Origin of the sequence: Pigmentiphaga soli, from assembly GCF_039541095.1 — a bacterium.
Taxonomy (GTDB): domain Bacteria; phylum Pseudomonadota; class Gammaproteobacteria; order Burkholderiales; family Burkholderiaceae_B; genus Pigmentiphaga; species Pigmentiphaga soli.
Window position 1 is genome coordinate 1 of sequence record NZ_BAABFO010000004.1, and the last position, 113,693, is coordinate 113,693.

Here is a 113,693-nt window from a genome sequence, read left to right on the forward strand (position 1 = left end):
GCTTCGCGCGCCCCTCAAGGGGCGATGCGAGCGGACCGGCGGAGCCGGATCCGCCTCATCCGGGATGGCACCATGGACTGCTGATAGGCGTCAGCCCTTCAATAGCTCGGGAAACCGTTCTGGCTGCGCGCGCAGGTACTGCCTGGGCGCCTTGACGCTGGCGCCCAGCTGCGCCGCGGCATGCCACGGCCAATGCGGGTCGTACAGGAAGGCGCGGGCGATGCCGACCAGGTCGGCGTCGCCGGTGCCGACCACGGCCTCGGCCTGCTCCGGCTCGGTGATGAGGCCGACCGCGATGGTGGGCAGCTTGGTCGCCTTCTTGATCTCGCGCGCATAGGGCACCTGGTAGTTCGGTCCCGACGGCACCTGCTGCTGCGGGCTCAGGCCGCCGCCCGACACGTGGATGAAGCTGGCGCCGCGCGCCTCCAGCGCCCGGGCGAAGGCAATCGTCTGTTCCAGATCCCAGCCGCCCGCCACCCAGTCGGTGGCCGACACCCGCACTCCCACCGGCCGCCGCGCCGGAAACGCCTCGCGCACCGCCTCGAACACTTCCAGCGGGAAGCGCATGCGGTTTTCCAGGCTGCCGCCATAGGCATCGTCGCGCCGGTTCGACAGCGGCGACAGGAACTGATGCATCAGATAGCCGTGCGCGGCGTGCAGTTCGACCAGGTCCAGCCCCAGGCGGCCGGCGCGCCGCGCGGCCTCGGCGAAGCGCTCGCGCACGCGCGCCAGCCCGGCGGCGTCGAGCGCGACGGGCGGGCGGTCGGCCTCGTTGAAGGCCAGCGCCGACGGCGCCACGGTCTGCCAGCCGCCCTCGGCCGCCGGCACCTGGCTGCGGCCGCGCCACGGCGCATAGGTGGAGGCCTTGCGGCCGGCATGCGCCAGCTGGATGCCGATCGGCGTATCGGACCACGCCCGCACGGCCGACAGCACGCGGCCCAGCGCGGCCTCGTTGGCGTCGGACCATAGCCCCAGGTCGTCGGGACTGATGCGGCCCTCGGGTTCGACCGCCGTGGCTTCGAGGATGACCAGCGCGGCTCCCGAGGTGGCCATGCTGCCGACGTGCATGACGTGCCAGTCGGAGGCGCTGCCTTCGCGCGCCGAATACTGGCACATCGGCGCGATCACGATGCGGTTGCGCAAGGCGAGTTCGCCCAGGGAAAAAGGCTGGAACAGTTTGGGATTCATGGAGGCCTCTTGGGAGACGGGCTCCCAGGATAGACCACTATTGCGCAGCGCACCAAGTCCGCGCGGCGACGTTCAGGCCGCCCGCGCGCGGGCCTCGCGGTAGATGCGCTCGTAGGTTTCGGCCCGGATGCGGAACGCCGGGTCGACCGGCCGCCCGTCCGGCACCGACAGCCACAGCCGCAGCAGCAGCCGCCGCTGCTGCGGGTCGTCCTCGAACGCGGTGCGCGAATGCAGGCAGATGTAGTTGTGCCACAGCATGAACTCGCCCGGCTGCAGCTGCAGCCGCAGCGCGAGGTCGTCGCGCATCGACAGTTCGTCGAAGTAGTCGCAGGCCTGCGCCAGGTCCGCCGGCAGCGGCTCGCCCAGGTACTGGGCGGCGTTCTTCATGTGCGCCGGCTCGTAGCAGCAGCTGACCACGCCGTCCACCGCGCAGAACGCCGGGATGGCCTCGTCGGTGATTGCCTTGCTGCTGAAGCGGGCCTCGTCGCTGGCGTAGCGGTAGCCGCGGTACAGGGGCTCCAGCAGTTCGGGACGGGTACGCAGGATCTCGTTGTGCAGCGCCAGGCCGCTGACCAGCCCGCTCAGGCCGCCCGACTTCGCCTTGCGCACGCACATCAGCCCCACCAGTTCGTAGGAATCGGTGTGCATATGCAGTTCGCGCAGGCTGCGGTAGCCGCGCTTGACCTCGTCGTCGGCCTGGTTCTGCACGTAGCCCAGGCGGTCGCCGCGCGCGCTCTGCGCCGCGCCGATGCCCAGGTGGGTGCCCAGGCCCCAGTAGATGCGCTCCAGCCGCTCGGCATCGTAGCGGCCCGGGTCGAGGCCTTCGACGATGACGGCGCCGCGGCCGTGCATGATCTCGTCGCGCAGCCCGGCCATCAGCGCATTGACGGCGGGGTGGTCGAAATCGGCCCGCGTCGCCTGCTGCGGGGCCAGGTGGGCGGTCGCGTCGAGCAGGCGGTCGACGCCATCGAGCTCGGCGGCCGTGAGCCGGCGCCGCAGCGGACCGTCGCCGCCCAGCGAACGGCGGGTCCAGGCGGACGGGTGGTCGATGATCTGGCGGTACACGGGTGTCATGTCTGTCTCCAGCTTATGGATGTGCAGGTAGGCGGGGAGGCGCGCCCGGCATCGGCGCGCGGCCGGCCGGGCCATTCGGGCCGGGACTATTCGGGTTTGATGCCGGCCGCCTTGACGACGTGCGACCAGCGCGGATACTCGCGGGCGAACAGGTCTTTCGCCTCTTCCATGGTGCCGGCGGGCACTTCGCCGCCGTTCTGCGAAATCTTCTCGCGCACCTCGGGATTGCGCAGCGCGCGCACCAGGTTCTCGGACAGCTTGGCCACGATGTCGGGCGGCGTGCCGGCGCGTACCATGATGGCGGTGTAGTGGACCACCTCGAAGCCCGGCACGCCGGATTCCGCCAGCGTCGGCAGGTCGGACAACAGCTCGGTGCGCCGCAGCGAGGTCGCGCCGAGCGCCGTCAGCCGCCCCGCCTTGAGCATTTCGCCCACTTCGATCGGCGCCGCGAAATAGGCGTTGGTGGTGCCGCCCAGCACCGCGTTGATGGCCTCGCCGCCACCCTTGAACGGCACGTGCAGCAACTCGATGCCGGCGCTCTGTTCGAGCAGTTCGAAGCCCAGGTGCGGCGTGCTGCCCACGCCGGCCGACGAGAACGACACCTTGCCGGGGCTGGCCTTGGCGGCGCGGATGAAGTCGCCGGCGGTGCGCATGCCCGAGGCGGGATTGACCACCAGCACCAGCGGCGTGGTCATCACCAGCCCGACCGGCACGAAATCCTTGCGGCCGTCGTAGGGCAGGCTGGGGTAGACGAACTGCGTGATGGAAAAAGTGGGCGTGATCACCAGCAGCGTGTAGCCGTCGGCCGGCGAGCGCGCCACCTCGGCCGCGCCGATGGTGGCGCCGGCGCCCGGCCGGTTCTCCACCACGAAGGATTGGCCCAGCTGTTTGGTGAGCTGGTGCGCGACGATGCGGGCCAGGATGTCGGCCGTGCCGCCGGTGGAGAACGGCGCCACCACCCGCACCGGCTTGGCGGGCCACGAAGATTCGGCGCGCGCCGCCGGCAGCCATGCCGCCCAGCCGGCGGCGCACAGCGCCAGCGCAGCCGCCGCCCGCGCCGCGCGGCGCCGGCCTTTGATCCCGCCATCGAAGGGTCGCAACGATTCCATGGTCAGCTCCTCGAGGTTGCGGCCGGCCGCCGGCGCGCGGCAAAGGCCGTGCGCCGTCTCGCGGCGGACCGGGATGGCGGCGGCGCCGCCGGAATGGGAAAGGGGGAATGCCGCCTAGCGGGGCATCTCGCGCAGGGCGCGCAGTTCGTCGCGGGCGCCGGCCATCAGGTAGCTGACGTCCGAGCCCGTGGTCAGGTAGCGCACGCCGAGCCGCACCAGGTCCTGCTGCAGCGCCGAATCGCCGCGCGCGCCGCCTACGCCCATCGCCTTGCCCTGGTTGGCGCAGGCGCGCGCGACCTTTTCGAATGCCGACCACATGCGCGGATCGCGGTAGGCGGCAGGAATGCCCATCATGTTGCTGACGTCGAGCGCGCCGATATGGACCATGTCGACCCCGGGCACGGCCGCGATCGCCTCGGCCTGCCCGATGGCCTCGGGCGTTTCCAGCATCATCACCAGCAGCTCTCGCTCGTTGAGGTATTCGTTGACCTCGCCCTGCGGCATGCCGCGATAGCGCAGCGCCGGCCCGGTGCCGTAGGCGGACCGCTGGCCGAACGGCGGGAAGCGCAGGTTGCGCACGATCGCCCTGGCCTCGTCGGCGTTCTGCACGTGCGGCGTCATCACGCCCTGCGCGCCGCAGTCCAGCATGCGCGCCGCATGGAAGGGCTGGTGCGACGAGACCCGCACGATCGGCGTCACGCCGGTGGGCAGCGCCGCCACGCAGATCGACGCGGCGGTCTCCATCGACGTGGCGCTGTGCTCGAGGTCGATGAAGATGGCGTCGAAGCCGGCGGCCTGCGCGATCATCGGCACCTCCACGCTGCGCATCTGGTTCACGCCCAGGCACAGCACCAGTTCGCCGGCGCGCAGCTTGCGCTTGGCGTGATTGTCTTGCGGGTCGTTCATCGGTCTCCCCTTCGATGGGCATGGTCCGGCGGCGCCGGCCCCGCGCCGGTCGCCCGGCGTCGTCGTTCTGGTTGACGCGTCAAGACTAGGGGCGGCTGCAAGACCCTTTCAAGCGATTTAAATTCACAGCAGTATGAGTATCCATCCGCGCCGGCCGGCCCTACACTGGGGCCGCGGCACCCCATCACGCGCGCCCGCCCGCGCGGAAGACAAGACTACGGAAGAGACAACATGCCCGGCCGTCGCCTGCCACCGCTGAACGCCCTGCGCGCCTTCGAGGCCGCCGCGCGCCACCAAAGCATCTCGCGCGCTTCCGAGGAACTGTCGGTCACCCACGGCGCGATCAGCCGCCAGGTAGCCAAGCTGGAGGAATTCCTCGGCGCCAAGCTGTTCGTCCGTTTGCAGCAGCATGTAATGCTGACCGAGCGCGGCGCCGCCTACGCGGCCAAGCTGCAGACGCTGTTCGACCAGCTCGAACACATCACCTGCAGCAGCTTCGACGCCCGCTCGCAGCAGGGCACGCTGCGCATCGGCGTGTTCTCCACCTTCGCGCTGCGTTTCCTGATCCCGCGGCTGGCCGGCTTCCGGCAGAAATTCCCGAACCTGACGGTGCACGTGGAAAGCTCGGGCGACCCGATCGACCCGCACGACATGAACGTCGACGCCGCGATCTGGTGGGGCTACGGCGACTGGCGCAACCTGGTGGTGGAACACCTGTTCGACGAAGAAGTGGTGCCGGTAGGCAGCCCGGCGCTGCTGGCCGGCCGCACGGTGGCCCAGCCCGACGACCTGCGCGATTTCCTGCTGCTGCACGCGATGCGCCGGCCCGACGACTGGCAGCTGTGGCTGCAGGCCGTGGGCGCCACCCGCGTCGACGGCCACGGCGGGCTGAAGCTGGAGAACTCCAGCCTGGTCTACGAGGCCGCCGTCAACGGCCTGGGCCTGGCAATGGCGCAGACGCTGCTGATCCGCGAAGACATCGCGCACAAGCGCCTGATGCCGGCCATCGAATTGCCGGTGCGCACCGGCCGCGCCAACTACCTCGTTTACCCCGAGGCCAAGATGGGGCTCAAGCAGATCGCGCTGTTCTCGCAATGGATCAAGGCCGAGATCGCCGCCGCCATGCTGCCGCAGGCCGCGGCGGGCCGGCAAAAAGTCATGGCAATGTGAAAAAAAAATGGTTTGCGGCCGTTTTCGGCAGCGTGGGAGGATGCCCCCGTCCTTCACCCACGGCGACAGAACATGACGACATTCGGAAGCGGCGAACACACCTACCGCATCGTCGAAAACTGGGCCAAGTTGCCCGACGGCTGGCAGCTGGGCGACGTCGGCGGCGTCGGCGTCGACCGCCGCGACCAGGTCTACGTGTTCCACCGCGGCCCGCACCCGATGATCGTGCTCGACCGCGACGGCAACTTCGTGCGCTCCTGGGGCGACGGCCTGTTCCCGCGCGCGCACGGCGTGCACATGGGGCCCGACGACACCATCTACCTGACCGACGACGGCGACCACACCGTGCGCAAATGCACGCTCGACGGCAAGGTGCTGCTGACCATCGGCCTGCCCGGCAGGCGCCAGCCCTTCATGAGCGGCAATCCGTTCAACCGCTGCACTCATACCGCGCTGTCGCCCGAGGGCGACATCTATGTGGCCGACGGCTACGGCAACGCGCGCATCCACAAGTATTCGCCCGACGGCAGGCTGCTGCTGTCATGGGGCGAGCCGGGCTGCGAGCCGGGCCAGTTCAACCTGCCGCACAACATCTCGTGCGACGCCGACGGCTGGGTCTACGTGGCCGACCGCGAAAACCACCGCATCCAGGTATTCGACGGCAACGGCCGCTTCCAGACGCAATGGCACAACCTGCACCGGCCGAGCGGCATGTACATGCCGCCGGGACGCTGCCCGATCTGCTACGTGGGCGAGATCGGCCCCTACTACGACTTCAACCGCGGCGCCCCCAACCTCGGCCCGCGGCTGTCGATCCTTTCCAACGAAGGCAAGCTGCTGGCGCGCATCGCCACCACGCCGTCGGCCGGCACCGGCCCCGGCCAGTTCCTGTCGCCGCACGGCCTGGCGGTCGATTCGCGCGGCGACATCTACGTGGGCGACGTGTCGTACACCGCCTGGCCTTCCCTGTTCCCCGACATACCGCGCCCCAAGGTGCTGCGCAGCCTGCAGAAGTTCGAGAAGGTGTAACCCCGGAGTAAGCCCCCCCTACGCGCTTCGCGCGCCCCCCAGGGGGCGATGCGCGCGGACCGGAGAGGAGACCCACCCCCGCGCGGCCTGCGGCCGCCCCCCCTCTAGGGGGCGATGCGCGCGGACCGGAGGGGAGACCCACCCCCGCGCGGCCTGCGGCCGCCCCCCTCTAGGGGGCGATGCGCGCGGACCGGCGGAGCCGGATCCGCCGCATCCTGGATGGGGTGGGTCATGCGGGGGAGATCGTGCGAGGCACGGTTAACAACTGGGCGGCGACGCCGCGCGGCGGACTGTTGCTGCCTATTGATTCGACAGACATGCCAAAGGAGACGACTGTGGACATGAAAACCCGGAATGCCGCGGCGCTGCTGCCTGACGTGCAGCGCTTTCTGGCCGGCTCGCCGCTGGCGGCCGTGATCGGCGGGCGCGATACTGCCGCGGCTGGGGGCGCCACACTGGCTACCCACGATCCCGGCAGCGGCGAGCGGCTGGCCGAATTCCCGGCCATGGGCGCGGCCGAGGTCGATGCCGCGGTGCAGGCTGCGGCGCAGGCCTTCGGGCCGGGCGGGTGGTCGACGCTGCCGGCGGCCGAGCGCGCGGTGTGGCTGCACCGGCTGGCCGACGAGGCGGAGCGCCGCAAGCCCATCATCGCGCAGATCGAGGCGCTCGACGCCGGCAAGCTGCAGGCCCAGGCCGAAGGCGACGTGCAGACCTTCATCGATACGCTGCGCTACTTCACCAACCTGTCGTTGAACCTGCAGCCGCGCGCGGTGCTGGCCGTATCCGGCCACGAGGCGTGGACGCTGCGCCAGCCCTGGGGCCCGTGCGGCTTCATCGTGCCGTGGAATTTCCCGCTGGTGCTGATCGGCTGGAACATTTCGCCGGCGCTGGCCGCGGGCAACACCGTGGTCATCAAGCCGGCCGAAGACACGCCGCTGTCGGCCATCTACCTGGCCCGGCTGGCGCGCGAGATCGGGCTGCCCGACGGCGTCATCAACGTGGTCACCGGCACCGGCGAAACGGCCGGCGCCGCGCTGGCGCGCCATCCCGGGCTCAAGCGCATGTCGTTCACCGGCTCGCCTGAGGTCGGCCGGCTGGTGGCCGAGGCCTGCGGGCGCAACCTGACGCCGTGCAAGCTGGAACTGGGCGGCAAGGGCGCCGCGGTGGTGTTCGACGACGTCGACGTGGCGGTCACCGCCGACAAGCTGGCCGCCGCCATCACTTTCCACACCGGCCAGGTGTGCTGCGACGCCACCCGCTGGCTGGTGCACGAGAAGATCTACGACGCCTTCCTCGATGCCGCCGCCGCGCGGCTGCGCGGGGTCCGCGTCGGCTACCAGCTCGACCCGGCCGCGCGCATGGGGCCGGTGGTCAGCGCCACGCAGCAGGCGCGCGTGCTGCGCTACCTGGAACGCGGCCGGGCCGAGGGCGCCGAGGTGGTGCTGGAGGGCGGCGCGGCCAGCGTGCCGGGCCGCGCCGGCTGGTACGTGAAGCCGGCGCTGCTGGCCGGCGCGCTCGACAACGTGGCGGCGCGCGAAGAAATCTTCGGTCCCGTTGCCTACTTGGCGCCGTTCCGCGACGAGGCCCAGGCCATCGCGATGGCCAACGCCACCGACTACGGCCTGGCCAACAGCGTGTGGACCACCGACCCGGCGCGCGCCTCGCGGGTGGCCGAGTCGATGGTGGCCGGCAACAGCTGGATCAACGCGCACAACGTCTTTCCGCTCGGCGTGCCCTACGCCGGCGTCAACAAGAGCGGCATGGGCGGCGGCGTCAACAGCGTGGAGACGCTGTTCGACTACACCCGCAGTCAATCGATGGTTAGGCCCTTGAGGTAACAAATGCAGAACGGCAGCAACATTGTGGTGGAACCGGTCACCGGCGCGATCGGCGCCGAGATCGTCGGCGTGGATATTTCGCGGCCCCTGGACGACGCGACGGTGGCGGCGCTGCGGCAGGCGCTGCTCGATCATTGCGTGATCTTCTTCCGCGACCAGGAACTCGACATGGCGGGGCTGAAGGCCTTCGCCGCCCGCTTCGGCGAAATCTTCCTGCACCCGAACATCCTCGGGTCGAAGGCCGACCCGGCGGTGATCGAGATCATCCGCCAGCCGGGCGAGAAACGCATCGTGGGCGAGGATTGGCATTCCGACACCGCGCACGTGGCGGCGCCGCCGATGGGCTCGGTGCTGTACGGCGTCGACGTCCCGCCCTACGGCGGCGATACGCTGTTCGCCAACCAGTACCTGGCCTACGAAACGCTGTCGCCGGGCCTGAAGCGAATGCTGGAAGGCGTGCGCGCGCTGCATTCGGACCGCGACGTGGCCGGCCCCGCCGCCGAGCTCAACGCCAACCGCTCCACCAAGGTGCGCGAAAACCCGGACTGGCGCGAGACCGCCCATTTCCATCCGGTGGTGCGCACCCATCCCGAAACCGGCCGCAAGGCGCTGTACGTGAACCGCCAGACGACGATGGCCTTCGAGCACATGACGCCCGAGGAAAGCCGGCCGCTGCTGGAGTACCTGTGCCGGCACGCGCACCGGCCCGAGTTCAGCTGCCGCTTCCGCTGGCGCCGCGGCTCGGTGGCGTTCTGGGACAACCGCTGCGCGCAGCACACGGCGGTGCACGACGCCGGCCGCTTCCGGCGCGAGATGCGCCGCGTCCAGCTGGTGGGCGACGCGCCGTTCTGACGCGCCGCCGACACGGCCGGCCCCGCCGGCCGTCATGAAGTCATAGAAACCGGGCCGCGCCGATGCGGCCCGGGGCCATCGCCGGGCCGATACCGACGGCAACGAGGAGGAGTGGAAATGAAGCGATTGCTGTGGTGTGGCGCGGCGCTGTGGGCCGCCGCGCTGTCGTTGTCGCCGGCGGCCTTGCGGGCGCAGGAATGGCCGGCCAAGCCCATCCGGCTGATCGTGGCGTTCCCGGTCGGCAGCGCCACCGATTCGATTGCCCGCGTGGTCGGCAAGGAAATTTCCGCCGCGCTCGGCCAGTCGGTGGTGATCGACAACCGGCCCGGCGCCGGCGGCGCGATCGCCGCCGAGGCGGTGGCGCGCAGCGCGCCCGACGGCTATACGCTGCTGATGGGCACCAATACCCAGTTCGCCGCCAACGTCAGCCTGTACAAGAAACTGTCCTACGACCCGGTCAAGGATTTTTCCCCGGTCGTGCTGCTGACCACCCAGCCTACCGTGCTGCTGGTGCGGCAGGATTTTCCGGCCCGCACGCTGGCCGATTTCGTGAGCCACGCCAAGGCCGCGCCGAAGAAGCTGTCGGCCGGCTACGGTTCGGCCAGCACGCAGGTGGCGATCGCCAAGCTGCGCACGCTGGCCGGCCTCGACCTGATCGAGGTGCCGTACAAGGGCGTGCCGCAAGCCGTGATCGACGTGGTGGGCGGCACGCTGGACTTCACGTTCGCCGATCTCGGCAGCGGTTTGCAACAGGCCGCAGGCGGCAAGGTGCGGGCGCTGGCCGTGACCTCGGGCCAACGCAGCCCGCTGGCGCCCGACTGGCCGGCGGCGGCCGAAACCTACCCCGGCATCGACATCTTCGGCTGGCACGCCATCGTGGCGCCCGCCGGCACGCCGCCGGATGTGGTGCGCAAATTCTACGAGGCGAGCATCAAGGCGCTGAAGCGGCAGGAAGTGGCCGAAAACCTGGCCGGCCTGGGCGTCACGCCGGCGCCGATGGGGCCGGAAGAACTGGGCCGCTTCATCAAGGAAGACATCGTCCGCTGGGCCGGCCTCATCAAGGAGGCTGGCATCCAGCCGGAGTAAGGTCCCGGGCCGCGCCGGCGGCCCTTGCGCGCGGACGGGCCGCGCGCGCATCCGCTCCCCGCGACGCGGCGGCGCCCTCTTCGGGACCGCCGCGTTTCGTTTGCGGGAAGCGCCGATTTTGCGCACCGCAGGCCCGTGCGGCGGCCTGCATCGACACAACGCGCGCTCCCCGCGCGCGACATCCGTCCCCACCGTCTCGCATACACGACATAGACGGCCGCGCGCGGCGCAAGCGTGCCCCGCGCAGGTATCTTGCGCAAAAAAATTTGTGCGTCCCCCATTTCCGAGGAACTCTGCTTTTAATGTAGAACCTTAGATATATCGGGGCAACGCCATGTTGTGCGAAAACGCAACCATCGATTCCCCGAAGCCGGAATACGAAAAGAAGGTGCGAGAACTTATAGCGACGCACAAGCAATAGGGTCAGAATGGGGTTTCTGATCGTCGATCCGTATCGCGCCGGATCGGCGAAAGACCGGGCACCGGCACCGTGGAGTGGAGACTAGCGAGACCTTTTCAAATGCTGTTGGAGTGTTCCATGCTGAATATCGTCGAAGGCTTTAAGTCACAGTACGCCAAACTGCAGGAAACCGAACTGTCGCTCGAAGAGTATCTGACACTGGCCAAGCGCGATCCCATGGCCTACGCCACATCGGCGGAACGGATGCTGGCAGCCATCGGCGAACCTGAAGTGATCGATACCCGCAACGATCCGCGCCTGTCTCGCCTGTTCTCCAACCGCCTGATCCGCCGCTACCCGGCGTTCAAGGAATTCTTCGGCATGGAAGACGTGATCAGCCAGATCGTCGCCTTCTTCAAGCATGCCGCGCAGGGCCTGGAAGAGCGCAAGCAGATCCTCTACCTGCTGGGCCCGGTGGGCGGCGGCAAGTCGTCGATCGCCGAGCGCCTGAAGAGCCTGATGGAGGCCTATCCCATCTACGCGCTGAAGGGGTCGCCGGTCAACGAATCGCCGCTCGGCCTGTTCCATCCCGACCGCTTCGGCAACCAGCTCGAAAACGAGTACGGCATCCCGCGCCGCTACCTGACCGGCATCATGTCGCCGTGGGCCACCAAGCGGCTCAAGGAATTCGACGGCGACATTTCCCGCTTCCGCGTGGTCCGCATCAACCCGTCGGTGCTGCGCCAGGTGGCCATCGCCAAGACGGAGCCGGGCGACGAGAACAACCAGGACATCTCCTCGCTGGTCGGCAAGGTCGACATCCGCAAGCTCGACCGCTACTCGCAGGACGACCCCGACGCCTACAGCTACTCCGGCGGGCTGTGCCTGGCCAACCAGGGCCTGCTCGAATTCGTCGAAATGTTCAAGGCGCCGATCAAGATGCTGCACCCGCTGCTGACGGCCACCCAGGAGGGCAACTTCAAGGGCACCGAAGGCTTCTCGGCCATCCCGTTCAGCGGCACGATCCTTGCTCACTCCAACGAGTCGGAGTGGCAGACCTTCCGCAACAACAAGCACAACGAGGCATTCCTCGACCGCATCTACATCGTCAAGGTGCCGTACTGCCTGCAGGTTTCGGAAGAGGTCCACATCTACGACAAGCTGCTCAAGCACAGCTCGCTGTCCGAGGCTCCGTGCGCGCCCGGCACGCTTGAAATGATGGCCCAGTTTTCGGTGCTGACCCGCTTGAAGGATCCCGAGAACTCCAGCATCTATTCCAAGCTGCGCGTGTACGACGGCGAAAGCCTGAAAGACGTCGACCCCAAGGCCAAGACGCTGCAGGAGTACAAGGACTACGCGGGCACCGACGAAGGGATGACCGGCGTGTCGACGCGTTTCGCCTACAAGATTCTTTCGAGCGTCTTCAACTACGACCTGACCGAGGTCGCGGCCAACCCCGTGCACCTGATGTACGTGCTCGAGCAGCGCATCGCGCGGGAAGACTATCCCGACGAAACGCGGCGCCGCTACCTGGAATTCATCAAGGGCTACCTGGCGCCGCGCTATGCGGAATTCATCGGCAAGGAAATCCAGACGGCCTACCTCGAGTCGTACTCCGAGTACGGCCAGAACATCTTCGACCGCTACGTCACCTTCGCCGACTGCTGGATCCAGGATGAAGAATTCCGCGATCCGGAAACGGGCGAAAGCTTCGACCGCGCGGCCCTGAACGCCGAACTGGAAAAGATCGAGAAGCCGGCCGGCATCGCCAACCCGAAGGATTTCCGCAACGAGATCGTGAACTTCGTGCTGCGCGCGCGGGCCAACAACGGCGGCACCAACCCGACCTGGACCAGCTACGAGAAGCTGCGCGAGGTGATCGAGAAGAAGATGTTCTCCAACACCGAAGACCTGCTGCCGGTGATCTCGTTCAACGCCAAGGCCTCGGCCGACGACCGCAACAAGCACCAGAGTTTTGTTGCGCGCATGGTCGATAAGGGCTATACCGAAAAACAAGTGCGGCTCCTTTGCGAGTGGTACTTGCGGGTGAGGAAGTCTTCCTGAGCAAGGCGGGTATGAGTTCACTTATCGATCGCCGGCTCAACGGCCGGAACAAAAGCGCGGTCAACCGCGAACGCTTTCTCAGGCGATACAAGCAGCAGATCCGCCGGGCTGTGCGCGACCTGGTGCAGGAACGTTCGATGAAAGAGATGGACGCCGGCGGCGACATCTCGCTGCCGGCCAAGGACATCTCCGAACCCACCCTGCACCACGGCGCGGGCGGCGATCGCGAGATCGTCCATCCGGGCAACCGCGAGTTCGCCAAGGGCGACACCATTCCACGGCCCAACGGCCAGGAAGGCGCCGGCCAGGGCGAGCCCGGCGAAGGCGAGTCGGTGGACCAGTTCACCTTCACGCTGTCGCGCGCGGAATTCCTCGATCTCTTCTTCGAAGACCTCGAACTGCCGCACCTGGTCCGCACCCAATTGGGCGAGGTCAACCAGACCAAGTGGCAACGCGCCGGCTACACCACCACCGGTTCGCCCAGCACGCTGAGCGTGGCGCGCACGCTGCGCACCTCGCTGTCGCGCCGCATCGCGCTCGGCGCGCCGGCCGTGCAGACCGAACTCGAAGCGGCCCAGGAAAAGCTCGACGAGGCCCGCCGTGCCGGCGCGCCGGCCGACGAGATCGAAGAGCTCGAACGCACGGTGGCGGACTTCCGCTCGCGGCTGGCGCGCGCGCCCTTCCTCGACGAGATCGACCTGCGCTACCGCAACCGGGTGGCGGTGCCGGCGCCGGTGGCGCGCGCGGTGATGTTCTGCCTGATGGACGTCTCGGGCTCGATGAGCGAGTTCAAGAAGGACCTGGCCAAGCGCTTCTTCACGCTGCTGTACCTGTTCCTCACGCGCCGCTACGAACGCCTCGACGTGGTCTTCATCCGCCACACCGACAACGCCGAAGAAGTCGACGAAGACACTTTTTTCCACGATCCGAAGAGCGGCGGCACGGTGGTGATGTCGGCGCTCGAACTGATGCGGGAGATCATCGAAGACCGCTACTCGCCGTCCACCTGGAACATCTACGCCGCGCAGGCCAGCGACGGCGACTCGTTCGGCGCGGACGCCGCCAAAAGCGCGCGCTTCCTGTCCGAGCACCTGCTGCCGGCCTCGCGCTATTTCGCCTACATCGAGATCCCGGAACCGGGCGAGTCGCACAAGACCAGCCTGTGGGCCGAGTACGAACGCGAGACCGCCGAGCACTTCGTGATGCGGCGCATCCGCGAGCGCGGCGAGATCTTCTCGGTATTCCATGATTTGTTCAGGAAGGAGGCCGCATGAGCGCACTCCGCACGGCCGCCCTTCGATGCGCGCTCCCTCCCCTGGGGAGGATGTCGCGCAGCGACAGGAGGGCCCACCCATGAGCACGATAGCAACGCTCGGCGATCCGGCCCCCGCCCTCAAGGGGCCCATCTCCACCGGATCGGAGTGGACCTTCGAGCTGATCCAGCGCTACGACCAGGCGATCGCCGAGGCCGCGCAGGAATTCGGGCTCGACACCTACCCGAACCAGATCGAGATCATCACCTCCGAGCAGATGCTCGATGCCTACGCCTCGGCCGGGCTGCCCATCGGCTACCCGCACTGGTCGTACGGCAAGGAATTCATCCGCCACGAACAGGCCTACCGCACCGGCGTGCAGGGCCTGGCCTACGAGATCGTGATCAACTCCAACCCCTGCATCGCCTACCTGATGGAAGAAAACTCCATCGCGATGCAGGCGCTGGTGGTGGCGCACGCCTGCTACGGCCACAACTCCTTCTTCAAGGGCAACTACCTGTTCCGCCAGTGGACGGACGCCGACGGCATCCTCGACTACCTGGTGTTCGCGCGCAAGTACGTGATGGCTTGCGAAGACCGCCACGGCATCGGCGCGGTGGAAGACATCATCGACTCCTGCCACGCGCTGATGTCGCACGGCGTGGACCGCTACAAGCGCCCGCACCCGATCTCGTACAAGGCCGAGGCCGAACGCCAGGCCGCGCGCGACGAGCACGAGCGCCGCCAGTACGACGACCTGCTGGCCCACACGGTGCCGACCGCCAGCGCCCCGGCCGACGACGAGGCCAAGCGCGCCGTGTTCCCGCCCGAGCCCGAGGAAAACGTGCTGTACTTCATCGAGAAGTACTCGCCCAAGCTCGAGCCCTGGCAGAAGGAACTGGTGCGCATCGTGCGCAAGCTGGCCCAGTACTTCTATCCGCAAACGCAAACCAAGGTCATGAACGAAGGCTGGGCGACCTTCTGGCACTACACGTTGCTGAACCGGCTGCACGAGAAGGGCCAGGTCAACGACGGCTTCATGATCGAGTTCCTGCAGAGCCACACCAACGTGGTCAGCCAGCGCGGCTTCGACCAGCGCGGCTACGGCGGCATCAACCCCTACGCGCTGGGCTTCGCGATGATGCAGGACATCCGCCGCATCTGCGAGCACCCCACCGAAGAAGACCGCCTGTGGTTCCCCGACATCGCCGGCAGCGACTGGATCAAGACGCTGGATTTCGCGATGCGCAACTTCAAGGACGAGTCCTTCATCGCGCAGTACCTGTCGCCCAAGCTGATCCGCGATTTTCGCTTCTTCGCGGTGGCCGACCACCAGGCCAAACCCAAGCTCGAGATCGACGCCATCCACGACGACGACGGCTACCGCCGGATCCGCAAGCTGCTGGCACAGCAGTACAACCGCGACGCGCTTCTGCCTGACATCCAGGTGGTGCGGTACAACCGCGACACCGACCGTTCGCTGGTGCTGCGTCACCAGAAAACGCGCGGCCGCCCGCTGGCGGCCGACGACGCCGGCGAAGTGCTCAAGCACCTGTCGCGGCTGTGGGGCTTCAAGGTCCGGCTGGAAGAAACCGAGGCCGACGGGCGCGTGTCGTCGGCCCGCGAAATCGGGGCCTGACTGCCCCCGGGCCGGCCGCCCGCCGCCTTGCGTCACACTTCTCCGCTGTGGCCGGACGACGGGCGGATCAGCGCCGCCTTCACCACGTCCGGCGTCAGCTCCGGCGCCATGAAATTGATGAAGTCGTAGGCGAAGCCGCGCAGATAGGTATTGGCGCGCAGCGCGATATAGGTGGTGCTGGACGGGAACAGGTGGCTGGCGTCGATGGCCCGCAGGCCGCGATCGTCCTCGGCGCTGAAGGCGGCGGTGGTCAGCACGGCGATGCCCAGCCCAAGCTTCACATAGGTCTTGCTCACATCCGCGTCCAGCGCGCCGAACACCACGTTCGGCTCGATGCCGGCCTTGCGGAACGCGCCCAGCACCTTCCAGTTGCCGCTGTGGCCGTGGGTAAGGATCGGATACTTGGCGATCTCGTGCAGCGTCAGCGGCTTGGCTTTCAGGATCGGATGGCCGGCCTTGGCCACCACGCTGCGCGGCAGCACCACGCCCGGCAGCGCCACCAGGCTGGGGAAGGCTTTTTCGGGCTCGGTGCCGATGGCGATGTCGGCGCTGCCGGCCGCCACCAACTCGCGGATCTGCACCGGGCTTTCCTGCATCAGTACCAGCCGCACCTCCGGATATTCCCGCACGAAACGCTCGATCACCTGCGGCAATACGTAGCGCGCGTGGGTATGCGTGGTGGCCACCGTCAGGCTGCCGGCGCTGGTCTTGGAAAACGTTTCGCCCAAGTGGCGCAGGCGCTCGGCATCGGCCAGCATGCGCTGCGCGATCGCGATCACCTCGCGGCCCGGCTCGGTCACCCCCACGATCTTGTTGCGCTGGCGGGCGAAGACCTCGAAGCCGAGCTCGGCCTCGAGCTGCTGGATCTGCTTGCTGATGCCCGGCTGCGAGGTGTGAAGCACATCCGCCGCGGCCGTCATGTGGTTGCCGTTGCGATAGATTTCCAGCACATACTGCAGTTGCCGCAGCTTCATTTCGGCGTCTCCTCAGGATAACAGGCAGCGATGACATGATAGCCCGATATTCTTGCGAGCTATCGGGCGCCTTGCTAAATTGCCTGCACACCGCCGGAGGCCCGCTCTTTCGGCGTCCGCAAATCAAGCCGAACGGAGAGACACGAAGTGCGCGCCGAAACCATAGCCGAACAGTTGGCCAGACAGATCTCGACCGCGATGGAAAGCGCGGTCCTGACCCCCGAAACCATACATGCCGTCGAGCGGCTGATCCTCGACAGCATGGCCTGCGCCCTGGGCGCCGCCGATTCCCCCGCCGTCAAGGTGATGCGCCGCTGGGCCAAGCGCATCGGCGGCACGGCCGAGGCCACTCTGCTGGCCACCGGCGAGAAGTCGTCCGCCATGGGCGCCGCGATGGTCAACAGCGCCATGATCCGCGACCTGGACATGAACGACACCTACTTCTCGAACAATCCGGCGCACTCGAGCGACAACATCGGCGCCTGCCTGGCGGTGGCCGAGGCCGAAGGGTCGTCCACCATCGACGTGATCAAGTCGATCCTGATCGCGTTCGAAGTGCAGATGCGCTGCTGCGAATTCACCAAGTCGTCGTTCTTCAAGACCCGCGGCTGGGACCAGACCACGCTGGTCACCATCGCCAGCGCCGCCGCCGCCGGCGCGCTGCTGCACCTGGACCAGGAACGCCTGACCAACGCCATCGCCATCGCCGGCTGCTACCCCACGCTGGGCGAAGTGCGCGTGGGCCAGATGTCGATGCTCAAGGGCGCCAGCGCCGGCATCTCGGCCGCGCACGGCGTGGAAGCCGCCTATCTGGCCAAGGAAGGCCTGACCGGCGCGCGCGAAGTGTTCGAAGGCCAGCGCGGCCTGGGCAACCAGGTGCTGGGCGAATGCGACTGGAGCGTGCTGACCGCGCCGATGGACAAGTGGCGCCTGCCGCTGACCTGCCTGAAGCGCTACCCGGCCGCCTACATCAACCACGCCGCGATCGACATCTCGCTGGCGCTGGTGAAGGAACACGGCATCACCCCCGACAAGATCGAACACGTGACGGTGGACGGCTTCGGCTGGCTGATCGAGGACATGGTCAACGGCATGGGCGGCACCTCGCGCTACGAAGTGGACGAGCGCGAGACGGCCGACCACAGCCTGCCGTACATCGTCGCGATCTCGCTGGTGGAAGGCAAGTACGAGATCGGCCAACTGCGCGCCCGCAAATGGGAGCTGCCGGAAGTCAAGGCGATGATGGCCAAGATCACCTGCGTCCACGACAAGGCGATGGACGCCGTCTTCCCGCCCGACCGCCCCTCGCGCGTGACCATCAAGCTCACCAACGGCCAGACCGTGGTCAAGGAACTGCCCTATCCGAAGGGCGACTACCGCGACCCGTTCACCGACGAGGAACTGGCCGCCAAGTTCCGCAACCTGACGGCCGACGTGCTGAGCCCGGCGCAGCAGGAAAAGGCCATCGCCACGGCGCTGAACTTCTCTAAGAACAGCCTGCCCGAACTGATCGCCGCCTGCGCCCCGGGCCGCTGAACCCGGCGGAGTACGGAGGAGCAAGCCGCGCGGCCACGAAAGCCGCGCGGCTTTTTTGCCGTCGGGGGCCGCCCTTTGTGTCAGGCGGACGCCGGCGCCGATGCTTCGGCTTCGATCCACGCCGCCACATCGGTGACTTCGCGGCGCGGTTGCGCCTCGGCATGGATTAGCCAATGGCCGTGCGCGATTGCCGCGCCATGCCGCGGCGGGTCGATCACGACCAGCCTGCCTTCATCGACCTGAGGCGCGATCAATTCAAGCCGCCCCAAGGCCACGCCCTGGCCCGCAAGCGCAGCCTGCATCACCAGATCGTATTGGTTGAAATGCACGAAGGCGCGCGGCTTCGCGTCCTTGCGGCCGGCAGCCTCCAGCCAGGTGCGCCATTGCAGCCACGGATAGCGGGCATCGTCGAACTCCAGCAGCGTCAGTTTTGAAAGCCAAGAACCGGAACGAAGCGATTTCACCGCAAGCGAAGGATGGGCCACGGGCGCGATGGTCTCGCCGAACAGGCGGCGCGATCCGGGCGGCACCGACGAGGCGCAGGTATAGCGGACCGCGAGATCGATGCCCTCGTTGCGGAGATCGACGATCTGGTTGTTTGCCAACAGCGCACATCGACACCGGGATGCCGCTGGGCGGACGGTATCGCCAGAAATACCTGCTGTCGGGCTTGTACCTGGCGCGTACGTCGGCGATGGCACTGTTCACACTGCTGCCACCGAGCACATGGAGCGTCTATCTGTTCGCCGCGGCAATGGGCCTGCTATGGCTGGGAACGGTGCCGCTGACCAATGCCGTGCTCTGGCGTGTTTTCGGCGTCCGTTATTTGAGTACCCTGTTCGGTTTCACGTTCTTCGGCCACCAGTTGGGCTCGTTCTTCGGCGTCTGGCTGGGCGGCTATGTGTTCGACGCCACCCGTCCTACGATCCGGTCTGGCTGGGCGCAATGGGACTGGGCGTTCTGGCCGCTGCATTGCACTGGCCCATCGACGATCGGCAGATCCTGCGCGTCGCACCCGCCATGGCGGCCACGTGAACGCGGCCGCCGTCCGCCATTGTTTCCTGCGGCTGCTGGGGGCCGTGATTCTCGCCGCGGTTTGCGCCTTGGCGTTCAAGGCGTGGCTGGCGCCGGGCAACATTTCCCTTCTGGCTGCCGGCATGGATTCCCGGGCTGTGCAGCTGAGTTCGGGATGGCTGACATATGGACGAGCCCGCCGCTCTTGGTTTACGAAGCCAAGCCGCGCTACACATGGCGCGACATCGCGCGTCGCTGCGCGCGGCAGGGGATTCCATGGTCACGACCCGGCGTGTTCCCGCGGCGTGCGCCGGCGATGTCCGGGAAGCATCCCGGACCGGCTTCCGGCCTTAGCGCTGAGCGGCTTCGTTGCTCTTGCGAATGATCGGGGCCCAGCGGTCGATTTCGGCTTCGAGGTGCTTCTGCAGGGCTTCTGGTGTGGCGCGGTCGCGCGAAACGGGCTGGGCGCCCAGTTCGGCCAGGCGCTCGCGCAGCTTGGGGTCTTCCAGCGCGGTCTGCAGCGACTTCTCGAGCTTGGCCACCACCGGCTCCGGCGTGCCCTTGGGCGCGTACAGGCCGTGCCAGACGACCATTTCGAAACCGGGCAGGCCGGCCTCCGACGCAGTGGGCAGGTCGGGCAGCTTGGCCACGCGATTCTTCGACGTGACGGCGAAGGCCTTGACGCGCTTGGCGGTGACCGGCCCCAGCGTGGTGGTGGTCTGGTCGCAGACCAGGTCGATGTGGCCGGCCATCAGGTCGACCATGGCCGGGCCGGCGCCCTTGTAGGCGACGCTGGTGATGGGAACGCCTGCGGCCTGCTGCAGCAGCATGCTGCACAGCTGGGAAGCGGTGCCGGGACCGGCGTGGCCGACGGCGGCGCCATCTTTCTTGCTCCTGAGGTAGGCGATCAGTTCCTGCAGATTTGAGGCCGGCAGGTCAGGGCGGCCGACGATGACCATCGGCACATCGGCGATCAGGCCGATGGCCTGGAACACCGTGCGCGGCTCGTACGGCAGGTTGTCGTAGAAGGTGCCGGTAGTGGCATGCGACATGTTGTAGAGCAGGATGGTGTAGCCGTCGGCCGGGGCCTTGGCCACCATCGACGCACCGATGGTGCCGCTGGCGCCGCCGCCCTTGGTCTCGACCACCAGCGTGTTGCCCAGCGGGCCTGCCATGGAGTCAGCCAGGATCCGGGCCAGCGCGTCGGTGGGGCCGCCCACGGAGCTGGGCACCAGCATGGTTACCGGATGACTGGGGTAGCCGTCGGCATGGGCGGTGCCAACCGCGGCGATGGCCAGGACGGCCGCGCCTATCGTTGTCGTGAATTTCAAGTCGGTCTCCTTCAATCGGGCGCCCGCCCGGAGGGGCGGTGCAAATCAGATCGTTCTTAAAGTTTGGTGAAACGTTTTAATTTTCGGGTCGCAGTGTGCCACAGGAATAAGATAGAGACAACAGCGATTGGTACACCATTGCAGGGGAATCTCGCCCTCCTCGCGACCTGGGGAATACTGCCCTGCAAGTGAAACGTTATTCCAGCAAGGCGTAATCAGACCGGTTCGCGGGGCAATAGGCGCGGATGCGGGCCGTCCTCCAGCCGGTAGCGTTCCAGCACCAGGTCGACCACCCGGGCGCGCTGGATCTTGTCCTGCGAGCCGCGCGGCAAGGCATCGACCGACAGATAGGCCCGCGGGCGCTTGAACTTGGCGATCTGCCCGGCCGCGCTGGCCGCAGCCGCGTCCCAGCCGGCCGGCGGGCGCTCGGCCACCGCCACGATCACCTGCCCCCAGTATTCGGACGGCAGGCCGACGGCGACCACCGGCGCGGAGCCGGCCGCCGGCCCGATCACTGTCTCGATTTCCTGCGGAAAGATTTTGTAGCCGCCGCTTTTGATGACGTCGTGGGCGCGCCCCGTCAGCATCAGCTCGCCGTGCGCCGACAGCAGCCCCATGTCGCCGGTGGCGTGCCAATCGCCGGGGCCGACCGCATGGAAACCCTCGGCGTCGATGTGGCCGGCCAGCATGTGCTGGGCCCGGATGTGGATTTCGCCCGTTTCGCCCGGCGGCAGGTCGCGGCCGTCGCCGTCGCGCACGGCCAGCTCTACGCCCGAGGCGGCCCAGCCCAGGCTCACGCCGGGCTGCGAAGCGGGATCGGCGCCATACCACGCATCGCATTCCTCGGGCGACAGGTAGGTGATCGGGTTGTAGACCTCGGACTTGCCGTAGGTGACGCGCACCACCGGCCCGAAGATCTCGCGCGCACGGCGGTACAGATCGGGCAGCAGCGTGGACGTGCCACAGAAGATGGCGCGCACGCCGCCGTAGCGATGGCCGGTCAGGCCGTCGGCCAGCTTGGCCAGCACCGTGGGCGGCGCAAAGATGGCGTCCACGCGGCCGTCGTCCAACAGCGCGCGCACCCGTCCCACGTCCACCCCTTCGAACAGGTGCACCGACGCGCCGGCGTCCAGGTAGGCATAGGACAGCAGCGCGGCGCCGAATGGGAACGGCGTCATCAGCAGGATGCTGGACTGCGCGCCGGGCTGGTACGGCAGACTGGCGCGCAGCAGCAGGTTGGCGGTCCAGCGGCCGCGATGGCTGCAGACGATGGCCTTGGGCTTGCCGGTGGTGCCCGAGGTGAACACCAGGCGGCCCCAATCATCGGCCCGCGCGGACAGGGCGGGATCGCAGTCGGCGGTCCCGATGCTGCCGTCATCGACCAGGTGGACCTCACAGCCCAGGTCGCCGAACAGCTGGCGGCGCGCCAAATCCGTGACCACGTGGCGCACCGACGCCAGGCGCAGGCAATAGGCGATCTCCGGCGGCGACAGATGGGGGTTGACCGGGGTTTCGGCGGCGCCGGCCAGCATCGTGCCGTAGCTGGCCCAGACCGCGGCCGGGCCGTTGGCCAGGCAGACGGCTACCGGCTCGCCGGGCCGCACGCCACGCGCGAGCAGGTGGCGGGCGAGCCCGTTGGCGCGCGTCGCCAGCTCGGCATGGGTGCATTGCCCTTCGGCGCCGATCACCGCCGGCCGGCCGCCGTAGCGGGCCTGCCGCACGGCCAGTTCGTGTCCCCACGGAATGCTGTGAGTCATGCGTGCGTTCCTTCGTCAATACGACCGGGGCATGCCCAGCACGTGCTGGCCCAGGTAGGCAAGAATGAGGTTGGTGGAAATCGGCGCCGTCTGGTAAATGCGCACCTCGCGCCACTTGCGTTCGACGTCGTACTCCTGCGCGAAGCCGAAGCCGCCGTGCGTCTGCAAGGCCGCCTCGGCGGCGTGCCAGGTGGCTTCCGAAGCCAGCAGCTTGGCCATGTTGGCCTCGGCGCCGCAGGGCCGGCCGGCGTCGAACAGCGCCGCCGCCTTGCGCGACATCAGCTCGGCCGCCTCAAGCTCGGCGTAGGCGCGCGCCAACGGGAACTGGATGCCCTGGTTGCGGCCGATGGGATGGCCAAACACCTTGCGCTCGTTGGCGTAGGCGACGCCCTTGTCGAGCAGCCAGCGGCCGTCGCCGATGCATTCCTGGGCCACCAGGATGCGCTCGGCGTTCATGCCGTCGAGGATGTAGCGAAAACCCTTGCCTTCTTCGCCGATCAGGTTCTCGACCGGCACCTCCAGATTCTCGATGAAGACTTCGGTGGTGTTGTGGTTGATCATGGCCGGGATCGGGCGGATCTCCAGCCCCTTGCCCCTTGCCTCGCGCAAATCGACCAGCAGCGTCGACAGGCCGTCGGTGCGCCTGGCACATTGCTCGACCGGCGTGGTGCGCACCAGTAGCAGCATAAGGTCGGAATACAGCGCGCGCGAGGTCCACACCTTCTGCCCGTTGACCACGTAGACGTCGCCGCGCCGCTCGGCCCGGGTCCTGAGCTGGGTGGTGTCGGAACCGGTCGTGGGCTCGGTCACGCCGAAGGCCTGTAGGCGCAGTTCGCCCGAGGCGATGGCCGGCAGGTAGCGACGCTTCTGCGCCTCGCTGCCGTGGCGCAGAAGGGTACCCATGATGTACATCTGCGCATGCGCCGGGCTGGCCACGCAGCCGCTGGCGTTGATCTCTTCCAGGATCACCGCGGCCGCCCGCAGCGGCATGCCGGAGCCGCCGTATTCCTCGGGAATCAATGCGCCCAGGAAGCCGGCGTCGGTCAGCGCGCGGATGAACTCGCTGGGGTAGCCGCGCTCGCTGTCCAGTTTGCGCCAGTAGGCGCCGGGGAAATCGGCGCAGATGCGGCGCACCGCGTCGCGCAGGTCGGGGTAGTCGCGGCTTTCGGCCGAGATGTGCAAGCCGTTGTCGCTGGCCGGGTAGGTGGTGTTCATGGTATTCAACCTTGTCGTTGGAGTGGGCCCGCACCGGCCGAGAGGCGGAAGGTCTTGGGCAGGCCGGCGCGGGCGATCGCGCCGGCGAACGGTTCGCCCGGCAGCCACGACTCGACGCTGCGGCGCAGTTCGAGCAGCGCGTCGATGTCGGCGCCGGTGCGCAGGCCCAGCGATTCGAGCAGGAACACGCAGTCTTCGGTATCGATGTTGCCGGTGGCGTTGGGCGCGAACGGGCAGCCGCCCAGTCCGGCCAGCGAGGCGTCGAAAATCCGCACGCCGGCCTGCACCGCCGCATAGACATTGGCCAACCCGAGGCCGCGCGTATCGTGGAAATGACAGGCCACCGGCACCTTGCCGGCCAGCGCCAACACCTGCCGCATCAGGGCGTCCACCTGGCCCGGATCGGCATAGCCAACGGTGTCGGCGATGGTGATCTCGTCGGCGCCCAGCGCCAGCAGGCGCTCGACGATCCGCAGCACGCGGCGCTCTTCCACCCGGCCGGCGATAGTGCAGCCGAAGGCGGTGGCCACGCCCACGCCGAGCTCCACGCCGGCGCCATGCTCGTCGCGCCAGGCCTTGATGCGGCCGAAGTCCTCGATCGATTCCTCGGTGGGGCGGCGCACGTTGCGCAGATTGTGCTCGTTGCTGGCCGACAGCACGAAATCGATTTTCTTCAGGCCGATCTCGAGCGCGCGCCGCGCGCCTCTCAGGTTGGGCACCAACGCCGCGGGCCGCAGGCCGGGCATGGCCAGCGCGCCGCGCGCCACCTCCTCGGCGTCGGCGAACTGCGGCACCACCTTGGCCGGCACGAAGGCCGTGACCTCGATGTCGGCGATGCCGGCCGCCAGTTCGCGCCGGCACCATTCGAGCTTGCGACCGGCATCGAGCATGGCGTGGACCATCTGCAGGCCGTCTCGCAGCCCGACTTCGCGCACGCGCGCCGTTTCTTGCACGGACATGGCGCAGCTCCTAGACGCCGCGAAAGCGCGGCTTGCGCTTCTCGTTGAAGGCCAGGATGCCTTCCTGGCGGTCCTGGGTCGGCACCATCCGGTTGTAGGCTTCGATCTCGAACGCCAGACCATCGGCCAGCGACATCTGCAGGCCGCGATGGATCGACTGCTTGGCCTGGCGCACGGCGATCGGCGCGTTGTCCGCAATGCGCAGCGCGGTGTCGAGCACGCGGTCCATCAGTTCGGGCAACTCGTACACGGCGTTGACCAGGCCCCACTCCCGCGCTTCCAGCGCCGTGAACGGACGGCCGGTCAGGATCAGTTCCTTGGCACGGCGTTCGCCCACCGCGCGCGCCAGCGTCTGGGTGCCGCCGGCGCCGGGCATGATGCCGAGCGTGACTTCGGTCAGCGCGAAGCGGGCATGGGCGGCGGCGTAGACGAAGTCGCACAGCCCGGCCAGTTCGCAGCCACCGCCGTAGGCCGCGCCGTTGACCGCGCCGATCAGCGGCACCGGGCACCCGGCGATGGCTCGCACCATGCGTTCGAAGATGGCGTGCTGGGCCAGCCATTGGGCGTCGGTCATGCCCTTGCGTTCTTTCAGGTCGCCACCGGCGCTGAAGGCCTTGTCGCCGGCGCCGGTCAGCACGACGCAGCGCAGGCCGTGGGTATCGACCAGGAATTCCTCGAACAGCTCGACCAGGTCGCGTCCGGCCTGGGTATTGATGGCGTTGGCGCGTTCCGGCCGGTTCAGCGTGACGCGCAGCACGTTCTCGCGCGGATAGTCGAGCGCGAGCGTTTCGAATTCGGTTTTCAAGCAAGTCTCCTTCGGAAGATCAGCGGGCCGTGCCGTGCTCGCCCAACGCCGGCGGGCGGCCGGCGGCACGCGGCCGCGTGCCGTCGAACGACAGCGGGATGCCGGCCAGCGGCAGGTCGTCGCCTTCGCAAGGCGCGCACATGCCCACCGCTTCCAGTTGCGGATGGCGCGCCACGCGGTCCACGGTAAGCAGCGGCGCGTTCGGCACGCCGGCCTGGTCCAGCCGTGCCGCCAGTGCGGCGCTGTCGAACTGCAGGAATTTTTCTTCCAGCAGCGCGATCAGCCGGCCGCGATTGGCCACGCGCGCAGGATTGGCGGCGTAGTCGGGATCGGCCGCCAGTTCCGGCATGCCGATGGCGCGGCACAGCCGGGTGAACAGGCCGTCGTTGCCGGCGGCCACCATCAGCCAGGCGTCCTTGGTGCGGAAGGCCTGGTAGGGCACGATCTGCGGCTGGCCCGAGCCCTGCGGCCCGGGCACCTGGCCGCTGGCTTCGAAATTGGCCAACGGCACGGTCATCCAGGCCAGGCCCGTCTCGAACAGCGAGGTGGCCACGCGGCCGCCGCCGTTGCCGTCGCGGCGGGCCAGCAGGCGCGCCAGCACGCCGATCACCGCCCACATGCCGGAGCCCATGTCGACGATCGACACGCCGGCGCGCGCCGGCGGGCGGCCGGGCTCGCCGGTCACGCTCATGATGCCTGCCGTGGCCTGCACCAGGGGGTCGTAGCCGGGGCGGCCGCCCAGCGGACCGCCGCGGCCGAAGGCCCCGATGTCGCACCAGATCAGCGCGGGCTTGTCGCGCAGCAGCGCGGCGGCGTCGAAGCCGAATTTTTCCAGCAGGCCGGGCCGCAGGTTCTGCACGACGACGTCGGCGTGGTCCAGGATCAGCCGGCGCAGCGCGGCCTGACCGCTTCGCGAGGCGAGGTCCAGCGCCACGCTTTCCTTGCCGCGGTTGAGCGCCATGAAGGTACTGGCCGTGCCGCGGTGGAACGGCGGACCCCAGCTGCGGGCGTGGTCGCCGCCATCGGGGTTTTCCACCTTGACCACCCGCGCGCCGAGGTCGGCGAAGATCAGGCCGGCATAGGGCGCGGCGACGCTGGTTCCCAGTTCCACTACCGTCAGGCCGGCGAGCGGCGCGGCTTCCTGCATGTTGGCTCCTGTGCGGCGGCCGGGCTCCCCGCAGGGCGCCGGCGCGCTCTCTCGAAATTATGAAACGTTTCAAATAATAGCCGATAAAGCCTACCGAAGCGAACCGGCAGACCGGCGCGGCGTACAGGACCTGGCGTCGATGGCTGGCGGACGCGCCTTGTCCCCCACCACCGGAGATGGTAAAAACGCCGCTCGATGAAACGTCACCAAGGGCGGCCGGCACCTTCGCCACGCCGCCTGCCACCCACGGCCGACACCATGCCGAAGACAGGCTCCAAGCCGCCGGCGGCGCCGCACGCCGCCGTCACGATGCGCGACGTCGCCCGCGAGGCCGGCGTTTCGGTCGGCACCGTGTCGCGCGTGGTGAATAAGAACCCGGCCGTCAAGGCGCGCATCCGCGAACAGGTGCAAGCAGCGATCGCGCGCACCGGCTGGCAGCCCAACGCCGTGGCCCAGAGCATGCGCACCGCGTCGACCAAGACCATCGGCTGCGTGCTGCCCGACATCGGCAACCCGCTGTTCGCGGCCATCGCCAAATCGGCCGAAGAAGAACTGCGCCGGCACGGCTATGCCTTCATCCTCGCCAACAGCAACGGCGACGCCGACCACGAGATGGAGCTACTGACGCTGCTGCTGCAGCGGCGCGTGGACGGCCTGCTGTTCGCGCCCTCCGACGAGTACGACCCGCGCATGACGGGCATCGTCCGCGGCACGCGGGTGCCCACCGTGCTGGTCGAACGCGAGCTGCCCGAGGAATGCGATCACGTCGTGTCGGACCAGCGCAATGGCGTCCGGCAGGCGGCCGACCATCTCATTTCGCTGGGCCACCGGCGCATCGCGCTGGTCACCGGAGAACCGAAAATCCGGCCGGGGCGCGAGCGCTACCGCGGCTTCGCCGAGGCCTTCGAAAGCGCCGGACTGCCCATCGATCCCGCGCTGCTGCGGCTGGAGAGCCTGACGGTGGCCTACGCCTACCAGGAAGTGCACCGGCTGATGGCGCTGAAAGAACCCCCCACCGGCATCATCATGGGAGGCAACATGATGCTGACCGGCGCGCTGCGCGCGTTCGCGCTCAAGGGCGTGCGCGTGCCGCAGGACGTGTCGGTCGTGGCCGTGGGCGATACCGATCTGGCCGAGCTGGCGTCGCCGCCGATCACCGCCGTGCGCTGGAACCTGGAAGCGATGGGACGCGAAGCGGCGGTGGCGCTGATCAACCGCGTCGCCGCCGGCGGCGCGGCCGCTCCGCCGGAGCCGCAGCACGTCATCCTGCCGACCGAGATCGTGCTGCGGCGGTCCTGCGCGATAAAGAGCTAGGCCCCTCTACGCGCTCATTTTCAGATCGCGGGCCGAGGAAGTGGCTTCCAGCTTCCATAGCTGGTCGAACAGCGCCGCGGCCGCCGGCCGGCCCAGGCAACGGGCGGCGCAGTCGAGGAATTTGGCGCGCAGTTCGGCGGCGCTCAGGGGGCGTTCCCAGCTGCCCTTGGGGCGGGCGACGGGATCGGCGCGCAGTTCGCGGCCGGATTTCAGCGTCACCGTGACCTGGTCGGCGGGCGCGTAGGGCTGGTCCCAGCCCTGCGCCACTTCGGCCGTGGTGGTGTAGCGCACGCGGCGCATCAGGTCGCGTACGTCATCCCGGCGGACGAAATCGTCGCTCAGTTCGGCCAGGCCGACGCGGCGTGCGACCAGCGCGGCGGCCATCGCGAATTCGAGGCTGAACTTGGCTTCCAGCCCGGTCTGCGGGAAATGGTTGCGCAGCATCAGCATCTGCGTTTCGCCGATGTGGACGTGCACCGCTTCGACGTCGCCGGGCGCGATGGCGTGGGCTTCGGCCAAGTCCAACAGGGCGTCGATCGAACGATGGGTGGCATAGCAGATCGGATAGCGCTTGACGCATACACCCAGCGCCGGCATCCGCCATTCGGCGCCGAGGCCGAAATCGCGGTCTGCCACGTCGGGGGTGCGCGACGGCGAATGCGCCTGCATGAAGCCACTGCGGTGCTCCAGCGCGTCGGGCGATGCGGTATAACCGGCCTGCGCCAGGCGCGCCGCCAGCAGGCCCGACTGCGCGGCGCGGCCGGCATGCAGGGACTTGGTCATCGACCCGAAATTGGCCACCAGCCCCGAAGCCAGCGACGAACTGATCGCCAGCGCGGTCGCGGCCCGCGCAGCATCGAGCCGCAGCAGGCGCGCGCAGGCCGCGGCGGCGGCGATGGTGCCCACTAACGGCGTGGGATGGAAGCCGAGATCGTGCACCGCGCCCGGCTCCAGCCGGTACAGCAACGCCCAGACCTCGTAGCCGGCCACGTAGGCGGTCAGCAGGTCGCGGCCGCTGCTTTGCTGCGCCCAGCCCTCGGCCAGGATGGCCGGGACCAGCACGGCGCTGGGATGGGCGGACAGCGCCACGTCGTCGTAGTCCAGCACGTGGGCCGCCACGCCGTTGATCAGCGCCGCGTCGGACGCCGCCACGCGGCGGCCGGACGGCAGCAGCGGCGCGGCGTCGGCGCGGGAGGAATCGGACACCATGGAAGCGACGATGCCGGGCCCCGGCTCGGCGGCGCCGGCCAGCATCACGCCGACGCAATCGGCCGTCCCGATGCGGGCCGCCTCGATGCATGCCGGCGGCAGGTCTTCATAGCGCAACGATACGGCGAATGCGCCGGCCTGCCGGGTCAATCCTTCCATGCTTGCCTCCTCGATGATGGGCGGCAAGATAGCGTCCGCGGCATGCAGTGTCAATGAATCGTTTCATTTTTGGCCGGGATGAAGCGGCCAACTGACGGACGGGACTATGGCTCTGCGCCGGCCCCGCCCGCCAGCGAAGCGATGAAGGCGTCGGCCGATGTCACGGTGCCGAACAGCGGCAGGATCTTCTCCATCTCGAAACGATGCAGGGCCTCATCCGGGCTGGCGCAGCAGTCTTCCAACACCTGCACGCGAAAACCGCAGTCGTCCGCGTAGCGGGCGGTACTGTGTAGCGTGCGGCTGGGCATCCGCGGCCGCGCCGCGCTGGCCGAAGCCTATGCCGGCCTGTGCGCCGACGTATTGGCTCACGTGCCGCAGGCTCGCATCGAAGGCGTGCTGGCGACGCCGGATGGCGCAGCGCGGCACCGAGGTCATCGTGGGCGTGACGCGCGACTGCCAGTATGGCCTGGTCATCATGTTCGGGCTCGGCGGCGTCTTCGTGGAGGTCATACGCGACGTCGTGTTCCGCGCGCTGCCGCTGGCGCCCGCCGATGCGCAGGAGATGATCGGGCAATTGCGCTATAAGGCCGTGCTCGACGGTGTGCGGGGAGCGCCGGCAGTGGACCGGCGCATGCTGCGCGACCTGCTGCTGGCGGTGCCGGCCTTCGCCATGGCCCACACGGAGATCGCCGAGATCGACCCGAACCCGGTCATCGCAACCGGCAGCAGCTACGCCATCGCGGATGCCCGCATGACGCTGGCCTAACGCGCCGGCCAGCACGGTCGGGGCCGCCCCGTCCGGCGGGGCAAGCGGCCGGCAGGGCCGACGGCCGGTCCGCCGCGGCTACGCGTTGGCGCGCAGCCTGCGCAGCAGCCCCGGCAGGAACAGCACCGCCAGCGCCAGCACCACCAGGCAGATCGACAGCGGGCTGGACACCAGGATCATCGGGTTGCCTTCGCCGATCGACAGCGCGCGCCGCAGCTGCGTTTCGGCGTCGGGCCCGAGGATCAGGCCGATCAGCACCGGCGCGATCGGGAAATCGTAGACCCGCATCACATAGCCTATCAGCCCGATCAGCACCATCAGCAGCAGGTCGACCCACGAGGTGCCCACGCCCCAGATGCCCACCAGCGCGAACACCAGGATGCCGCCGTACAGGTACGGCCGCGGGATCAGCAGCAGCCGCACCCACAGCCCCACCAGGGGCAGGTTCAGCACCAGCAGCATCAGGTTGCCCACGTACAGCGACGCGATCAGGCCCCACACCAGGTCGGCGCTGTTGACGAACAGGAAGGGCCCCGGCTGCAGCCCGTAGCTCTGGAACGCCGCCAGCAGCACCGCCGCCGTGGCCGAGGTGGGCAGGCCCAGCGTCAGCAGCGGCACCAGCACGCCGGCGGCGGCCGAATTGTTGGCGGCTTCCGGCCCGGCCACGCCCTCGATCGCGCCGCTGCCGAATTCGTCCTTGTGGCGGGTGAGGCGGCGCTCGATGGTGTACGACAGGAAGGTGGGCACCTCGGTGCCGCCGGCCGGCAGCGCCCCGATCGGAAAGCCGATCGCGGTGCCGCGCAGCCATGGCTTCCACGACCGCTTCCAGTCCTCCTTGCTCATCCAGGTGCCGCCCGACAGCGGATTGACCACCGGCGGCTCGTTCATGTAGCGGCTGGCCACGTACAGGATCTCGCCCACCGCGAAGATGGACACCAGCACGACGGTGATGTCGATGCCGTCGAGCAGGTCGGGCGAGCCGAAGGCCAGCCGCGCCTGGCCCGACGGCCCATCGATGCCCACCACGCCCAGCGCCAGCCCGATGAACAGCGCGATGAAGCCGCGCACGCGCGAAGTGCCCAGCACCACCGACACAGAGGTGAAGGCCAGCAGCATCAGCGCGAAGTAGTCGGCCGGCCCGAACAGAAAGGCCAGCTCGGCGATGGCGGGCGCGAGGAAGGTCAGCGCCAGCGTGGCCAGCGTGCCGGCCACGAACGAACCGATGGCCGAAGTGGCCAGCGCCGCCGCGCCGCGCCCGGCGCGCGCCATCTTGTTGCCCTCCAGCGCGGTCATCATGGAACCGCTTTCGCCCGGCGTATTGAGCAGGATGGAAGTGGTGGAGCCGCCGTACATGGCCCCGTACAGGATGCCGGCGAACATGATGAAGGCGGCCGTGGGCGCGATCTTCACGGTAACCGGCAGCAGCAGCGCGATGGTCAGCGCCGGCCCGATGCCGGGCAGCACGCCGATGGCCGTGCCCAGCATCGAGCCGACGAAGGCCCACATCAGGTTGATCGGCTGCAGCGCGACGCCGAACCCCGCCATCAAGGAATGCAAGGCTTCCATATACCAATGCCTCTCAGGCGCCGCTCACAGCGCACAAAACGTCGACCATGCCCCGCCTCATCCAGAGTGCCGCGGATCCGGCTCCGCCGGTCCGCCAGCGCCGCCCCTGGGGGACGCGCGAAGCGCGCAGGGGGGGCCTCATATTCCCAGTAAGGGCAGCGCGCCGCCCAACGTTACGCCGAGCGCGCTGAAGCCGGCCCAGCAAATGGCGCCCAGCACCAGGCCGATCGCGCAATCCAGCAGCAGCCGCCGCGAGCCGAAGGCGCGGGTGACCAGCGCGAAGGCCAGCATGGCGGTGAGCGGGAACCCCAGCGGCCGCATCGTCAGCAGCGGCACCGCGGCCCCCGCCGCGGCATACAGGAAGGCGCGCGTGGACGGCGGCGCGCCGGCCTGTGCGCCCTCGGCGTCCTGTGGCTCGAACGATTCGCCGCGCGCCATCTGCGCGACCAGCACCAGGCCCAGCACGATCAGCGCCAGCCCGACGATCTCCACGAAGGCCCCCGGCCCCACGCCGGCATAGCCGCCGGCCGAAGGCAACGTGAACCCCTGCTGCAGCCAGACCGCGCCGATCGCGATCACGGCCAGCCCCAGCCACCAGGGACGGCGGCGGTGCGTCTGTTCGGACATCGGTTGTCCTCCCGTTGTTTGAACCCCCGGGAGCCGCCGTTGCGGCCGGCTCCTCCCCGAACGGCGGCGGGGCCGCCGCCGCTCCGATCGTGCGCTTACTTGACCAGCCCCAACTCCTGCAGCACCTGCTGCTGGCTCTTCTTCTCGGCGTCGAGGAACTTGGCGAAATCGTCGCCGGCCAGGTAGGCGTCGGCCCAGCCATGGTCGGCGAGGGCCTTCTTCCATTGCGGCGAATCGTGCAGCTTCTGGAAGCGATCGAGCCACATGGCCTTGCCCTTGGCGCTCATGCCGGGCGCGCCGATGATGCCGCGCCAGTTGCCGATCACCACATTGACGCCGGCTTCTTTCAGCGTGGGAGCGTCCACGCCGGGCAGCCGCTTCTCGGACGTGACGGCGATGATGCGCAGGCGTTTCTGGTCGGCATAGGGCTTGAATTCCGACAGCCCCGACAGCGCCAGCTTGATCTGGCCGCTGACCAGCAGCGGCACCAGCTCGGCGCCGCTCGGGTAGGGAATGTAGTTCAGCTTGTTGGGCGCCACGCCGGCGCTCTTGGCGATCAGGCCGGCCGCCACCTGGTCGGTGCCGCCGACCGAGCCGCCGCCGATCGGCAGCGCGCCGGGGTTGGCGCGCAGCGCCTTCAGAACGTCGTCGACCGTCTTGATCGGCGAATTCATCGGCACCGCCAGCACGTCGGCGTCGTCCATCAGGCGCACCAGCGGCGTGACGGTGTCTAGGTTGACCGGCGATTTGTTCAGGATGATGCCGCCGATCAGGATGGCGCCCATCGACATGATGGCGTTGTCGTCGTTCTTGCTCGTGTTGATGAATTCGGCCAGCCCGATGGTGCCGCCCGCCCCGCCCTTGTTGGTGACCTGGAAGCCGTCGGTGAAGATGCCGGCCTGTTGCATCACCTGCAGCGGCACGCGCGCCGCGGCGTCGTACCCGCCGCCCGGCCCGCCCGGTGCCATGACCTTGGCCGGCGCGGCCATGACCGCGAGCGGCGCCGCCGCAAGAGCGAAGGTGGCGAGGAACTGTCTGATGCTACGCATGGTGTCTCCTTGGTTGCGGGGTACGGCAATGACGTGGGATGCGCGAGCCTTTTCTTTTTTCTGATACTAGACAACTTTTGGTCGATACGCCACGAAATCGGCTTGCCTCGGGCCATCGGCGGCATGGCAGGCGGCGCGAGCCGCCGAAAAGGACTGTTACCTTGCCTGTCGCCGATTTGCGGACAAACTCCCGCCGTCGTGGGCCTATTTGTCAACTGGCCGGGCTTAGAATTCGGGGACTGACCATGGCCCGCCGAGGTAATCGGATGACGAGAAAGAAAGCAATGGCGACCACCATCGTGGTCGTGCTGGTCCTGCTGGGCGTAGCGGCCTGTGCCGCCGCCTGGCGGCCGGCCATCGAGGAAACGCAGTCCCCGCCGCCGGCCGACTCGTTCGACCAGGCAACGCTTGCGCGCGGCATGCAGGTGGCCGCCATCGGCGACTGCACCTCCTGCCACACGGCGCCGCACGGCAAGCCGTTCGCCGGCGGGCTGCCGATCGGCACGCCGTTCGGCACCATCTACAGCACCAACATCACGCCCGATCCGGACACCGGCATCGGCAAGTGGTCGCTCGAAGCCTTCACGCGCGCCATGCGGCGCGGCGTGTCGCGCGACGGCCACCTGCTGTACCCCGCCTTCCCGTATCCGCACTTCACCCACATGAGCGACGACGACATCAAGGCGGTCTACGCCTACATGATGACGCGCGACCCGGTGCACGCGGAGCCGCCGGCCAACTCGCTGCGCTTCCCGTTCGGCTTCCGGCCGCTGGTGGCCGGCTGGAACCTGCTGTTCCTGCGCGACGGCGACCTGCCGGCCGCGCCTTCGCCGGAGCTGGCGCAGGACGCGCAATGGCTGCGCGGCCGCTATCTGGTGGAAGGCGCCGGGCACTGCGCGTCCTGTCACACGCCGATGAACGCCTTCGGCGCCGAGAAAACGGACCAGGCCTTCGCCGGCGGCTTCATCGACGGCTGGGACGTGCCGCCGCTGAATGCCCTGTCGCGCACGCCCCGTCCCTGGACCGCCGCACAACTGTCGTCCTATCTGCGCACCGGGCTGGCCAGCGAACACGGCGCGGCCGCCGGGCCGATGCTGCCGGTCACCCGCCAGCTGGCCGACCTGCCCGAAGCCGACGCGCAAGCTATCGCCGCCTACCTGCTCTCGCTCGACCCGCACGCCGGCGCCGCCCCCGCGCCGCAGCCGGCGGCGGCCGACGCCGAGGCCGGCGCCGACCAGGGCAGCCTGCAGCGCGGCGCCACGCTGTTCACCGCGGCCTGCGCGTCGTGCCACGCCGAACATGCGCCGATGGCGGCGATCGGCGGCCGGCCCTCGCTGGCGCTGAGCACCGCCGTCAATGCCGACAGCCCGCGCAACGTAATCCACCTGATCCTGGGCGGCATCCCGTTCGAAGGATCGAACAGCGCGCACTACATGCCGCCGTTTTCCACCATGCTCACCGACGGCCAGATCGCCGACGTGGCGACCTATCTGCGCGTGCGGGTAGCCGGCCGGCCCGCCTGGAACGGGCTGCAGGACACGGTGGCAGGCATCAGAAAGGAAGGCCAATCGCAATGATCACCCTGAACGTCAATGGCACCGCGCACACGCTCGACGTCGACCCGTCGATGCCGCTGCTGTACGCGCTGCGCAATCATCTCCAGCTCAACGCCGCCAAGTACGGCTGCGGCCTCGGCCAATGCGGGGCCTGTACCGTCATCGTCGGCAAGGAGCCGGTGTTCTCCTGCCTGCTGCCGGTGTCGGCCGTGGGCGACCGCCCGGTACGCACGGTGGAAGGCCTGGGCTCGGCCGAACGGCCGGGCGCCCTGCAGAAAGCCTTCATCGACAAACAGGCGGCGCAGTGCGGCTACTGCATCGCCGGCATGATCATGCGCGCGCAGGCCCTGCTCGACCGCAACGCCTCGCCCAGCGAGGAAGAAATCCGCGCGCAGCTGGAACCGAACCTGTGCCGCTGCGGCACCCACATGCGCATCATCGCGGCCGTCAAGGAAGTGGCGGGCGCGACGCCGGGAGCGCAATCATGAACGCGCCCGAACGCTCGCTCGCTTCCGCCGCGCAAACCGGCAAACCGGCCGACGCCGGCCGGCGCCGCTTCCTGGCGGCCGGCGCCATCACGGTCGGCTTCACCCTGCTGCCGGCCGCGCGCCTGTACGCCGCCGAGGCTGCCCAAGGCCCGAAGCTGCCCGGCAGCCTCAACACCAACCCCATGCTCGACGCCTGGATCCGGCTCGACGCGCAAGGCAAGCTCACGGTCTACACCGGCAAGGCGGAACTGGGCACCGGCGTGCGCACCGCGCTGCTGCAGATCGCCGCCGAAGAGCTCGACGTCGACCCGTCGGCCATCCATTTCGTCACCGCCGACACCCAGCTGACGCCGAACGAAGGCTATACCGCCGGCAGCCATACGATCGCCGACAGCGGCACCGCGCTGCTGAACGCCGCCGCCCAGGTGCGCGCGCTGCTGCTGCAGGCCGCCGCCGCCCGCCTGGGCGTGGACGCCGACACGCTGAAGATCGACAACGGCTTCATCGTGGCCGGCGACGGCCGCAGCCTGCGCTACGGCGAGGCGGTCGACGGCCTCGACCTGCACCGCCCCGCGGCGCCGGTCTCGACGCTCAAGGATCCGGCCTCCCACAAGGTGATCGGCAAGCCCATGCAGCGCCTCGACATTCCCGGCAAGGTCACCGGCGGCGCCAGCTACGTGCAGGACATGCGCCTGCCCGGCATGGTGCACGCGCGCGCGGTGCGGCCGCCGTCGTACGGCGCGCGGCTGACCGGCGTCGATAGCGCGCGGGTAGAGGCCATGCCGGGCGTGGTCAAGGTGGTGCGCGACGGCAGCTACCTCGCGGTGGTGGCCGAAGACGAATGGCAGGCCATCCAGGCCATGCGCGAACTGGCCGCCTCCGCCACCTGGGAAGAAACCAACACCATGCCGGCGCCGGACCAGATCCACGCCGCGCTGATGAAGATGCCGGCGCGGGAGATCGCCGTGGCCGACCAGCCCGGGCCCGCCGGCGGCGCGGCGCGCACCCTGCACGCGCGCTATACCAAGCCCTACCTGGTGCACGGCTCGATCGGTCCGTCCTGCTCGGTGGCGCTGTTCGAGAACGACCGCCTGACGGTATGGACGCATACCCAGGGCGTGTTCCCGCTGCGCGCCGGCCTGGCCGAAATGCTGTCGATGCCGCCGGAGAACATCCGCTGCGTCCACGTGGAAGGCTCCGGCTGCTACGGCCACAACGCCGCCGACGACGTGGCCGCCGACGCCGCGCTGATCGCGCGCGCGGTGCCGGGCCGGCCGGTGCGCATGCAATGGATGCGCGAGCAGGAACACACCTGGGAACCCTTCGGCCCGGCCATGGTGACCGACGTCAAGGCCTCGCTCGACGCCGACGGCAAGGTCATCGACTGGCAGTACGAGATCTGGAGCAATTCGCACAACCAGCGCATCGACAACGCCGGCCGCCTGATGCCCACCTGGGCCCTGGAACATCCCTTCACGCCGGCGCCGCCAAAGCCGATCCCGATGCCCGAAGGCGGCGGCGACCGCAACAGCATCCCGCTGTACGACTTCGCCGGCGTGCGCGTGCAACACCATTTCATTCCCGACATGCCGCTGCGGGTATCGGCCATGCGGTCGCTGGGCGCCTACCACAATATTTTCACCATCGAGAGCTTCATGGACGAGCTGGCGCGCGCGGCCAATGCCGATCCGGTGGAGTTCCGCCTGCGCCATCTCGGCAACCCGCGCGGCCGCGACGTGATCGCCCTGGCGGCCGAGAAATTCGGCTGGAAAGACCGCGGCAAGCGGCCGCCCGGGCATGGCATCGGCTTTTCGTTCGCGCAGTACAAGAACCTGATGGCCTTCCTGGCCATCGCGATGGAAATCGCGGTTGAGCGCGAAAGCGGCAGGGTCCGCATCGGGCGCGTGGTGGCGGCCTGCGACTGCGGGCAGATCGTCAACCCCGACGGCGTGCGCAATCAGATCGAAGGCGGCATCCTGCAATCGACCAGCTGGACCCTGTACGAACAGTTGCAATACGACACGCGCCGGATCACGAGCTACGATTGGAGCGGGTATCCGATCATGCGGTTCTCGGACGTCCCGGCCACGGTGGAAGTGCACCTGATCGACCGCCCGGGCGCGCCCTTCCTCGGCGCCGGCGAGGCATCGCAAGGGCCGGCCTCGGCGGCGCTGGGCAATGCCATCGCCGACGCCATCGGAGTACGCCTGCGCGACCTGCCGCTGGCCGCCGGCCGCCGGCTGCGCGAAGCGGCCCGGCCAAGCGCGGCCTAGCGGTGGAGATTCGACAGGTTGTACGCAGGAATCATCCGATCAGCGTACAGCCTCGCGCGACAGCCCCACCTCTTCCGGCGTCGGTACCCCCAGGCGGGCGGTACCGGGGCCGAAGCGGTCGGCGAACTCGGGCGCCAGCGGCCGGTGGTCGGTGCGCAGCCACAACCGCAACAGGTGGCGCTTGCGGTCTTCGTCCTCATGGTCGACGAAGGCGGTCCGCGAATGGACGATCACGTGGTTGTTGAGGAACTGCATGTCGCCCGGTTCAAGTTCCATTTCGTAGCATAGATCCGGGGCCGTGGCCTGCGCGTCGAAGAAGTCCAGCGCGGCCGTCTGCTGCGGCGTGGCGGGCCGGCCTGACTTGACGAAGCCGGGTTCGATGGCGTTGCGCAGGTAGCGGCAGCTCAGCTTGCCGCCCTCTTCACTGAACACGGGAATGGGGTGGTCCGAGATCTCCGGCCGGCCGGGCAGGTGCTCGCCCTTCAGATCGTAGTAGAAGCCGTCGAACAGCGCAGGCAGGAGGTCGGGCCGCTGCGCCACGAAGCGGTTGAAGATCGAAGTGGAGCTGGTGATCCGGCTCAGTCCCCCGCTGCGCGCCGCCCGCAGGCACAGCAAGCCCACCACATCGCAATTGTCGGTATGGAAGTTCAGCTTGGCCGACGTGTTGTAGCCGCGCGTGCCATGGCCGTATTTGACCCCTTCGTCCCGCACATGCCCCAGCAGGTGGGCGCGCACGTTCTGGTGCACGGGCCGGCCCAGGTGGCAGCCCATTCCCCAGAAGATGCGGGCGGCGTCCTCCTTGGAATATTCGAGTACCGGCAAGCCCCGCACGACCGCCATGCCCACGCCTTCCTCCACCTGCGCGGACACCGCTCGCAGCATGTCGGCCAGGCGCCCCAGCGGGAAGTTCTCCTTGCGGATGTCGGTAACGGGCAATTGCCTTACGGCGGCCAGTGCCTGTTCCAGCTCATTCATCGCCTCCGGGTCGAGGCGGAAAAGCCAGGACTGGTCCGCCTCGAGCGTGGCGGGAATCCATGCGCTCGCGTCCGTGACCTGCGTCGTTCTGGTGCCCACGATAAGTCTCCTCTTTGATGTACCGCCGCGCGCCGGCGGCCGGCGTATCCGCGCTTTCGGATCTGGTTTTTCTTTTTCATAATATCATTATGAAAAGGGATCGCAAGCGCTCCGAGGCAGAGGCTCGTCCGGGGCCTCCGGTATACTTCCTGCGACCCAGACCCCGTGGATTCCCCCAAGAGCGCCCATGCCCAGAGCCCCCGTTGACCGCTCCGTCGCCGCGGCGGAACGAACGCTCAACATCCTCAGCGCGTTCATAGATTGCGGCGGCGTGGCTACGCTTCCGGAACTCGAGGCCAGGACAGGCCTGTTCAAGAGCGTGATCTGCCGCTACCTGATTTCACTGGAACGCCATCGCTATGCGCTCAAGCGTGCCGACGGCAAATACCAGCTGGGCCCCGCCGCGGTACGCCTGGGCAAGGCCTACGAACATGCGTTCGATCTGTCCGGCCATGTGCTGCCCGTCCTGCAGATGCTGTCCGACAAAATCGGCGAAAGCGCCTCCTACTACATCCGCGAAAAAGACCGGCGCCTGTGCCTGTACCGCATCGAGTCGGCGCGCTCGCTCCGGGTCGGCATGCGCCAGGGCAGCCTCGCGCCGCTGGACGACACGGCGACCGGCCAGGTATTCCGCCGGTATGCCGACGCGCGCCCGGGCCGCGCCGAGGGCGGAGCGCAAGCCGTGCTGACGAGCTCGATCAATGTCGGCGGCGATGAAATCTCGTCGGTATCGGCGCCGGTCTTCGGCGCCGACGACCGGCTGGCGGGTGCCCTGACGGTTTCCGGGCCGATGTCCCGCTTCGATCCGCGCACCAACGCCAAGGCACGCTCCCTGCTGCTGCGGGCCGCGGCCGAACTGAGCGAACGGTTCGGCGCTGCCGCCGCCGACTCCACCGACCGCTGATCTTCCGTCGCACGCCGCCTTGCGCGGGGTGGCTGCGCGCGTGCACGCGACTTCGCCTGCCGTTTGTCTAGAGCTCAACGGGTCTTGAACTTAAATCGATTGCTCGACGTTTGGGCCAACCCTACGCTACGCCGGTACGAAACAACAGGCGTGGCGCGGCGTGGCACACGCCTCCGATACAAGGAGACGACCGTTGAGACGAATTCGGAAAGAACAGTTGGCAAGCCTGGTCCAGGCCCTGTTCGAGGCGGGCGGCACACCGCCCGCACGGGCCGCGATCGTGGCGCGACACCTCGTCGGCGCCAATCTGGCGGGACATGAATCGCACGGCATCATCAGGGTGCCCGATTATCTGGACCGGGTGAAGCGCGGCCACATCGTTCCCGGCGCCGAGTGGAAGATCGATCGCGAGACGCCTTCCACGCTGGTCGTCGACGGCGGCTGGGGCTTCGGCTACGTGGTGACGGAAGAAGTCACCGCGCGTCTGATAGAAAAGGCCAGGACGACCCAGGTCGCCGCGGCCACCGTCTACCGCCAGGGCCACATCGGCCGCCTGGCCGGCTACACGCTGCAGGCCGCCCGCGCGGGCATGATCGGCCTGATCACGGCGGACTCCGGCCGTTCTCCCAAACAGGTGGCGCCTTTCGGCGGCGCCGAATCGCGGCTCGGCACCAACCCCATCTCCATCGCCGTGCCCTCGGACCTTGACGGGCCGCTATTCATCGACATCGCCACCTCCGCCGTCGCCGGCGGCAAGGTATCGCTTGCGCTGGCGCGGGGGCAGTCCATTCCGCTCGGCTGGGTCGTCGACAGCGACGGTAACCAGACCACGGATCCGGCCCGGCTGAAGAAAGGCGGATCGCTGCTGCCGCTGGGCGGGCCCGAGGGGCACAAGGGCTACGGCCTGGCCGTCATCGTCGAGGTCCTGTGCGGCCTGTTGACGGGATTGGGGTTCGGCGTCGAGCCGACCGGCAAGCACAACGATGGGTGCTTCGTCGCCGTGTTCAACGTCGAGGCCTTCCGTCCGCTGCACACCTTCACCCGCGAAGTGGCCGACTTCGCGCGCTACCTCAAGGCGACGAAACCGGCGCAGGGCTTCGACGAAGTCCTGTATCCGGGCGAGCTGGAGCACCGCGCGCAAACCGACCGGGAAGCCAACGGCGTTCCGGTTGACGACAAGCTTTATGAGCGGCTCGCGAATGTGTCGCAGGAGTACGGGCTGGCCGGCCGCTTCGAACGGCTCGAAGCCGTCGCCTAGGAGAGACTCCCGCCGCGGAGTCCCATAGCGGCGCCGCGGCGGGCAGATGGGCGCACATAGACGCACACACCAAGGAAGGAGACTTGCATGAAGCGTATCGTCATCGTCGGCGCCGGCGCCGTGGGTTCACACATCGGCGCGCTGCTGACGAAACACGACCAAGACATCACGCTGCTCGACTACTGGCACGAGCACGTCGAGGCCATCCGCCGGGAAGGCGTCCGGCTTTCCGGCATGAGCGAAGCGGACAGCCAGACCATCAGGGTCAATGCCATGCACATGGCCGAGGCGGCGCAGCTTGCGCACCAGAAGCCGGTCGACATCGCCATCGTCGCCACCAAGTCCTACGACACGGAGTGGGCAACGATGATGATCCGGCCCTACCTGGCGGCCGACGGCTTCGTCGTGTCGCTGCAGAACTGCATCAACGAAGAACGCATCGCCGGCATCGTCGGCTGGGGGCGCACGGTGGGCTGCATCGCCGCCCGCATCTCGGTCGAGCTGTACGCCCCCGGCCAGGTCCGGCGGCAGGCGCCCACGGGCGCGGCCCACCATACGGTATTCCGCGTGGGCGAGATCCACGGCCGCGTGACGCCGCGCGTCAGCCGGCTGGCCGAGCTGCTTTCCCTTGTCGACACCGCCAAGGTCACCACCAATCTGTGGGGCGAACGCTGGGCCAAGCTGAGCCACAACGCCATGCGCAACGGCGTCGCCGCCGTCACCGGCATGCGGGGCAACGATATCGATGGCGACGAAGCCGTCCGCCGCTTCACCATCATGCTGGGCGCGGAGGCGGTCCAGGTCGGCCAGGCCCTGGGATACGAGCTGGAAAAAGTCGGCAAGATCGACCCGCGCACGCTCGCCCGGGCCGATACCGACGCCCAGGCCTACCAGGCCGTCGAAGACCTGCTGGTCAAGGAGCGGACCGACAGGGTGCGCGGCGATCTGCAGCGGCCGTCGACCGGCCAGGACATCCTCAAGGGTCGGCGCACCGAAATCGAGTTCATCAACGGCTACGTTGCCGACCAGGGCAGGCGCCTGGGCATTGCCACCCCCTACAACGAAAAGGTCACTCGCCTTGTCAACGAAGTGGAGCGCGGCACGATCCAGCCGGACCCCCGCCATATAAAGGAGATCGCATGATGCATGCCCCCATCGCGCAACCGTCCCGGCCCGGCCGGCGGCCGGCCTTGCCTGCCCGCCGCATGCTGGCGCTGGCCCTAGGCGCCGCCGCATGCGCCGGCGCGCACGCCGGCGATGACTATCCCAGCCACGCCATCACCATCGTTTCACCTTTCGCCGCCGGCGGCACCGGCGACATCGTCGCGCGCCTCACCGCCAAGGCCCTCTACGCCGAACTCAAGCAGTCCGTGATCGTCGAGAACCGCGCCGGGGCCGGCGGCGTGGTCGGCGCCTCTTTCGTGGCGAAATCGCGGCCTGACGGCTATACGCTCATCATGCACACGACCTCGTCCGCCGTGCTGAACGGCCTGCTGCACAAGAACCTGCCGTACGACGCGAAGAACGATTTCATCCCGGTGGGGCTGATCGGCACGCAGCCGGAGATCCTGCTGACCAGCGGCGCGACGCCCGCCGCCGACATCAAGTCCTTCATCGCTTTGGCAAAGAAGAACGGACCGCTCAACTTCGGCTCGTCCGGCGTGGGCGGCATCATGCACCTGTCGTCGGTGCACTTCGCCACGGCGGCGGGAATCGACGCCGTCCACATCCCCTATCGCGGCGAGAGCGAGGCGATCAACTCGCTGATAAGCGGACAGACCCAGTTCCAGTCCGGCTCGCTGGTATCGACCATGCCGCTCATCAAGCAAGGCGCGCTGCGCGTGCTGTGCATCATGTCGACGAAGCGCTCGGACATGATCCCCGATACGCCTACCTGCCCGGAAGCCGGCCTGCCCTCCCTGCTCTCCACCAACTGGCACGCTCTGTTCGCCCCCAAGGGCACGCCCGCCGATGTCGTCGCCAAGCTGAGCGACGCGGTGGCGCGCGTGACCAGGAACGCGGGCTTCTCGGACCAGATCACGAAACTGGGATTCTCCGTGCAGACCATGAGCTCGGACCAGCTCGCCACATACCGCGACGAAGAAATCGAGCGCTGGAAAGCCGTGGTCCAGGCCGCCCGGCTGGAGGCCCAATAGTGGGCGCCCCGGCAGAAGAACGCGCAGGCGCAGCGCGGATGCCGCTACGCATCGTCGACGCCCAGGTCCACATCTGGGCGCCGGACAACCCGAAGCGGCCCTGGCCGCCGGAAGTCAGGGACCGCGTCCACCGCCCCGTCCCGATCACCGCGGAAAGCCTGCTCGCCGAGATGGAAGAGGCCGGCGTGGAACGGGCGGTCCTGGTGCCGCCCTCATGGGAGGGCGACCGCAACGATGTTTGCCTGGCGGCCTCGCGAAAATACCCGGACCGCTACGCCACCATGGGGAGGATCAGCCTGACCGACCCGGAGAGCCCCGCGCGCGTGGCGCGCGCGCACGACGAGCCGGGCCTGCTCGGCTTCCGCTTCACCTTCAACACCGACCGCTCCCGGCCCTGGCTGGTCGACGGCACCGCCGACTGGCTGTGGCCGGCCGCCGAAAAGGCCGGCGTGCCGCTGATGATCCTGCCGCCGGGCGCCCTCGGCGCGGTGAAAAGAATCGTCCAACGCCATCCCGGGCTCAAGCTGACCATCGACCACATGGCGATAGTCCGCGCCAACCGGGACGATGCCGCGTTCGGCCACCTCGACGAACTCCTGGCGCTGGCCCGCTACCCGAACGTCTCGGTCAAGGCGACCTGCCTGCCCGAATACTCGACCGAACCCTATCCGTTCCGCGGCATGCACAAATACGTGCAGCGCGTGGTCGAGACCTTCGGGCCCGAACGGGTGTTCTGGGGGACCGACATGTCGCGCTCGCCGATCAGCTACCGCCGGAACGTCACCCTGTTCACCGAAGAAATGCCCTTCCTGGACGACCGCGCCAGGCGACTGATAATGGGCCAGGCCATTTGCGATTGGCTGGATTGGCCACTTTGACCGTAGGAACCCCACAATGAAATTTCAGGAACAACGCCGGCGCTTCCGCGAGCTCTTGGCCGGCGGCCGCTGCCATTTCGCCGGCCCCATGCACGACCCGGTCAGCGCCATGGCCGCCTCCCAGCTCGGCTTCGAATGCGGCATGCTGCCGGGGTCGATCGCCTCGCTCTCGGTGCTGGGCGCGCCCGACGTCACCGTCATCACGCTGCCGGAACTCGCCGAGCAGGCGCGCCGCATCTGCCGGGCGACCGGCATCCCGCTCATCGTCGACGCCGATCACGGCTACGGCAACGCCCTCAACGTCCAGCGTACCGTGCAGGAACTCGAGAACGCCGGCGTCTCGGCGATCACCATCGAAGACACGGCGCTGCCACGGCCCTACGGCCAGACGGCGAAAACCACGCTGATCCCGCTGGCTGAAGGCGTGGGCAAGATGCGCGCCGCGCTCGCCGCGCGCCGCGATCCCGGCCTGGTCATCGTCGGCCGCACCAGCGCGGTCGCCGCCACGGACGTGGCGGACGCCCTCGAACGCGTACTGGCCTACGAAGCGGCCGGCGTCGACATGGTCTTCCTGGCCGGCCTGAAGCGCTGGGCCGATCTCGAAGCGATCGCCGGCAAGGTGTCGGTGCCCATCATGCTCGGCTCGGTCCCGCCGGATTTCGGCGACGCCGAGCGGCTGGGAGCGGCCGGCGTTCGCGTCTCGCTGATCGGCCACAAGCCTTACATGGCCTCGGTGAAGGCGCTCATCGACACCCTGCGCCTCCTGCGCGAGGATCCGCGCGCCGCCGCGTCCGTCATCGCCCCGGCCGAATTCGAGCAGATCATCGGCAAGCGCGCCTATGCCGAAGCGGCCGCGTCATTCCTCCAATAAGCCGCTCCGGCGCAGTGCCGGACGGCGCGGCTATACGCAGGCGGCCGCGCCGCCGAGCGGGGCATGCGTCTCTTCCAGCAGCCAGTCCCTGAACGCCTGCGCCGCGTACGTCGCCTGCTCCGGGGCCGGCTCGAGCAGATAGAAGGAATCCCTGAAGTCCACGGCGACATCGAACGGCGCGATCAGCCGACCCGCCTCGAGTTCCGACTCGATGAACTGCCGCCGCCCCAGGGCGATGCCCAGCCCGCTGGCGGCGGCGCGGTAGGCCACGCCGACGTCGCCCTCGAAGGTGATCCATTTGGTCGAGGCGGATGGACGCAGCTGGAAGTGGTCGAACCACCACTCCCAGTTGCTGGCGCGCGAAGAGCCCTGGAGCAGCGTGCAGTCGATGATCTGCGTGACCGACGACAAAGGCCCGCATTCCTGCAGATACGCCGCGCTGCACACCGGCGTCATGCTCGACTGCATCAGGCGATGCGCCCGCACGCCGCCGAAATCGCCGCTGCCGAAACAAATGGCCAGGTCGACGTCGCCGGCCATGTGTTCGTTCGAGCCGCCGCCGGTGAAGACGGTCTGCACGTTGGGATAGCGTTGGTGGAACCGCGGCAGCCGCGGTATCAGCCAATAGCGCAGGAATGCCCGTCCGCTGTATACGCGGATTTTCTCGTCCTGCCGGTTTTTCAGCAGCTCGCGCGTTTTCTGCTCCAGCTGCAGCAGGGCCTCCCGCACCGACCGATGGTATGCCTCGCCGTGAGCGGTGGGCATCAGCCCGCTGGGGCGGCGGACGAACAGCGCCAGGCCCAGATAGTCCTCGAGGGACTTGAGCTGCCGGCTGACGGCGCCCGGCGTGACGTGGAGCTCTTCGGCGGCGGCCGTGATGCTGCCGTAGCGGCCGACGGCCTCGAACACGCGCAGTGGATTCAGTGGGGGAAGCCTGAGATCGTTGCGGGATTGCATGTGGTGTCTCCTGCCGTGCTCTTTTCTTGCCTTCTCCGCCCGGTGGTCTAGTTTACCGCTTGCGCGCAACGCAATCAGCCGCCGACCGGCCGCCGCAGCGATCCTGTTACCGCAAAAAAGTTCGACTGGGGTTTACACCATATCGACACCGTACATGATAGCGGTAACATCATCGGTCCTCGGCCCGCTGCAGCGGCCGCGAAGAAAACAACACAGGAACAGGAGAACAGGAGACACCCATGTCACAGAACCATTTCTCTCGCCGCGACATGCTCGCGGCTCTCGCGGCACTCACCGCCGGCCCGATGCTGCCGGCAGGCGCCGCGCGCGCTGCCGACCCCTGGCCCAACAAGCCCATCCGCTGGGTGGTGCCGTACGCGGCGGGCGGCACGTCCGACCTGCTGGTGCGCGATCTCGCTCAGCGGCTGGGCGAAAAGTTCGGCCAGCCCATCGTGATCGACAACAAGACCGGGGCCGGCGGCAACCTGGGCACCGATTTCGTCGCCAAGTCGGCGCCCGACGGCTATACCTGGGTGCTCGGCAACATCGGCCCGATGGCCGTCAATACCTCGCTCTACGCCAGCCTGCCTTACGATCCGATCAAGGATTTCGCGCCGATTTCGCTGCTGCTGACCTATCCCAACCTGATCGTGGCCAATCCGCAAAGCGGCCCCAAGTCGGTGGCCGACCTGCTGGAGCGCGCCAAGAAGGAGTCGGTGCCGTACGCGGGCAATGGGGTGGGCACCTCGCTGCACCTGACCGGCGAACTGCTGGCGCAGACCACGGGCGTGCGGCTCACGCACGTGCCGTACCGGGGCGAAACCCCGGGGCTGACCGACGCCATGGCCGGCGTGGTGCCGATGGCCATCACCCCCATCGCCTCCGGGCTGCCGCTGGTGAAGGCCGGCAAGCTGCGGGCGGTGGCGGTGACCAGCCGCGAGCGCTCGCCGCTGCTGCCCGACGTGCCCACCGTGGGCGAAACCGTGCCCGGCTTCGAGGTGACCGGCTGGGTCGGCATCCTGGTGCCGCGCGACACGCCCGCGCCGGTGGTCAGCAAGCTGGCCGACAGCTTCACCGAGGTGATGCACCTGCCCGCGGTGGAGAACCTGGTGAAGAACGACATGGCCTCGTTCGTGCCGACGCTCGGGCCGGCGTATTTCGCCGACTTCATCAAGAGCGAAACGGAGAAGTGGCGCAAGGTGGTGAAGGGGGCCGACCTGAAGGCGCAGTAGCGGCACCAATGCCCCGCGCCCGCCGCGGGGCATAGAATCGCTCCCACAGCGTTCGTTTCCGCCCCGGGGAGTTGCCATGGATCGCCTCAGCAGCCTGCGTGTCTTCGTCGAGATCGCCCGCACGGGAAGTTTCACCGCGACGGCGAAACAATTGGGCATGTCGAAGGCAAGCGTGACCAAGCACCTGGCCTCGCTCGAAACCGCGCTCGGCACCCGGCTGCTGATGCGCACCACCCGCCAGATCGGCCTGACCGACGCCGGCGTGGCCGCGCTGGCCAGCGCCCGGCAGATCCTGGACGCCTTCGAGGTAATGGAAGCCGACGTCCGCGATTCCACGCACTGTCCGCGCGGCATCGTCCGCATCGGTACGCCACCCTCTTTCGGCGCCCACTACCTCGCGCCGCTGGCGGTGTCGTTCACGCAGAGCAATCCATCGATCCAGGTCGCCATCCTGATGGACGACGGCAGCGCCAACCTGGTGGCGCAAGGGCTGGATCTTTCGGTGCGCATCGCGCCCGCCCCGAAAGACGCGGATTACGTCGCCGTGCCGCTGGCCAAGGCGCCGCAGGTGGCCGTCGCGTCGGCGGCATACCTGGAAAAATTCGGCACTCCCACGGTGCCGGCCGATCTCGGCCGCCACAACTGCCTGCTGCACACCATCAAATCGCCGACCGGCGTCTGGCGCTTCGACGGCCCCGACGGCGAGACCGCGGTGCGCGTGCACGGCACCTACGTCTCCAACCTGGGCGAGCCGCTGCAGTATGGCGCGATCCACGGCCACGGCATTTCGATACATCCCTACTACGCCATCGACGAGGAACTGCGCGCCGGCCGGCTGATTCCGCTGCTGCCCGGCTATGCGCCGCGCAGCCTGGACGTATTCGTCGTCTATTCCTCCCGCCAGGCGCTGCCGATGCGGGTCAGGCGCTTCCTCGACCACCTGCGCGAATGGGCCGCCACGCCGCCTTCGTGGTCCGCCGCCACCACGGCGCTGCAAGCCCCGCGCGCCGCAGCTCGGCGCGCGCGCGGCCGCTCGTTCGCATAGCGCGCCGGCATCGGCCGGCCTGGTTGCCGCCGGTTTTGTTTTGATCCGGGAAAAGCTGAGTTTTTGAGTGCAGGCTATGCAGGCCTGCCCACGCACCCTACATTGCCGCTACCTGGTCCATGACAACAAACGGGGCGAGACAACGGTGCGCAAACATTCAAGCTGGACGCTGCCGTTCGCGGCGGCGATCGGATGGCTGGCGATGGCGGCCTGCGGAGGCGCCCGTGCCGGCCCTTACCCCGATCGCCCCGCGCGGATCATCGTGCCCGCCACGGCCGGCGGCAACAACGACCTCGTCGCGCGCGCCCTGGCGGCCGGCATGGCCGGCGGGCTGGGCCAGCCGGTGGTGGTGGAAAACCGCCCCGGCGCCAGCAGCCTGGTCGGCACGCAATACGTCGGCAAAGCCGCGCCGGACGGCTACACCATCCTGCACGCGTCGAACACCTTCGCCGTGGCGCCCTCGCTGCTCAAGGACGCCGGCTACGACCCGATCGAGGATTTCGCCGCCGTTTCGCTCACCAGCGTTTCGCCGCAGGTGCTGCTGGTCAACCCGAAACTGCCGGTCGGCTCGGTGCCGGAATTGATCGCCTTCGCGAAGGCCAGCAAGAAGCCGCTGTCCTATGGTTCCGCGGGCGTGGGCGGCACGGCCCACATCGCCGCCGAGATGTTCGCCAGGCAGGCCGGGGTGAAGCTGCTCCACGTTCCGTACAAGGGCAATTCGCAGGCGATGGCCGACCTCATCGGCGGCCAGATCGACATGCTGTTCGACCTCGGCAGCACCGCCTTCCCGCAGGTCAAGAGCGGCCTGGTACGCGCGCTGGCGGTCACCGGCCGGCGGCGCCTGCCGCTGATGGCCGGCCTGCCGACGATGGAAGAAGCGGGATTGCCGGACTACGAAGACGTCGTCTTCACCGGGCTTTTCGTGCCGGCCCGCACCCCGCCCGAGACCCTGCGGCGCCTGCAGCGGGAAGTACGCAAGGCGGTGCAGGACCCCGCCATCAAGAGCCAGTTCCAGCAGGTCGGCATCGAACTCGTCGCCAGCGATTCGCCGGAGCAATTCGCGCGCTACGTGGCCGAGGAATTCCGCAAGAAGGCCGCCCTGATCAAGGCGGCGCACATCGACGCGCAATGACGGATCCCATGCTCATCATCGATACCCATGCCCATGCGGCCCTGAACTGGTTCTGCCCGGTGCAGACCCTGTTGGGCGAGATGGACGCCAACGGCGTCGCCCATGCCATCCTCGTCCAGCATCGCGGGGCCTTCGACCACGCTTATCTGCTGGACTGCGCCAAGCGCTATCCGGGCCGCTTCAAGGTGGTCGGGCTGCCGGATCCCGACCCCGCCGCCGCGCCACGCTCGGTGGAAGCGATGAAGCGGCAGGGCATGGCGGGAATCCGCATGTTCCTGGGCGACGGCTGGCGTCCCGAGGATCCGGCCTGGCGCGTGGCGGGCGAGCTGGGGATGGTCGTGAGCGTGATCGGCAAGCCGGAGCAATTCGCGTCGCCCGGCTTCAGGAAGCTGCTCGACAACTGCCCCGATACGCGCTTCTGCCTCGAACACCTGGCCCGCCACGGCCCGCCCGGAACCGAGTTCGCCAGCCCGCCCCACGACGGCTTCCGGGCCGCGCTGGAATGCGGCCGCTGGCCCAATACGACCATCAAGGTGCCGGGTCTGGGCGAGATCCTGCCACGCCCGGCCCAATTGCCCGCCGGCTATCCGTTCGCGCAGAGTTCGCCCCTGTTCGAGATGGCGCTGGAGGCCTTCGGCCCGGAACGGATGATGTTCGGCTCGGACTTCCCGCCGTGCGCCATCCGCGAGGGCTATGCGAACGCGCTCGAGGGCATCCGGCGCTGCCCGGCCTTCCGGCAGGGCGACGCGCTGGCCTGGATCCTGGGCCGCTCGGCGGCCAGGCTGTGGTCGTTTCCGATGGACGAGGACGCCGCGCCTGCGGCCCGATGAGGAAAGGCAAGTGGCCCACCAAGCATCCCGACATTTCTTCTACCTGCTGCCGTCGGAAGCCCGCTTCCTGGACGCCGCGGTGGAAAGGCTGATCCCTACCGACGAACAGGGCCCCGGCGCCTGCGCCGCCGGCGTCACCGAGTACATCGACCGGCAGCTGGCCAGCGTCTGGGGCGTGCACGGCAGGAACTACCGCTTCGGCCCCTGGCAGGACGGCACGCCCCAGCAGGGCTACCAGTCGGCGCTGGTGCCGCAGCAGGTGTACCGGATGGGCATACAGGAAGTGGACGCCTGGTGCCGCGGCGAACATCGCCAGCCGTTCAGCTTCCTGGACGAAACCGCCCAGGAAAACATACTGACGCAACTGGAAAAGGGCGCGGTCGGGCTGCCCAACGTGCCGCCCAGGCTCTTCTTCGACATGCTGTACGGCAACACGATGGAAGGCTTCTTCTCCGACCCCGTCTACGGCGGCAACCGCGACAAGATCGGCTGGAAGCTGCTGGGCTTTCCCGGCATCGCCTCCGCCGCCTACGTGGAGCACATGGCCCGGCACGGCGTCGCCTACCGCGTCGAACCCGTCGCGATCGAAGACGTCCTGCAAGGGCGCGTGGAGATCGACGCCGGCGGCTATCCGAAACACGTCCTTCCCGAACGCTGAGGCGGCAGGCAATGGCAATCCAACGCAAACCGGTCGATATCGTGATCGTCGGCGCCGGCGTGGCCGGCACCATCATCGCCAAGGAACTGCTCGACGCGGGCCTGCAGGTCTTGCAGCTCGAACGCGGGCGGATGGTGGATCCGAATGAAGACTTCGCCATGCCGTTCGCGCACGACGAACTCAAGTTCACCGTCCACAGCGACCTGGGCCAGGATCTCTCGCGCGAGACGGTCACCTTCCGCAACACGATCGACGAAATCGCGCTGCCGATGCGGCAGATGGGATCGTTCAAGCCCGCGGAGTGCGTGGGCGGCGCCGGGATACTGTGGAACGGCCAGACCTGGCGCTTCCTGCCCTGGGACTTCGAGGTGCGCAGCCGCGCCGAGCAGCGCTACGGGGCCGGCTGCCTGCCCGAGGACTGTACCAGCCAGGACTGGGGCCTGACCTACCAGGAACTGGAGCCGCACTACGAACGGTTCGAGCAGGTGTACGGCGTGGGCGGCAAGGCGGGCAATCTCAACGGCGCCATCGTGCCGGGCGGCAATCCGTTCGAAGGCCCGCGCGCCAGCGAGTATCCCAATCCGCCCACCCGCCCCACTCTGTCGGGCGCGCTGTTCACCGAGGCGGCGCAATCGCTGGGGTATACCCCGTTCACCACGCCCAGCGCGGCGATGACGCGCGACTACGTCAATCCCTACGGCATGTCGCTCAACCGCTGCGTGAAAGGCGGGTTCTGCTCGCAGTTCGGCTGCGCCAACGGCGCCAAGGCGAGCCCGCTGACGACCGTGCTGCCGGCCCTGCTCCGGCACCGCCACTACGAACTGCGCCCGCATTCGAACGTGGTCAGGATCAACCTCGACCCGTCCGGCACCCGGGCGACCGGCGTGACCTACCTGGACGCCACCGCGAAGCTGGTCGAGCAGCCTGCCGAACTGGTCATCCTTTGCTCGTACACGCTGAACAACACCCGGCTCATGCTGCTGTCGGGCATCGGCCAGCCCTACGATCCGGTATCGGGCACCGGCGTGATCGGCAAGAACTATTCGTACCAGCCCGTGGGAACCGTCAACCTGTTCTTCGAAGACCGCAGCTTCAACCGCTTCATGGGCGGCGGCGCGCAGGCGCAGGTGATCGACGACTTCAACGGCGACAACTTCGACCACACGGGGCTGGGCTTCATCGGCGGCGCCTACATCAGCGCCAACAACGGCGGCGCGCTGCCGATAAGGTCGCGGCCCGTGCCGGAAGGCACGCCGCGCTGGGGCCGCGCATGGAAAAAGGCCGTATCGCGCTACTACGACCGCAGCTTCACGATCAACGCCCACGGCGGATGCCAAAGCTACCGCGGCAATTACCTGGACCTGGACCCGACCTACAAGGACGCCTTCGGCCTGCCGCTGCTGCGCATGACCTTCGACTGGCGCGACAACGAACGGAAGATGTCCGCCTACACCACCGCCAGGGCGGCCGAGATCGCGCGGGCGATCGGCCCCGACCACTTGAAGGCCAGCCCGGTGAAAGGCAAGTACAGCAATGTGCACTACGAGAACACCCACAACAACGGCGGCGTGATCGTCGGCGGCGATCCGCGCAGCAGCGCGCTCAACAAATACCTGCAGTCGTGGGACGTGCCCAATGTGTTCGTGGTGGGCGCCAGCGCGTTCCCGCAGAATAGCGCCAACAATCCGACCGGGACGGTAGGCGCCCTCGCCTACTGGACGGCCGAGGCGATCACGACGCTGTACCTGGACCGCCAGGATGCCCTGGTGGATGCGTAGTCGGAATCGATAACGATGGCTGCCGCGGCATGCGCGCGGCCGCTTGAAAGGATGGAGAGACATGGCCCCCCTTCCCACCCGAGGCCCCGGCGGCAGTGCCGCCGCGCGGGCGATGCTCTGCGCCGCGCTGGCATGGACCTGCTGCGTCGCCGCGCCGGCCCGTGCCGGGCAATATCCGGAGCGGCCGGTAAGAATCGTCGTCCCCGTGGCCGCGGGCGGCAACCAGGACCTCGTGATACGGGCCGTCGCGCAGAAGCTGTCCGAGCAGATGGAGCAGCCCTTCATCGTCGAGAACCGCCCCAGCGCCAGCGGCCTGGTCGGCACTGCCTACGTGGCCAAGGAAGCGGCCGACGGCTATACCCTGCTGTCGGTGTCGAACACCTTCGTGACCGCGCCCGGCACCGTCAAGGCCGCCGCCTACGACCCGGTCAAGGACTTCACCGGCGTCAGCGTGGTCGCGTCGCTGCCGCTGGTGATCCTGGCGCATCCGTCGATGCGGGTGGAAACGGTGCAAGACCTGATCGACCTCGCCCGCAAGCGGCCCGGCGAGCTGACCTACGGTTCGGCCGGCACCGGCTCCAATTCGCACATGGCGATGGCGCTGTTCAACCTGCAGGCCGGGATCAGGATGTCGCACGTGCCCTACAAGGGCAACGCCATGGCGGTCAACGACCTGCTCGGCGGCCACATCGGCTTCGTGCCGGACACGATCAGCACCTCGCTGCCCTATATCCGCACCGGCAAGGTCAAGGCCATCGCGGTCACCAGCGCCAAGCGGGCCGCCAACCTGCAGGACGTTCCGACCGTGGCCGAAAGCGGGATGCCCGGCTATGAACTGGTGGTGTTCAACGCGGTCATGGCGCCGGCCGGGGTGCCGCCGGCCATCCTGCGGCGCCTGCAGTCGGAGATCGCCAAGGCGGTCGCCAGCCCCGAGCTGCGGGCCCAGTTCGCCAGCCAGGGCGTCGAACTGGCCGCCAGCGCCTCGCCCGAGGAATGCACCGCGTTCATCAAGCGCGAGTTCGAAAAATACACGCGGATCCTGGACGCGGCGGGCATCAAGCCCGAGTAGATCCACGCCACCGGCCGCAGCGGCAACGCCGCTCGGCCACGAGGAGACTCCTATGCTGGGACATGGCTTGCTCACACGCGCCTGGACGGGCGCGAGAATCGCGGCGGCATTGGCGGCCGCCCTGCTGCCGCACGCGGGCGCCGGCGCGGCGCAGCCGGCCGCGGCCGGCTATCCCGAGCGGCCAATCCGCGTGATCGTGCCGTTCGCCGCCGGCTCGTCCACCGACATCACGGCGCGCCGCCTGACCGCGCGCATGGCGGCCACGCTCGGGCAATCGCTGGTGGTGGAAAACCGGCCCGGCGCGGTGGGCCAGATCGGCGCCGCGATGACCGCGCAGGCGGCGCCCGACGGCTACACCGTCATGCTGACCGCGGTCTCTTCGCAATCGCTGGCGGCGGCCCTCAAGCCCAAGAGCCTGCCCTACGATCCGATCAAGGATTTCACGCCGATCGGGCGGATCTTCACCACCACCAATTTCGTGGTGGTCAACCCCAAGGTGCCGGCCAACAGCCTGCGCGAGCTGATGGCCTATTCGAAGACCGTTCCCGGCGGACTGAGCTTCGGCAGCGGCGGCCAGGGCAGTTCCAACCACCTGGCGGGCGAGGCGCTGAAACTGGCCGGCGCCAACGTGGTCCACGTGCCGTACAACAACGTGACGCAGGCCATCACCGACCTGCTGGCCGGGCAGATCCCGATGATGATCTACACCGCCGCGCTGGTGCCGTACATCAAGGACGGGCGGATCAAGGCCCTGGCCGTGACCTCGCCGAAACGGCACCCGCTGGCGCCCGAGGTGCCCACGGTGGTGGAACAGGGCGTGCCGTCGGCCGTGGTCCAGGGCTGGTCGGGCCTGCTGGGGCCGGCCGGCCTGCCGGCCGCCATCCGCGACCGCCTGTTCGGCGCGCTGCGCGAGGCGATGGCCGATCCCGGCATCGTGAAGTCGTATACGGCCGACGGCCAGGAGAACGGCCTGATGGACCCCGCCGAATTCCAGGCCTTCCTGCAACGCGACCTGAAGATGTGGAAAGACATCGTGGCGCGCTCCGACATCCCAACGGATTAGCCCCCCTGCGCGCTTCGCGCGGCCCCAGGGGGCGACGCTGGCGGACCGGCGCAGCCGGATCCGGCGTCCTGGATGGCGCAGGGGTCGTGCGGGGTGGATTGTGCGAGGCACGGTGAAAACTGAGGTGACACGATGAAGCTATGCACTTTCGAGGTCGCCACGCCGCTCGGGCCGGCGCGGCGGGTAGGCGTGCGGACGCCGGCGGGCATCGTCGACGCGGCGGCCGCGCGCAGCGCGCTGCTGGAACGCCGCCTTGCGCCGGCCGCGGCGCAGCGGGTGGGCGAGGCGCAGGTGCCGCCCGACATGATCGCGCTGATCGGCAGCGGCGGCGACACCATGGCGTGGGTGGCCGAGGCGGTCGAACACGTCCTTGCCGGCGGCGCCGAGTCGACCGGCGGCGGACGGCGCACCCGCTATGGCGAAGCGGAGGTCCGCCTGCTGGCGCCGGTGCCGCGCCCCGCCGGGCTGGCCAACTTCAGCGTGTGGCCCGAGCATTCGGTCACCGCGGCGGCCAAGGGCTTCCACGTCACGCCCAATGCGCCGGACGCACGCGTCAAGCCCTACTGGAAAGGCAATCCCGACTCGGTCGCCGGACCGGGCGCGGTGCTCGAATTCCCGCCCTACGCCAACTCGCTCGACGTCGAATGCGAACTGGTCTGCATCGTCGGCACGGGTGGCAAGAATCTCGACCGCGACCAGGCCGGGCGCGCGATCGCCGGCTACAGCATCCTCAACGACGCCAGCGCGCGCGAGATCCAGCTGATCGAGAAGAAGGCCGGCCGGGGCCCGTCGAAGGGCAAGGACTTCGACGGCGGCAATGTCATGGGACCCTGGCTGGTCACGCCCGACGAGGTGGGCGACGTCCGTTCGCTGCGCGTCTCGCTGCACATCAACGGCGAAGAGGTATCGGCCGCAGACACGCTCGGCATGGTATGGGACTTCGCCGAAATGCTTTCCTATCTATCGCTGGGCCAGACCGTCCATCCCGGGCAGGTGATCAGCGGCGGCTGCTACCCCAGGGGCTCGGCGCTGGACCTGGACCGCACGCTCGATCCCGGCGATGAAGTGGAGCTGCGCGTTTCCAAACTGGGGGCATTGAGATGCCGGATCGGCTCCCGGCCCGCAAGCGCGCCGTATCGGCTATGAAGGGCCGGTCCGCGCCAGCCGGCCAACCCTGCGCAACCATGGAGGCAGCATGATCGAGATCAAGCCGGGCGGCGCCACGCTCGGAGCAACCGTCACCGGCGTGAATCTGCGCCAGCCCCTGAGCGGCCACGACTTCGCCGTCCTGTTGAGGGCGCTGGGCGAGTACGGCGTGCTGTGCGCGCCCGGCCAGCTGCTGAGCGCCGCCGAACTGGCCGCCTTCGCGTCGCGCTTCGGCAAGCTGCAGGTGCTGAGCGCCTCGCCGGCCACCGAACCGGGCATGCCGGAAGTGACGATCCTGTCCAACGTCGTCGAGAACGGCAAGCCGATCGGCACTCCCGATGCCGGACAGTTCTGGCATACCGACATGACTTACAACCGGGAATCGGAAGTGGGCTTCGTCAACGTGCTGGTCGCCTACGCCGTCCCGACGCGCGACGGCAGGCCGCTCGGCGGCACGGAGTTCGCCAACACACAGGCGGCCTATGCCGATCTGCCCGACGAAATCAAGCTGCGGCTGGCGAACGCCACGGCGATCCACGACCTGAACAAATCGTGGGAATGGCTGATCAACGTCAAGAAAAGCCCGCGCAAGCCGCTCACGCCGGAGCAGCGCCGCGAACGCCCCCCGGTGCCCCATCCGGTATTCCTGACGCACCCCATCACCGGCCGCAAGGTGATCTACGTCAATCCAAACTTCGTCGTGAATATCGAAGGCATGCCGCCGGAAGAGAGCGAGGCGACGCTCGATTTCCTGTACCGGCACATCCTGAAGCCCGAGTACCGCTACGTGCACCACTGGACGGTCGGCGACGTGCTGCTGTGGGACCACCTCGGTACCTGGCACAACGCCATCGCCGACTACGGCCCCGGCGAATACCGCCTGATGAAGCGATGCCAGGTGATGGCCGACCGGATCTTCGACCCGTCGTTCACCCGGGCGGCGCTGGGCATCGGGGGGGCATGATGCGTTCACTCGACCGGTTGTACAACATCGACGATTTTCGCAAGCGGGCGGCGGAATTCCTGCCGAAAGGCATATTCGAATTCATAGACCGGGGGGCCGAGGACGACGAAGCGATCCGCAACAACGTGGCCGCGTTCCGCCGCCTGAGGTTGCGGCCCAATGTCGCCGTGGACGCTTCGCTGCTGTCCACGGCAACCACGCTGTTCGGTGTCCGGCTCGACCTTCCCCTGGCCATCGCGCCCACGGGCGCCGCCGGGCTGGTCTCCTACGGCGGCGAACTGGCCCTTGCGCGGGCGGCGGCGGAAGCCAACATCCCATTCACCCTGGCGACGCGCTCGATGTCTTCGATCGAAGACATGGCCAAGGCCGGGGGCGTGCTCTGGTTCCAGCAGTACCTGTGGCGCGAGCGCGAGCGTTCCTTCGAACTGATCGATAGGGTCGGCGCGGCCGGCATCCAGGCCCTGATCGTGACGCTCGACGTCCCGGTGCAGCCCATCCGGGAGTTCAACAAGCGCAACGGCTTCACCTTCCCCTTCCGCCGTTCGCTGCGTTCCCTCGCGGACATGGGCATGCATCCGCGCTGGCTGCTGTCCGTCATCGGCCGCTACTACGCGAACGGCGGCATGCCGAGCTACGAAAGCCATCCCGGCATCGCCGACAACGTCACCTGGGCCGACATCCGCGAAATCCGCAAGCGATGGCCCAAGACACTGATGGTCAAGGGCGTGCTGCGGCCGGAAGACGCGCTGCAGGCGGTGGCCTGCGGCTGCGACGGGGTGGTGGTGTCCAGCCACGGCGGACGCACCCTGGACGGGACCATCGCCACCATCGACGCGCTGCCCGACATCGTGGCCGCCGTCCGCGGCAAGGCGACGGTCATCGTCGACAGCGGCGTACGGCGCGGCAGCGACATCGTCAGGGCCCTGGCCCTGGGGGCTTCCGCCGTCATGAGCGGCCGGCCGGCGCTGTACGGCCTGGCCGCCGGCGGGCAGGCCGGCGTCGGCAAGGTGCTTGCCACCTTCAAGCAGGAACTGGCGACCACGATGGCCCAGGTCGGCCGCCAGCGGGTCGAGCAGATCGGGGCCGACGTCGTCGCCGGCGGCACGGCGTGACAGGCGCCACCTTTTTCTACGCCAGCCTCGGGGCGGAGCTGATCTGCTTTCACGTGGACGAAGGCAGCGGCGAGCTGCGCCGCCAGGCAAGCATCACCTTGCCCGGCAGCGTCCAATACGCCTGGCCGCACGCGACCGGCTCCCATCTGTATGTGGCATCGAGCGACGGGGGGCCGCCCGCGGCGGGCGGATGCGGCGGCAGCAATCATCATCTCGGCGCATTGCGCATCGATCCTTCTTCGGGCCGGCTGTCGCCGGAAGGCGCGCCGGTCGTATTGAGGCATCGGCCGATCCATCTCTCGACCGACATCCCGTCGGAATACGCCCTGATCGCCTACAGCGAACCGTCCGCGCTGAGCGTGCACGAGATCCGCGCCGATGGCTCGCTCGGCCGGGAGGTCGCGCAGCCCGACGTGCGCGACTGCGGGTCTTATGCGCACCAGATCCGGGTATTCCCCTCGAATCGAAGAGCGGTACTCGTCACCCGCGGCCACGACGCCGACGCGGACCATGCGGAAGTACCGGGAGCGCTGAAAACATTCGGCTATGAAAAGGGCGTGCTCACCCCGGAACGGTCGATCGCGCCGGACGGCGGCTACGGGTTCGGCCCGCGCCACCTCGATTTCCATCCCCGGCATCCCTGGGTCTACCTGTCCCTGGAACGCCAGAACCAGCTGCAGCTGTTCCGGATGAGCGGCGAGGACTTGGACGAGCGGCCGGCCGGGTCCGTGCCGACACTTGCCCGGCCGGACCGCAAAGGGCCGCGCCAGATGGCAGGAGCGGTGCATGTGCACCCCGGCGGCCGCCATGTCTACGGCGCCGAGCGCTCCGATCCGGTCCGGCTCGAAAATTCGGTCCCTGTCTGCGTGCCCGGCGAGAACGCGATCCTGGTCTTCGCCATCGACCCGGCCGATGGCCGGCCGTCGCTGGTCCAGCGTGAGCCCACGCGCGGCCTGCACCCGCGCACGTTCTCCATACATCCCGAGGGCCGCCTGTTGATCGCGGCAAACAAATCCTCCGCGCTGGTGAAGACGGCAGGGCAACTGCATCAGGTCCACGGCGGGTTCGACATTTTCCGCATCGATTCGGACGGGCGGCTGGCATTTCTCCGCAGCTATCCCATCGATGCCTCGCAGCTGCCCATCTTCTGGTCCGGGTTCGTGCGAGTTCAAGCGGCAAGGCCGCAACGGGAGACGACATGATGCCAAGAAGGAAACGGCGCTTCCTGATGTACGGGGTGGTCGCCGGACTGGCGTGCGCCCTGGCGCCCGCCATCACCCGGGCCACGCAGCCTGGCGCGCGCTGGCCGGACCGTCCGGTCCGGATCGTCAATCCCTTCGCCGTGGGCTCGGGCAGCGACGTCGTGGCGCGGCTGGTGGCCGAGAAATTGTCGCAACGATTCGGACAACCGTTCGTCGTGGAGAACCGGCCGGGGGCCAACGCCGTCATCGGGACCAGCCTCGTCAGCAAGGCCGCGCCCGACGGCTATACGCTTCTTGCCGGCGGCAGCACCAGCCACCCGGCCAACCTGGCCCTGTTCAAGTCCCTGCCCTACGATCCCGTCGAGGACTTCGCGCCCGTGGCGTTCATGGTTTCCGTGCACTACTACCTCGTGGTGCCGGAGGGGTCCAGTTTCCATACCTTGCAGGACCTGATCCGCTACGCCAAGGCCAATCCGCAACTGGCCAACTACGGCACGGGCAACGCCTCCACGACGGTGGCCATGGAGCTGCTCAATCTTTTCGCCGGAACGAAGTTCGAACGCGTGAACTACAAGGGCAACACGCTCGCGGCCAACGACCTGCTGGGCGGCTCGCTGACGACCACCTTCCTCGATACGAGCACGGCCGCGCCTTACCTGACCGGCGCGAGAATGCGCGCGCTGGGCGTGACCGCCGCCCGGCGCTCCTCGATCTTCCCGGACGTGCCGACCATGGCCGAGCTCGGATATCCGGGCATCACGATGACGGCATGGAATGCAGTCTGGGCGCCGGCCGGAACGCCGCGCCCCATCGTAGACAGCCTGAACGCCGCCATCAACGATGCCCTGAAGATGCCGGACGTGGCGGATAGGATCAAGGCCCTCGGTTTCACCTTCGACGGCCCCGGCAGCCGCCCGGAGGATCTCGATCGCTTCGTCAAATCGGAAATCCGGTTCTGGGCCCGCGCCGTCAAGCAGGCGGGGATTCCCCCGCTGCAGTGACGTCCGGGAGAAAGTCGCCATGAAACTCTTGATCGCGCTGGGATCGGCCGCCATCCTCGCCGGTGCGCCCGTGCACGCCCAGACCCGGTATCCCACCAAGCCCGTCAGGATAGTGATCGGCTTCGGCCCCGGCTCGGCCGCCGACCTGATCGGCAGAGTGCTGGCCCAGAAGCTGGAACAGATCTGGGCAACCAGCCTGATCGTGGACGCGAAAGCGGGCGCCGCCGGCCTGCTGGCGACCCAGGACGTCGCCCGGGCCGCACCTGACGGCCATACGCTGCTGCTTGCCGTCAATTCGCAGATCAGCCTGCCGCCCAGCACCAATCCCAATTTTCCGGTCGCGGTGCTCAAGGAACTCGCGCCCGTCACGGTCGTCGCCACCTCCGACCTGTCTTTCGCCGTCAGCTCGGAACATGTGCCGGTGAAGACCTTTCAGGAGTACCTTGAGTGGGCGCGCCGCCGGGGCAGCCTCTTCCTCGGAGACTTCGGCAAGGGCTCCATCACCGACCTGGCGGCCGCCTATTTCGCGACGCTCTACCACCTGAAGTATGAGCCGGTGCATTACCAGAGCACCGCCGACATCGTCACGGGGAACTTCCGCGGGGACGTGCAGGGAATGTTCTTCTCGACCGCCTCCGTGGTCCCTCACCAGAAGAGCGGCAAGATGCGCGTCCTGGGCACCACGGGCGCTACCCGTTCCCTCTCTTTCCCCCACGTACCGACATTCAGGGAAATGGGCTCGGCCGAACTCGAGATCGTTCCCTGGTACGGACTGTTCGCGCCCGCCCGCACGCCGCCCGAGTTGCTGGACACGATCAACGCGGCGATGGCAAAGGCCCTAAAATCTCCCGAAGTCGCCAAGAAGCTGGAGGAGATCGGCTTCACCCCCGACTCCTCGAGCCCGTCGGCGTTCGCCGAACTGGTTCGCGACGATACCGAGCGCTGGGCAAGGATCGTCAAGGCCGTCGGCTACGTCGGGGCGCAGTGACCGGCTTGCCACCCGGCCGGTCTTCCGGCGTACATCGAATCTAGGAGAAATCATGGCTTCAAGGCCAGTAGTCGCGCAGATTCTCGAGGCACTGAACGAAGCGGGCGTCGATCGCATCTTCGGCATCGCCGGCGGCGGCCCGACGGCGGACCTGATCAGCCATGCCTCCAAGGCGGGCATCGAATTCGTCCTGACCCAGCACGAAACGACCGCCGTGATCGCCGCCGGCGTGTACGGGCAGCTCAAGGGCACCGTCGGCGTGGCGTGCAGCGCCATCGGCCCCGGCGTGGCCAACCTGGCCAACGGCGCCGCCCACGCCTACCTCGACCGGCTGCCGGTGCTGATGCTGGCGGACCGCTATTCGGGCGGCGTGCATGAAGTGGCGCTGCGGCAGCAGTTCGACCATCTCGCGTTCATGAAGCCGATCACCAAGGCGCAGATCGTGCTGCATGAAGACACCTTCATGGTCGGCCTGCGGCGCGCCGTGCGCACCGCGCTGGCCGAGCGCCAGGGGCCGGTATTCATCGACATTCCGGGCAACGTGGCCGGCAAGCAGGTCGGCCAGCAGGCCTACGCGCTGAAAAAGGCCGACGGCCACGCGCCCGGCGCGACGGTGAACGAGGCCGACCTGCGCCGGGCGGCGCAGCGGCTGGCCAACAGCTCGGCGCCGCTCATCCTGGCCGGCCTGGGGGCGCTCGCGCTGCCGCCCGGCCTTCTGGCGAAACTGGCTGCCGCCCTCAAGGCGCCCGTGCTGACCTCGCCCAAGGCCAAGGGGGCGATCGCCGCCAACGATCCGTGGTGCGCCGGCGTGTTCATGGGCGGCAAGCTCGAACAAGCTCTGCTCGACCGCGCCGACACCATCTTCTTCGTGGGCTACGACCCGGTGGAACTGCTGCCCAGGCCGTGGTCGATGAACACCTTCGTGGTCTCGCTCGACAGCGTCGAAAACACCGAACAGACCTTCCGCTCCGACATCGAGCTCTCGGGCGGGCTGGCGGACGCCGCCGAAAGGCTGGCGCAGGCGGCCGGGCGGCCGAAGTCCGGCTGGGCCGAGCACGAGGTGGCGGCGTACAAGCAGCACGTGATCCGCGCCATCGACGTCGACGTGGCCGGCATGACGCCCAACGCCGTCATCCTGGCCACGCGCGAGGCCGTGCCCGAAGACACCATCATGGTGACCGACGTAGGGGCGAACAAGCTGCTGGTGGTGGAGCTGTGGGAAGCGTACCGCCCCTACGATTTCCTCATGTCCAACGGCCTGGCCACCATGGGGTTCTGCATCCCGGCCGCCATCGGGGCCAAGATGGCGCACCCGGAGCGTCCGGTCGTCTGCCTGTGCGGCGACGCCGGGTTCATGATGCGCCTGCCCGACCTGCTGACGGTGAAGAAGCTGGGGCAGCACATCGTGTTCGTGATCTTCGCCGACGACGAGCACAGCCTGATCTCGTCCAAGCAGGTGGTCAAAGGCATTCCCAAGGGCGGCATGGACTTCCCCCGTCCCGACTACCAGGCGATGGCCGCCACCTTCGGCATGCACGGGGTGACGGTGGACAATCCCGAGGCGCTGAAGAAGGCAATCGCCGCGGCGCTGGCGGACCGCGGCCAAAGCACCATCATCGAAGCGCGGATCGACGCGAGCGGCTATGCCCGGCAGTTCGACGTCATCCGGGAGCTTTGACGCGCGATCGTAAAATTCTATTTGACAGCATGTCAACAGGACATTGAATTGTAAACCTCCATTGTCGGTGCCAAAATCCGACCGAGCTCGCCCGGCGCCCGGCCGGGCCGGAGCCATGACACCGACGACAACGGAGACGCACGCATGTCCGCAGCCCCCCATTCCGCCGTCGCGACCCGCCGCGAGGGCGACGTGCTGGTGGTCAGCATCGACCATCCTCCCGTGAATGCCTTGGGCGTGGACGTCCGCCGCGGCCTGCTGGCCGCCATCGGGCAGGCCGACGCCGACGCCGCCGTCAGGGCCGTGCTGATCGTGGGCCGGGGCAAGGCCTTCATCGCCGGCGCCGACATCCGCGAATTCGGCAAGCCGCCGATGCCGCCGCCTCTGCACGAGGTCTGCAACCGCATCGAGGCCAGCGTCAAGACGGTGGTCGCCGCCATTCATGGGCCGGCGCTGGGCGGGGGGCTGGAGATCGCGCTCGCCGCGCACTACCGCCTGGCCCTGCCCGCCGCCACGCTCGGATTGCCTGAAGTCAACCTGGGTCTGTTGCCCGGCGCGGGCGGCACGCAGCGCGCACCGCGGCTGATGGGCGCAAAGGCGGCCGCCCGGCTGATGCTGGACGGCAAGCCGCTGTCGGCCCGGGCCGCGCTGGCCGCCGGCCTGGTCGACCGCGTGGCCGAGGGTGAAGACCCCGTCGCCGCCGGCCTGGCCTATGCCGGCGAACTGTTGGACAGCCATGCCCCCGCCCGCCGCATAAGCGATATCGTCATCGCCGACCGCGCCGCCGCGCTGGCCGAGCTCGATGCCTTGCAGGCCGAAACCGCCAGGAAATCGCGCGGCCTGTTCTCGCCGCTGAAGATCATCGAATGCGTGCGCGCCGCAGTCGAACTGCCGTTCGACCAAGGCCTGGCAACGGAACGCGCACGGTTCCTGGAATGTCTCGACAGCCCGCAGCGCGCGGGCCTGGTCCACGCCTTCTTCGCCGAGCGCGAAACCGCCAAGATCCCTGAAGCCCGGGCCGCCCAGCCGCGCGCCGTCGACCGGATCGCGGTGATCGGCGGCGGCACCATGGGCGCCGGCATCGCGGTCGCGGCGCTCGATGCCGGCCTGCCGGTCACCATGATAGAGCGCGACGCCGAATCCGTCGCCCGCGGCCGCGCCAACGTCGAGAAGGTCTACGACGGCCTGATCGCCAAGGGCCGCATGACGCCCGAGGCCAAGGCCGCCATCCTGGCGCGCTACGCCGGCAGCACCTCCTACGAAGACGCCGCCGGCGCGGACCTCGTCATCGAGGCCGTATTCGAGGACATGGCCGTCAAGCAGGCCGTGTTCAGGGAACTGGACCGCGTCTGCAAGCAGGGCGCGGTGCTGGCCACCAACACGTCCTACCTCGACATCGATGCCATCGCCGCCGTCACCTCCCGCCCGCAGGACGTCATCGGCCTGCACTTCTTCAGCCCCGCCAACATCATGAAGCTGCTGGAGATCGTGGTGCCCGCCAGGACCGGCGCCGACGTGGTCGCCACCGCCTTCGCGCTGGCCCGTCGGCTCAAGAAAATCCCGGTGCGCGCCGGCGTGTGCGACGGCTTCATCGGCAACCGCATCCTGGCGGTGTACCGCCAGGCCGCCGACTACATGATGGAAGACGGCGCCTCGCCCTATGAGATCGACGAAGCCGTGCGCGCCTTCGGCTATCCCATGGGGCCGTTCCAGGTCGCGGACCTGGCCGGCGGCGACATCGGCTGGGCCGCGCGCAAGCGCAAGGCCGCCACGCGCGACCCCGACGCGCGCTACGTCGAGATCGCCGACCGCATCTGCGAACGCGGCTGGTTCGGGCAGAAGACCGGGCGCGGCTACTACCTCTACCCCGAAGGCGCGCGCATCGGCCAGCCCGACCCGGAAGTGCTGGCCATCGTCGACGCCGAACGCGCGCGCAAGGGCATCGCGCCGCGCAAGTTCGGCGCCGACGAGATCATGCGCCGCTACATGGCCGCCATGATCAACGAGGGCGCCAATGTGGTGGACGAGGGCATCGCCCTGCGCCCGCTGGACGTGGACGTCACCTTCCTGGCGGGCTACGGCTTCCCGCGCTTTCGCGGCGGCCCGATGAAGTACGCCGACATGGTGGGCCTGGACAGGATCCTGGACGACATCCGCCTGTTCGCCAAGGAAGACGCCCGCTTCTGGAAGCCTTCGCCGCTGCTCGAAAGACTGGTGGCGCAAGGCCGGAACTTCGACAACCTCAACAAGGCCCCCTGAGCGATGGACCTGCAATTCACGCCCGCAGAACTGGCCTTCCGCGAAGAGGTCAGAGCCTTCCTGGAGGCCGAGCTGCCGCCCGCGCTGGCGCACAAGGTCAGGAACAACCTGCGCCTTTCGAAGCACGATCTGGAAGGCTGGCACGCCACGCTGAACCGGCGCGGCTGGCTGGCCAATCACTGGCCCAGGGAATACGGCGGCCCGGGGTGGACCGCCGTGCAGAAATTCATCTTCGAGCACGAGTGCGCGCTGGCGGGCGCGCCGCGCATCGTGCCGTTCGGCGTCAACATGCTGGGCCCGGTGCTCATCAAGTACGGCAGCCAGGCGCAGAAGGACTATTGGCTGCCGCGCATCCTGAACGGCGACGACTGGTGGTGCCAGGGCTATTCCGAGCCCGGCGCCGGCTCGGACCTGGCTTCGGTCAAGACCACGGCGGTGCGCCAGGGCGACCACTACGTCGTCAATGGCCAGAAGACCTGGACCACGCTGGGCCACTACGCCAACATGATCTTCTGCCTGGTGCGCACCGACAGGCAGGCCAAGCCGCAGCAGGGCATCAGCTTCCTGCTGGTCGACATGAAGACGCCCGGCGTCGAGGTGCGTCCCATCATCACGCTGGACGGCGAACACGAAGTCAACGAAGTGTTCTTCACCGAGGTGAAAGTGCCCGTCGCGAATCTGGTGGGCGAAGAGAACAAAGGTTGGACCTGCGCCAAGTACCTGCTGACCTACGAGCGCACCAATATCGCCGGCGTGGGTTTCTCGGTGGCCGCGCTGGAAAGGCTCAAGGCCGTGGCCGGGCGCGTGCGGCGCAATGGCCGGCCGCTGTCGCACGACCCGCTGTTCGCGGCCCGCATGGCGCGCGTCGAGATCGACCTCGAAAACATGAAAACCACCAACCTGCGCGTGATCGCCGCCGTGGCCGGCGGCGGCGCGCCGGGCGCGGAAAGCTCCATGCTCAAGATCAAGGGCACAGAGATCCGCCAGGAGATCCTGTCGCTGACGCGGCGCGCCATGGGGCCCTACGCGGCGCCCTTCATCGAAGAAGCCTTGCATGGCGGCCAGGCCGGCGAACCGGTGGGCCCCGAGGAGGCCGCGACGGCCGCGGCTGCCTATTTCAACCATCGCAAACTGTCGATCTTCGGCGGCTCCAACGAAATCCAGAAGAACATCATCGCCAAGATGATCCTGGGCCTGTGAAGCGGGAAAAGGCACCATGAACTTCGAACACACCGAAGACCGCCGCATGCTGGCGGACACCCTGAACCGATTCATCGCCGAACGGTACGGCATCGGCACGCGCAACGAGATCGCCTACGGTCCCGAGGGCCACAGCCCCGCGCTGTACGCGCGGTTCGCCGAACTGGGCGCGATCGGCGCCCTGTTCCCGGAAGAAGAAGGCGGCCTCGGCGGCAAAGGCTTCGACATCGGCGTGGTATTCGAATGCCTGGGCCGCGGCCTGGTGGCCGAACCGCTGCTGGGCGCGCTGGCGGTCGGACAGGCCCTGGTCCGGGCCGGCAGCGCCCGCCAGAAGGCCAGGCTGGAAGACATCATGGCCGGCCAATGCGTTGCCGCCCTGGCGCACGACGAGCCCGGCAGCCACTACGAACTGGCCAGCGTCGCGGCCGCCGCCAGCCGGAATGGCGACGGCTGGACGATCGACGGCGCCAAGGGCGTGGTCGGCTTCGGCGAACAGGCCGACCTGCTGCTGGTGTCGGCCCGCAGCTCGGGCACGGCCGGCGAAGCCGCCGGCATCAGCCTGTTCCTGGTGCCCGGCGACGCCGCCGGCATCGCCAGGCGAGGCTACAACCGTTTCGAGGGTGGCCGCGCCGCCGAACTGCGCTTCACCGGCGTGAACGTCGGCGCCGATGCCCTGCTGGGCACGGAAGGCGCGGGCGCGGACATCCTGGAACGCATCGCCGGCTACGCCGTGCTGGCCTTGTGCGCCGAGGCCGTGGGCGCCATGGACGTGGCCCGGGACTACACGCTGGAATACCTGCGCACCCGCAAGCAGTTCGGCGTGCCCATCGGCAGCTTCCAGGCATTGCAGCACCGCATGGCCGACATGCTGCTGGAAATCGAGCAGGCCCGTTCGGCCGTCATCAACGCCGCCGCCGCCATCGACGGCGAGGACCGCGTCGCGCGCGAGCGCGCCCTGTCGGCCGCCAAGTACACCACCGGCCGCGCCGGCACGCTGGTCGCGCAGGAAAGCATCCAGCTGCACGGCGGCATAGGCATGACCTGGGAACTGCCGCTGGCCCACTACGCCAAGCGCCTCGTGATGATCGACCATCAGTTCGGCGACGAAGACCACCACCTGGCCCGCTTCATCGCGCTGGGCCGCCAGGACGAGGCCGGTGCCGAGGGACGGCTCGCGCCCGGGAGCCAGGCACGATGAACGCCGCAGCCACGGCCGCCGGCGACGACGGCATGGACCTCCCGCTGGAAGGCGTGCGGGTGCTGGACCTTTCCCGCGTGTTCGCCGGCCCCTTGTGCGGCCAGGTGCTGGCCGACTTCGGCGCCGAAGTCGTCAAGGTCGAACACCCGGGGCGCGGCGACGACACGCGCGACTGGGGCACGCGCATCGGGCGGACCGAGACCACCTACTACTCGGTCATGAACCGCAACAAGCGCTCCATCACGGTCAATCTCCAGTCGCCGGAGGGCGCGCGCCTGATCCACGAATTGCTGCCGCAGTTCGACGTGGTGATTCACAACTTCAAGCACGGCGGCGCCGAAAAGCTGGGCGTGGGCTACGAATGCCTGAAGGCGATCAGGCCCGACATCATCTATTGCTCGGTGTCCGGCTACGACAGCTCCGGCCCCGAGGCCGCCCGTCCGGGCTACGACCTCGTGGTCCAGGGCGAGGCCGGGCTGATGGCCATGAACGGCGAGGCCGGCCAGCCGCCGCTGAAATTCGGCGTGGCCGTGGTCGACATGATGACCGGCATGTACGCCGCCCAGGCCGTGCTGGCCGCGCTGTTCCGCCGCGAGCGCACGGGCCGCGGCCGCCTGATCGAGATGGCGCTGTACGATTGCGGCATTTCGATCACCGGCTATTACGGGCTGGAAGCCATGCAGCTGGGCCACGACCCGGTGCGCTACGGCAACGCCCATCCGTCGATCGTGCCCTACGGCATGTTCGAGGCGGCCGACGGCCCCTTCATCGTCACCGTGGGCAACAACGCCCAGTTCGAAAAACTGTGCCGCCACGTGCTGATGCGCCCCGACATCGTCGAGGACCCGCGCTATTGCTCCAACCTGGAGCGCACCCGCAACCGCCTGGCGCTGCTGTCCACGATGACCGAGCTGTTCAGGACCCTGACGCGCGACGTGCTGCTCGAACGCCTGACGGCTTGCGGCATTCCCTGCGGGCGCGTATCCGGCCTGTACGAGGCGCTGACCAGCGAGCGCAGCCGGCGCAGCGGACTGGTGCGCGAGCTGCCGCACCCGGTGGCCGGCAAGACTTACGTGCTGGCGCCGCCGTATCGCCTGGACGGCCGGCGGGTGCCTGTGCGCAGCGCGCCGCCCACGCTGGGCGAGGGCACGCGGGAAGTCCTGCAAAGCCTGTTGCGGCTGTCGGACGAGCAGTTGCGGGACTTGCAGGCGCAGGGCGTGGTGACTCTGCCGGGCGAAACCGACGCGGCTTAGTCGTCCGCCACGCGGTCCGGGCTCCGCTGCTTCGTCAGGCCGCGGCCAGCGCCTCTTTCGACAGGACGGCAGCCGGATTCACGACCGGCTCCTGGTCGATCTGCATCAGGCCGCTCCAGGTCCGCTCGGCGGACTGCAGTGTGAACCCGGCCGACACGCAATCGATGAACTTCGCGTGAAAGTCCGCCTCCGAAAGAGGCGAGTCGGGGTAGCCCTTCTGGTGATTCCGACGCATCCTGAAAACCCTCCCGGACCCGTGCGTCACCTCGACCTCCGTGTAGGCCGTCCCGGTGTCATGGGCCTTCTGGAACAGCTCCTGCGTGCTGAATTCCGGAAGAATCGAAACGTCGATCTTTGCCATCAGGTCACGCACCTCCGGGGCCCCCAATGCGTCGTCAGTGAACTGACGGGCGCCCAGCTTTCCGAAGACGAGGGCTGCCGCAACGCAGTACGGGATGCTGAAACGCGCCTCGACGACATTCCCGGGCGCGCCGTACCGCATCTGGTTGAGCGCATGATAGCTGACGCCGCACTTCACCCTTTCGATGTCGCCCTTCTGGATTCCGCCCTGGCGCAGTCCTTCCAGCAGGATGTCCACCGCGGTGTGCACCGCCGCGCAGGAGGCATGGATCTTCGGAATGTTCCGCAGCAGCTCGAAGCTGGTCCCGAGTCCGCCGATTGCCTTTTCGCAGTCGAGCGCTACCGGCGCGGTGAACACATCGAAAAAGCCTTCGTGGCCCTCGATCGCTTTCGGGCTGGCGACGAGCCCCTTGCTGGCCAGCTTCGCCGCGAGGACGCCGTTCTGCGCCGCGAGCCCTGCGTGCAGCGGCTTTGCCATCGTTCCGAAGTTCTGGCGTACGCCGCCGGCCATGGACACCGAGATCGCGAGCGCGTTGCGGGTGTGCTGGCCGCTCAGGCGCAGCAATTTCGCGGCGGCGGCGGCAGCGCCCACGGTGCCCAGGGTAAGCGTGGTGTGCCAGCCGCGGCTGCTGTGCTCGAACGTCAATGCCCGGCCGAGCCTGCATTCGACTTCGACTCCGGCGATATAGGCCAGGACGATGTCCGCGCCCGCGGCGCCCGCTTCGTCGGCCAGCGCGAAAACGGCGGGCAGCACGGGCACCGAGGGATGGCCGTACATGGCGCGATTGTTGTCGTCGAAATCGAGCGCATGCGCCATGGCGCCATTGGCGAGCGCTGCGTTGCGCGCGGTGGTCAGAACTGAAGTGCCCCAGACGCTGCACGGGCCGCTTTCGTCCCCGACTGCTTCAAGAATGCAGCGGACGGCTTCGTCATCGCGGGCGGCAAGCGCCACGCCGATGGTATCGGCGATGGCCCGCTTGGCGGATTCAGCGACGTTCCCGCGGACCTGCGAGTACTCCAGGCCGGCGATCCATTTCGCGAGGATGTCCGTCACGGGTGGTCGCCCCGCCTTGCTCCTGGACTCGAGAACTGAATTGGTTTGTGCTGTCATGGATTCCTGCCGCCTTGGCGGGATGTCAGACGGGCCCCGTCTCCAGGGTTGCCTGGAAGGCATCTCGCAGCAGCTGCGATGCCTCTGCCAGGCGGGCGCGTTGATGCGCGATCCATCGCGCATCGGAAGCGGTGCGATCGCCGCCGGCGGCGATCATCCGGTCGACCTCCGCCGGTTGCGGACCGCCCAGGCCGAGCGCGCTTGCCACCATGTTGGTGGACGAGATCGCCTGCTCGAATTGCACTTCGTCGAGCGGCAGCTCGTTCGGCGCGATGCCGGCCTGTCCCGCGATGTTTGCGTAGAGGGTCCTGGCAACGGCGTACGGGAACCTTGCCGGAGGCAGGCCGTGCGCCCTGCCGTACTCCACGATTGCCGACGCGAAGTGGTGTCCGACGCGGAAAGGCACTTTGTGCATGCGTTGCAAAGTGTCGGCGAGTTCGGGCGTCGCTGAGTACTCGGTCTCCACCTCTTGCCGCGCGACGCTCTCATCGAAGTTCAGGTTACCGAAGAGACGGGCGACATCGTCCATCATCTTGGCGTATTGGCCGATGGCCACGTTCGGCTCGCCGCGCTTGGAATCCGGCATTCCGTGTGGCACGTTATGGGAACGCACCGTGTAGGTCATGCCCGTCCCGACCAGAACGCTGGCCTGTTGCCGGATGTCGTTGACGATGGTGGGATTGACCTTGTGGGGCATGCTGGAACTGGTACCGGTCAAGCCTGGCCCTTCGCTGACGGTAAACCAGGGCACCGTGCGCGCATACTGCTGCTCGATGTCGGAAGCCAGCGCTCCGATGATGAGCGCCCCCGACGTCGTCGCGCTCACCACCCGCGCTCCGGCGCTGATGACCGAGAGTTCGTTGGCGAACAGCGAGTTCTCGATCGGCCGTGAAAAGCCCAGGAGGTCTGAAAGGCGGTGCCGGTCGAGCGGAAAGCTGGAAGTCGCGACGGCGCCGGCGCCGAGCGGCGACTGGTTGACGATGTCGTAGGCTTGACGGAGATTGTCGAATTCGACCTCGAGCGCCGCCGTATAGGCCGTGATGTAGTGGCCGACCGGCACGCCGGCAGACTGCCTGCCCTGCGTATACGCGGGAACCAGGGCACGCTTGTGCTTCTCGCCGAACCGAAGCAAGGCCTGCCGCGCGGCGTTCAGCCTCTCCATCGCGCACAGAATCTGCGGCCGCAGCAGCAAGCGGCGGCTCGTCGCGACGATATCGACGCGGCTGCGCCCGCAATGAAGGGTCGATACCTCCACGCCGCCGATGTCGATCAGCCTGGGCTCGATCTGCTGATAATTGCCGGTCCGGTCCGCGCCGGGCTTCCGCATCTCGGCGTCGAGCCTGACGATGGCATCGGCATTCCTGCGCGCCGTGGCCGCGTCGATGATCCGGTTCTCCAGCAGCACCACATTGGCTGCCTTGTTCATCTCGCTGAGCCAGTGGTATTCATCCTCGTCCCGTGTGATCATCTTCGTGCCGGCGCCGCTTTATTCTTATACCAAAAATAGTTAATTTATCAATTATGGAATATGTCACGGCCGAGGACGTTCGCGGAGCCGGCCGCGCCGGGACTACTCGGGCGTAATCCCGGCGGTCCGCACTGCCTGTTGCGAGCGCTCGGTGGCCTGCCTGATATATGCCCTTGCGCCAGCGATGTCGGTCCCCACCACATCGTAGCCCTGCTCACGCATCCGGCTGACGATCTCAGGCGTATGCATGGCCTCGATCGTTGCCGCCGACAGTTTCTGGATCACGGAGGCGGGCGTGCCGGGCGGCGCCACCAGGGCGGTCCAGCTCACCGCGGAAAATCCAGGCAATATCTCGGACACCGTCGGCACGTCCGGCAACGCGGGATGGCGTTTCGTGCCCGTGACGGCAAGCACGCGGACCTTATCGTCCTGGTGCATGTAGGGGCCCACGGACGCCTCGAACCCGAACATCATATCGACGTGTCCAGCGAGCACGTCGTTGAAGGCCGGCGCGATTCCCTTGTACGGAACGTGCAGGAAGCGCGCGCCGGTTGCCGCCTGAAAGAGCTCCGCGGCCAGATGCGACGGCCCGCCCTGCCCGGCGGAGCTGAAACTCAGCTTGCCGGGGTTCGCCTTCCCGTATGCAATCAACTCCTGCAGTGTCCGGACAGGCACCTTGGGATTCACGACGATCATCATCGGGGTCTGCGTGAGCAGAGAGACGGGCTCGAATTTGTCGGGGTCGAAGTTGAGATGGGCCGTCAGCATCTTGTTGACGGCCAAGGGGCCTTCGCCCGCAAGAAAAAGCGTGTAGCCGTCGGGCGCAGCCCTGTAAGCGTACTCCGCGGCGATGTTGCCGCTGGCGCCAGGCCGGTTATCGACGATGACAGGCTGGCCCAGTTTTGACGCGAGTTTCTCGCCCAGCGCACGACCTAGCGCATCCACCCCGCCGCCAGCGGTAAAGGGAACGACAAGCTTGACCGGCTTGCTCGGATACTCCTGCGCGTGGGCAAGCGAGCCTGCGCCGAGGACGACGCAGAGAAGGGAGGTGAACAGGAATTTGCGCGTCATGGTTCTTGGAGGACGTGGATGAAAATGCCAAAGAAAGAGTCATTGCGGTGTTTCATAATTAGAACAATATCCCATTATGGGTCACTGAACAATGCCGGGCCCGCGTCCAGGATCCCGCCTTTAGCGGCCGAACCGGGCCGTCTCCTCGTAAGGAACCCAGAGGGGTCTGCGCGTGTCGATGAGGGGCTTGGCATAATTGGCGGCCCATGACGATTTTTTGCCCAACCAGCAGCCGTGGCTGGCAAGCCACGCTGCCTCCCTCCCTCCCGAGCCTCTACAAGACCTGGCTGTTGCGCCCGGGCGCGCTCACCGCCGGCCTGCGCGGCCTGGGCCCGGTGCGACTGCGCGTGCTGCGCGAGCACGCCGGAGGCGTACCCGTCGACGAGGCGCAAGCCATGGGCCTTGCGCCCGGCACGCCGGTCTGGCTGCGCGAGATAGTCATGTCGGTTGACGGGGTGGACTGCGTGGCGGCGCGCAGCCTGGCGCCGCTGCCGGCCTCGCACGGCGTATGGAAGGGCATGCGGCGGCTGCGTACCCGGCCGTTGGCCGACATGCTCTACCACGACCGCAGCGTGCGCCGCTCGGCGTTCGCGTGCGTGCGGATACGGCCGGCCATCGCGCTGTACGCGGTGGTGCGCCGGGTGCTGCCGGAGGCGCCGCCGGGCGGGCCGTGGGCGCGCCGCTCGGTGTTCTGGCGCGGCGGACAGCCGCTGCTGGTGGCAGAATGCTTCCTGCCGGCGTTCTGGACGCTGGCCGCAGCGGCGTTCGAGCGTATCGGACCCGGAAAGCCAGTGGCGGGCAATGAACATACGTCAACTTCGCGCGCTCTGTGAAGTACTCAAGCATGGCCTGCACATCTCGGCCGCCGCACAGGCGCTGCACACCTCCCAATCGGGCGTAAGCAAACAGATCCTGGAACTCGAACAGGAGCTCGGCGTCACCATCTTCGTGCGCCAGCGCAACCGCGTGACCGGCCTTTCCGACGCGGGCCTCACGCTGATCCCGATAGCAGAGCGCATCGTCAGGGATGCGGAGAAGATGCAGGCGGCGGCGGCCGACTTCAGCGGCAAGAGCGTCGGCAGCTTCATCGTCGCCACGACGCACCTTCATGCGCGCCACACGCTGCCGGCCTTCGTGAGGGAGTTCGCCAGGCAGCACCCGGACGTCTCGCTGCAGCTGCGCGCCGGCACCCCCACCGAATGCTGCCGTCTGGTCAGCGCGGGGGCCGCCGATCTCGCGATCAGCCTGGCGCCCGACAGCGTGGACGGGCTCGTCAGCATCCCCGCCTACAAGCTCAGCCGCTATCTCGTCACGCCGATCGGCCATCCGCTGCTGTCCACCGAAAAGCTGGAGCTGAAAGACATCGCGCAATACCCCCTCATCACCTACGACGATACCTTTCGCAGCCGGCGCGTCGTCAGGCAGGTATTCGAAGAAATCGGACTGCACCCGACCATCGCGCTCCAGGCCATCGATCCGGAAATCTGCAAGACCTACGTGGCGATGGGGATGGGCGTCGCCATCCTGCCGCAGATCGCCTACGACGAAGCCGCCGACACCACGCTGCGGACCCGCGACGCGGGGCATCTTTTCGAACACGGCATCGTGAACGTCTACCTGCGGCGCGGCGACTATCTGCGGAAGTTCGTCTATCGCTTCCTGTCATTGTTCGCGCCCCACCTGACGCGCGAGGAAATCGACAGATTCCGCGAAACCCCGGCGGACGAAATGACGCCCATTCCCTCGGAAATCCCCTTCGCCACGCGCCATCAGTAAGCCCCGCCCAGTATTGCGGGACGTCATGGAACCATCGCGAAAGGTCGTTTGACCCTCCTCCATACCGGCACCTAGACTGCAGCCGTCATCCGAATGACGGGCGCCTGCAGACAGCGCGCCAATACAAAGCGTCTACCCATTGCGCCTTGCCGCGGCAGCGGCTTTCGGAACAAGAGATGGCGGACGCGCAAGACACGAGGAGGTTTGTGATGAGCGTTCGCATTCTTCATCTGTTGCTGTGCGCCATGGCGCTGCTGGGCTGTACCGCCGGCGCGCGAGCCGATACGTATCCCGGCAAGCCCATCCGCATCATCGTTCCCCTGGCGGCCGGCGGCCCGACCGACGTCCTGGCCCGGACGATCGCCCAGCACCTGACCGAGAAATGGGGGCAGCCGGTGGTGGTCGAGAACCGGCCCGGCGCGAACACGAATATCGGCACCGCCGCGGTCGCCAAGTCTCCCGCCGACGGCTACACCCTGCTGCTGACGGTCAACAACCTGACGATCAACCCGAGCCTTTACCAGGACATTCCGTTCGATTCGCTCAAGGATTTCGCGCCGGTCAGCCTGTTCGCCACGTCTCCGCTCGTCCTGGTGGTGAACCCGGGCGTGCCTGCCAGGTCGGTGCAGGAGCTCATCGCGCTCGCCAAGGCGCAACCCGGCAAGCTGCATTTCGGCTCGCCCGGCAATGGCAGCCCGCCGCACCTGGCCGGAGAGATGTTCAACACGCTCGCGGGCGTGAAGATGGCCCACGTTCCGTACAGCACGATCACCTCGGCGGTCACCGACCTGATGGGCGGCCAGATCGAGGTGATGTTTCCGGGGTCGCCGATCGCGCTGCCGCAGGCCAAGGCGGGCAAGCTGCGCGCGCTGGCGACCACCGGCGCGAAACGGACGGCGGCGGCGCCCGAACTGCCTACCGTCGCCGAGGCCGGCCTGCCCAATTTCGAGGTGTCGCTGTGGTATGGCCTGCTCGCCCCGGCGAACACGCCGGCGGCCATCGTCCGGAAGCTGCACGCCGAGGTGGCGCGGATCGTGGCCCTGCCGGCGGTGATCCAGCAATGGGCGGTGCTGGGGGCCGAACCGGTCAGCACCACACCCGAGGAATTCGCCGCCTACCTGAAGCAGGACATCGCAAAGTGGCAGAAGGTGGTGCGCGACTCCGGCGCAAAGATGGACTGATATGTACGCATGCACGCAATGGTTCCGGCGATTGCAGCCTGCCCGGGACCATGATCGTCAATGCCAGGCCGCAATTTTCCAGGAAAGCGCAATGAAGATTTCCCCGCTGAGTGATGTAATGGGCGCCGAAGTGACCGGCGTCGACCTGAACAACCTGACCGCGAGCGACCGCGCGGCGCTCAACCAGGCCCTGCTCGAACACCTCGTCCTGTGCGTGCGCGGCCAGCGCTTCGACGACATGGGGGCATTCCTCGACGGCGCGCGCAACTTCGGCGTGCCGAAGGTCCAGCATCTGGAGTCGTATCGCTCCGACAAGCATCCCGAAGGCGGCGTCATCACCAGCGAAGACCGCGACGTGAAGGACGGCAAGCGGATCATCCGCGGCACCCTGTTCCATACCGACGAAACCTTCATCGCCGAGCCTCCCAAGGCCACGGTGGTGTATGCCGTCGCCATTCCCGGCAAGGGCGGCAATACCCGCTACGTGAACATGTGCAGGGCCTACGAGACGCTGGACGAGGCGACCAAGAGGAAGATCGACGGACTGGTGGCGGTGCACTACTACGGCAAGCAGCGGCCGGGCCGCAAAGTCCCTTCCCTTACCGACGAGCAGCTCAGGAACACGCCGCCGGTGCAGCATCCCGTGGTCCGGACCAACGAGGAAACGGGCAGGAAGGCCCTTTTCGTGCACGAAGCCATGACCGACTACATCGTCGGCATGGACCCGGCGGAAAGCGAGGCGCTGCTGAAGCGGCTGTACGAGCACAGCACGCAGAATCCGGCGCTGCAATACAGCCATGCATGGCGCACCGGCGATTTCGTCATCTGGGACGACCGCGCGACGCTGCACGCCGCGACCGCCGACTACGCCGAGAACGAGAAGCGGCTGATGTACCGCACCATGATCAAGGGTAGCGCCACGCACTGAGGCACACGGACGAAAGGAGCACCCTCATGGACCGGAGCACCGAAACCCTCGCCGCTTACGCGCACGAGCTGCGCCTCGAGGACATTCCCCAGGACGTCCTGCACAGCGCCAAATCCAAGCTGATCGACGCATTGGGCTGCGCCATGGGCGGGTACGACACCGAGCTGTGCCGGATCACCCGCGCCATGGCGGCCGCCAGCACCGGCACGCCGGCGGCCAGAGTGCTGGGCTCGCAGACGCCGACCACGCCGCAGATGGCGGCGTTCGCCAACGGCACGATGGTGCACGCGCTCGACTTCAACGACGTATACATGTCGCAGTCGACCTGCCACCCGAGCGATGCCCTGTCGGGCATCCTGGCGACCGCCGACGCGCTGGGCGCCAGCGGCAGCGCGCTGCTGACCGCGACGGTCCTGTCCTACGAGGCGAGCTGCAATTTCGCCGACGCGATCGCGCGCGAGCAGGGCCTCGACAACACCTTCTACTGCCTGGTGGGCAGCGCGCTCGGCAGCGCGAAGCTGATGGGGCTGGGCGTCGACCAGCTGCAAAACACCATCGCGCTTGCCGTGGTGCCCAACGTGGCCCTGGAACAAACGCGCACCGGCGCGCTTTCGATGTGGAAGAACAGCGCCGGCGCCAACGCGGCCCGCAACGCCGTGTTCGCCGCGGAAGCGGCGCGCGCCGGCATCACCGGCCCGGACGCGCCGATCGAAGGCAAGTGGGGGCTCTGGAACAACCTCGGCCTGCGGTTCGAATGGGCGCCGTTCGGCGGCGACGGGACGCCCTACCGCATTTCGCAGACGAACCTCAAGCGCTACCCCGCGGTCGCCCATGCCCAGAGCCCGATCACCGCCGCGCTGCAGCTGCGCGACAGCATCAGCGTGGCGGACATCGACGCCATCGTCATCGAGTCCTATTGGGTCGCCAGGCGCTTCGAGGATCCGCGCTCGCCATTGTGGCGTCCGGCCACCCACGAAACCGCCGGCAACAGCATCCCCTACCTGGTCGCTGTGGCGCTCGCCGACGGCGACGTGACGGAGGCGAGCTTCGGCCCCGACCGGCTCGCCGACCCGCGGCTCAAGGCGCTCATCGAAAAGACCACGGTCCGGGAAAACGCCTCGTTCAATGCGCTGTATCCGCAGGAATGGCCATGCCGGATCGAAGCGACCCTCAAGTCCGGAGAAAAAAGGGTAGCGGAAACACGCTACTTCAAGGGCCATACCAAGAGCCCGCTTTCCGATGCCGAGGTGCAAGCCAAGTTCAGGCAGCTCGCTTCGCCGGTGCTGGCCGAGGCCGACATTGCGGAAATCCTGGCCAGGCTCTGGGAACTCCAGGAGGAGGACGACATCCGGCCGGTGCTCCGGCTGTTCCGGGCGGATCGCCGGTAGATGGTTTAGACTGGGCCGCCCGCCGTGGGCTGCCCGCGTCGAATCATCGTGCACCTGCGCAATCGTGATCTGAACCTGCTCGTCGCGCTCGATACGCTGCTCAAGGAAGAAAGCGTGACGCGCGCCGCGCAGGCGCTGCATTTGAGCCAATCGGCCATGAGCCACGCGCTCGCGCGGCTGCGCGAAATGTTCGGCGACCCCATCCTGGTGCGCGGACCGCGCGGCATGCAGCCCACGCCGCGCGCCGAACAACTGCGCGACCAGGTGGCGCGCACCTTGCGCGACGTCGAATCGGTGTTCGCCAACGGGCCCTTCGATCCCGCCACCACTACCCATACCTTCTACGTGGGCACCATCGACTACGTGGAGCTGACGCTCTGGCTGCCGCTGGTCGAACGCGTGCGGCGGACCGCCCCGGGCGTGCGCATCCTGGTGCGGCCGATCACGCTCGACAAATACCAGGAAGACCTGACCGAAGGCCGCGTGGACATGGTGATCGGCTTCATCCGCAAGCCGCCCGCGCAGGCGCACAAGCGCCTGCTGTTCAGCGAGGACTACGCGTGCGTGACGCGGGCCGGCCTGCTACAAACCGGCGAGCCCCTGACCCTGGACCGCTATCTGGCGGCAGGGCACATCCAGGTATCGCCCAGCGCCACCTTCACAGGCGTCCCCGACCTGGCCCTCGCCAAGCTGCACCTGCGCCGCAATATCGTGATGGCGATTCCCCGTTATTTCTCGGCCACCGACATCGCCGCGCATTCCGACCTCATCCTGACGGTGCAAAGCCGCATCGCGCGGCGCTTTGCCGATTCGCTGCCGATACGCATCTTCCCTCCTCCCTTCGCGCTGCCGGAGCTGAAACTGTCGATGCTGTGGCTGGCGCGCACCCATCGCGATCCGGCGCAGCAGTGGCTGCGCGAACTGATCGCCGACGTCAGCCGGGACATCTAGAACGGCGGTGCCGGCCGCGCGCGGCGGGAGCCGTCCAGGCGCGCCTCCCGCTCGCCCTCGACATGCACCAGATCGATTTTGAACATGAAGAGAATGAACTTCTTGGATTCCACCGGCGCCCCTAAGATGGAGTTCGCAACGTGGCCAAGGAGACGGATCATCGATACCCGCATCGCCGTGATCGGCGTCGGCAATACCCCTTACGGACGCCTGCCCGACTATGACTCCACCGCGCTGGGCGCCTGGGCGTTCCACGAAGCGCTGGCCGACGCGGGCCTGACCGCGGCCGCCATCGACGGCCTGGTCATGCACCGCGTGGGCAATTACCAGAAGCTGTGCGAAATGACGGGCATCAATCCCGATTTCGTGTCGGTGCAGCCGTCCAACGGCAGGATGTGCGGCGTCTCGATCCAGATCGCCGTGCAGGCCCTGATGACCGGGCAGGCGGAAACCATCGCCCTGGTCTACGGCAACGACGGCCGCTCGGCCGGCGCGAAATACGGCGGCGCGGCCGACCGCTACGACACCGCCGCCGAGCAGATGTGGTTTCCGTACGGCATGACCTCGCCCGGCGCCGTCAATGCGCTGATGTTCGCGCGCCATGCGATGCAGTACGGCACCACCACCGAACAGCTCGCCGCAGTGTCGGTGGCATTTCGCAAGCATGCGGCGCTGAATCCGGGCGCCGTCATGCGCACGCCCATCACGGTGGCCGACCACCAGGCGTCGCGCTTCATCTGCGAACCGTTCCGGCTGCTCGATTATTGCCAGATCAACGACGGCGGCGTCGCGATGATCCTGACCCGCAGCGGCCTGGCCCGCGACCTGCGCCATCCGCCGGTCTACGTCCGCGGGGTGGCGCAGGCATCCAGCCTGGCCGAGGGACTGGTCTCCGACGACTTCAACCGCGCGCCGATGCAAAGCGTCGCGCGCAAGGTCTATGCGATGGCGGACGTCGACCGCGACGATCTCGACGCGCTGATGATCTACGACAACTTCACCGCCACCGTGCTGTTCGGGCTGGAAGGCTTCGGCTTCTGCGGCGTCGGGGAAGGCGGCGCCTTCGTCCAGGACGGCCGGCTGGAACTGGGCGGCGCGCTGCCCACCAACACCAGCGGCGGACATCTTTCGGAAAGCTATATGCAGGGCTGGAACCTGAACGCCGAGGCGGTGCGGCAAATACGCGGCGGCTGCGGCGAACGCCAGGTGGCCGGCGCCCGGCTCATCCAGTACATCGCGCCGGGTCCCGTCACGACGTCGGTCATCTATGGGAGCGAACCGGTATGAATGCCCCCGCCGCCTACACCAAGCCCCTGCCGCTCATCGACGACCTGAACCGGCCGTTCTGGGCAGCCGCCAAGGCCCACGAACTGCGCCTGCCGCAATGCGGTTCGTGCGGATTCATCCGCGTGCAGTTCGAACGCTGGTGCCCGCGCTGCGGCAGCCGCGACGTGCGCTGGCCGCGGCTGAGCGGCCGCGGCCATGTCTGGTCCCATTGCACCTTCCATCGCAAGTACTTTCCCGAATTCGAGAACGACCTGCCCTACAACGTCGCGCTGGTGGAACTGGAGGAAGGCCCGCGGCTGATCACCAACATCGTCGGCATCGACCGGCGCGACATCCGCATCGGCATGCCTGTGGAGGTCAGCTTCGACGACGTGACCGAAACGGTGTCCCTGGTCAAGTTCCGGCCGGTGCCGGGGCCGCGCGAAGGGGATGCTGCATGATCGCCTGCGCACGGCCGTCCGAAGACGCATCGATACCCGGCTTCGACCCGGCGGACATCCCTCTGGAGCAGCGGCGCATCGGCCCGGTCCTGAGCATGCGCGCCCGCACCGACGCGGACCGCCCCTTTCTGACCATCGGCGGCCGCACCTACACCTTCCGGGAAACCGACCGGCAGGCGCGGGCCCTGGCGCGCGGGCTGGCGCGGCGCGGCCTGGAGCGCCAGCAGTATCTGGCCATGATGCTGCCCAATTGCAGCGAGTTCGTTTTCGCCTGGTTCGCCTGCGCGCTGCTCGGCGCCGCCAATGTCCCGCTCAATACCGCCCTGCGCGGCCCGATGCTGGACCTGCCGTTCAAGGACTCCGGCGCGCGCGGGCTGATCATCGACCGCGCGCTGGTCGACGCCATCGGCACCCTGTCGGAAGAAGTCCGCGGCCAGCTCGACTGGGTCGCGGTATGGGGCGGCCTGGAGGGCCTGGCGCTGCCCGCCGGGCCGAAGGAATACCTGGACTACCGCGATCTGCCGCTGGCCGACGGACCGGACCCGGAACGGGAAACCGACTTCCGCGACGTGCAGACGGTGTTCTATACCTCGGGCACGACCGGGCCGGCCAAGGGCGTGCAGACGCTCAACGCGCACCAGTTCTCGACCGCCAGCGGCTTCGTGCGCGCGGTGGGCCTGACGCGCGATGACGTGGTGTACACCCCATATCCGCTGTTCCATGCCTTCGCCGCGCGGCTGGCCGTGTTGCCGTCGCTGCTGGCGGGCGCGCAGGTGCACGTCGGCGCGCGCTTCAGCGCGTCGCGGTTCTGGGAGCAGGCGGCGCAATGCGGCGCCACGGTCGCGCAGATCACGCCGGGCACCTCGCGCATCCTGTTCGAGCGGCCGCCCGGACCGCACGACCGCGCCCATCGCCTGCGCGCGCTATTCAACACGCGCGCCGATGCGGCGTTCGAGGAACGGTTCGGCGTCAGGCTGGTGGAGGCCTTTTCCATGTCGGAAACCGGCCTGGTCATCTACACCCGCTGGCCCGAGCGGCGCCCCGGCTCGATGGGGCGGGTGCACGAGGATTGGCAGGCGCAACTGGTCGACGACAAGGACCTGCCGGTGCCCGCCGGCCAGCCGGGACAGCTGGTGGTCCGGCCCAGGCTGCCCTACATCATGATGCAGGGCTATCTGAACCGGCCCGAGGCCACCGTGGCGGCGTTCCGCAATCTGTGGCTGCACACCGGCGACATCATGCGCCAGGACGAAGACGGCTATTTCTACTTCGTCGACCGCGCCAAGGAACGCATCCGCCGCCGCGGCGAGAACATTTCCTCCTACGACATCGAACAGGCGGCGGGCGCGCATCCGGACGTCATGGAATGCGCGGCCCTGCCGCACCCCGCCCGCGACGGCGAGGACGACGTGCGGCTGGTCGCGGTCAAGGCGGCCGATGCCAGCCTGACCGCGGCGCAGCTGGCCGACTGGCTGGCCGAGCGGCTGCCGCGGTCGATGGTGCCGCGCTATGTCGAATTCCTGCCCAGCCTGCCGCGCACGCAGACCGACAAGGTCGAAAAGGTCAGGCTGATCCAGGCAGGCCTGTCGGCCGCCGCCTGGGATCGCGAAGCCGGAGGCGCCGCGCCATGACCCGGCCCACGCAGGCCGGCGTCGCCGGCGTATCCGAGGTCGTCAACGAAATCGGCGAGGGGCCGCTGTGGTCCGCGAGCGAGCAGGCGCTGTACTGGATCGATTCTGGGCCGGCCGCCAAGACCCTCATGCGCTACCGGCCGAACGGCGGCACGACCGACGTCTGGCGCCTGCCGCAGCGCGCCTCCAGCGTGGCCCGGCGCGCGCGGGGCGGGCTGGTCATCGGATTCCAGCGCGGCCTGGCCGTGATGGATCCGGCCTCGGGGCGCATCGACCCGGTGCCGCTGGACGGGGTCGATTTCGGCCAGGAACGCTTCAACGACAGCGCGGTGGATCGCGCGGGAAGGCTATGGATAGGTTCCTTCGACCGCGCCCTGAAGGCGCCCATCGGGGTGCTCTACCGCGTGGCGCCCGGACAGCCCGCGCGCGCGATGGACCGCGGCTTCATGATGTCCAACGGCATCGCCTGGAGTCCCGACAACCGCACCCTGTATTTCTGCGATTCGCGGCCCGGACGCATCTACGCCTACGACTTCGACGCGGACGCGGGCGCGATCTTAGGCCGCCGCGTCTTCATGGACTTCGAAGGCCGGGCCGGACGGCCGGACGGCTGCGCGATGGACAGCCAGGGTTTCCTGTGGGTCGCCGAGGTCGGCGCCGGACAGATCCTGCGCCTGGACCCCGCGGGCCGTATCGAACGGGCGCTGGCGCTGCCGGTTTCCAAGCCGACCAGCATCGCCTTCGGCGGCGAGGGGCTGCGCACCCTCTTCATCACGTCCATGACATTCGGCCTGACCGAAGCCCAGCGCCAGGAACAGGCGCTGGCCGGCAGGCTGCTGGCCGTCGATGCGGGCGTCTCCGGACTGGAGGAACCCGCGTTCGACCTATGAACGATGCAAAGTGCCGGCCACAACGGCACCCACGATAACGAGAGACACCATGACAATCAGAAAGACACTGGCCGGCGTCGTCGCCGGCATCGCATGCCTGGCGTCGCACGGCGCCGCCGCGCAGGGGGCTTCCTCCTTCCCCACCCGTGCCATCCGCATCATCGTTCCCTTTTCGCCGGGCGCGTCGGATACCCAGATCCGCACGCTGGGGCCGCTGATGAGCAAGCGCCTGAACGGCCAGCCCATCGTGGTCGAGAACTCGCCGGGCGGCGGCGGCATCGTCGGCGCCAACATCGTGCGGCACGCGCCGCCCGACGGCTACACGCTGTTCTTCACCGGCGCGGCGGGCCTGACCCTGCTGCCGGCCCTGCGCGCCGACGTGCCCTACAAGCTGCGGGACTTCGTCGCCATCGGCAACGTGTCGTCGCTGCCTGGCGTGCTGGTGGTGCGCGCCGACGCGCCCTATCGCACCATGGCCGAGATCGTGGCCTACGCGCGCAAGCATCCCGGCAAGATCAATTTCGGCAGCGCCGGCGTGGGGACCGCCAGCCACACCTTCGGCGTGGGGCCGCAGGTGTTCGGCGATTTCCGCTTCACGCACGTTCCCTACAAGGGCATGGCCGACGTGATCCAGGCCATCCTGGCCGGCACGGTCGACGCCGGCTTCGCCATTCCGGGCCTGGTGATGCCTTATCTGCAGGCGGGCAAGCTGCGCGCCATCGCCGTCAGCTCGGCCAAGCGGTCCGAATTCCTGCCCGACGTGCCGACCTATCGCGAAGCCGGCATCGACTATGTCGACGGCGAAAGCTACGGCCTCGTCGGCCCCAAGGGCGTGCCGCCGGCCATCGTCAAGCAGGTGTCCGACGCGCTGGCCGAGTCGATGAAGGCGCCCGAGTTCGTCAACCTGATGCAGAAGCTCTACACCAGCGTCGACTACGTCGCGCCCGGGCCCTACCAGGAAATGCTGGAGGCGCGCGACCGTTCCTGGCACGAATATCTGGCCAACCCCGCGTTCCGACAGCTCATGCAGCAATGAGCGCTGCCTTCGGAGCCTCTTTGAAACAGGTGCGAACCTCCCGATGAACGATACGATGCAGGCAGTGCTGATGTCCGGATTCGGCGGCCCCGACGTGCTGCGCCCAGGGCGTCTTCCGATTCCGCGGCCCGGGCCCGACGACATTTTGTTGAAGGTCGGCGCCTGCGGCATCGATCGCAAGGATCTGCTGATCCGCAATGGCACCATCCGCAAGCGGTCCGCCGGCTACCGGGGCGCGGCCGGCGATGCCCGCGACGACCTGTCGTTTCCGCTGGTGCTCGGCACCGAAATCGCCGGCACGGTCGCCGGTATCGGTGCCAACGTGCGCGGCGTGCGGCTCGGCGACCGGCTGGCCAGCCTGCCGCGCCGCGGCCATTGCGGCCTGTGCATGTATTGCCGCACCGGCCGTTCGGAATCCTGCGCCAGCGCGTATTTCATCGGGCAGGACGTCAACGGCGGCTATGCCGAATACGTGCTGCTGGGCGCCGACAGCGTGTGGCCGGTGCCCGACAACGTCGAATTCGCCGCCGCCTGCATGGCGGCGGCGGCCATCGGGACCATGGTGCGCGCGGTGCGCGACGTCGCCCGCGTCACGATGGGCGAATCGGTGCTGATCACCGGCGCCAGCGGCGGGCTCGGCGTACATGGGGTGCAGCTGGCGCGGCTCGCCGGCGCATTCGTCATCGCCGTCGCGTCCAGCGAGTCCAAGGCGGCCTTGCTCAGGGAACTGGGCGCCGACGAAGTCATCGTGAGCGGGCACGGAGAAGACTGGAGCGGCCGCGTGATCGCGCTGACGGGCGGCCGCGGCGCGGACGTCGGTATCGATATCGTCGGGGTCGCCACGCTGAAGACCGTGCTGCGCAGCATGGCGCTGTACGGCCGCGTCGCGACCGTGGGCGAGGTCGGCAGCGGATCGATCGACCTGCGCCCCGCCATCGTGCTGCTGCGGCGGCTGCAGATCCTGTCGTCCTATGCGCCCGGCATGGAGCACCTGGCGACCGCGCTCGATCTGCTGTCGCGCGGCCGGGTGCGCGCAGTCATCGACGACCGGCTGCCGCTGGCCCAGGCCGCGGCCGCGCATGCGCGGATGGAAGCCGGCGACGTGAACGGCCGCATCGTCCTGGAACCGTGATGGCGAAGCAGCAGGATTTCGACGCCCGCGTGCGCACGCTGAGCGTGGACCAGAGGGTGTTCGCGCCGCTGTTCGCCGAACGCGTGCGGCGCGACGCCCACCGGCGCTTCCTGACCATGGGCGACCGCAGCTTCACCTACGGCGAAATCGGCGAATTGTCGCTCGCCTTCGCGCGCGGCCTGGCGCGGCTCGGCGTCGGCCCCGGCAGCGTGGTGCCCATCATCCTGCCCAACTGCCCCGAATTCGTCATTGCCTGGTTCGCGCTGCATCTGCGCGGCGCGACGATGGCGCTGGTCAACCCCGACCTCAAGGGCCGGCTGCTCGAAAACGCGCTCGAGGATTGCAAGCCCCGCGTCGTCATCGTCGGCGCGGCGCAGCTGGCGCACCTTTCGTCGGTGGGCGCCGGGCATCTGGCCGGCATCGAGGCTGCCATCGTGGTCGATCCGGCGGCGCAGGCCGCGCCCGCCGTCCGGGTCCTGGCATTCGACGACGTGCTCGAACGCGACGGCGACGACCCGGTGCGGCCGGCCACGTTCGACCAGGTCCAGGCCATCTTCTTCACGTCCGGGTCCAGCGGCCCGCCCAAGGGCGTGCTGATGCCCAACGCGCACTTCTTCGCCAACGCCTGCACCTTTCTGCGGCTTTCGGCGCTGCAGCGCGACGACGTGCTGCACACTTCGCTGCCGCTGTTCCACGGGATCGCGTCGCGGCAAGGCGTGCTGCCCGCCTTCATGATCGGCGCCCAGGTGCACCTGGGCGCCAAGTTCAGCGCATCGCGCTTCTGGCAGACCGTGGCCGAGGCCGGCGCCACCATCGCGCTGCTCACGCCCACCATGACCCCGGTGCTCAACGCGCTGCCGCCGGGGCCGTTCGACCGCCGGCACCGCCTGCGCGCCCTGTACAACGTTCCCCACGACGAATCGTTCGAGCGGCGCTTCGGCGTGCGCATGCTGAGCGCCTTCGCCATTACCGAGGTCGGCGCCTTCATCCATACCCCCTATCCGGAACGCCGCTTCGGCTCGGTGGGCATGGCCCACCCCGATTGGGAGGTCGCCATCGTCGACGACGCCGACCGGCCGGTCGCGCCCGGCGAAGCCGGCGAACTGGTCTGCCGCCCCCGCCAGCCTTTCATCATGATGCAAGGCTATCTCAACCGTGCGCCGGCCACGCTGTCGGCGTGGCGCAACCTCTGGTATCACACCGGCGACATCATGCGCCGCGATGCCGAGGGCTACTACTATTTCGTCGATCGCAACCGCGACCGGATCCGCCGGCGGGGCGAGAACATCTCGCCGTCGGAAATCGAACGCGAAGTGCGGATGCACCCCGGCGTCAAGGATTGCGTCGTCGTCGGCCACGCCGCGCCGCTGGGCGAGGACGACATACGGCTGCTCGTCGTCGGCAAGGCACCGGATTCGCTGCCCGGCCCGGCCGGGCTGGCCGCGTGGCTAAGCGACCGCTTGCCGTCGTCCATGGTGCCGCGCTATATCGAATACGCGGAAGACCTGCCATTGACCGCCACGGGCAAGGTAGACCGCAACGCGGCGCGGGAATCGCCGCTGGGGCCGATGGCTTGGGACGGGCAGCTCAAGTAATCCGGCGCCCAACGCGGAATTCGTACATGACGCCGGTGTCGGTGCTGGAAGGAGAGGAACTGGTGCTCAAGCGCTTCGCCACGCTGGGGGAAACGCTCGCCAGCGAGCCGGCCCATCATCCGCGGCCAGGACGCTGCGCGGGTGAAGGTCTTGTCCGATGGCTCCGAAATTCAGGATGCGTCGTCCATCAGCCCGGATCAGCGGTTCCAGTCGACCGCCTACCAGGTCTACAAGGTAAGCAGCGCTGGGGATCGGTGCTGGACGCGGGAGTCGGGGCGACCGACGCGTCCGCCCCCTACTTCCAATGCGAGATCTTTCAGCAATTCTGCTGTTAGCCGGCGAACGCTCAGGCGCTCTGCCTTTGCCGTTGGCTCCAGGCCTGACAGGCTAGGGCTGCCCTTGCTTCTCGGCAACGCCGTCGAGCGAGGGCATCCAGCCGACACGGCGGCGCGTCCAGATCTGCGCCTGCGGGCCGCCCAGTTGGTCTCGCTGCGCCAGGGTGCCGACCCGCAACGAGTAGCGCTTGGGCGTATCCTGTTCGGTTGCGTAGAGCTGCGTGCCGCACTGGCCGCAAAAACCGGTGACCCGGCGCGCGCCGCTGTCGGCGGTCTTCACATAGTGGCGCGGCTCGCCTTGCAGCAAACGAAACGTCTCGGCCGGCGCAGCGATATTCGTGCGGAACGCCGAACCCGACATGATCTGACAGTCGAGACAATGGCATATCCGCATCGAACCAGGCTGCACTTCCGCCTCGTAGCGGATCGCGCCACAGTGACATTGCCCTTGGACTTTCATTTCCCCTCCAGATCGGCGTTTGACGCCTCTTCCATCATAGCGCTTGGAAACCAAAAGGCCGTTAGCGATCACCATCGCTAACGGCCTTGGAATCTGGTGGGCTGTGAGTGGCTCGAACACTCGACCTACGGATTAAGAGTCCGCTGCTCTACCAACTGAGCTAACAGCCCGAACTCGGCGCGCAAAAGAACGCGTGCCCAGTCAAGAGGCAAGATTGTACACGCTTTTTTCCGGCAGTCCAAGCAGCCGGCCCTGCCGTGCCCCAAGTCCGGGCCGCGCCCCGTTTCTTACGCGGTAGCGGCTTCGCGCTTCTGGGTCGCCTTCTGGTTGGCTTCGCCTTCGGCCAGGGCGGTCAGTTTCTGGTCGGCGGACTTTTCCTCGGCCAGCGTGTCCTGCAGCAGCGGAATCGCTTCCTTCATGCCCAGGTTGCGGGCGAAGGCCAGCAGCGTGCCGTAGCTGGCGATCTCGTAGTGCTCGACCTTCTGGGCGGCCTCGATCAGCGCGGCATCCAGCACGGGGCCCTTCTCGATCTCGTCGATCATTTCCTGGCCTTCCTCGATCAGCCCTTCCATGGCCACGCATTTCATGCGCTTGAGCTTCAGCTGGCACGCCTCCACCACCTTGTCGATGCGTTCCACCTGGCCCTGGGTTTCTTCCAGATGGCTCTGGAACACTTCGGCCAGCTTGGGATTGGTTGAGGCCCGGGCCATTTTCGGCAAGGCCTTGGTCAATTGCTTCTCGGCGCTGTAGATATCGGACAGCGAATGAATGAATAGGTCCTGCATGGTCTTGGCAGTCATGGGATCTCTCCATGGAGGGTGGAAAAGAAAACACGCGTACGCCTGGTACAGGCGGCGGCATGACCGCAGGAAACATGCCCATAGTGGCAGTGGTCCCGCCCGGACGGCGCGCCCCGCCCTGGCGTGGTTAGAAAATGTGCCCGCGCCGGGCCGCCGGAGAAACACTAGGTAGAATTTTCCCTCCTCGACTCGGTGACCTGCCATGCCCTACTCGCTTTTTCTCCGCTGCGGGCTCGTGCTGGCGCTGCTGTGGGCCGCGGTCGGCCGGACGGCGGCGGCGGCCGATGAACCGCCGGCTGCCGCCATCACGCCCTCCCAGGCCGGCGAAGTGCTGCAATTGCTGCGCGACGACAAACGGCGCGCGCAGCTCGAGGAAACGCTGAGCGTGATCGCCGGCGCGGCGCCGCCGGCCGACGCGGCGCCTGCGGAACCGCCCGCCGAGGCTCCGGTCGCGCTGACTCGCGGCGGCGTGCTGGCGCGCGTGTTCGACCAGGCGGGCCGCTGGGCGGATTCCATAGGCAGCGAATTGTCGGCCAGCGCGGGCACGGTGCTGGAGCTGCCGTCGATTTCCGCCTGGTGGCGCGCGCGGCTGGGCACGCCGGAGGCGCGGCGCGCGGCGCTGGCGGCGTCGTGGGCGGTGGCGGCGATACTGGTGCTGGCGGCCGCGGCCGAATGGCTGGCCTGGCGCATCTTGCGGCGGCCCCGGGCGGCGCTGCTGCAGGCGGCCGTGCGCAGCCACGCGCACGAAGAGACGCGGCAGCACGCTGCCGCAGTGCCCGTGCCGGCCGACGCCGGCGCCGCGCAGCCGGCAACCCCGGCGCGCAGCGCGCGCGGCCTGCTGCGGCGGGTGCCCTACGTGCTGGCCAATGCCGTGCTGGAACTGCTGCCGCTGCTGGCCTTCATGGTGGTCGCCACCGCGCTGCTGACCGCCTGGGGCGGCACGCGGGCGCCGTTCTACGAGGTGCTGGCCGACCTGTCCGGCGCCTACATCGCCGTGCGGCTGTGGCTGACGGCCGTGCGGGTGCTGATCCATCCGGCCGGCCCCGCGCTGCGGCTGACGCGGCTGAGCGACTCCATGGCCCGTTACCTCTACCGCTGGGCCCGCCGCGTGGTGCTGACCGCGCTGGGCGGCACCGCCCTGGCCGACGTCGCCCTGGACCTGGGCGCCACGCCCGAAGCGCGCAACACCCTGTACAAGCTGGTGGCGATCGCCGTGCATGCGATGCTGATCGCGGTGGTCCTGCAGACCCGGGGGCCGATGCGCGAGTGGATCCGCGGCGGCGCCGAGCGCGGCATGTCGCCGCGCTCGCTGGCGGCCGACGTCTGGCCGTTCGCGGCGGTCTTCCTGCTGGCGGCGCTGTGCGTGATCTGGACGCTGGGCGTGGCCGACGGCTTCCGCCAGCTGATGCATTTCTTCACGCTGACGGCCGTCATCGTGCTGGCCGCCGCAGTGGTGTCGATCCTGGCGCTGGGCGCGCTCGAGCGCCTGTTCGCCGGCAGCGCGGACGACAGCACCCCGGCGGCGCGTTCGTACTACCGCGTGCTGGTGGAGCGGACGGTGTCTGCGCTGATCGTGATCGGCGCGCTGATCGCGCTGTTCCAGGCCTGGGGGCTGAACGCGCTGGGCTGGTTCGAGGCCGGCAGCATCGGCCGCAGCGTGGCCTCGGCCGCGGTCACCATCGCGGTGGCCTGCGCGCTGGCCATCGGCGCCTGGGAAAGCGCCAACCTGGCGATGGCGCGGCGGGTCGATCGCTGGACGCGCGAGGGCGACCTGCTGCGCGCCACCCGGCTGCGCACCCTGCTGCCCATCCTGCGCACGGTGCTGTTCATCGTCATCGCGCTGGTCGTGCTGTTCACGGCGCTCAACGAGGTCGGCGTCAACATCGCGCCGCTGCTGGCCGGCGCCAGCATCATCGGCGTCGCGCTGGGCTTCGGCTCGCAAAAGCTGGTGCAGGATTTCATCACCGGGATTTTCCTGCTGATGGAAAACGCCATGCAGGTCGGCGATTTCGTCACGCTGGCCGGCGTGTCGGGCTCGGTGGAGTACCTGTCGATCCGCACGGTGCGGCTGCGCGCCGGCGACGGTTCGCTGCACGTGGTGCCGTTCAGCTCGGTGGGCACCGTCAACAATACCAACAAGGGCCTAGGCAATGCGTCGGTCAGGGTCAGCGTGCGGGCCGATGCCGACATCGACCAGGTCATGGCGGCCATCGTCCAGGTGGGCGCCGAGATGCGGCAGGATCCGGCGCTGCGCGACCTGATCCTGGCCGACCTGGAACTGTGGGGCGTGGACCAGGTGGACGGCGCGGCCGTCACGCTGGCCGGCCAGATCCGCACGCTGGACCGCGGCCGCTGGCCGGTGCAGCGCAGCTTCAACCAGCGCCTGCTGCGCCGCTTCCGCGAATTGGGCATCCCCTTCGCCAACCCGCAGGAACGCGCCTTGCTGCGTACCCCGCGTGTTTGCGAACGGCCGCAAGGGCCAGGGAGACGTCATGACCCCCACACAGAAACATCCGACTGAAAAAAAGACCTCCACCGAAAAGCAGCGCCTGGAGGGCAAGGCGGCGAAGCCTGAGGACAAGGTGCCGACCTACCAGGAGCTGCTGGACGATACGCTGGAGCAGACCTTTCCGGCCAGCGATCCGATCTCGCCCAGTGCCGCGATGAATGCGGAAAAACGGATCGCCACCGGCAAGGACGACAAGGACTGGAAGCTCAAGCCGTCGTCGCAGGAACATCCCAAGGGCGGGAAGAAGTAGCCGCGGCCGCACGGCACCGGCATCGAACGCCCGCGCACGGGCGCGACATTCCAGAAACCGAGAGGAAGCACATCATGGCCAAATCCATCGTCACGGTATTGAACGAATTGATCGAAATCAGCAAGGACGGCGAAAAAGGCTTTCGCAAGGCCGCCGAGGACGCCACCCATCCCGAACTGCGCGCCTTGCTGTCGCGGCGTGCGGGCGATTGCGCTACCGGCGCGGCCCAGCTGCAGCAGCAGGTGGCCGCGCTGGGCGGCGAGCCGGAAGAAAGCGGCAGCACCGCCGGCGCCCTGCACCGCGGCTGGGTCAGCGTGAAGGCGGCGGTGGCCGGCCGCACCGACCTGGCGATCCTGGAGGAATGCGAACGCGGCGAAGACGTGGCCAAGGCCCGTTACCAGGCCGCGCTCGACGAGGAATTGCCGCCGCAGATCCGCGCGCTGGTGCAGCTGCAGTACGAAGGCGTGGTGCGCAACCACGACCAGATCCGCACGCTGCGCGACCGGATGAGGGAATATGCCTGAGAACGCGGCAGCCGGCCTCTGGGGGCCGGCCCCGCAGGCGCCGTGTTTTCGACAGAAAAGCGAAAACCGCGGGGGGATTTTCAGTGCCGCGCCTGCGCCGCGCCGGTGCGGGAGGGCTTGGCCAGCATGTCGATGATGGCCACCAATTCGCTGGGGTTGGCCGGCTTGGCCAGATAGACCTGGAAGCCGCTGGCCAGCGCCTTGAGGCGATCTTCGCGCTGGCCGAAGGCAGTCAGCGCGATGGCCGGGATGGGCGCGGCGAAGCGGCCCGGATCCCGTTTTTCCATCTGCCGGATCTGCTGCAGTGTCACGTAGCCGTCCTGGCCGGGCATGGCGATGTCGGACACGATGACCTGCGGCACGCCGGCCTTCTCGATCACGCTCAGGTATTCGAGCGCCCGCATGCCGGATTCCAGCGGCATGACTTGCGCGCCGGCCTCCTGCAACAGTTCGGTCAGCGAATCGCGCGCCTCGCGCTGGTCGTCGATCAGCAGCACCCTGATGCCCGACAGCGACGGTATGGCGGTGCCCTGGTCGGCCTGCACGGCGCGCGGCACGCCTTCGTCGCGCGCGAGGGGCGCTTCTTCGGCCAGCGGCAGATATACGGTGAAGACCGCGCCGCGATTCTCGCCCTCGCTGTACGCGGTGACGCGGCCGCCGTGCAGTTCGGCCAGCCGCTGCACCAGCGTCAGGCCCAGCCCCAGGCCTTCGGCGCGGCGCGTATTTGAGGCGTCGGCCTGGCGGAACGGGTCGAACAGATAGGGCATGAATTCGGGCGCGATGCCCTTGCCGCTGTCGGCCACCGAAATGCAGATCTCGCGGTCCCGCACGGCCACTTCGACATCGACGGCGGCGCCCGGCGCGCTGAACTTGATGGCATTGGTCAGCAGGTTCCAGACGATCTGCTCGATCCGTTCGGCGCTGCCGACCAGCCGGATGTCTTCGTCCGGAAATTGCGTGCGGATGTCGATATTGCGTTCGTAGGCGTCGCGGGCCACGTTGCCGATGGCGGCCTCGATGGTGGGCCGCAGCAGGAAGCTCTGCTTGACCAGACGCAGCTTGCCGGTCATGACGCGGGTGGCGTCGATCAGGTCTTCGATCATCCTGACCTGCTGCTGCACGCCTTTCTTGATGCCGGCGATGGCGCGCGCGATGGGCGGCGAATCGCCGCCGACGCGGTTTTCCAGCACGTGGGTCCAGCTCTGGATGCCGTTGAGCGGCGAGCGCAATTCGTGCGAAACGATGGACAGGAACTGGTCGCGCGCCTGGGCCGCGGCTTCGGCCTGCACGCGCGCGGCCTGTTCGCGGATCAGCAGCGCGTCGCGCTCGAGCTGGGCCAGCATGCGCTGCGTGACGTCGTAGGTGATGACCAGGACCGACGACACCGCGCCCTGGCCGTCGAATTCCGGCAGCACGCGCGACGAGAAATGGCGCGTGCCGCGCATGGTGGAAACGGTGAAATCGAAGCCGCGCTGTTCGCCGCTGTCGAACACCTGCTGGGCGACGTCGGCGAAGGCGCAAGCCACGTCTTCCGGAAAACCGAGCTGGGCCGCGTCCTTGCCGACCGCCGCGGCCGGATCGATACCGAAGGCGTCGCGGATGGCGTGGTTGACGTACAGATGGCGCATCCCGCGATCGAGCCGCGCGATGATGTCGGGCGCATGGTCGACCAGGGTGCGGAAGGGATGGTCGACGGCCTGCTGCAGCGAGCAGGATCCGGCAAACCCGACCACCTGGCGGTCGCCGCGGAATTCGGGATGCACGCGCATGAGGACCGAGACCGGGGCGCCCGCGTCGCGGGCGTTGAGGTCGTGCCGGATCTCGAACGGCTCGGCGCTCAGGATGCCGTTGACGTAATCGCGGCGCACGCGCTGGCGCTGGGCCTCGGGTACGAGGTCCAGCCAGGCGACGCCGAGCGCCGCGTCGGCGTCCTGCCCCGTCAGGCGGGTCCAAGCGGGATTGACGTACAGCCATGCGCCGTCGGCGTTGGCCGCCCACAATACGCAAGGCGCCACATCGGCCACGGCCCGAAGGCCCGGATCAGGAGTGTGCGAAGTCATTCTGGCCCTGCCGCCAGCGGCAGGGAAAAGGTATTTCGACTCATCATGAACGAAAGCCATAACGATCAGTTCGAAAGTTCGCCTTCATAGGGCCGTTCCTGCCTGTCTTCCTCGTCATCTTCGGGCAACTTGATGATGAAGGTCAGCAGGAAGGCGCACAGCGAAATGGCGAACAAGGCGGTAGCGATGGTGGCCGCTCCGGCCGCGAAGTCTCCCACGCCGAACAGTGCCACGAAAAGAGGAATGGCGAAAAAAACGGTAGCCCAACGCAACATGATTTTTCTCCTTTCCGGTTATCGCGTCACCGTCCTGGCTGCCGCCATGAAAGGCTGCAGTGGCTGCGCTCGCGTCTCCGCTTGGTTGAGGCAGGTTTCGTACCAGGTCCGGAAATTCATTTAAGTTGTTGATAAATAACAAATTTTTTACAGAGAACCCGCACAGCGGCGACCCGGGTCTGGTGGTTTTTTCTTATGCGGCTGGAAAAAATTACATTTGGCGACCGCCGCGGGGAATCTTTTGCCGGTGCGGCCTGCTGCAAAAAATGCTAGACAATCAGGCAACGGCTGCGAACGGTGCCGGGCACCACGGCGCTGGTGCCGCGCACGTGGCTTGCGCCACAGGCGTCGTCGCCGTCGGCATCGATCCAGCGCTGGGGAATGTCGCCGGTTTCCGGCGCCGCGGCGGGCTCGGCCGGTGCGGCCGGTCCGGTGGCGGGCGGGCTCCGATGGCCGTGCGGCGCCATGGCGGGCAGGTCGAATTGCGGCGGATCCCCGGCGGCCCCGGGCCGTTCGCCGCCGATCGCGACCGGCAGCGCCAGGAAGGCCGCGATGGCCAGGACGTTGTACAGGTGCTTGGCGTTGTCCATGGGATTCTCCTCGGTGCGCTCAGGATCGGGCGCCTGCTGCTTGCGTGCGTTCGGCTTTCGCTTTCAGGCCTTTCGCTTTCACCAAGGTCGGAGCAAAACGCATGCCGATGCGGCCGGGGCCTGGCATGCCGGGGGCGGGGAGCGCGCCATTCCCCGCGCGGCGGCGCTGCGCACGGGCAAGCGGTGCAATATCTACAAGGACTACACTTGCGTCATCCCTCCGTTGCAGGAAGCATCATGAATCTGTCCGATCTGCAGCAGTTCGTCGCGCGCCGCTACGACGAAGACCTGATCCCGCGCCTGGTCGACTATGTCCGGATTCCGGCCAAATCGCCTGCGTTCGACCCGAACTGGGCCGAGCACGGCCATCTGGCGAAGGTGATGGCCGATGCCAGGCAGTGGGCGGCCGCGCAGCCGATCGCCGGCCTGCAGGTCGAGATCGTCTCCATCGAGGGGCGTACGCCCTGCCTGTTCTTCGACGTTCCCGCCACGCAGGGCCTGGGCGGCGAGCGCACCGTGATGTTCTACGGCCATCTCGACAAGCAGCCCGAGATGACCGGCTGGCGCGACGGCCTCGGGCCATGGACGCCGAAGATCGAAGACGGCAAGCTGTACGGCCGCGGCGGCGCCGACGACGGCTACGCGGTCTATGCCGCGCTGACCGCCATTGCCGCGCTCGACGCGCAGGGCGTGCCGCGCCCGCGCTGCGTGGGCCTGATCGAAACCTGCGAGGAAAGCGGCAGCTTCGACCTGCCGCCCTACCTCGACCTGCTGGCGCCGCGGCTGGGCGACGTGGCGCTGGTGGTGGGCATGGATTCCGGCTGCGGCAACTACGATCAGCTATGGGTGACGACCTCGCTGCGCGGCGTGGCCACCGGCACGCTGACGGTCGAGGTGCTGACCGAAGGCGTGCACTCCGGCATGGCCAGCGGCCTGGTGCCATCGTCGTTCCGCATCGCGCGGCAATTGCTGGACCGGGTCGACGATTCCGCCACCGGCCGGGTCAGGCTGCCCGAACTGCACGCCGACATCCCGGCCGAGCGGCTGGAGCAGGCGGCGGCCGCCGGCGCCATCCTGGGCGACGAGGTATGGCGCCAGTTCCCTTGGGTGGGCTGTTCGCACGGCGCCGACGGCCACGCGCAGTGCCGGCCGACCACGACGGATCCGGTGGAGGGCATCCTGAACCGCACCTGGCGGCCTGCGCTGTCGGTGGTAGGCGCGGCCGGGCTGCCGGCCATCGAATCGGCCGGCAACGTGCTGCGGCCGAAGACTTCGTTCAAGCTCAGCATGCGGCTGCCGCCCACGGTCGACGGCGAACGCGCGGCGCAGGCGCTCAAGCGCGCGCTGGAGGCTGACCCGCCCTACGACGCCCGCGTGCGCTTCGACGACGCGCACGGGGCCAGCGGCTGGAACGCGCCGCCCACGGCGCCGTGGCTGAAGCGCTCGCTGGAGCAGGCCTCGCAGGGCGCGTTCGGCAAGCCGGCGGCATGGCTGGGCGAAGGCGGCACGATTCCCTTCATGAGCATGCTGGGCGAGAAATTCCCGCTGGCGCAGTTCGTGATCACCGGCGTGCTGGGCCCCAAGTCGAACGCGCACGGGCCCAACGAATTCCTGCACCTGCCCTACGTCAAACGGCTGACCGCGGCGGTCGCCGGCATCGTGGCCGACGTGCGCTAGGCATGCCGGGCGGCGCGGCAGGCCGTGCCGCCACCGGCGCGGCGGCCCGCGCGCGGCGGCGCGCGCCATCGGCCTCCGGCCGTCACAGCTGCAGCTCCAGGGCGCGCACGATCTCGCGCAGCACCGCCAGCCGCGCGGCGCGCTTGTCGTCGGTGTCGACCACGCGCCACGGCGCATGCAGCGTGTCGGTGCGGGCCAGCATGTCTTGCGAGGCCGCCTGGTAGTCGTTCCACTTGCGGCGATTGCGCCAGTCGTCGGGCGTCAGCTTGAAGTTCTTGTACGGCGTGTCGCGCCGTTCGCGAAAGCGCCGCAATTGCTCGTCCTTGCTGATCGACAGCCAGAACTTGACGATGACGGCGCCATGGTCGGCCAGTTGCGCCTCGAAGTCGTTGATTTCGTCGTAGGCCCGGTGCCAGGCCGCTGGCGGCAGCAGCTTCTGGACGCGCTCCACCAGCACCCGGCCGTACCAGCTGCGGTCGAACACGACGATCCGGCCGTGTCCCGGCAGCCGCTGCCAGAAGCGCCACAGGTAGGGGTGGGCCAGCTCCTCCTGGGTCGGTGCGCTGATCGGCACCACCTCGTACTGGCGCGCATCGAAGGCCCGCGTGACGCGCCGGATGGCACCGCCCTTGCCGGCGGCATCGAGCCCTTCGAAGGCCAGCACCAGCGTTCGCCGCTTGAAGTGCCGGCTGCGCGATGCCATGCCCAGCCGGGCCTGCAGCATGTGCAGTTCCTCGTCGTAGTCGCCGGCCGCCGGGACCTGCGCGCGGCGCCGGGCGGGCGAGGACTTCGCCTCGACCACGGCCGGCACGGAATGCGGCGCGGCCGGCAGCCGGTGCCGCAAGGCGTCGCGCAGCGCCTCGCCGGTGCGCAGCGCGCGCAGGTTGGCGTCGGCGGCCGGAATCACCTGCCAGGGCGCGTGCGCGGTCTGGGTCGCCTCGACCACGGTCAGCGCGGCGGTGCGCAGCCGCGCGAACTTGCGGCGCACCTTGAGGTCTTCCTTCGAGACGCGCCAGGCCTGGGCCGGATCGGCCAGTTGCGCGTCGATGCGGGCGGCTTGCGCCTCGCGCGAAAGGTGGTAGAACAGCTTGACCACCTGCACCCGCTCGGCCACCAGCATGGCCTCGAACCGCACGATGGCCGCGGCCAGCGCGGCCATGCGCTCGGGATCGGGCTTCTTGCGCGCGGCCTCTTCCATCAGCGGCTGGTACCACGAACCGAACACGATGCCGATGTGGCCCGCCGCCGGCAGCGCCTTCCAGTAGCGCCACATCGGCGGCCGCTGCGCCTCTTCGGGGGCGGGCTTGCCGAAGGCCAGCGTGCGTACGTGGCGCGGGTCGAGCCATTCGTTCAACAGGTTGACGGTGGAGCCCTTGCCGGCGCCGTCGACGCCGGCCACCACCAGCAGCACCGCGCGGTCGCGGCGATCGAGCAGGCGGTACTGCCGATTCAGCAGCTCGATGCGCAGCGGCGCTTCGCTGCGCCGGTAGGCGTCATCGTCGATGCGGGGGTCGAGTTCGGCTTCCTGGAACATGGGCGCGGGCCTCCTGGGCGAAGCATCCGCTTTACCATATTTGGCAGGGTTCTTACCAATTTTGCCGGCAGGGAAACGAAGCGGAACGAGAAGCAGTTCTGTTACTCTGGCCGGCAGCGACAGCACAGGAGAGCACCGCATGAACACGCGCAAGGAAAAAGACACCTTCGGCCCGATCGACGTCCCGGCCGAACACTTGTGGGGCGCCCAGACCCAGCGGTCGCTGCAGTTCTTCTCGATCTCGGTGGAAAAAATGCCGCCCCAGCTGATCGAGGCGCTGGCCCGCATCAAGCGCTCGGCGGCGCGCGTCAACGCCACGCTCGGCCTGCTCGACGGCACGCTGGCCAAGGCCATCGAACAAGCCGCCGACGAAGTCATCGCCGGCAACTGGCCCGACGAATTCCCGCTCAGCGTGTGGCAGACCGGCTCCGGCACGCAGACCAATATGAACGTCAACGAGGTGCTGGCCAATCGCGCGTCGGAACTGCTGGGCGGCGAGCGCGGCGAGGCGCGCAAGGTGCACCCGAACGACCACGTGAACCGCGGGCAGTCTTCCAACGACGTGTTCCCCACCGCGATGCACGTGGCCGCCGCGCTGCAGGTGCAGCAGCGCCTGCTGCCGGCGCTGGCCCGCCTGCGCCAGACCCTGGCCGAGAAATCCCGCGCCTACGCCGACATCGTCAAGATCGGCCGCACCCACCTGCAGGACGCCACCCCTCTCACGCTGGGCCAGGAACTGTCGGGCCACGAAACGCAGCTGGCGCTGGCCGAGCAACAACTGCGCGCCGCGCTGCCCGGCCTGCTGCAGCTGGCCATCGGCGGCACCGCGGTCGGCACCGGGCTCAACACCCATCCCGAGTTCGGCGCGCGCGTGGCCGCCGACCTGGCGCAGGACACCGGCCTGGCGTTCGAGTCGGCGCCCAACAAATTCCAGGCGCTGGCTTCGCACGAGGCGCTGCTGTTCGCGCACGGCGCGCTCAAGACGCTGGCGGCGGGCCTGGTCAAGATCGCCAACGACGTGCGCTGGCTGGCCAGCGGGCCGCGCTCGGGCCTGGGCGAGCTGCGCATTCCCGAGAACGAGCCGGGCAGCTCCATCATGCCGGGCAAGGTCAACCCCACGCAGTCCGAGGCGCTGACGATGATCGGCGCGCAGGTGATGGGCAACGACGTCGCCATCAACATCGGCGGCGCCAGCGGCAATTTCGAGCTGAACGTGTTCAAGCCGCTCCTGATCCACAACTTCCTGCAATCGGTGCGGCTGCTGGCCGACGGCATCGCCAGCTTCGACAAGAATTGCGCGGCGGGCCTGGAGCCCAACCGCGAGCGCATTGCAGAACTGGTCGACCGCTCGCTGATGCTGGTGACGGCGCTCAACCCGCACATCGGCTACGACAAGGCCGCGCAGATCGCCAAGAAGGCGCACAAGGAAAACACCTCCTTGAAAGAGGCGGCGCTGTCGCTGGGCTTTCTGACCGAGGAAGAGTTCGACCGCTGGCTGGTGCCGGCCAGCATGACGCAGCCGGGCTGAACGGCCCCGCCGGCGGTCAGTGCCGCTTGTTGCCGCTGACCTCCGCGCCGTCGGTGGGCGACAGGCGCATGAAGCAGAGCACCGAGGACAGCGCAAGCAGCGCGATCACGACGTAGGCGGGCACCACGTGGCGCGACGCCAGTACGGTGGCGCCGTCCACCAGCATGCTCATCTTCATCGTGAACGCCGCCACCGCCACCCCCACGCTGATGGCCAGCTGCTGCGCGGTGCTTGCCACCGCCGTGGCCTGCCCCATCTGTCCGGGGCCGACGTCGGCGTAGACCAGCGTATTGACCGCCGTCATCTGCAGCGAGCGGAAGAAGCCGCCCAACAGCAGGACCGTCAGGATCACGATGTGCGGCGTGGACGGCGTGAACACCACGCAGGCCAGGATGCTGAGCGCCGTCATCATCGCGTTGTAGATCAGCGTGCGGCGAAAGCCCAGCGCCTGGATCGTGCGGCCGGCGCTGAACTTCATCATCAGCGCGCCCAGCGCGCCGACGAAGGTGAGCATGCCGGCAGCCACCGGGCTCAGCCCGAACACCACTTGCAGCTGCATCGCCAGCAGGAACGGCACAGAGCCGATGATCATCCGGTTCAGGTTGCCGCCCAGCACCGCGATGGAGAAGGTGCGCACCTTGAACAGGCTGAGATCGAGGATGGGGCTGGCCGCGCGCCGCGCATGCCAGACGTACAGCACGCCGCAGGCCAGCCCGCCCGCCAGCAGCGCCACCTGCACCGGCGCCGACACCACGTCGCGCCCGGCCACTTCGAAGCCGAACACCAGCGCCGCCATGCACAGGCCGCTCAGCAGGAAACCGATCACGTCCAGCGGCTGCGCCGGGTCGCTGTCGGTATCGTGGATGTAGCGCAGCACGAGCAGCACGCCCAGCACGCCGATCGGGATGTTCATGAAGAAGATCCAGCGCCACGAGCCGTAGGTGACGATCAGGCCGCCCAGCGCGGGGCCGAAGATCGGCGCCATCAGCGCCGGCATGCTGAGGAAGGACATGGCGCGCACGAGTTCGGACTTCTGCGTGCTTCGCAGCAGCACGATGCGGCCGACCGGCACCATCATGGCGCCGGCGAAGCCCTGCAGGAAGCGGCCGGCCACCAGTTGCCCGAGCGTGACCGAGATGCCGCACAGCGCGGAGCTGAGCGTGAACAGGAAGATGGCCGAGGCGAACACGCGGCGGGCGCCGTAGCGGTCGGCCGCCCAGCCGCAGATCGGCACGAACACCGCGGTGCTGAGCAGGTAGGAGGTGATCGCCACGTTGAGCTTGACCGGATCCTGCCCGAAGGAACGAGCCATCGCCGGCAACGCGGTGGCGATGACGGTGGAGTCGAGCATCTGCATGAACAGGGCGCAGCCGACGATCAATGGGATGATCATCGGCGCCAACCGGGCTTTCAGGCCATTGGGTTGGGACGATTTGACGATTGCTGCCATGTGTACCTCAGTTGCCGAGCTGCTGCAGGGCTTCGACCGCGTTGGCCAGCGCCGCCCGGGCCGCCTCCGGCAGCGCGGCGATGCGCCGCGCCAGCCAGTCGGTGCGCAGCTTGCGCACTTCCTCGAGCAGGCGCTCGGCCTGCGGCGTGAGCGAGAGCCCCACGCGCCGCTTGTCGGCGTGCAGGATCTGGTCGCGCCGGACGAAGCCCGCCGCCTCCAGTTGTTTGACGTGATTGCTCATCGTGGAGGCCCGCATGTTTTCGCGGGCCGCCAGGTCGTTGACGCCGATGCCGGGTTCTTTCTTGATCGTGGACAGCAGCATCATGCTGAGCTGGGAGACGCCCAGTTCGGGCGTTTCGCGCCGCAGTTGCCGGTTCAGGCGCAGCAAGGCCGGCCGCAATTGCGCGGCAAGCTCGATCGCCTGGGAGGAAAGATGATCCACGATGACCCGTGGCGGCCCGCGTTGCGGACCGTCAGCGCCTTGTCAATAATTTAGTTAGGAGAACTAACTATATCACGAAAAAAAGCAGCCTTGCCGGCTGCGTGGCGGGTGGTCTGCGGTCAGAACACGGGCGAGGAACCGCCGTCCAGGTTGATGCTGGAGCCGGTCACGAAGCTCGCGGCCTGCGAGCACAGGAACACGATCACGTTGGCCGCCTCTTCGGCCTCGCCCACGCGGCCGAGCGGGATGCCCTTGCCGAATTCCTCGTACAGCGCGTCGACGGTGATGCCTTTGCGGGCGGCCGCCTTTTCGTGCTGGGCGGACTTGATCTTGCCGATGCACACCGAGTTGACGAGGATGTTGTCGGCCGCCAGCCCCTTCGACAGCGACTTGGTCAGCGACAGGCCGGCCGCGCGCGACACCGAGGTCGGCATGGTGCTGGCGCCGGGCGCCTTGCCGGCGATGTTGGTGACGTTGACGATGCGGCCGCCGCCCTGCTTCTTCATCTCCGGCACGGCGAGGCGGATGCAGCGGATGGCGCCGAACAGCTTGAGCTCGAGGTCGGCCTGCCAGTCTTCGTCGGAGGCGGCCATGAAAGGCCCGGCCTTGGAGGTTCCGGCGTTGTTGACCAGGATGTCGATACGGCCGAAGCGGGCCGCCACGGCCTCGAAAAAGGCGGCGATATCGCCCGGGCGGGACACGTCGGCCGCCTTGCCCAGCACATTGCCACCCGCCGCCGCCAGCTCGCGCTCCAGGGCCTCCACCGGCTCCGCGCGCCGCGCGCAGAATGCCACGCTGGCGCCCTCTTCCACGAACTTGCGCACCACGGCCAGGCCGATGCCGGCGGTGGCGCCGGTGACGATCGCGACTTTACCCTTCAGACCCAGATCCACGTCGGTTCTCCTCTTGTTGGTAGATCAAACCGATATTAATCGCGCGCGGGAATCAGCTCGCTGACGATTTCGAATGAGCGCAGCCTTGCCTCGTGATCGTAGATCTGCGCGGTGATCATCAGTTCGTCGGCCCCCGTGCGGTCGGCGAACTCGTGCAGGCCGCGCCGCACGGTGCCGGGCGACCCGATCACGGCACAGCTGAGCGAGCGTTCCACGTGCGCGCGCTCGGCCGGCGACCAGATCGAATCCATGTCGTCCACCGGCGGGTTCAGCTGCCCGGGCATGCCGCGGATCAGGTTGACGAACTGCTGCTGCAGCGACGTGAACAGCCGCGCCGCCTCGCGATCGGTATCGGCCGCGAACACGTTCAGGCCCAGCATCACATGGGGCCGTTGCAATTGCGCGGACGGCTGGAAGCGGCTGCGATAGAGTTGCAGCGCGGCGTCCATGTAGGCCGGCGCGAAGTGCGACGCGAAGGCGAACGGCAGGCCCAGCTGCGCCGCGAGCTGCGCGCCGAACAGGCTGGAGCCGAGCAGCCACAGCGGCACGTCCAGGCCGGCGCCCGGCACCGCGCGCACCCGCTGGCCGGGCCGCGCGGGCCGGAAATAGGATTGCAGTTCGACCACGTCCTGCGGGAAGGTATCGGCGGTGTCGACCGGGCCGCGCCGCAGCGCGCGAGCGGTCTCCTGGTCCGAGCCTGGCGCGCGGCCCAGGCCCAGGTCGATGCGGCCGGGATACAGCGAGGCCAGCGTGCCGAACTGCTCGGCGATCACCAGCGGCGAGTGGTTCGGCAGCATGATGCCGCCGGCGCCGACGCGGATGGTGGAGGTGGCGGCCGCCACGTGCGAGATCACCAGCGAGGTGGCGGCGCTGGCGATGCCGGTCATGTTGTGGTGTTCCGCCAGCCAGTAGCGGCGATAGCCCCAGCGCTCGGCGTGGATGGCGAGGTCGCGCGTATTGCGGAAAGCTTCGGCGGCGTCGCCGCCCAGGCGGATGGGGGAAAGATCGAGAACGGAAAGTGCGGTCATGCTAAGGGCTTCCAGGCAAGGCGCGCCGCATCGTGTCGCCGCGCCGGACCCGGTCACTATACGCCCCGGCTCCCGCCCCTTCCGGGCAAGGCCCTGCCGCGAATGGGGTCGCGGTCCCCGGCGGCCGCTACCGGCGCCTTGCCGGCCGCGGCGCCATCGCTATCCCATCAGCGCCGTCACCCCCAGCCCGATGGCGCCGCCGCCCACGATCAGCCAGGCGAATAACAGCGCGGCCAGCAGCAGCGGCTTCTTGCCGGCGCGCCGCAGCGCCGACACATGGGTGGACAGGCCGAGCGCAGCCATCGCCATCGCCAGCGCCACCGTGCAGGTCTGGTCGAGCACGGCCACCGCGGGCGCCGGCAGCACGTGCAGCGAATTGACGCCCGCCGCGGCGATGAAGCCCAGCGCGAACCACGGCATCGCCTGCCATACCTGGGCCAGCACGCTTTCGCCGTCAGCGCCGTGCGCATGGCCGGCGCCGGGACGGCGGCACAGCGTGGCGGCCAGCACCATCAGGAACGGGGCCAGCAGCATGACGCGGACCATCTTGGTGATGACCGCGGTATCGGCCACCGACGAACCGAGCGAGGCCGCCGCGGCCGCCACCTGCGCCACCTCGTGCACCGTGGAGCCGATGTACAGGCCGGACTGGGCGGCCGACAGCGGAATCCAGCCCCACTGCGCGTTCAATTCCAGCATGACCGGATACAGGAACATGGCCGCGGTGCCGAACGCGACCACGGTCGACACCGCCACCGTCACCTGTTCGGCGCGGCCGCGCACCACCGACTGCGCCGCCATGACGGCGGCGGCGCCGCAGATGGCGCTGCCGGCGCCGATCAGCATCGCGTCTTCGCGCTGCAGCCGGAACAGGCGCACGCCGGCCAACCACGACAGCGCGAAGGTACTGGCCACCACCAGCACGTCGATCACGACGCCGGCGGCGCCGATGTGCCCGATGTCCTGGAAGGTAAGCCGGAAGCCGTACAGAATGATGCCGAAGCGCAGCAGGTACTGCTTGGACCAGCCGACGCCGGCCGCGCCGACCGGCGCGATCCGGCCGTATACGGTGTTGCCGGCGACGATCCCCAGTACGATGGCAATGGTCAGCGCGCTGATGCCGCTGCGCTGCAGCGGACCGATGCCGGCCAGCCACATCGAGGCCGCGGCCAGCGCCGCGCACAACAGCAGGCCGGGGCCGAGCCGCGCCGGCAGCGACGGCGCGGCCTTGCCGTGGTCGCGGCCTTGGACGGCGCCGGAAGAGGCGGAAGAAATAGAGTTCATATCGCTTTAAGTAATATGCTTATGAAACTCTATGCTTACGCTCCTTATCGGTAAAACGAGTTATTCAGCTAACGTTTACCGGTTGGGCAGCTAATGTTCCCCATGCGCCTGACGCTCAGACAACTGCAGATCTTCGTTGCCGTATGCGAAACCGGCGGCACGCTGGCGGCCGCGCGGCGCGTATCGATGTCGCAATCGGCCGCCAGCGCCGCCCTCAACGACCTGGAAAACCTGCTCGGCACGCGGCTGTTCGACCGCATCGGCAAGCGCCTCGCGCTCAACGAAAGCGGCCGGCTGCTGCTGCCGCAGGCGCAAGCGCTGCTCGACGGCGCGCTCGGCATCGAACGGCAGTTCTCCATCGGCGCGGCGGGCACGGCGCAGCTGCGGGTAGGCGCCAGCACCACCATCGGCAACTACGTGATGCCGCCGTTGATCGCCGATTTCAGGAAGCAGCTGCCGCAGGCGCGGATCGAGCTGCTGATCGGCAACACCAGCGACGTCGTCGCCCAGGTGTCCGGCTTCAAGGTGGACATCGGCTTCATCGAGGGCAACTGCCACGACGTGGAACTGGAAGCCACGCCCTGGCTGCCTGACGAACTGGTGATCGTGTGCTCGCCCGCGCACCCGCTGGCGAGCCGCCAGCGCGGCCGCCGGCTGGGCCCGGGCGATCTGCGCGCGGCCGAATGGCTGCTGCGCGAACCGGGTTCGGGCACGCGCGAAATCTCGGACCAGATGCTGCTGCCCCACCTGCACCGGTTCGACGCCGCGATGGTGCTGGGCAATGCCGAGGCCATCAAGCGGGCCGCGGCCGAAGGCCTGGGGCTGGGCTGCCTGTCGCGCTGGGTGGTGGCCGACATGCTGGCCGACGGCCGGCTCGCGCCGCTGCGCACCAGCCTGCCGCCGCTGGTGCGCCATTTCTACCTGATCCGGCACAAGCGCAAAGTGCCGTCGGCCGGGCTGGCGCGCTTCATCGCGCATTGCCAGGCTGCCACCCCGGCGCCGGGCCGCGGCCAGGCGCCGGCGGATCAGGCCACGTCCGGAAACGGATAGCTGCGGCAATGCTCGAGAAAGGCTTCGAGCCCGTAGGACAGGTATTTCTTCTGGTGGTGGACGAGGTAAAAGCGGCGGGTCAGCGGCGGCAGGTCGGTGTCGAGAATGGCGACCCGGCCGGAATCCACCAGGTCGCGCAGCGCCACGCTCGATAGGCACGACAGCCACAGCCCCTCGGCCACCGCGTATTTGATGGCCTCGGAACTGCCGAGCTCGATGTCGACGTTGAACTGGTGCAGGTAAGGCAGCAAGGCCTGCTCGACGGCGGCGCGCGTGCCGGAGCCCGCTTCGCGCAATAGCCAGCGGGCGTCGCGCAGCTGGGCGCGGGTGACGCGCCGCTTGGTCTGTGCCGCCAGCGGATGGCGGGACGAACAGAAGATCACCATTTCGTCCAGCAGCCAGGGGATGGCCTTGACGCCCGCCTCGGTGCAAGGCCCTTCGATCAGGCCCATGTCGACCTCGAAGTTGGCCACCAGCGACGATACCCGCGCGGTGTTGGCGATGCTGACCTCGATCGGCGTCTGCGGCGCGGCCAGGCGGTAGCGCGCCAGCAGCGACGGCAGCACGTAGCTGCCGATGGTGGCGGTGCAGCCAAGCTTGAGCGTGGCGGCGGCCAGCCCGCTGCGGTCGAAGAAGCCCCGTTCGATTTTCTGGGCATTGTCGAGCAGGGCCTGCGCCTCGGCCAGCAGCGCCCGGCCATTGTCGTTGAGCACCAGGCGCCTGCCGACGCGGTCGAACAGTTGCGTGTGCAGCAGCGATTCCAGTTCGCTGAGCGCGGCGCTGACGGCCGACTGCGACAGCGCGATGTCGGAGGCGGCCGCCAGCGTGCTGCCGCCCTTGGCGACGGCAACGAAGATCCTCAGCTGCCGCAGACTCATCGCCATCGCAGGAACCCGTGGAAACTTGCCGACGGACAGGATATTCGGTTTCGCCGGCCGGCGCCGCGCGCGGCCGCCCGGTCCGGCCGCCCGTCCGGCCGCTATTCCGGCCTGATGTTCATCGCCGCCACCACCTTGCCCCACATCTCGTACTCGGCGCGGGCCTTGCGGGCCAGCGCCTCGGGGGTGTCGGGCGTCGGGATCAGCCCCTGCTTGGCCAGCGCCTGGCGGACGTCGTCGCGCGCAAGCGTTTCATTGAGCAGCCGGTTATAGCGCAGCACCACGTCGCGCGGGGTGCCGCGCGGCGCCCACAACGCGAACCACGGCTCGACGTCGAAATCGGCCAGCCCCTGTTCGGCGATCGCCGGCACGTCGGGAAACAGCGCGAAGCGTTCCTTGCGGGTGCCGCCCAGCACGCGGATCTTGCCGGTGCGGGCGTTGGCCACCGCGATCTGGATCGGCAGGATCATGGTCTGCACCTGCCCGGCCAGCACGTCGGTGGTGGCGCCGGCCGACCCCTTGTAGGGAATGTGGGTGAGCTTGATGCCGGTCATAGACTGCATCAGCTCCATGCACAGGTGGTGATGGGTGCCCAGCCCCGGCGAGGCATAGTTGAGCTGGCCAGGCCGCGCCTTGGCGTAGGCGATGAACTCCTGCACGTTGGCGACCGGCAGCGACTGGTGCACGACCAGCGCGTGGTTGCCGTAGCCTTCGACGCCGATGGGCTCGAAATCGGCCAGCACGTCGAATGGCACGCTCTTGTAGAAATACGGGATGGTCAGGGTATTGGAGACGTTGTTGAGCAGCGTGTCGCCGTCCGGGGCGGCCTTGGCCACGCTGTCCATGCCGATCAGGCCGGAGGCGCCGACGCGGTTCTCGACCATGCACGGCCGGCCGGTCTGCTCGGCGAAATGCGGCGCCAGCACGCGGGCGACGAGATCGTTGGTGGTGCCGGCGGTCTGCGGCACGGTGATCTTGACCAGCCGGTTCTGGGACGGCTGGGCGCGCGCGCCCGGCATTGCGAACATGGCGGAAGCTCCGAACGCCGCTGCCAGGATGTCGCGCCTGCCGCGATTGCAGCCGGCCGGGGCGGCTTCCCGGCGCGGGGCAGTCAGGTGAGGGGCAGTATCGAATTTCAACAGGGTCTCCATCGTCATTATAGGTACGGGGTGCGGGCGGGCATGCGGTCAGCGCCAGGCCGCGAAGGCCATGCCGCAGCCGGTGCCGGCCTCGGAGCGATAGCACGGCACGTACTCGTGCCACTGCATGGACAGGTGGCCGGCGGCGGCGGCCGTCGTGATCCAGTTGCGGATTTCGGAGGTGCCGGAGTTCAGCCGGCGCGGGTCCAGGCCGCACAGCGCCTCGGCGTCGCCGCGGCGGCAGGCGTCCAGCACGAAGCGGTCCAGATCTTCGTCGACAGTGAAGTGGCTCAGTCCGCCGGAGGCCACGATGCCCACGCGCGCACCAGGCTCCCAGCTGCGCACCGCATCGCGCAATGCCAGGCCCAGTTCGTGGCAGCGGCGCGGCCGGGGCTGGTTGGGCGGGAAATAGGTATTGAGCGCGACCGGCAGCATCGGCACCACGGCCGACTTCATCAGCCGCTGGTGCACGAAGCCGAAGGCGTGCCCTTCGCCGTGCGGCTTGGCCAGGCGGCGGGACTGGCTGAGGTCGAAGCCGCGGTCCATCAGCACGTCGATGACGTGGCGGCCCAGCGCCGCGGCTACCGGGAAGGCGCGGCTGCGCTCCGCTTCATGGTATTGCGAGCGCGCCTTGCGCCAGAAGGCGGGCGCGTCTTCCGGCATGTCGAGCGGGTTGTTGACGATGGTGTCGCCCCAGTAGACCAGGATGGCCGGCATGTTCTCTTCACCGTACTGCTCGTTCTGGTCGTCGCCTATCACGATCAGGGCATCGAGCCGGCTCTGCGCGATTTCGACGGCCAGGCGCTCGATATGGCGTTCGCAGGCTGCGGCGCGCTCGCGCAGCACGTCCAGCGTCAGCTGGGGCGCGAGCTCGGCGCCGCGCCGCGCGCGCAGCGCTTCGTAGCTGACCGGCTGCCCCTCGGCATCGATCAGCTTGCGGCCGCTGCGGTCGATGTCGGCATGGCGGGCGTAATCTTCCGCCGGACTGTTCAGCAGCGGACTGTGCGACGAACCGATGCCAAGAACGATTTCAGCCATTGCGCTCCTCGGGCGGCCCTTGCCGCAGGAATGGAGGGCGCTACTGTAGGGAAGTCCACCCGGCCGGTAAAACGCAATGTTTCTATATCGTTTATGGAAAAACGAGATAGATCGGTACGGCGGAGGTGTTGACAGGCTCGGAGCACGTGGCTAACTTATAAAAAAGAACAAAAGTTCCTTTCTACAGAACGCAGATCGGCCTCAGTACAACAACGACAGACAGGAGACGAGGATGAAACTCTGCAGGCTGCTGGCCCTTATGTCCCTTGCCGCCGGCTCCGCGCTGGCGCAGACCGGCGACGACAAGACCCCCATCAAGATCGTCGTGCCCTACGCCGCCGGCGGCCCCAGCGACGTGGTGACCCGCGTGGTCGCCAGGCAGATGGGCGTATCGATGGGCCGCCCCGTGGTGGTGGACAACAAGCCCGGCGCCAACGGGCTGATCGGCATGGAACAGGTGGCGCGCGCCGCCGGCGACGGCAGGACGCTGGTGATGTTCTCGATGGGCGGCTCGGTCATCAACGCGGCCATGCGCAAATCGATGCCGTTCGACCTGAAGCGCGATTTCACGGCCGTCGGCAACATGGTCAACATGCCGCAGCTGTTCGTGGTGAACCCGCAGGTGCCGGCCAGGACCGTGCAGGAATTCATCCGGTACGCGAAAACCGCCAGCCAGCCGCCCACCTTCGGCTCGTCCGGCATCGGCGGCTCGCCGCATCTGCTGGGCGAACTGTTCCAGCAAAAGCACGGCATCACGATGACCCACGTGCCCTACCTCGGTACGGGGCCTGCCACCGCCGCGCTGGTGGCCGGCCAGATCCAGTGCATGTTCACCGAAGTGCCGGTGCTGATCCAGCACGTGAAGGCGGGCAAGCTGCGCGCGCTGGCCATCGGCAGCGAGGCCCGCGACCCGCTGCTGCCCGACGTGCCGACCGCGCGCGAGGCCGGACTGGGCTTTGCCGCCACCAATTGGTTCGGGCTGCAGGTGCCGGCCTCCACGCCGCCGGCCATCGTGGCCGAACTCAACAGGCACCTGGTGGCGGCGCTGAACGATCCGGCCACGCGCAAATCCCTGGAAGAGATGGGCGCCACGCCCGATCCGGCGCCGGCGGCCGCCTTCAACAAGCTGGTCAGCGACGACCTGGAGAAATGGACGGCCGTCGTGAAAAACGCCGGCATCACCGTCGATTGACCGTCCGCGCCCATCGGCCGGCAAAGGCATTCCGAAATGAATTCGTCTTCTTTACCCGCCGTCCCGCGCTTCGACTTCGTCATCGCGGGCGCGGGCTCGGCGGGCTGCGTCCTGGCCGAGAGGCTGTCCCGGTGCGGCCGCTATCGCGTCCTGCTGGTAGAGGCGGGCAGCGAAGCGCGCGGCGCGCGCTTCCGCATCCCGGCCATGGTGGTCAAGCTGCTGCCCGATCCCCGGGTAACGTGGCAGTACCACACCGAACCCCAGCGCAACCTCAACGGCAAGCGCCAGAAATGGATACAGGGCAAGGCCCTGGGCGGGTCCAGCTCGATCAACGGCTGCCTGTTCGTGCGCGGCGACCCGAGCGAGTACGACGCCTGGGCGGCGGCGGGCTGCCGCGGCTGGTCTTATGAGGAGCTGCTGCCGTACTTCAAGAAGCTGGAGAGCTATCCGGCCGGCGACCCCGCCACCCGCGGCCGCGACGGCCCCATCGCCTGCACGCAGCTGTCCGCCACCGACGCCCTGAGCGATGCCTTCATCGCGGCCTGCGAACAGGCCGGCTACCGCCGGTCGCGCGATTGCAACGATGGCGCCGGCTACGACGGCGTGTTCTACAGCCAGTACTCCACCCGGCGCGGCCTGCGCAGCAGCACCGCGCACGAATACCTGCGGCCCGCGCGCGGGCGGCCCAATCTCGTGGTGCTGACCAACGCGCTGGTGCGGCGGCTGCGCATGGACGGCGGCCGGGTCACCGGCGTCGAGGTGCGCAACGCCGACGGCACGACGGGGATCTACGGCGTCGACGTGGAAGCGATCGTGGCCGCCGGCGCGCTGCACTCCCCCGGCATCCTGGAACGATCGGGCATCGGGCGCCCCGAGCTGCTGCGGGAACTTGGCATCGAGGTCAGGACGGCGCTGCCGCAGGTGGGCGAAAACCTGCGCGACCATGCCAGCGCCCGGCTGACCTTCCGCTGCAGCCGGCCCATCACGATCAACGACGTGCTGCGCAGCCCGTGGCTGAAGGCGAAAGAGGCGCTGAAGTTCGCGGCCCGGCGCAACGGCGTGCTGTCGATCTGTTCGTCGACCGTGCAGCTGAATTGCCGCAGCCAGGCGCATACGCCCCGCCCCGACACCCTCATCCGCCTGCAGCCGCTGTCGGGGCTGGACCGCTATGCCCGCACGCCGGAGGCCGGCATGGATCCCTACCCCGGCTTCACCATTTCGGTCGGCGCGCTGTACCCGCAATCGAGGGGCTGGGTGCACATCCAGGACCAGGCGCCCGACGCGGCGCCCAGGATGGACCCGAACTACCTCGACGACGCGGGCGACCGGCAGATCTACGTGAACGGACTGAAGACCGCCCGCCGCATCGTCGGCGGCGCCGCGCTGGAACGGCTGGTGGTGGAGGAAACGCGGCCCGGGGCGCGCGTGGCCGACGACGCCGGGCTGATGCAGCACGTGCTGGCCAATCTGCAGACCAGCTGGCACGTGGCCGGCAGCTGCAGGATGGGCGCCGACGGCGACGCGGTGGTCGACCCGCGGCTGCGGGTGCGCGGGGTCGCCAACCTGCGGGTGGCCGACGCATCGGTCTTCCCCACGCTGCCGTCGAGCAACACCAACATCCCGACCATCATGCTGGCGGAGAAGGCGGCCGACATGATCCTGGCCGACGCCCGGGCTTCCTACTGAGGGCAGCCGATGCTGTAGTCCCACGCCGTGCCGCTGTTGGGCGCGTACAGCGTGACGAACACGAACTGGCCGCCGGCGTAGTCCACCGCCTGGCTGCTGACGCCCGACACCAGGCCGTTGGTGGTGAAAATCAGCGTGCCGTCGACCGCGCGGATGTCCATGCCGTCGGGAATGCTGTACATATCGTAGCTGACGTCGAACGTGCCCGACTCTTTGCCCAGCGCATAGACCTTGCTGAAAGTGCCCTGCCCGCCCGAGGCCTGCTGGGTCTGGCAGGCGCCGAGCGCGCGCACGCCGCCGGAGAAGCTGCCGCTGTTGCTGTTGCCGCCGGCCATCACGGTGTAGTTGCCGCTGAACTGGTCGTTGCCGTCGACGGTGGTCGAGCCGTTGACCGTGGTGGAACCGGCGACGCCAGTGAACGACAGCGAGCGGTCGCCGGGCTGGTAGGTGCCCGTCATGGTGTAGCTGGTGCCCGAGTTGTCGACCATCAGCCCGTTCAGCGAAGTTGCCACGGCCGGCGGCGGCGCCGTGATCGCCGTCCACGAATCGGCCGGCAGGCGGACCAGCGCCGAGACCGCCTGGTTGATCGTACGGTTCAGGTTGTCCAGCAGATCGGTCAGCGCCGGCAGTCCGCCCGCGCCGTTCTGCAGCACGTTGGCCATGTCGGCCAGCAGCGTGGCCACCGCGACGTCGCCGTTGCGCATGGCGTCGAGCGCCGCGCCAAGCAGGCGCTCGGCGGCGTCCGACAGGCTGCCCAGCGAATCGGGATCGGTGCCGGCCAGGCCTTGCCAGACCTGGTAGGCGCCCAGGCCCACCAGCGCCGCGGCCATCAGCCGCGCGCCGGCATCGCCCTGGCCGCCGGACAGCGCCGCGCCGCCCATGAAGCCGATCAGCGCGTTGCCCGCCAATTGGCTGACGGCCGACGGCGCCGACTGCGCGTGAGCGGCCGGGACGATCATTGCCAGCATCCGCTCGAACACGCCGGCGCGCAGCGTGACGGTAGCGGTCCCGTCCAGCATCAGCGGCGCGCTGGGCAGCGGCACGGCGCCGTCCAGGCCGCTGTTGCCGGCGGTGATCAGGCTGAAACTGGCCGTCAGCGGGCCGACCAGGTCGCCCGACATCTGCTCGCCCGCCACTGCCGAAGAGCCCAGGATGCGGGCCGCCGCGTAATCGGACGCGCTCTTGGTCACGGCCCAGCCGCTTTGCCAGGCGCCGTTCTGGTCGTACAGGTTGTAGTCGGTGCGGTCGTTGTTGACCGGCGTCACGGTCAGGAACGCGCCGCTGGCCTCGTCCACCACGCGCTGGATCTCGCCGGCCGGGCCGAAGAAGGCGCGGGCCTTGGCGCCGGAGCCATCGGCATAGGTGGCCTGGGTGATCATATCGGTCGACGGATCGGTCCAGACGGCCACCTCGCCGCCCTTGCCGTTGTCGTAGACGGCAGTCGCGCCGTTCTGGTCCCGGGCGTAGGTATCGACGTCCAGCTTGGCCGCTACCGCGGCCGGTGGCGAACCGGGCGGCGGCGAGGAGGATCCACCGCCGTCATCGTCGCCGCCGCAGGCGCCCAGCGCGGCCAGCACGCAGGCGGCCGCGGCCATCGATAGCCACTTCCCGACCGGGCTTCTGCCCGGCAATCCGATATCCATGTTCATCCCCCGAGGCTCGTCGCCGAAAACGTTCAAGTAAATGCCAGCTTCTTCTTGGAGAACCACAAAGACTGGCGATTGACGCGCCATGAAGTCTCGCGCCGGAGAAGATTGTTGAACGCTTGCTGAACGGCGGGCATTCTCCAAAGAGCCTATGCCGCGTGGATCGCCGCCGCGTGCAAGACGCCGCGACCAACGAGGGGAATGGAAGGCTTCCCCGGGGAAAGACGGGCAGGCCGCTGCCGCGGCCGCCCTCGAATGCCGATGGGGCGGAAGAACTATTACCAAAGGCAGGTATGGCGACCCGGCGTACCGAGCGCAGCGGACCCGGGCGGCTGTGCGCAGCCGCCTCCCTGGCTACGCCGTGGTCTGCGCCAGCGTCGCCCGCACCCGCTCCGGCGTGAACGGCGCCTGCCGCAGGCGGGCGCCGACCGCGTCGAACACGGCGTTGGCGATCGCCGCGCCGATCGGCATCGAGGCCGGCGCGCCGGCGCCGGTCGAGGCCACCTCGGGCCGCGTGGACGTTCGGACTCCAGTTCGCGGAATTCTTATAGCGGGAGGCGGCGGCCGCGCCTCAGACGAGCCGATTGCGGAACAGCCAGGCGGCCAGCGGCAGGGTCAGCGCAGCCAGGCAGACGAAGGGCACGAAGTCGTGCCAGACCTGGCCCAGCGTGGCGCCTTCGAGGTAGACCCGGCGCACCAGGTCGATGGCAAAGCGCAGCGGGTTGGCATAGGTGGCGATCTGGAAGCCTTCGGGCATGTTGCGCACCGGCGTGGCCAGGCCCGACAGCAGCACCAGCGGCACCAGCAGCACGAAGGTGTACAGCATGGCCTGCTGCATATTGTCGGACAGCGCCGAGATCGACAGCCCGAAGCCGACGATGGCCAGCGTGAACATCAGCAGGCCCGCGCCCAGCGCCAGCG

The 113,693-nt window shown here is 68.4% G+C and carries 100 protein-coding genes, 1 tRNA gene and 1 pseudogene (1 of these 102 running past the window's edge); 62 read left to right on the top strand and 40 right to left on the bottom strand.

Annotation, left to right across the window (positions count from 1 at the left end; translation table 11 throughout):
* Positions 1–90: 90 nt before the first annotated feature.
* The 4 genes from ABD927_RS04955 to ABD927_RS04970 all read right to left on the bottom strand — a co-directional run bounded on the left by ABD927_RS04955 (position 91) and on the right by ABD927_RS04970 (position 4,277).
* Positions 91–1,188, bottom strand: a complete 1,098-nt coding sequence (locus ABD927_RS04955; RefSeq protein ID WP_345246942.1) for an NADH:flavin oxidoreductase/NADH oxidase — start codon at positions 1,186–1,188, stop codon at positions 91–93.
* 72 nt (positions 1,189–1,260) lie between these two features.
* Positions 1,261–2,262 carry a TauD/TfdA family dioxygenase gene (locus ABD927_RS04960; RefSeq protein ID WP_345246944.1) on the bottom strand — a complete coding sequence of 334 codons (1,002 nt, stop codon included), beginning with the start codon at positions 2,260–2,262 and terminating at the stop codon, positions 1,261–1,263.
* 86 nt (positions 2,263–2,348) lie between these two features.
* Entirely contained in the window at positions 2,349–3,371 is a 1,023-nt protein-coding gene (locus ABD927_RS04965; protein ID WP_345246946.1) for a Bug family tripartite tricarboxylate transporter substrate binding protein, read from the bottom strand.
* A gap of 114 nt (positions 3,372–3,485) precedes the next feature.
* The gene (locus ABD927_RS04970; RefSeq protein WP_345246947.1) at positions 3,486–4,277 is read right to left on the bottom strand and encodes an HpcH/HpaI aldolase family protein; all 792 of its coding nucleotides are present in this window, start codon (positions 4,275–4,277) and stop codon (positions 3,486–3,488) included.
* Positions 4,278–4,508: 231 nt separating this feature from the next.
* On the opposite strand from ABD927_RS04970, the gene gcvA reads away from it, so the two are divergent.
* The 8 genes from gcvA to ABD927_RS05010 all read left to right on the top strand — a co-directional run bounded on the left by gcvA (position 4,509) and on the right by ABD927_RS05010 (position 15,608).
* A complete protein-coding gene (gene gcvA, locus ABD927_RS04975; RefSeq protein ID WP_345246949.1) occupies positions 4,509–5,447 on the top strand; it encodes a transcriptional regulator GcvA in 939 nt (312 codons plus the stop codon).
* Positions 5,448–5,519: 72 nt separating this feature from the next.
* On the top strand, positions 5,520–6,476 hold the full coding sequence (locus ABD927_RS04980; protein WP_345246951.1) for a peptidyl-alpha-hydroxyglycine alpha-amidating lyase family protein: 957 nt from the start codon (positions 5,520–5,522) through the stop codon (positions 6,474–6,476).
* A 341-nt stretch (positions 6,477–6,817) separates the two neighbouring features.
* The gene (locus ABD927_RS04985; RefSeq protein WP_345246953.1) at positions 6,818–8,314 is read left to right on the top strand and encodes an aldehyde dehydrogenase family protein; all 1,497 of its coding nucleotides are present in this window, start codon (positions 6,818–6,820) and stop codon (positions 8,312–8,314) included.
* A gap of 3 nt (positions 8,315–8,317) precedes the next feature.
* A complete protein-coding gene (locus tag ABD927_RS04990; protein WP_345246955.1) occupies positions 8,318–9,166 on the top strand; it encodes a TauD/TfdA dioxygenase family protein in 849 nt (282 codons plus the stop codon).
* Between the two features lie 117 nt (positions 9,167–9,283).
* On the top strand, positions 9,284–10,252 hold the full coding sequence (locus ABD927_RS04995; RefSeq protein WP_345246957.1) for a Bug family tripartite tricarboxylate transporter substrate binding protein: 969 nt from the start codon (positions 9,284–9,286) through the stop codon (positions 10,250–10,252).
* Positions 10,253–10,790: 538 nt separating this feature from the next.
* A complete protein-coding gene (locus ABD927_RS05000; RefSeq protein WP_425570182.1) occupies positions 10,791–12,716 on the top strand; it encodes a PrkA family serine protein kinase in 1,926 nt (641 codons plus the stop codon).
* 11 nt (positions 12,717–12,727) lie between these two features.
* A complete protein-coding gene (locus ABD927_RS05005) occupies positions 12,728–13,990 on the top strand; it encodes a YeaH/YhbH family protein (RefSeq protein ID WP_345246959.1) in 1,263 nt (420 codons plus the stop codon).
* 79 nt (positions 13,991–14,069) lie between these two features.
* Positions 14,070–15,608, top strand: a complete 1,539-nt coding sequence (locus tag ABD927_RS05010; protein ID WP_345246961.1) for a SpoVR family protein — start codon at positions 14,070–14,072, stop codon at positions 15,606–15,608.
* Between the two features lie 32 nt (positions 15,609–15,640).
* Here ABD927_RS05010 and ABD927_RS05015 read toward each other — a convergent pair whose 3' ends face one another.
* On the bottom strand, positions 15,641–16,582 hold the full coding sequence (locus tag ABD927_RS05015) for a LysR substrate-binding domain-containing protein (protein ID WP_345246963.1): 942 nt from the start codon (positions 16,580–16,582) through the stop codon (positions 15,641–15,643).
* Between the two features lie 147 nt (positions 16,583–16,729).
* Between ABD927_RS05015 and ABD927_RS05020 the strand changes: the two genes are divergently transcribed.
* Positions 16,730–18,118, top strand: coding sequence for an MmgE/PrpD family protein (locus ABD927_RS05020; protein ID WP_345246965.1), 1,389 nt, complete (start codon positions 16,730–16,732; stop codon positions 18,116–18,118).
* 80 nt (positions 18,119–18,198) lie between these two features.
* Here ABD927_RS05020 and ABD927_RS05025 read toward each other — a convergent pair whose 3' ends face one another.
* Entirely contained in the window at positions 18,199–18,723 is a 525-nt protein-coding gene (locus ABD927_RS05025) for a LysR substrate-binding domain-containing protein (protein WP_345246967.1), read from the bottom strand.
* 26 nt (positions 18,724–18,749) lie between these two features.
* Between ABD927_RS05025 and ABD927_RS05030 the strand changes: the two are divergent.
* Positions 18,750–19,153, top strand: a pseudogene (locus ABD927_RS05030) (MFS transporter); the annotation flags it as partial.
* Positions 19,154–19,482: 329 nt separating this feature from the next.
* Here the strand turns inward: ABD927_RS05030 and ABD927_RS05035 are convergent.
* The 6 genes from ABD927_RS05035 to ABD927_RS05060 form a co-directional block, all read right to left on the bottom strand.
* Positions 19,483–20,463, bottom strand: coding sequence for a tripartite tricarboxylate transporter substrate-binding protein (locus tag ABD927_RS05035; protein WP_345246969.1), 981 nt, complete (start codon positions 20,461–20,463; stop codon positions 19,483–19,485).
* A gap of 215 nt (positions 20,464–20,678) precedes the next feature.
* Entirely contained in the window at positions 20,679–22,220 is a 1,542-nt protein-coding gene (locus ABD927_RS05040; RefSeq protein ID WP_345246971.1) for a class I adenylate-forming enzyme family protein, read from the bottom strand.
* Between the two features lie 15 nt (positions 22,221–22,235).
* Positions 22,236–23,435 (bottom strand): acyl-CoA dehydrogenase family protein, encoded by a 1,200-nt coding sequence (locus ABD927_RS05045; protein WP_345246973.1) that lies wholly within the window; start codon positions 23,433–23,435, stop codon positions 22,236–22,238.
* Positions 23,436–23,440: 5 nt separating this feature from the next.
* Positions 23,441–24,394, bottom strand: coding sequence for a hydroxymethylglutaryl-CoA lyase (locus ABD927_RS05050; protein ID WP_345246975.1), 954 nt, complete (start codon positions 24,392–24,394; stop codon positions 23,441–23,443).
* 10 nt (positions 24,395–24,404) lie between these two features.
* Positions 24,405–25,199, bottom strand: coding sequence for an enoyl-CoA hydratase/isomerase family protein (locus ABD927_RS05055; protein WP_345246977.1), 795 nt, complete (start codon positions 25,197–25,199; stop codon positions 24,405–24,407).
* 19 nt (positions 25,200–25,218) lie between these two features.
* Complete coding sequence (locus tag ABD927_RS05060; RefSeq protein ID WP_345246979.1) at positions 25,219–26,346, bottom strand: CaiB/BaiF CoA transferase family protein; 1,128 nt, start codon at positions 26,344–26,346, stop codon at positions 25,219–25,221.
* Positions 26,347–26,604: 258 nt separating this feature from the next.
* On the opposite strand from ABD927_RS05060, the gene ABD927_RS05065 reads away from it, so the two are divergent.
* On the top strand, positions 26,605–27,660 hold the full coding sequence (locus ABD927_RS05065) for a LacI family DNA-binding transcriptional regulator (RefSeq protein ID WP_345246981.1): 1,056 nt from the start codon (positions 26,605–26,607) through the stop codon (positions 27,658–27,660).
* A gap of 6 nt (positions 27,661–27,666) precedes the next feature.
* Here ABD927_RS05065 and ABD927_RS05070 read toward each other — a convergent pair whose 3' ends face one another.
* Both ABD927_RS05070 and ABD927_RS05075 read right to left on the bottom strand, forming a co-directional pair.
* On the bottom strand, positions 27,667–29,028 hold the full coding sequence (locus tag ABD927_RS05070) for an MmgE/PrpD family protein (RefSeq protein ID WP_345246983.1): 1,362 nt from the start codon (positions 29,026–29,028) through the stop codon (positions 27,667–27,669).
* Positions 29,029–29,132: 104 nt separating this feature from the next.
* On the bottom strand, positions 29,133–29,336 hold the full coding sequence (locus tag ABD927_RS05075) for an isochorismatase family protein (protein WP_345246985.1): 204 nt from the start codon (positions 29,334–29,336) through the stop codon (positions 29,133–29,135).
* 101 nt (positions 29,337–29,437) lie between these two features.
* Between ABD927_RS05075 and ABD927_RS05080 the strand changes: the two genes are divergently transcribed.
* Complete coding sequence (locus ABD927_RS05080; RefSeq protein ID WP_345246988.1) at positions 29,438–29,794, top strand: acetate--CoA ligase family protein; 357 nt, start codon at positions 29,438–29,440, stop codon at positions 29,792–29,794.
* A gap of 78 nt (positions 29,795–29,872) precedes the next feature.
* Here ABD927_RS05080 and ABD927_RS05085 read toward each other — a convergent pair whose 3' ends face one another.
* From ABD927_RS05085 to ABD927_RS05095, 3 genes are all read right to left on the bottom strand, one after another.
* A complete protein-coding gene (locus tag ABD927_RS05085; RefSeq protein ID WP_345246990.1) occupies positions 29,873–31,360 on the bottom strand; it encodes a tripartite tricarboxylate transporter permease in 1,488 nt (495 codons plus the stop codon).
* A 138-nt stretch (positions 31,361–31,498) separates the two neighbouring features.
* Positions 31,499–31,987, bottom strand: a complete 489-nt coding sequence (locus tag ABD927_RS05090; RefSeq protein WP_345246992.1) for a tripartite tricarboxylate transporter TctB family protein — start codon at positions 31,985–31,987, stop codon at positions 31,499–31,501.
* A 95-nt stretch (positions 31,988–32,082) separates the two neighbouring features.
* Complete coding sequence (locus ABD927_RS05095) at positions 32,083–33,036, bottom strand: tripartite tricarboxylate transporter substrate binding protein (protein ID WP_345246994.1); 954 nt, start codon at positions 33,034–33,036, stop codon at positions 32,083–32,085.
* 266 nt (positions 33,037–33,302) lie between these two features.
* Between ABD927_RS05095 and ABD927_RS05100 the strand changes: the two genes are divergently transcribed.
* The 3 genes from ABD927_RS05100 to ABD927_RS05110 are packed head-to-tail and all read left to right on the top strand — an operon-like array spanning position 33,303 to position 37,353.
* Positions 33,303–34,613: a cytochrome c gene (locus ABD927_RS05100; RefSeq protein ID WP_425570183.1), complete on the top strand. Its 1,311-nt coding sequence runs from the start codon at positions 33,303–33,305 to the stop codon at positions 34,611–34,613.
* Positions 34,610–35,080 carry a (2Fe-2S)-binding protein gene (locus ABD927_RS05105; RefSeq protein WP_345246998.1) on the top strand — a complete coding sequence of 157 codons (471 nt, stop codon included), beginning with the start codon at positions 34,610–34,612 and terminating at the stop codon, positions 35,078–35,080. The genes ABD927_RS05100 and ABD927_RS05105 overlap by 4 nt, the downstream gene beginning before the upstream one ends.
* Positions 35,077–37,353 (top strand): xanthine dehydrogenase family protein molybdopterin-binding subunit, encoded by a 2,277-nt coding sequence (locus tag ABD927_RS05110; RefSeq protein ID WP_345247000.1) that lies wholly within the window; start codon positions 35,077–35,079, stop codon positions 37,351–37,353. The genes ABD927_RS05105 and ABD927_RS05110 overlap by 4 nt, the downstream gene beginning before the upstream one ends.
* A gap of 39 nt (positions 37,354–37,392) precedes the next feature.
* Here ABD927_RS05110 and ABD927_RS05115 read toward each other — a convergent pair whose 3' ends face one another.
* Positions 37,393–38,427, bottom strand: a complete 1,035-nt coding sequence (locus ABD927_RS05115) for a TauD/TfdA family dioxygenase (protein WP_345247002.1) — start codon at positions 38,425–38,427, stop codon at positions 37,393–37,395.
* Between the two features lie 187 nt (positions 38,428–38,614).
* Between ABD927_RS05115 and ABD927_RS05120 the strand changes: the two genes are divergently transcribed.
* From ABD927_RS05120 to ABD927_RS05145, 6 genes are all read left to right on the top strand, one after another.
* On the top strand, positions 38,615–39,331 hold the full coding sequence (locus ABD927_RS05120; RefSeq protein WP_345247004.1) for an IclR family transcriptional regulator: 717 nt from the start codon (positions 38,615–38,617) through the stop codon (positions 39,329–39,331).
* Between the two features lie 217 nt (positions 39,332–39,548).
* On the top strand, positions 39,549–40,589 hold the full coding sequence (locus ABD927_RS05125; RefSeq protein WP_345247006.1) for an Ldh family oxidoreductase: 1,041 nt from the start codon (positions 39,549–39,551) through the stop codon (positions 40,587–40,589).
* An 87-nt stretch (positions 40,590–40,676) separates the two neighbouring features.
* Positions 40,677–41,732 (top strand): ketopantoate reductase family protein, encoded by a 1,056-nt coding sequence (locus tag ABD927_RS05130; RefSeq protein ID WP_345247008.1) that lies wholly within the window; start codon positions 40,677–40,679, stop codon positions 41,730–41,732.
* The gene (locus tag ABD927_RS05135) at positions 41,729–42,745 is read left to right on the top strand and encodes a Bug family tripartite tricarboxylate transporter substrate binding protein (protein ID WP_345247011.1); all 1,017 of its coding nucleotides are present in this window, start codon (positions 41,729–41,731) and stop codon (positions 42,743–42,745) included. The genes ABD927_RS05130 and ABD927_RS05135 overlap by 4 nt, the downstream gene beginning before the upstream one ends.
* 38 nt (positions 42,746–42,783) lie before the next feature.
* The gene (locus ABD927_RS05140) at positions 42,784–43,623 is read left to right on the top strand and encodes an amidohydrolase family protein (RefSeq protein WP_345247013.1); all 840 of its coding nucleotides are present in this window, start codon (positions 42,784–42,786) and stop codon (positions 43,621–43,623) included.
* A gap of 16 nt (positions 43,624–43,639) precedes the next feature.
* The gene (locus ABD927_RS05145) at positions 43,640–44,494 is read left to right on the top strand and encodes an isocitrate lyase/PEP mutase family protein (RefSeq protein WP_345247015.1); all 855 of its coding nucleotides are present in this window, start codon (positions 43,640–43,642) and stop codon (positions 44,492–44,494) included.
* Between the two features lie 30 nt (positions 44,495–44,524).
* Here the strand turns inward: ABD927_RS05145 and ABD927_RS05150 are convergent, their stop codons facing one another.
* Entirely contained in the window at positions 44,525–45,451 is a 927-nt protein-coding gene (locus tag ABD927_RS05150) for a LysR substrate-binding domain-containing protein (protein WP_345247016.1), read from the bottom strand.
* 239 nt (positions 45,452–45,690) lie between these two features.
* On the opposite strand from ABD927_RS05150, the gene ABD927_RS05155 reads away from it, so the two are divergent.
* The 19 genes from ABD927_RS05155 (at position 45,691) to ABD927_RS05245 (ending at position 68,259) form a co-directional block, all read left to right on the top strand.
* Positions 45,691–46,683, top strand: coding sequence for a Bug family tripartite tricarboxylate transporter substrate binding protein (locus ABD927_RS05155; protein WP_345247017.1), 993 nt, complete (start codon positions 45,691–45,693; stop codon positions 46,681–46,683).
* Between the two features lie 76 nt (positions 46,684–46,759).
* Positions 46,760–47,728, top strand: a complete 969-nt coding sequence (locus ABD927_RS05160; RefSeq protein WP_345247018.1) for a LysR family transcriptional regulator — start codon at positions 46,760–46,762, stop codon at positions 47,726–47,728.
* A 145-nt stretch (positions 47,729–47,873) separates the two neighbouring features.
* Positions 47,874–48,860 (top strand): tripartite tricarboxylate transporter substrate binding protein, encoded by a 987-nt coding sequence (locus tag ABD927_RS05165; protein ID WP_345247020.1) that lies wholly within the window; start codon positions 47,874–47,876, stop codon positions 48,858–48,860.
* 8 nt (positions 48,861–48,868) lie between these two features.
* Positions 48,869–49,690 carry an amidohydrolase family protein gene (locus ABD927_RS05170; RefSeq protein ID WP_345247021.1) on the top strand — a complete coding sequence of 274 codons (822 nt, stop codon included), beginning with the start codon at positions 48,869–48,871 and terminating at the stop codon, positions 49,688–49,690.
* Between the two features lie 10 nt (positions 49,691–49,700).
* Positions 49,701–50,348: a gluconate 2-dehydrogenase subunit 3 family protein gene (locus ABD927_RS05175; protein WP_345247023.1), complete on the top strand. Its 648-nt coding sequence runs from the start codon at positions 49,701–49,703 to the stop codon at positions 50,346–50,348.
* Positions 50,349–50,359: 11 nt separating this feature from the next.
* Positions 50,360–52,126, top strand: a complete 1,767-nt coding sequence (locus ABD927_RS05180; protein ID WP_345247025.1) for a GMC family oxidoreductase — start codon at positions 50,360–50,362, stop codon at positions 52,124–52,126.
* Positions 52,127–52,187: 61 nt separating this feature from the next.
* Positions 52,188–53,195, top strand: coding sequence for a Bug family tripartite tricarboxylate transporter substrate binding protein (locus ABD927_RS05185; RefSeq protein WP_345247027.1), 1,008 nt, complete (start codon positions 52,188–52,190; stop codon positions 53,193–53,195).
* A 52-nt stretch (positions 53,196–53,247) separates the two neighbouring features.
* Complete coding sequence (locus tag ABD927_RS05190; protein WP_345247029.1) at positions 53,248–54,258, top strand: Bug family tripartite tricarboxylate transporter substrate binding protein; 1,011 nt, start codon at positions 53,248–53,250, stop codon at positions 54,256–54,258.
* A gap of 132 nt (positions 54,259–54,390) precedes the next feature.
* Entirely contained in the window at positions 54,391–55,404 is a 1,014-nt protein-coding gene (locus ABD927_RS05195; protein WP_345247031.1) for a fumarylacetoacetate hydrolase family protein, read from the top strand.
* 49 nt (positions 55,405–55,453) lie between these two features.
* The gene (locus tag ABD927_RS05200) at positions 55,454–56,368 is read left to right on the top strand and encodes a TauD/TfdA dioxygenase family protein (RefSeq protein ID WP_345247033.1); all 915 of its coding nucleotides are present in this window, start codon (positions 55,454–55,456) and stop codon (positions 56,366–56,368) included.
* Positions 56,365–57,480: an alpha-hydroxy acid oxidase gene (locus ABD927_RS05205; protein ID WP_345247035.1), complete on the top strand. Its 1,116-nt coding sequence runs from the start codon at positions 56,365–56,367 to the stop codon at positions 57,478–57,480. Before ABD927_RS05200 ends, ABD927_RS05205 begins: the two co-directional genes overlap by 4 nt.
* The gene (locus ABD927_RS05210; protein WP_345247037.1) at positions 57,477–58,682 is read left to right on the top strand and encodes a lactonase family protein; all 1,206 of its coding nucleotides are present in this window, start codon (positions 57,477–57,479) and stop codon (positions 58,680–58,682) included. Before ABD927_RS05205 ends, ABD927_RS05210 begins: the two co-directional genes overlap by 4 nt.
* Positions 58,679–59,683 carry a Bug family tripartite tricarboxylate transporter substrate binding protein gene (locus tag ABD927_RS05215; RefSeq protein WP_345247039.1) on the top strand — a complete coding sequence of 335 codons (1,005 nt, stop codon included), beginning with the start codon at positions 58,679–58,681 and terminating at the stop codon, positions 59,681–59,683. The genes ABD927_RS05210 and ABD927_RS05215 overlap by 4 nt, the downstream gene beginning before the upstream one ends.
* A gap of 19 nt (positions 59,684–59,702) precedes the next feature.
* Positions 59,703–60,671: a Bug family tripartite tricarboxylate transporter substrate binding protein gene (locus ABD927_RS05220; protein WP_345247041.1), complete on the top strand. Its 969-nt coding sequence runs from the start codon at positions 59,703–59,705 to the stop codon at positions 60,669–60,671.
* A 52-nt stretch (positions 60,672–60,723) separates the two neighbouring features.
* On the top strand, positions 60,724–62,349 hold the full coding sequence (locus ABD927_RS05225) for a thiamine pyrophosphate-binding protein (RefSeq protein ID WP_345247043.1): 1,626 nt from the start codon (positions 60,724–60,726) through the stop codon (positions 62,347–62,349).
* A gap of 144 nt (positions 62,350–62,493) precedes the next feature.
* Positions 62,494–64,608: a 3-hydroxyacyl-CoA dehydrogenase NAD-binding domain-containing protein gene (locus tag ABD927_RS05230; protein WP_345247045.1), complete on the top strand. Its 2,115-nt coding sequence runs from the start codon at positions 62,494–62,496 to the stop codon at positions 64,606–64,608.
* 3 nt (positions 64,609–64,611) lie between these two features.
* Positions 64,612–65,808, top strand: a complete 1,197-nt coding sequence (locus tag ABD927_RS05235) for an acyl-CoA dehydrogenase family protein (RefSeq protein ID WP_345247047.1) — start codon at positions 64,612–64,614, stop codon at positions 65,806–65,808.
* A gap of 16 nt (positions 65,809–65,824) precedes the next feature.
* Positions 65,825–67,006, top strand: coding sequence for an acyl-CoA dehydrogenase family protein (locus ABD927_RS05240; protein ID WP_345247049.1), 1,182 nt, complete (start codon positions 65,825–65,827; stop codon positions 67,004–67,006).
* Positions 67,003–68,259 (top strand): CaiB/BaiF CoA transferase family protein, encoded by a 1,257-nt coding sequence (locus tag ABD927_RS05245; protein WP_345247051.1) that lies wholly within the window; start codon positions 67,003–67,005, stop codon positions 68,257–68,259. The genes ABD927_RS05240 and ABD927_RS05245 overlap by 4 nt, the downstream gene beginning before the upstream one ends.
* A 34-nt stretch (positions 68,260–68,293) precedes the next feature.
* Here the strand turns inward: ABD927_RS05245 and ABD927_RS05250 are convergent, their stop codons facing one another.
* The 3 genes from ABD927_RS05250 to ABD927_RS05260 all read right to left on the bottom strand — a co-directional run bounded on the left by ABD927_RS05250 (position 68,294) and on the right by ABD927_RS05260 (position 72,269).
* Complete coding sequence (locus ABD927_RS05250; RefSeq protein ID WP_345247053.1) at positions 68,294–69,673, bottom strand: MmgE/PrpD family protein; 1,380 nt, start codon at positions 69,671–69,673, stop codon at positions 68,294–68,296.
* A gap of 82 nt (positions 69,674–69,755) precedes the next feature.
* Positions 69,756–71,198: a lyase family protein gene (locus ABD927_RS05255; protein WP_345247055.1), complete on the bottom strand. Its 1,443-nt coding sequence runs from the start codon at positions 71,196–71,198 to the stop codon at positions 69,756–69,758.
* A gap of 102 nt (positions 71,199–71,300) precedes the next feature.
* Complete coding sequence (locus tag ABD927_RS05260; protein ID WP_345247057.1) at positions 71,301–72,269, bottom strand: Bug family tripartite tricarboxylate transporter substrate binding protein; 969 nt, start codon at positions 72,267–72,269, stop codon at positions 71,301–71,303.
* 206 nt (positions 72,270–72,475) lie between these two features.
* Here ABD927_RS05260 and ABD927_RS05265 point away from each other — a divergent pair, with 206 nt between their 5' ends.
* The 13 genes from ABD927_RS05265 (at position 72,476) to ABD927_RS05325 (ending at position 86,504) form a co-directional block, all read left to right on the top strand.
* The gene (locus ABD927_RS05265; RefSeq protein ID WP_345247059.1) at positions 72,476–73,102 is read left to right on the top strand and encodes a chorismate--pyruvate lyase family protein; all 627 of its coding nucleotides are present in this window, start codon (positions 72,476–72,478) and stop codon (positions 73,100–73,102) included.
* Entirely contained in the window at positions 73,071–74,045 is a 975-nt protein-coding gene (locus tag ABD927_RS05270) for a LysR substrate-binding domain-containing protein (RefSeq protein ID WP_345247060.1), read from the top strand. The genes ABD927_RS05265 and ABD927_RS05270 overlap by 32 nt, the downstream gene beginning before the upstream one ends.
* Positions 74,046–74,254: 209 nt before the next feature.
* Entirely contained in the window at positions 74,255–75,226 is a 972-nt protein-coding gene (locus ABD927_RS05275; RefSeq protein ID WP_345247062.1) for a tripartite tricarboxylate transporter substrate binding protein, read from the top strand.
* A gap of 91 nt (positions 75,227–75,317) precedes the next feature.
* Complete coding sequence (locus ABD927_RS05280; protein ID WP_345247064.1) at positions 75,318–76,154, top strand: TauD/TfdA dioxygenase family protein; 837 nt, start codon at positions 75,318–75,320, stop codon at positions 76,152–76,154.
* Between the two features lie 26 nt (positions 76,155–76,180).
* Entirely contained in the window at positions 76,181–77,542 is a 1,362-nt protein-coding gene (locus ABD927_RS05285; protein WP_345247066.1) for an MmgE/PrpD family protein, read from the top strand.
* Between the two features lie 48 nt (positions 77,543–77,590).
* Positions 77,591–78,493, top strand: a complete 903-nt coding sequence (locus tag ABD927_RS05290) for a LysR family transcriptional regulator (RefSeq protein WP_345247068.1) — start codon at positions 77,591–77,593, stop codon at positions 78,491–78,493.
* Positions 78,494–78,586: 93 nt separating this feature from the next.
* On the top strand, positions 78,587–79,780 hold the full coding sequence (locus ABD927_RS05295) for a thiolase family protein (protein ID WP_345247070.1): 1,194 nt from the start codon (positions 78,587–78,589) through the stop codon (positions 79,778–79,780).
* Positions 79,777–80,220: a Zn-ribbon domain-containing OB-fold protein gene (locus tag ABD927_RS05300; protein WP_345247073.1), complete on the top strand. Its 444-nt coding sequence runs from the start codon at positions 79,777–79,779 to the stop codon at positions 80,218–80,220. Before ABD927_RS05295 ends, ABD927_RS05300 begins: the two co-directional genes overlap by 4 nt.
* On the top strand, positions 80,217–81,851 hold the full coding sequence (locus tag ABD927_RS05305) for an AMP-binding protein (protein WP_345247075.1): 1,635 nt from the start codon (positions 80,217–80,219) through the stop codon (positions 81,849–81,851). Before ABD927_RS05300 ends, ABD927_RS05305 begins: the two co-directional genes overlap by 4 nt.
* Positions 81,848–82,741: an SMP-30/gluconolactonase/LRE family protein gene (locus ABD927_RS05310; protein WP_345247077.1), complete on the top strand. Its 894-nt coding sequence runs from the start codon at positions 81,848–81,850 to the stop codon at positions 82,739–82,741. Before ABD927_RS05305 ends, ABD927_RS05310 begins: the two co-directional genes overlap by 4 nt.
* Positions 82,742–82,790: 49 nt before the next feature.
* Positions 82,791–83,777, top strand: coding sequence for a Bug family tripartite tricarboxylate transporter substrate binding protein (locus tag ABD927_RS05315; protein WP_345247079.1), 987 nt, complete (start codon positions 82,791–82,793; stop codon positions 83,775–83,777).
* A gap of 43 nt (positions 83,778–83,820) precedes the next feature.
* Positions 83,821–84,909 (top strand): zinc-binding dehydrogenase, encoded by a 1,089-nt coding sequence (locus tag ABD927_RS05320; RefSeq protein ID WP_345247081.1) that lies wholly within the window; start codon positions 83,821–83,823, stop codon positions 84,907–84,909.
* Entirely contained in the window at positions 84,909–86,504 is a 1,596-nt protein-coding gene (locus ABD927_RS05325) for an AMP-binding protein (protein WP_345247083.1), read from the top strand. The genes ABD927_RS05320 and ABD927_RS05325 overlap by 1 nt, the downstream gene beginning before the upstream one ends.
* Before the next feature lie 387 nt (positions 86,505–86,891).
* On the opposite strand, the gene ABD927_RS05330 is transcribed toward ABD927_RS05325, so the two are convergent.
* The 3 genes from ABD927_RS05330 to ABD927_RS05340 form a co-directional block, all read right to left on the bottom strand.
* Positions 86,892–87,299 (bottom strand): GFA family protein, encoded by a 408-nt coding sequence (locus ABD927_RS05330; protein ID WP_345247085.1) that lies wholly within the window; start codon positions 87,297–87,299, stop codon positions 86,892–86,894.
* Positions 87,300–87,393: 94 nt separating this feature from the next.
* A tRNA-Lys gene (locus ABD927_RS05335) sits at positions 87,394–87,469 on the bottom strand.
* 117 nt (positions 87,470–87,586) lie between these two features.
* Positions 87,587–88,099, bottom strand: a complete 513-nt coding sequence (locus ABD927_RS05340; protein WP_345247087.1) for a YciE/YciF ferroxidase family protein — start codon at positions 88,097–88,099, stop codon at positions 87,587–87,589.
* Positions 88,100–88,301: 202 nt separating this feature from the next.
* On the opposite strand from ABD927_RS05340, the gene ABD927_RS05345 reads away from it, so the two are divergent.
* The 3 genes from ABD927_RS05345 to ABD927_RS05355 all read left to right on the top strand — a co-directional run bounded on the left by ABD927_RS05345 (position 88,302) and on the right by ABD927_RS05355 (position 91,382).
* A complete protein-coding gene (locus ABD927_RS05345) occupies positions 88,302–90,620 on the top strand; it encodes a mechanosensitive ion channel family protein (RefSeq protein WP_345247089.1) in 2,319 nt (772 codons plus the stop codon).
* Complete coding sequence (locus ABD927_RS05350) at positions 90,592–90,858, top strand: hypothetical protein (RefSeq protein ID WP_345247092.1); 267 nt, start codon at positions 90,592–90,594, stop codon at positions 90,856–90,858. Before ABD927_RS05345 ends, ABD927_RS05350 begins: the two co-directional genes overlap by 29 nt.
* Before the next feature lie 74 nt (positions 90,859–90,932).
* Entirely contained in the window at positions 90,933–91,382 is a 450-nt protein-coding gene (locus tag ABD927_RS05355; protein WP_345247094.1) for a PA2169 family four-helix-bundle protein, read from the top strand.
* Positions 91,383–91,462: 80 nt separating this feature from the next.
* Here the strand turns inward: ABD927_RS05355 and ABD927_RS05360 are convergent, their stop codons facing one another.
* The 3 genes from ABD927_RS05360 to ABD927_RS05370 form a co-directional block, all read right to left on the bottom strand.
* Positions 91,463–93,442, bottom strand: coding sequence for a hybrid sensor histidine kinase/response regulator (locus ABD927_RS05360; protein WP_345247096.1), 1,980 nt, complete (start codon positions 93,440–93,442; stop codon positions 91,463–91,465).
* Between the two features lie 65 nt (positions 93,443–93,507).
* Positions 93,508–93,717 (bottom strand): hypothetical protein, encoded by a 210-nt coding sequence (locus ABD927_RS05365; protein WP_345247098.1) that lies wholly within the window; start codon positions 93,715–93,717, stop codon positions 93,508–93,510.
* Positions 93,718–93,986: 269 nt separating this feature from the next.
* Entirely contained in the window at positions 93,987–94,307 is a 321-nt protein-coding gene (locus ABD927_RS05370) for a hypothetical protein (RefSeq protein WP_345247100.1), read from the bottom strand.
* Here ABD927_RS05370 and ABD927_RS05375 point away from each other — a divergent pair.
* Together ABD927_RS05375 and ABD927_RS05380 are read left to right on the top strand one after the other, a co-directional pair.
* Positions 94,306–94,548 carry a hypothetical protein gene (locus ABD927_RS05375; RefSeq protein ID WP_345247102.1) on the top strand — a complete coding sequence of 81 codons (243 nt, stop codon included), beginning with the start codon at positions 94,306–94,308 and terminating at the stop codon, positions 94,546–94,548. The genes ABD927_RS05370 and ABD927_RS05375 overlap by 2 nt on opposite strands.
* Positions 94,545–95,984 (top strand): M20 family metallopeptidase, encoded by a 1,440-nt coding sequence (locus ABD927_RS05380; RefSeq protein ID WP_345247104.1) that lies wholly within the window; start codon positions 94,545–94,547, stop codon positions 95,982–95,984. The genes ABD927_RS05375 and ABD927_RS05380 overlap by 4 nt, the downstream gene beginning before the upstream one ends.
* An 82-nt stretch (positions 95,985–96,066) precedes the next feature.
* Here ABD927_RS05380 and pap read toward each other — a convergent pair whose 3' ends face one another.
* Positions 96,067–97,518 (bottom strand): polyphosphate:AMP phosphotransferase, encoded by a 1,452-nt coding sequence (pap, locus tag ABD927_RS05385; RefSeq protein ID WP_345247106.1) that lies wholly within the window; start codon positions 97,516–97,518, stop codon positions 96,067–96,069.
* A gap of 139 nt (positions 97,519–97,657) precedes the next feature.
* Here pap and fumC point away from each other — a divergent pair, with 139 nt between their 5' ends.
* On the top strand, positions 97,658–99,046 hold the full coding sequence (gene fumC, locus ABD927_RS05390) for a class II fumarate hydratase (protein WP_345247108.1): 1,389 nt from the start codon (positions 97,658–97,660) through the stop codon (positions 99,044–99,046).
* A 16-nt stretch (positions 99,047–99,062) separates the two neighbouring features.
* Here the strand turns inward: fumC and ABD927_RS05395 are convergent, their stop codons facing one another.
* The 5 genes from ABD927_RS05395 to ABD927_RS05415 all read right to left on the bottom strand — a co-directional run bounded on the left by ABD927_RS05395 (position 99,063) and on the right by ABD927_RS05415 (position 104,143).
* Positions 99,063–100,496, bottom strand: coding sequence for a DHA2 family efflux MFS transporter permease subunit (locus ABD927_RS05395; RefSeq protein WP_345247110.1), 1,434 nt, complete (start codon positions 100,494–100,496; stop codon positions 99,063–99,065).
* Positions 100,497–100,503: 7 nt separating this feature from the next.
* A complete protein-coding gene (locus tag ABD927_RS05400) occupies positions 100,504–100,938 on the bottom strand; it encodes a MarR family winged helix-turn-helix transcriptional regulator (protein ID WP_345247112.1) in 435 nt (144 codons plus the stop codon).
* Positions 100,939–101,057: 119 nt separating this feature from the next.
* Positions 101,058–101,831, bottom strand: coding sequence for an SDR family NAD(P)-dependent oxidoreductase (locus ABD927_RS05405; protein ID WP_345247114.1), 774 nt, complete (start codon positions 101,829–101,831; stop codon positions 101,058–101,060).
* Positions 101,832–101,866: 35 nt separating this feature from the next.
* Complete coding sequence (locus ABD927_RS05410) at positions 101,867–102,859, bottom strand: LLM class flavin-dependent oxidoreductase (RefSeq protein ID WP_345247116.1); 993 nt, start codon at positions 102,857–102,859, stop codon at positions 101,867–101,869.
* 159 nt (positions 102,860–103,018) lie between these two features.
* Complete coding sequence (locus tag ABD927_RS05415; protein WP_345247118.1) at positions 103,019–104,143, bottom strand: YeiH family protein; 1,125 nt, start codon at positions 104,141–104,143, stop codon at positions 103,019–103,021.
* A 102-nt stretch (positions 104,144–104,245) separates the two neighbouring features.
* Between ABD927_RS05415 and ABD927_RS05420 the strand changes: the two genes are divergently transcribed.
* Positions 104,246–105,193 carry a LysR family transcriptional regulator gene (locus tag ABD927_RS05420; protein ID WP_345247120.1) on the top strand — a complete coding sequence of 316 codons (948 nt, stop codon included), beginning with the start codon at positions 104,246–104,248 and terminating at the stop codon, positions 105,191–105,193.
* Here ABD927_RS05420 and ABD927_RS05425 read toward each other — a convergent pair.
* The 3 genes from ABD927_RS05425 to ABD927_RS05435 form a co-directional block, all read right to left on the bottom strand.
* Positions 105,169–106,077, bottom strand: coding sequence for a LysR family transcriptional regulator (locus ABD927_RS05425; protein WP_425570185.1), 909 nt, complete (start codon positions 106,075–106,077; stop codon positions 105,169–105,171). The genes ABD927_RS05420 and ABD927_RS05425 overlap by 25 nt on opposite strands.
* 95 nt (positions 106,078–106,172) lie before the next feature.
* Positions 106,173–107,099 (bottom strand): Bug family tripartite tricarboxylate transporter substrate binding protein, encoded by a 927-nt coding sequence (locus tag ABD927_RS05430; RefSeq protein ID WP_345247124.1) that lies wholly within the window; start codon positions 107,097–107,099, stop codon positions 106,173–106,175.
* Positions 107,100–107,258: 159 nt separating this feature from the next.
* Positions 107,259–108,248: a DODA-type extradiol aromatic ring-opening family dioxygenase gene (locus ABD927_RS05435; RefSeq protein WP_345247126.1), complete on the bottom strand. Its 990-nt coding sequence runs from the start codon at positions 108,246–108,248 to the stop codon at positions 107,259–107,261.
* Between the two features lie 232 nt (positions 108,249–108,480).
* Between ABD927_RS05435 and ABD927_RS05440 the strand changes: the two genes are divergently transcribed.
* Positions 108,481–109,440: a Bug family tripartite tricarboxylate transporter substrate binding protein gene (locus ABD927_RS05440; RefSeq protein ID WP_345247128.1), complete on the top strand. Its 960-nt coding sequence runs from the start codon at positions 108,481–108,483 to the stop codon at positions 109,438–109,440.
* 36 nt (positions 109,441–109,476) lie between these two features.
* On the top strand, positions 109,477–111,126 hold the full coding sequence (locus tag ABD927_RS05445; RefSeq protein ID WP_345247130.1) for a GMC family oxidoreductase: 1,650 nt from the start codon (positions 109,477–109,479) through the stop codon (positions 111,124–111,126).
* Here the strand turns inward: ABD927_RS05445 and ABD927_RS05450 are convergent.
* From ABD927_RS05450 to ABD927_RS05460, 3 genes are all read right to left on the bottom strand, one after another.
* Positions 111,120–112,757: a hypothetical protein gene (locus tag ABD927_RS05450; RefSeq protein ID WP_345247132.1), complete on the bottom strand. Its 1,638-nt coding sequence runs from the start codon at positions 112,755–112,757 to the stop codon at positions 111,120–111,122. The two genes, ABD927_RS05445 and ABD927_RS05450, sit on opposite strands and share 7 nt — an antisense overlap.
* Positions 112,758–113,126: 369 nt before the next feature.
* Complete coding sequence (locus tag ABD927_RS05455; protein WP_345247459.1) at positions 113,127–113,276, bottom strand: hypothetical protein; 150 nt, start codon at positions 113,274–113,276, stop codon at positions 113,127–113,129.
* A 67-nt stretch (positions 113,277–113,343) separates the two neighbouring features.
* Positions 113,344–113,693 carry the end of an ABC transporter permease gene (locus tag ABD927_RS05460; RefSeq protein ID WP_345247134.1) on the bottom strand. It continues 781 nt past the right edge of the window, so the window shows 350 of its 1,131 coding nt (coding positions 782–1,131); its start codon lies off the right edge, out of view; its stop codon occupies positions 113,344–113,346.

Excerpts from the sequence above, each read along its gene's own strand:
- ABD927_RS04960 (WP_345246944.1), bottom strand. The coding sequence starts at position 2,262 with ATGACACCCGTGTACCGCCAGATCATCGACCACCCGTCCGCCTGGACC.
- ABD927_RS05215 (WP_345247039.1), top strand. The coding sequence starts at position 58,679 with ATGATGCCAAGAAGGAAACGGCGCTTCCTGATGTACGGGGTGGTCGCC.
- ABD927_RS05245 (WP_345247051.1), top strand. The coding sequence starts at position 67,003 with ATGAACGCCGCAGCCACGGCCGCCGGCGACGACGGCATGGACCTCCCG.
- ABD927_RS05135 (WP_345247011.1), top strand. The coding sequence starts at position 41,729 with ATGATGCATGCCCCCATCGCGCAACCGTCCCGGCCCGGCCGGCGGCCG.
- ABD927_RS05305 (WP_345247075.1), top strand. The coding sequence starts at position 80,217 with ATGATCGCCTGCGCACGGCCGTCCGAAGACGCATCGATACCCGGCTTC.
- ABD927_RS04965 (WP_345246946.1), bottom strand. The coding sequence starts at position 3,371 with ATGGAATCGTTGCGACCCTTCGATGGCGGGATCAAAGGCCGGCGCCGC.
- ABD927_RS05160 (WP_345247018.1), top strand. The coding sequence starts at position 46,760 with ATGGATCGCCTCAGCAGCCTGCGTGTCTTCGTCGAGATCGCCCGCACG.
- ABD927_RS04990 (WP_345246955.1), top strand. The coding sequence starts at position 8,318 with ATGCAGAACGGCAGCAACATTGTGGTGGAACCGGTCACCGGCGCGATC.
- ABD927_RS05085 (WP_345246990.1), bottom strand. The coding sequence starts at position 31,360 with ATGGAAGCCTTGCATTCCTTGATGGCGGGGTTCGGCGTCGCGCTGCAG.
- ABD927_RS05065 (WP_345246981.1), top strand. The coding sequence starts at position 26,605 with ATGCCGAAGACAGGCTCCAAGCCGCCGGCGGCGCCGCACGCCGCCGTC.
- ABD927_RS05395 (WP_345247110.1), bottom strand. The coding sequence starts at position 100,496 with ATGGCAGCAATCGTCAAATCGTCCCAACCCAATGGCCTGAAAGCCCGG.
- ABD927_RS05320 (WP_345247081.1), top strand. The coding sequence starts at position 83,821 with ATGAACGATACGATGCAGGCAGTGCTGATGTCCGGATTCGGCGGCCCC.
- ABD927_RS05195 (WP_345247031.1), top strand. The coding sequence starts at position 54,391 with ATGAAGCTATGCACTTTCGAGGTCGCCACGCCGCTCGGGCCGGCGCGG.
- ABD927_RS04985 (WP_345246953.1), top strand. The coding sequence starts at position 6,818 with ATGAAAACCCGGAATGCCGCGGCGCTGCTGCCTGACGTGCAGCGCTTT.
- ABD927_RS05150 (WP_345247016.1), bottom strand. The coding sequence starts at position 45,451 with ATGCAATCCCGCAACGATCTCAGGCTTCCCCCACTGAATCCACTGCGC.
- ABD927_RS05415 (WP_345247118.1), bottom strand. The coding sequence starts at position 104,143 with ATGAACTCTATTTCTTCCGCCTCTTCCGGCGCCGTCCAAGGCCGCGAC.
- ABD927_RS05280 (WP_345247064.1), top strand. The coding sequence starts at position 75,318 with ATGAAGATTTCCCCGCTGAGTGATGTAATGGGCGCCGAAGTGACCGGC.
- ABD927_RS05425 (WP_425570185.1), bottom strand. The coding sequence starts at position 106,077 with ATGGCGATGAGTCTGCGGCAGCTGAGGATCTTCGTTGCCGTCGCCAAG.
- ABD927_RS05190 (WP_345247029.1), top strand. The coding sequence starts at position 53,248 with ATGCTGGGACATGGCTTGCTCACACGCGCCTGGACGGGCGCGAGAATC.
- ABD927_RS05225 (WP_345247043.1), top strand. The coding sequence starts at position 60,724 with ATGGCTTCAAGGCCAGTAGTCGCGCAGATTCTCGAGGCACTGAACGAA.
- ABD927_RS05410 (WP_345247116.1), bottom strand. The coding sequence starts at position 102,859 with ATGACCGCACTTTCCGTTCTCGATCTTTCCCCCATCCGCCTGGGCGGC.
- ABD927_RS05140 (WP_345247013.1), top strand. The coding sequence starts at position 42,784 with ATGCCGCTACGCATCGTCGACGCCCAGGTCCACATCTGGGCGCCGGAC.
- ABD927_RS05090 (WP_345246992.1), bottom strand. The coding sequence starts at position 31,987 with ATGTCCGAACAGACGCACCGCCGCCGTCCCTGGTGGCTGGGGCTGGCC.
- ABD927_RS05240 (WP_345247049.1), top strand. The coding sequence starts at position 65,825 with ATGAACTTCGAACACACCGAAGACCGCCGCATGCTGGCGGACACCCTG.
- ABD927_RS04955 (WP_345246942.1), bottom strand. The coding sequence starts at position 1,188 with ATGAATCCCAAACTGTTCCAGCCTTTTTCCCTGGGCGAACTCGCCTTG.
- ABD927_RS05045 (WP_345246973.1), bottom strand. The coding sequence starts at position 23,435 with ATGAACACCACCTACCCGGCCAGCGACAACGGCTTGCACATCTCGGCC.
- ABD927_RS05445 (WP_345247130.1), top strand. The coding sequence starts at position 109,477 with ATGAATTCGTCTTCTTTACCCGCCGTCCCGCGCTTCGACTTCGTCATC.
- ABD927_RS05200 (WP_345247033.1), top strand. The coding sequence starts at position 55,454 with ATGATCGAGATCAAGCCGGGCGGCGCCACGCTCGGAGCAACCGTCACC.
- ABD927_RS05275 (WP_345247062.1), top strand. The coding sequence starts at position 74,255 with ATGAGCGTTCGCATTCTTCATCTGTTGCTGTGCGCCATGGCGCTGCTG.
- ABD927_RS05155 (WP_345247017.1), top strand. The coding sequence starts at position 45,691 with ATGTCACAGAACCATTTCTCTCGCCGCGACATGCTCGCGGCTCTCGCG.
- ABD927_RS05145 (WP_345247015.1), top strand. The coding sequence starts at position 43,640 with ATGAAATTTCAGGAACAACGCCGGCGCTTCCGCGAGCTCTTGGCCGGC.
- ABD927_RS05015 (WP_345246963.1), bottom strand. The coding sequence starts at position 16,582 with ATGAAGCTGCGGCAACTGCAGTATGTGCTGGAAATCTATCGCAACGGC.
- ABD927_RS05435 (WP_345247126.1), bottom strand. The coding sequence starts at position 108,248 with ATGGCTGAAATCGTTCTTGGCATCGGTTCGTCGCACAGTCCGCTGCTG.
- fumC (WP_345247108.1), top strand. The coding sequence starts at position 97,658 with ATGAACACGCGCAAGGAAAAAGACACCTTCGGCCCGATCGACGTCCCG.
- ABD927_RS05375 (WP_345247102.1), top strand. The coding sequence starts at position 94,306 with ATGGGATTCTCCTCGGTGCGCTCAGGATCGGGCGCCTGCTGCTTGCGT.
- ABD927_RS05380 (WP_345247104.1), top strand. The coding sequence starts at position 94,545 with ATGAATCTGTCCGATCTGCAGCAGTTCGTCGCGCGCCGCTACGACGAA.
- ABD927_RS05440 (WP_345247128.1), top strand. The coding sequence starts at position 108,481 with ATGAAACTCTGCAGGCTGCTGGCCCTTATGTCCCTTGCCGCCGGCTCC.
- ABD927_RS05205 (WP_345247035.1), top strand. The coding sequence starts at position 56,365 with ATGATGCGTTCACTCGACCGGTTGTACAACATCGACGATTTTCGCAAG.
- ABD927_RS05265 (WP_345247059.1), top strand. The coding sequence starts at position 72,476 with ATGACGATTTTTTGCCCAACCAGCAGCCGTGGCTGGCAAGCCACGCTG.
- ABD927_RS05310 (WP_345247077.1), top strand. The coding sequence starts at position 81,848 with ATGACCCGGCCCACGCAGGCCGGCGTCGCCGGCGTATCCGAGGTCGTC.
- ABD927_RS05170 (WP_345247021.1), top strand. The coding sequence starts at position 48,869 with ATGCTCATCATCGATACCCATGCCCATGCGGCCCTGAACTGGTTCTGC.
- ABD927_RS05180 (WP_345247025.1), top strand. The coding sequence starts at position 50,360 with ATGGCAATCCAACGCAAACCGGTCGATATCGTGATCGTCGGCGCCGGC.
- ABD927_RS05080 (WP_345246988.1), top strand. The coding sequence starts at position 29,438 with ATGGCGCAGCGCGGCACCGAGGTCATCGTGGGCGTGACGCGCGACTGC.
- ABD927_RS05285 (WP_345247066.1), top strand. The coding sequence starts at position 76,181 with ATGGACCGGAGCACCGAAACCCTCGCCGCTTACGCGCACGAGCTGCGC.
- ABD927_RS05315 (WP_345247079.1), top strand. The coding sequence starts at position 82,791 with ATGACAATCAGAAAGACACTGGCCGGCGTCGTCGCCGGCATCGCATGC.
- ABD927_RS05110 (WP_345247000.1), top strand. The coding sequence starts at position 35,077 with ATGAACGCGCCCGAACGCTCGCTCGCTTCCGCCGCGCAAACCGGCAAA.
- ABD927_RS05295 (WP_345247070.1), top strand. The coding sequence starts at position 78,587 with ATGAACTTCTTGGATTCCACCGGCGCCCCTAAGATGGAGTTCGCAACG.
- ABD927_RS05075 (WP_345246985.1), bottom strand. The coding sequence starts at position 29,336 with ATGCCCAGCCGCACGCTACACAGTACCGCCCGCTACGCGGACGACTGC.
- ABD927_RS05360 (WP_345247096.1), bottom strand. The coding sequence starts at position 93,442 with ATGACTTCGCACACTCCTGATCCGGGCCTTCGGGCCGTGGCCGATGTG.
- ABD927_RS05010 (WP_345246961.1), top strand. The coding sequence starts at position 14,070 with ATGAGCACGATAGCAACGCTCGGCGATCCGGCCCCCGCCCTCAAGGGG.
- pap (WP_345247106.1), bottom strand. The coding sequence starts at position 97,518 with ATGTTCCAGGAAGCCGAACTCGACCCCCGCATCGACGATGACGCCTAC.
- ABD927_RS05105 (WP_345246998.1), top strand. The coding sequence starts at position 34,610 with ATGATCACCCTGAACGTCAATGGCACCGCGCACACGCTCGACGTCGAC.
- ABD927_RS05050 (WP_345246975.1), bottom strand. The coding sequence starts at position 24,394 with ATGTCCGTGCAAGAAACGGCGCGCGTGCGCGAAGTCGGGCTGCGAGAC.
- ABD927_RS05060 (WP_345246979.1), bottom strand. The coding sequence starts at position 26,346 with ATGCAGGAAGCCGCGCCGCTCGCCGGCCTGACGGTAGTGGAACTGGGA.
- ABD927_RS05005 (WP_345246959.1), top strand. The coding sequence starts at position 12,728 with ATGAGTTCACTTATCGATCGCCGGCTCAACGGCCGGAACAAAAGCGCG.
- ABD927_RS04980 (WP_345246951.1), top strand. The coding sequence starts at position 5,520 with ATGACGACATTCGGAAGCGGCGAACACACCTACCGCATCGTCGAAAAC.
- ABD927_RS04995 (WP_345246957.1), top strand. The coding sequence starts at position 9,284 with ATGAAGCGATTGCTGTGGTGTGGCGCGGCGCTGTGGGCCGCCGCGCTG.
- ABD927_RS05000 (WP_425570182.1), top strand. The coding sequence starts at position 10,791 with ATGCTGAATATCGTCGAAGGCTTTAAGTCACAGTACGCCAAACTGCAG.
- gcvA (WP_345246949.1), top strand. The coding sequence starts at position 4,509 with ATGCCCGGCCGTCGCCTGCCACCGCTGAACGCCCTGCGCGCCTTCGAG.
- ABD927_RS05095 (WP_345246994.1), bottom strand. The coding sequence starts at position 33,036 with ATGCGTAGCATCAGACAGTTCCTCGCCACCTTCGCTCTTGCGGCGGCG.
- ABD927_RS05260 (WP_345247057.1), bottom strand. The coding sequence starts at position 72,269 with ATGACGCGCAAATTCCTGTTCACCTCCCTTCTCTGCGTCGTCCTCGGC.
- ABD927_RS05365 (WP_345247098.1), bottom strand. The coding sequence starts at position 93,717 with ATGTTGCGTTGGGCTACCGTTTTTTTCGCCATTCCTCTTTTCGTGGCA.
- ABD927_RS05220 (WP_345247041.1), top strand. The coding sequence starts at position 59,703 with ATGAAACTCTTGATCGCGCTGGGATCGGCCGCCATCCTCGCCGGTGCG.
- ABD927_RS05420 (WP_345247120.1), top strand. The coding sequence starts at position 104,246 with ATGCGCCTGACGCTCAGACAACTGCAGATCTTCGTTGCCGTATGCGAA.
- ABD927_RS05355 (WP_345247094.1), top strand. The coding sequence starts at position 90,933 with ATGGCCAAATCCATCGTCACGGTATTGAACGAATTGATCGAAATCAGC.
- ABD927_RS05350 (WP_345247092.1), top strand. The coding sequence starts at position 90,592 with ATGACCCCCACACAGAAACATCCGACTGAAAAAAAGACCTCCACCGAA.
- ABD927_RS04970 (WP_345246947.1), bottom strand. The coding sequence starts at position 4,277 with ATGAACGACCCGCAAGACAATCACGCCAAGCGCAAGCTGCGCGCCGGC.
- ABD927_RS05325 (WP_345247083.1), top strand. The coding sequence starts at position 84,909 with ATGGCGAAGCAGCAGGATTTCGACGCCCGCGTGCGCACGCTGAGCGTG.
- ABD927_RS05185 (WP_345247027.1), top strand. The coding sequence starts at position 52,188 with ATGGCCCCCCTTCCCACCCGAGGCCCCGGCGGCAGTGCCGCCGCGCGG.
- ABD927_RS05070 (WP_345246983.1), bottom strand. The coding sequence starts at position 29,028 with ATGGAAGGATTGACCCGGCAGGCCGGCGCATTCGCCGTATCGTTGCGC.
- ABD927_RS05130 (WP_345247008.1), top strand. The coding sequence starts at position 40,677 with ATGAAGCGTATCGTCATCGTCGGCGCCGGCGCCGTGGGTTCACACATC.
- ABD927_RS05330 (WP_345247085.1), bottom strand. The coding sequence starts at position 87,299 with ATGAAAGTCCAAGGGCAATGTCACTGTGGCGCGATCCGCTACGAGGCG.
- ABD927_RS05340 (WP_345247087.1), bottom strand. The coding sequence starts at position 88,099 with ATGACTGCCAAGACCATGCAGGACCTATTCATTCATTCGCTGTCCGAT.
- ABD927_RS05120 (WP_345247004.1), top strand. The coding sequence starts at position 38,615 with ATGCCCAGAGCCCCCGTTGACCGCTCCGTCGCCGCGGCGGAACGAACG.
- ABD927_RS05230 (WP_345247045.1), top strand. The coding sequence starts at position 62,494 with ATGTCCGCAGCCCCCCATTCCGCCGTCGCGACCCGCCGCGAGGGCGAC.
- ABD927_RS05040 (WP_345246971.1), bottom strand. The coding sequence starts at position 22,220 with ATGACTCACAGCATTCCGTGGGGACACGAACTGGCCGTGCGGCAGGCC.
- ABD927_RS05300 (WP_345247073.1), top strand. The coding sequence starts at position 79,777 with ATGAATGCCCCCGCCGCCTACACCAAGCCCCTGCCGCTCATCGACGAC.
- ABD927_RS05235 (WP_345247047.1), top strand. The coding sequence starts at position 64,612 with ATGGACCTGCAATTCACGCCCGCAGAACTGGCCTTCCGCGAAGAGGTC.
- ABD927_RS05430 (WP_345247124.1), bottom strand. The coding sequence starts at position 107,099 with ATGTTCGCAATGCCGGGCGCGCGCGCCCAGCCGTCCCAGAACCGGCTG.
- ABD927_RS05100 (WP_425570183.1), top strand. The coding sequence starts at position 33,303 with ATGACGAGAAAGAAAGCAATGGCGACCACCATCGTGGTCGTGCTGGTC.
- ABD927_RS05270 (WP_345247060.1), top strand. The coding sequence starts at position 73,071 with ATGAACATACGTCAACTTCGCGCGCTCTGTGAAGTACTCAAGCATGGC.
- ABD927_RS05370 (WP_345247100.1), bottom strand. The coding sequence starts at position 94,307 with ATGGACAACGCCAAGCACCTGTACAACGTCCTGGCCATCGCGGCCTTC.
- ABD927_RS05345 (WP_345247089.1), top strand. The coding sequence starts at position 88,302 with ATGCCCTACTCGCTTTTTCTCCGCTGCGGGCTCGTGCTGGCGCTGCTG.
- ABD927_RS05255 (WP_345247055.1), bottom strand. The coding sequence starts at position 71,198 with ATGATCACACGGGACGAGGATGAATACCACTGGCTCAGCGAGATGAAC.